Raw genomic sequence first — 115,343 nt, forward strand, 5'->3', positions numbered from 1 at the left:
TCATCGCCACCATTGCTCTTTTCCATGGGGTCTATCAGTGGAATGATTACTTCACAGGCATGATCTATATCAACAACATGGACCTGCAGCCGATCCAGACCTACCTGTACCGGATCGTCGCCCAGTCCAGCTCGAATCAGATGGCCTCGGCGATGCCGGGCGGCATATCCAAGAACGTCACCTCGCAGTCCATCAAGCTGGCTACCATGGTTGTGACGACGGCTCCGATTGTGCTCGCCTATCCGTTTCTGCAGAAGTATTTTGTCAAAGGCCTCATGATCGGTTCCATCAAAGGCTAGAAAAAGGAAATTTTTAACTTGACGGCAACACATGCTTTACCAAAATATATCAAGAGGGGTAAACAAGATGAGAACAAGCCATTTCCGCAAGAGCAGCCTGCTGCTGCTGGCCTTCACGCTGATGATGTCGCTCGCCGCGTGCGGCGGCTCAGCCACCAAGGATGAACCCAAGGCAGCGGAGCAGCCGGATAACAAAACCGAGCCGGCCACCGAGACGAAAACGGTATCGGCCGATGAGCCGGGCTGGAAAATCGACACTTCGCCGATTACATTTGATTGGTATTTGAACTTCTCCTGGTTTGCCAACAAATGGGGCGTGGATCCGACCTCGCAGTATGTCACGAAGAAAACCGGCGTCAATCTGAACTTTATCGTGCCTGCCGGCAACGAAAACGAGAAGCTGAACACCATGATCGCATCCGGAAGCCTGCCGGACTTCATTACGCTCGGCTGGTGGGAAGACGGCGTGAAGTCGATGATCGAGGGCGATCTGGTACTCCCGCTGAACAAGCTCGCGGATGAATACGATCCTTATTTCATGAAAGTCGCCGATCCGGCCAAAATGGCCTGGTACAAACAGGATGACGGCAATACGTACGTTTATCCGAACTCCTCCTCTTCGCCAAAGGATTTCGAAAAATATTCGGGAGAATATCTGTCGAACCAAACCTTCCTAGTCCGTAAGGATATGTACGAGGCGCTCGGCAAACCGGATATGCGCACACCGGAAGGCTTCCTGAACGCGCTGAAAGCCGCGAAGGAGAAATTCCCAGAAGTTGAAGGACAGCCGCTGATTCCGTTCGGTTTGACCGAATTCGGCGACACGGGCAACGGCAGCCTGGAAGGCTACCTGCAAAATTTCCTGGCCATCCCTTACGAGAAGGACGGCAAGCTGTACGATCGCACAACCGATCCGGAGTATATCCGCTGGCTGAAAACGATCCGTCAGGCGAACGAGCAAGGTCTGCTCGCGAAGGACGTATTCATTGATAAACGTCCGCAAATGGAAGAAAAAATGGCCCAAGGCCGCTACTTTGCCATGATGTATCAGCGCAGCGACCTGACGGCCCAAGAGAACGCCCTGTACGCGAAAGATCCGAATTCCGTCTACATCGCAGTCGACGGACCGGCGAACTCCAAAATGGATCCGCCAACGCTGGCCGGCCCTGGCATTTCCGGCTGGACGGTAACGCTCATTTCGAAGAAGGTCAAGGACAAAGCCAGAGCGATCCGCTTCCTGGAATACCTGATCAGCGAGGAAGGCCAGAAAGACCTGTACCTCGGCGAAAAAGGCGTCAGCTACGACACGATCGACGGCAAAGACCAATTCAAGCCCGAAGTGCTTGATTTGCTGAATAAAGACCGTTCGGCTTTTGACAAGAAATACGGCTCCTCCCTCACCTTCTGGATGATGCAGGACACGAACATGATTCTGCAGTGGCAGCCGCCTAGTGTCGAGCCGTTCAAGCAAATGGAAGACTGGACCAAAGGCAAAACAAAGAGCTTCTCCCAGTACGACAACATCAATCCGACGGGCAATTCCGAGGAAGGCGTCGCCAGCAACAAAATCGCCCAAACCTGGGGCAAAACGCTGCCGAAGCTCCTGCTCAGCAAATCGGATGAAGAATTCGATAAAATTTGGAACGACTTCCTCGATAAGCGGAATAAAGCCGGCTTCGACAAAGTGGAAGCTTTCAAGCAGACCAAATTCGAGGATAACGTGAAAAAACTTCAGGAGTTTCTGAATTAACATGTAAACAGCAGTTTCATATCCATCCAAAAAGCCCCATTTTTGCGCGGGCTTTTTGGATTTTCGTCTTGTTATCCCAATATGGCTTTCGGAGTGTGTCCTATGTTCAAACCCTTTCGCGCCATTTTTCTACAACTTGTTCACAGGCTTGAGCATTACTCGCTGCAGCAGCGCTTGTTCTTTTCTTATATCATCATCATCCTGATTCCGAGCATCATTTTCTCGTTCATCATTTTCAGGCAGCTGAATACAAGCTTCACGAAGGATGTCATGCGAAAGAGCGAGAGCTCGATCGAAATCGAGAAAACGAACATCAAAAATAATATGGAGACGATGGAGCGGGCCGTGCAGCTTGCCATATCGGACCGCGAAGTCATGTATTATCTCGACCGATCAAGCGAGCCGGAAACCTCCGACCTCATTGATTTCAGCAACAGCACCGTCAATAACATTTTGCGGCTTCAATTCAACAACCCGGATATCGAGCATATCCGCATTTTCTCGGACAATCCTTATATCAGCGAAATCTGGCCGGTATTCCTGAAGGAAAACCGCGTGCAAAGCGAGCCATGGTACGAGGAGCTGATCCGGTTGGACGGGGCGAGCCTGTGGCAAATTTCGGAACGGGACAAGGATCCGATCCATAACCTCGTTTTGGATGAAAAGGAATTCCGTCAGAAAATGTCACTGCTGCGCGAGCTCGAATATCCGAAAGGCCGCCATGTCGGCTTGATTCAGGTCGATATGCTGTTGACCAGCTTTTTTCCCAGCACCTACAAGGTTCATGACCATAACGGACAATCCCAAATGCTTATCCTGAACGAAAATGGCCGCTTGTATTATTCCGCGTCCTCCTCCATGCTCTCTGCCGATCAATTGGCAGACGCACGCATAGGGGATAAGCTTCACCTAACAGATGATAAGACGCTGGCGCATTTCGAGATGAGCTTGTCCGGTAAGCCTTACCTCGTCGTATATGCATACATAGACAGCATCAAGTCGTATGTGGTACAGCTGACATCCATGGAGGCCGTGCTGTCTGAGCTGAATAAAACGAGAAACACCATGCTGCTTGTCAATGTCATCCTGATTGCGATCTTGTCCGTATCAACCTTTTTTCTCAATTCGCTCATCTTGAAGAAGCTGCGGCAGCTGACGCTTTCCATGAAAAAAATCCGCCTCGGCGATTTTAATATCCAGCTTCCGGTCGGCGGCGGCAGCGAGGTCGGCGAGCTCACCCATCATTTCCGGAAAATGATCAACAAGATCAACGAGCTTATCGCCGATGCCGTCAACAAACAGGCGGCCACGAAGGAAGCCGAGCTGAAGACGCTGAAAAATCAGATCGACTCCCATTTTTTGTACAACACGCTGGAAAATATCAAAATGCTGGCGGAAGTCGAGAATCAGCAGCCCATATCCGACGCCCTGACCTCCCTTGGGAGCATGATGCGCTATAACCTCAGATGGAGCAGCGAATATGTGCGCCTGCGCGAGGAATTGAACCATATCCGTCACTATATTGCCCTGATGAACCTGCGTTTCGATCAGCGGATCCATTTCCATGCGGAGCTTCAGGAGCAGGAACTGGATTTGGAAGTTCTGAAGATGTCCCTGCAGCCTATCATTGAAAATGCCGTCAAGCACGGCCTGCGCAGCAGCGCCTCCGGCGATGCCGACCTGAATATCTCGCTGAGAACCTTTCCCATGAACCGAACGCAGGTCATCTTGATCGAAGACGACGGCAGAGGCATGACCCCGGAGAAAACCGAGCAGTTAAACCATAAGATTCGCAGCACGGAATCCGGTGAACAGACCGCGTCCGAAAACGTGTTGGCACGCAGCGAAAAAAGCGGCAGCGGCATCGGGCTGCGGAACGTTCATCAGCGCCTGCAGCTGTTTTACGGTTATGAATATGGCTTATGGGTCGAGAGTGAGGATGGCAAATACACCCGGGTCTTGATGAAGGTCCCTTACTTCAACGTGAATGGAGGCGTATCTTGACATGTATCAGCTTGTAATCGTCGACGATGAGAGAAACATCCGAACAGGCCTCAAGGCCATGATTGAAAGAGAATTCCCCTCCTTGTTCACCATACGGCTCGCTGCCGGGGGTACGGAGGCGCTCGAGATCTACCATGAAATGAGAGCCGATATTCTAATCACGGATATACGCATGCCCGACATGGACGGCCTGGAGCTGATCCAGGAATTAAATCGGGAAGCCCGTCCGCCGGCGGTTATTATATTAAGCGGCTATGATGATTTTCAATATGCCAAAGAGGCGATTTTGTATAAGGTCAAAGAGTATCTGCTTAAGCCCATTGTGCGCGATGAACTGTTTAAGGCGATGAGACGGATCACGGATGAGCTGAAGCGGGAGCTGGATGTCAGCCGAGAATTGGAAAAACTGAACCGTTACAGGGAGGAACAGGCCGCGGATCAGCTGAATTATATTTTTCTTCATCCGGACATTCCCGAGCACGAGATCGAGCAGCGATGCGCCAAAGCCGGCCTGCATCTCTTAAACTCCCCTTACGTAACGGGCGTGATCAAGAATAGCGAACAGCGGAGCACGGACATTAGAAAGCTTTGGATGGATTATTCCCTCCCGGGGAATTCCATTGCCTTTGAGGACAAAGATTCCAATCTGGTCGTGATAGATTCGGGCGAAGAAGCTTTATCGGGCTTTATCGAGTATGCAGGCGATATGCGCCTTCATGTCTGGATCGGCATCAGCTCTCAGGCCGTGGGGGCGGGCCGTGTCAAGGACAGCTACGTTCAAGCCATACACGCTTTGAAATATAGAATGCTGGAGACGAAACCGGGCACCTTCTTGTTTCATTACGATGAAATCAAGCATCTCCCCAGCCCTCGGAGTCTCCCGGAGGAGAGCATCCGCAGGTTGGCCAATCTGCTGGGAACCGGCAAGAGACAGGAGATTCAGGAGCTTTGGCATGAAATCATGAATCTGCAGGAGATTAAAAGCTATGATATTTCCTATCTGGAGCAGCTCAGCCGGCTGCTGAACGAGCTGGTGTTTGATCAAGTGTTTACAAGCTATGGCGAAGCTTCGGTGGAAATTTTGAAAAGCTGCAAAAAAATCGGCTATCTGTACAATAGCAGAACGATCAGCGACTATATCCATGAGGCCGAAGTGCTTCTGCTCCGGCTGGACGGCTACATCAAAGATATCAAGGATGTGCATCTCGGTCATGCCGAAATGAAGGAGGCCATCGATTATATCGGGCAGAACTACGACAAACCGCTCAACATGGCCACCGTATCCAATCATGTCTCGCTCAACTACTCTTACTTCAGCGAGAGCTTCAAGCAATTCACGGGGATGAGCTTTGTCCCCTATCTCAAGAAGGTACGGATTGATAAAGCGAAGGACTTGCTGGAGCAAACGAACCGGAAAGTATATGAAATTGCCGATCAGGTCGGCTTTGAGAACGTCAAGCAGTTTAACCGGGTTTTCCGTGAATTGGAGGGAATCTCCCCGATGGAATATCGGGAGAAAGCGTGGATTCATCATTTGCATTGATTAATCAGAAGGATTGCTTTATCAAACAAAAAGGCGGTTCCAAGCCGTATGGCTTGCGAGCCGCCTTATTTCGTTCCTGCCGCTACTCCATGTGAGCGGCAGCAAGCAGCTGTCGAAGCGTGAGTCCACTTGTGGATGGGAGCACCCAATCAGCTCCGGACGGACCCAGAATGCGCTGCTCGCCGATACCGACGGCATACATGCCCGCTGCCTTGATCGCTTCAATACCGGCCTGTGCATCCTCGATGCCGATGCAGCAGGACGGATCGGCCCCGACCAGCCCGGCGCCTCTCAAGAAAATATCCGGCGCCGGTTTGCCCGGTATGCCTTGCGGATCGGCGATCGCCTGGAACGCATCGGTCAGCTGCAGCGCATCCAGAATCAGCGGCGCGTTTTTGCTGGCCGAAGCGATAACTGCCGGAACGCCGTTATCCTTCAGCTCCTGAAGAAGCTCCTTGATGCCCGGATAAGCGTCTTCAGGCGCCAGACTGGCCAGCAGAGCGACGTACTCGTCGTTTTTGGCCTGGGCAAGCTGTTCCTTTTCGGCCTGCGAGTAACGCTGCTCCTGATGCCCATGGATCAGAATCCGCTCCAATGACTGCATCCGGTCAATGCCTTTGAGGGATTCGTTGAACTCGCTGTCGATCGTAATCCCGATCCCCTCGGCCATTTGCTTCCATGCGATAAAATGATATTTGGCGGTATCGGTAATGACTCCATCCAAATCGAATAATACAGCCTGCAGTTTCATTTCCATGCCTCCTATGCCCTACGTGTGATGTTTGATGTTCATTGGCATGACATCGTTATGGAGATCAGCTTCTCATCGGATATATGCGTCTGCCCGTTCCATTCAAATACCACTTTGTAGCCGGATGGATTGGCGATTTCTGCGTGCATGTTCCCCTGCTCGGATCGCAGCATGACATCCAGAAGCGCGTCGCCGATTCTGAGCTGCTTCAACGAGACTTTTTTGCCTTCCCACGCCGACGGGATGAGCGGCGTCATATGCACGGTCCGCAAATGAGCCAGCGGCTTGATTCCGACGAAGTGACGGATGAGAGGAACCGCCATCGCATACACTGTCCATGCTTGTACGGCACAGCCATAGTCCGGGGACATTTCATTCATGGAACCCGGCAGAGCCATGGAGAAGGTACGCATCATCCGCTGCAGCAAATCCAGCGCGGCATCGGCATTGCCGTAAACAGCTTCGGCGACGGCATGCGCTCCTGTCGAAATGGTCATGATCTCGTTTTGGTACAATCCGGAAAGATACGTGCCGTAATCGCCGATAAATTCGCTGCTGCGCATCCGTTCCAACGCGCGTCTGCCCTTCTCCTCATCGGCAATCCCGGATTCCATCGGCGTAACGATGACCCAGTTTTTGTTGAGCAGCCAGCCGCGGTCCGCTTCATCGTCGCCGCTGCCCTTCAATAGCTGATCCAGGTAGTCGCGGTATCCGGTAATCCCGTGTTTCTCGGCGACACGGACCAGATGGTCGGCTTTCGGAATGATATCCTTCTTCGGCGCGACCGCGTCCGCGAAGAGGCCTTCATCTTCGCACCAATACATGTCATTGATCGCTTTTTTCATGCGGTCTGCGAGCAGCTCATACGCGTCTGCGCTTCCGGAGTCCCCCAGCACCCTGCTCATCTGCGACAGTGCCCGAGCCGCCTGCGCGGTGTATACGGCGGAATCGATCAGCTCCATGTTCAGGCCTGAAATTTCGATGATGCCATAGCCTGACGGGAATAAATCCCGATCCGGATCCATCTCCCGCAGCAGCCAGTCGAGCCCTTTGACGCAAATGTCGTAATTCTCCTGCAAAAAGCCGGTATCTCCCGTCCAGCAGAACATATCCCAGATCATTCCGATGAAATGGGCCGTTTCCTGCGTATTGCCCGGATTGGCAACAGCCCCCATCGTCGTAATTTCATGCACGATCCTACCGTTGCCGTTCGCTTCCATAGACATTTTTCGCAAAATATCGACCGTGTCTCTGGCGAGTTCGAAGTCCCCGATCGCCATTAACCCTTGAACGGAATAGGAATTGTCGCACCTGAACCACCATGGATAATGCGGCGAACCCGCCGTCAGGCCGCGCCCGATGAAATCCACGCGCTGCACGAGCCACTGGGTGTTCCATTTGGCCCAGCTGAAAATATCATTCAGGCGCTCCTCGCCTTCGACCTCCAAATGCGACATGCTGTCTATTCGCTCGAATATCCGCTGTTTATCCTCCAGCAGCTGATTTCGGTTCTGCCGCAGACGCTCATACGTCGCTTCACACTCTTCAGACGATGTATAGGAGCCTGCGATGTACACATCAAACGTATATTTTTCGCCTGGAGCAAGCGATTTGTCGACCGTCATGGATAGGCCTGTTCCTTTGCCTGCCGTCCATTCGGGACCCAGCACATCGGCACCTGTCCGCATCTGCTGTCCTGATACGCCCGGCATTTCAGCCCCAAATTTAACATACCAGTCGTTACCGCTATCCTTGGCAAGTCCATCCCAGTCGGATACTGTCTCAAAGCAGTCCTCCTGTCCGTCCTCGATTCCGATTTCCTCGGAAAACCATACGGGTCGCAGATCCGTCCGGCACAGCAGCTCCAGCTCCAGCTCGGTCTCCTGATCGGAATAGTTATGCAGCTCGTAACGCACGGTCATCCCTTTTTCCAGCTCGGGCGCAAATTGGGTACGAATTATGGATGCGGGAATATGGCCCAGACCATGGTCATAGCGGAATTCGCTGCCCCAAGGATGATTGATGAATTCATCGGCCTTCGCCCATACGGATATATCCCGCTTTTTATCTTTCACTCTCAGCCAAAAGCCATCGAGCAGCTTGATGGGATGCAGCCAAACGCCACCCATTTCGCCTGCGAGATGATGCCCGAGATCAGGAAAATAACCATCCTGCGTGCCGATCGTCTTCATGTATTCCCCTGCCGTCAAATAAATCGGAAACGGATGCCTGCTGCTCACGTTCTTCATCAAATTCTCCTCTTCTTTCCGTATTGATCGCCTGTCAGTCTCGCTTAGCCCTTCATGGCTGATGACAAGGAAATGCCTTCAATGAAATACTTCTGCAGGAAGAAAAATACGATAATGGCCGGCAGCATGATCAGCACCGTCGCTGCCATCAGCATATTCCATTCCACATTGTACAGCCCCTTGAACATGGACAAGCCGAGCGCAAGCGTATATTTCGTATTCGTATTCAGGTAAATCAGCGGTCCCTGAAAATCATTCCACACGCCCATAAACGTAAAGATGGCGACCGCAATCAGCGGCGGCTTGCTGAGCGGAAGCATGATCCGTGTGAAGATGCTCCAGCGGGATGCCCCGTCCATGAATGCCGCTTCATCCAGATCTTTCGGGATGCCGCGCATGAACTGCCGGATCAGGAAGATGTTAAAGGCGCCACCACCGAAAAATGACGGAATGATCAGCGGCAGGAACGTATCGACCCAGCCGGCTTCCTTGAACATAATGAACATCGGAATCATCGTCACCTGTCCCGGCAGCATCATCGTTGCCAGCAGGACGAGGAACAGGAATCTTTTCCCTTTGAAGCTGAAACGGGCAAATCCGTATGCGCACAGCGCCGACGAGAACACCGTTCCGATCATGACCGGAATCAGAATGATCAGCGTATTTTTGAGAAACAGGAAGAACGGTACTGCCGTGACCGCGTTTTTGTAGTTCTCCCAATGCCAAACCTTCGGAATGAACGAGTCCTGAAACACCTCGGCCGGCGATTTGAGTGACGTGGATACCGTCCACAGCAGCGGCACGAGCACGATTGCGGCACCGACGATCAGCAGCAGAAACGTAAGCATCCGTCCCAGGCTCCATTTATGGCTCATCAACATGTCAATTTCCCTCCTTAATCCCGCTCATCATCGCCATTGTAGTAGACCCACATGGAAGAGCTGCGGATGACAATGAGGGTGAAGATCAGGATGATGGCGAACAGAATCCAGGATAATGCCGAAGCATAACCCATTTCGAAGCTCACGAACGCCTTGTTGTACAAATAGAGATTATAGAAGAGAGTGGAGTTTAGCGGTCCTCCGTTCGTCATGACGAAGGCCTGCGTAAAATATTGAAATCCGCCAATGATCCCCATGATCAGGTTGAAAAATATCGTCGGCGAAATCATTGGCACCGTTACGCTCGTGAACCGGCGGAGCGGACCCGCGCCGTCCAGCTGAGCGGCTTCATAAAGCTCTTCCGGAACGCCCTGCAGACCGGATAAGTAAATGATAATGGTATTGCCCACGCCCCACATGCCCATGACAATCAGCGCCCCAAGCGCGTAGCTTGGATCCTGCAGCCAGGCCGGGCCTTCAATTCCAAACCATCCCAGGGCCCGGTTCAAGATACCGTATTCCGGATTGAAGATCATAATCCACATCATGGATACGGCCACGGCCGGTATGACGGAAGGCATGAAATAAATAAGCCGGAACAGCTTCATCCCCCGCGTGCGCATATTGAGCAGGAGGGCAATCAGAATCGATGCGATCTGGTACAGCGGTACGGACACCAGCGCAAAAATAAACGTGACTTTCAGGGATTGGTAAAACAGTTCATCATGAAAAATAGCCTTGAAATTGTCGAGTCCTACAAATTCGATCGAACCGATCCCCGTAATAATGTCCCACTTGCTGAAGGACAGCACCAAGGAGAACAGCATCGGTCCCAATGTAAATATCAATAAGCCCAAAAACCAAGGAAGAATGAATAAGTAGCCAGCTCTCTCTGATCGCGAATTTCGCATGGTGACCTCCTCGACATATGGATGCCGGACGGCCCGGAAACGGGCCGCCTCATCCGGAGTAGCTTGAAGGGCGAAGCGTAATGATCCAGACGCTTCACCCTCCCGCCCTATTTCTGGATTTTGCTGTCTACGTTCTTGGCCGCTTCATCCAAAGCATCCTTAACGGTGGATTTGTCGAGCAGTATCTTCTCCATCGCTTTGTTGAACTCTTCGGTGAAAATCGGAGCGTTGGCAGAACGCATGGAGATCGGTTTTTTCGCGTAGTTCATCATTTCGATAACCGGTTTATCAACGACTTCCGTCGATTTCACTTGGTCAAGCTCGGCTACCGTAGCCGGCAGCACTTGGCCTTTTTCGGAGCGTGCCTTTTGGGCCTCGGTTCCGGAGAGCCATTTCATCAGCTCAAACGCCTCTTGCTTATGCTTGCCGTTGGCGTTCATCGCCCAGCCAGCCGCCGCGATAATGCTGGCACGCTCACCGCCTGCGCCGGTAGGGATCAATGCCGATCCGTACTGCACATCGGATTTGTCCAGGTCGCCTTTTACCCAGCGTCCCGTAATCATCATGGCCAGCTTATCCGTCATGAACATGGAGGAGTCGCCGCCAAGCGTCTCGGTATCCTGCGGAGTCGGGGATACGCGGTCAGCGCCTTTGGTCAGGGCTACGTATTTCTCCAGCGCAGCAACCGTCTTGTCGCTGTTCATGAAGCCTTCGGCTTTCGTACCGTCCTCATTGCCGATATCCGTGCCGTTCAGCCAGAGATAGATATAGATCGGATATTCCCACTTGGTGGCGTTGAAGCCGAATTCCTTCACCTTGCTGCCATCCTTCTTCGTCAGCTTCTTGGCTGCTGTGATCATGTCGTCCCAAGTCCATTGATCGTTCGGATAAGGGATTTTCGCCTCATCGAACATCCGTTTGTTGTACCACAAAGCGAGCGGGTTAAAGTCTTTTGGCAGGTAATACAGCTTGTCGTTGATTTTGCCCATGTTGATCAGATCAGGCTGGAAAATATCGGTCTTGAACGAGGTGTCGGCTTTGAGATAATCGTCCAGCGGCTCAACGACACCTTTGTCAACATATTTGAAATAATCGCCCTCGCCGATCAGGAATACATCCGGCGCTTGCCCGGCCGCGAGCGAAGTCGTCAGCTTTGTCGCATAACCGTCGCCCGGCACCGGTTCGAAGGTAACCTTGATGTTCGGATGGGATTCATTGAACTGGTCAGCCAGCTTTTTCTCGACCGAGTCAGCCGTAAGCTCGCCCCAAGTCGTGAATTTCAGTTCTACCACCTTGTCTTTACTGCCGCTGCCTTTATCTTCTGTACTGGCACCTGCATCTTTGGTGGAGCCTGACGAGCCGGAAGAGCACGCACTCAGCACCATGCTGAACATTAAAATAAACGCGAGACCTGCAGACCATTTTTTCATAAACATTGACCTCCCTGAATGATAATTAAATGTGTATCAATTCAAATTGCAGCTGCCCCGTAAAGCTCACTTTTTTTCCGAAAAGAACAAGGTGGACTTCATTCTTATCCTCGGTCTGTATTTCCAGCCGCTCCTTCGTGATGCTAAGCTGCAGCTTCGCTCCCTTCCAGTACAACGGGAAGGATAAACGTTCCCATGCTTCAGGAAGCTTAGGATGCAGGTGCAGCTGGCCATCCAGCATGCGCGCGCCTGCAAATCCCATGACCACGCACTGCCAAATCCCGCCGAGCGAGGCGGCATGAATTCCGGCATCAGACGAGTGTTCATGCGGCCCCAAATCGATTTCGGTTGCCCTGCGGAAAAGCTCGTATGCGAGTTGTTCATCATCAAAATCACTTGCCAGAATGCTGTGCGTCGAGAAGGATAACGAAGAATCATGCAGCGTTTTCGGCTCGTAATAATCGTAGTTCGCCCGCTTGAGCTCTCGCGGGAAACGGTTTTCAAGCAAATAGAACAGCATCAGAATATCCGCCTGCTTGGAAATCTGCATCTCGTTCACCTGATCGAGACTGTAATCCTGGAATAGGGTTCCTACCTTCGCCTGTGCCTTATAAGGTGTCAGGTCGAGTATTTGTTTGTCCAGGTACGTATCATCCTGCGCGATAATTCCCCGTTCATCCGGCTGTGGCAAATAAATCGCATCCGCTTTCTCCTGCCACTGGCGCGCGCGCGCCTGCAAATTCAGCGACGCATCGAGGCGGCTCAGCAGCTCCGGATTGCGCTCCCTCAGTTCATCATAATAGCCGAGCGCCAACTGAAGATTAAAATGAGCCATGTAATTCGTAAACGCGTTGTTGTTGACATGCTCCTTGTATTCATCCGGACCGATGACCTCGTTGATCTCGTAGCGGGAACTCTCCTCATTCCACTCCAGACGGCTGGACCAGAACGTCGCGGTGTCGAAGATCATCTCGTAACCGTATTCGTCCATGAATTGCTGGTCTCCGCTCGCCTGATAGTAGTGCCATACCGCATAAGCAATGTCCGAGGTGATATGCTGCTCGATAAAGCCGGACCAGATTTTCGTCTGCTTGCCTGTAACGACATCAACGGCTCCCCATACGGGCGTCACTTCCCCATCGCTTGGCCAGGCGACCTCCCATGGGTACATGGCGCCTTCATACCCGTTCTCCTTCGCCTTTCTTCTTGCGCCTTCCAGCCCAAGGAATCGGTATTCCAGAAGGGTTCTGGCAATTTTAGGGTCGCTGTAGATGAAGAACGGCAGAATGAAGATCTCGGTATCCCAGAAGGAATGTCCTTTATACCCTTCGCCGCTGAGTCCTTTAGCCCCGATTCCCATGCGTCTGTCATGCACTGGCGTCATGACCATCATGTGATAAATGGCAAACCGGAGCGCCAGCAGATCAAAGCCGTTCTTCGAATCGATCTCGAAGGCGTAGCGGTCCCATATGGCCGCCCATGCCTGCTGATGCAGACGGAAAAGCTGATCGTATCCGGATGTTTCCGATTGCTGAAGCGCTTGCAATGAATGTTTGCGCAGGCTGTCAAGGTTCACCGAATCTGGAACGTCAGCGTCGCGGCTCGTATGGACCTGAATCAGCTTGTGCATCTCCAGCGTTTGCCCCGCCTTCAAATCGAAGCTGTAGGCCATTTCCATCTTGCGCCGTTCAATCTCCATCATCGGTTCCGGATCCGAAGGTACGCCGTCGATCCAAAACCGGTGCAATGCGCTCAGGACGAAATCCACCTTGGATTCGGTCGTCGTCTGAACGAGCTGCAAATATTTTTTGTCAAAAATGCGTTTCTCGCCTTCGTGAAAATGCTGGCTGCCGGAATTGCTCACCTGCGCGTTGATGCCTGAGGCAAACCGAAGATGAATCCCCTCATCCAGCGGCGTAAGCCGGATCTTCAGGCCAATCAAATGCAGGTCCTGCATAGACACAAAGCGTTTGAACTCGAACTTCACTCTTTTGCCTTCCGCGTTTTTCCAAATGAAGGTCCGGGTCAGTTCGGCATCGCGCAGATTCAGTGTGCGCTCATAATCCGTCACCGTTCCCGTATCCAGCGAAAAACGCTTCCCGTCAATCATCAGCTCCACCTGCGTCACGTCCGCCGCATTCGGCAGCTCGGTGACCTCCAAATCATCGAACCGGTTAAAGGTGCCGTTCACGAACAAATTCCGCGTTGCCCCGATATAGGCTTCTTCCGTTGCGGAACGAAGTCCCATATATCCGTTGCCGAGAGACATCACCGATTCGCACTTGCCTTGGGCCAGCGAATGGAATGCCGTTTCCGTAAAGCTCCACTGCTCCAGTTCAGGCCTCAGTATTGTGTTATAACTTAGCATGTATTCCAACTCCAGTCTGTCTCTGAAACCCTTGATAGGCCTGACTCGAAATCGATTTCGAACAAGGTAAAAAAATATGAAGTCAATCTGAAAGCGCTTCCGGTGAGATTATAGCATCGCCACAGATTCCCTGTCAACCAAATGAAATGAAATTTTTTCATGACGACCTGCTTCCTTCTTCTCCAGTAAGCGGATGACTTGCTCAAATGCCGTGAAGGCCATATGCTGAAAGTCCTGATGGATTGTCGTCAGCCTGGGTGTCGTATAGCTGGAAAGCACGATATCATCGAAGCCGATGATCGACAGTCTGGACGGGATATCGATGTTCAATTCCCGGCAGCGGCTCATGAATCCAATCGCCATCAAATCGCTTGCGAAAAAAACAGCCGTCATATCCGGATGCGCCCGCAAATAAGAATCCGCCAGCTCATAGGCGTGCTCTTCCGTGTAATCCGCGTTGACGACAAGGGAAGGATCGTATTCGATGCCGCTCTGGACAAGCGCCTGCCGGTAACCTTCCTGCCGCTCTTTACTGACGACCGCATAATTGTGTCCATTCACCATGCCGATCCGGCGGTGCCCATGCTTCACCAGATGCAGGACGGCGCTTTTGGCGGCCTCAACGTTATCCGTCATCACTGATCCGGTACTATTGCCGGTGATATCGGCATCGATAACGACGCATGGAAAATTGCTGTCCACGATTTCCAGAAAATAAGGATCCGTCGTTTTCAAACCGGTGATGACCGCTCCTGACACCTTGTGCTCTTTACAAAACTGCCAATAGGATTTATCCTGCTGCTCGGACAGGTTGCGGGTATACAAAAGCACTTCGTAGTTATAGTGTGAAGCCGCCTCGAAAATCCCCGTCATCATTTTGAACAACACGCCGTCTTTGCCATTGGAATACTCGAAATTAGAAAAAATGAGTGCGATAGACTTGGTTACTTTCTGCTTTAAATTTTTGGCGAGCATATTTGGAGAATAATTCAGCTCCTCCACGGCTCTCAGCACTTTCTTCCGCGTCTCCTCGCTGACATCCGTATAGCCGTTTAATGCTTTGGAGACCACGGTCGTGGATACATTGGCATGCTTTGCCACATCTTTGATCGTTGTCAACCGGTTCACCTCCTGCAGTTGCTGAAATTTGCATCTTATCGCATAATCAATTATTAAATCACAGTGCCCAATTCATGTCAAAACCGAAAAAAGCCGACTATTTCCATCCTATATCAGGTTTGGAGCCTGTTCATGCGTCGAACGATGCTATTTTATCCAGTATTCACAAATCTCCTTTTAAAGTATAATTATTCCAGATAAACTTACGGAAACGCACACAGACAGGGGGGAACACCGATGTACAAAGTTATTATCGTGGATGATGAAGCGGTGGTCCGGGACGGGTTAAAACGCACGATCAATTGGCAGGAGCACGGCTTTGAGCTCATCGGTGACTATGCCAACGGCCGCGAGGCGCTGGAGATGATGGAGCACACGGTTCCGGACGTTATCATATCCGACATTTCCATGCCGTTCATGGATGGACTAGAGCTTGCCGCCGCCGTATCGCGTAAATATCCATATGTCAAAATCATTATCCTCACCGGTTTTGATGAGTTCGAATATGCACAGCAGGCCATCCGGCTGAAGGTTTCGGATTTTATTTTGAAACCGATTACGGCGCATGAGATGCGAGATCTGCTGCAGAAGGTCAAGCGGGAAATGGACGAGGTGGCCCAGCAGCATGAGGATTTGAGCCGCCTGTACAGTCAGCTGAAGCAGAGCCTGCCGGTGCTTAAAGAGCGGTTTTTGGAACGGCTAGTGGTGAATGGGCTGAGAGCTTCGGAAATCACGGAGCGCTTTCAATATTTCGGCCTTGCTCCGCTTCTCCATTTCCAGCTTGTCTTGGTGGCTGATATTGATGATTTCGGCCTGCGCAATATCCGGACCGATACCGGGCATGATACCGAAATTTTGCGTTATGCCGCATTTAATGTATTTGAAGAAATCGCCCTCCGGGAGAACCTGCTGCTTTTCCGCACGCGCGAGGAGCGGCTTGTGCTGGTGCTCTCCGGAGAAACAGAGGAAAGCGTTCTCTACGAACAGGCATACCGCATTGCGGAAGAGGCCCGTTTTTACATTGATAAATTTCTGAAATTCACGGTCAGCATCGGTGTCGGACAAGCCTGCCGCTCGGCAGGAGAGCTCCCCCTTTCCTATAAAAGCGCGCTCTCCGCGCTCGATTACCGGTTTTTGCTGGGCAAAAACCGCGTGCTGAGCATCCTTGATTTTGAAGGCAAACCCTCGTACGGCAGCCAGCCGCGGAGCGATTGGGACCGGCAGCTGGCATCGCTGGTCAAGACCGGTTCCGTGCAGGATGTGCAGCGGCTCATCCAGGAATTCGTGGCGGATCTCAAGGGGAGCATGGCTCCTCTCGACTCCTGCCTCCTCCATATCCAGAAAGTCATCCTCTCCTTGATGAATACGACGCAGGAGCTGGGTGTCGAGGACAGCCGCCAGATCCGTCTGACCGATGTATACAAGTTCAAGACCCTGGATGAGATCGAGACATGGCTGGAAGAAACGGTCTCTTCCGTCATGACGGACATTGCCGATAACCGCAATCATTATACCTTGACGCAAATCCGCAAAGCGGTTGAATATATCGAAACCCATTACGCGGAAGAAAAAATGTCACTGCAGGACATCTGCCGCCATGTTTTGATGAGTACCAGCTACTTCAGTCTTGTATTCAAACAGCATACCGGTGAAACCTTTGTTGAATACCTGACCCGTATCCGCATGGAAAAGGCCAAGGAATTGCTGCAGCACACCACGTTGAAGTTTTACGAAATTGCCGGGAAGGTAGGTTACGGGGATCCCAATTATTTCAGCATTCTTTTCAAAAAGCATGCCGGCATGACGCCGCGGGAATACCGTGACCGGCACGCCAAGGAGAGCTGATTGCGATGCCGAGATTGAAAAAGCGCTTCTCCCTTATTCCCTTTCCGCCGTTCAAGAGCATTCAGCTCAGCATCTTTTTCACCTTTTCATGTCTGATTCTCGTCACCGTCATGGTCATCAGCTTGAACAGCTACCGTTCGTCGGTCGACGCTGTCGAGACGAATTCGCAGAGCTACGTGCAGGAAATCATCCGGCAGGTCAATTCCAATATCCAGTCCTACATCGACAACATGGAAAACATCAGCGTGCTGGCCATGACCAACAAGGACGTCAAATATTACATCTCGAACAACAGCTTTATCAGCAAAAGCGACCGGATGCCTTACGAGAAGCGGATTTCGGATTTATTCCAGGCCATTCTCTACTCCCGTAAGGACATTTCGGCCATCATGGTTTTCGGCTACAACGGCTTTAACGTTTCGGACCGGAGGATCACTCTCCTGAATCCCTACACCAAGCTGGAAGATCAATCCTGGTATAAGGAAGCGAAGAGCAAAGGCGGCCAATCGGTCATCTCCCCTCCGCATGTTCAGAACATTATCCAGAACGAATACCGCTGGGTCGTATCCCTCAGCCGCGAACTGAAGAGCACGGACGGCATCCGCGGCGAAGGCATTTTTCTCGTGGATCTCAATTTGAGCATCATCAACGACATTTGCAGCAAAATCAATATGGGCAAAAAAGGCTACGTTTTCATCGTCGACAACAACGGCAATATTGTGTATCACCCGCAGCAGCAGCTGATCTACAGCAACCTGAGATCCGAGCCGATCGCCAAGGTCACGGCCGCGCAAAGCGGCACCTCCTTTAACGTCAACGACGACAAAGGCAAGCGCATTTATTCCGTGCAGGATACGAATTTCGGCTGGAAAATCGTCGGCGTCGCGTATTCCGAAGACTTGATTGCCAACGAGGGCACGATCCGCAATTCCATCTTGCTGTTCGCTATTATCGGAATTCTCTTTTCGCTCATTCTCTCGCTGATCCTGTCCTACCGAATCTCCAGGCCTTTACGTATCTTGCAGCGGGACATGAAAAAGGTTGAACGCGGTAATTTTGATGTGCGGACCAATATCGAGCCGATCAACGAAATCGGTCAATTGGGGCGCTCCTTTAACCTGATGACGGCACAGATCAAAAATCTGATGGAGGAAATCATCGACAATCAGGAGAGCAAACGAAAAAGCGAGCTCATGCTCCTCCAATCCCAGATCAATCCTCACTTTTTGTACAATACCCTGGACTCCATCATCTGGATGGGCGAGCAGAAGAAGCATGAGGAAGTCGTCCTCATGACCTCCGCCTTAGCTAAGCTTTTCCGGGCAAGCATCACCAAGGATAAGGAGCTTGTGCCGATTCGGGTCGAAGTGGAGCATATCACCAACTACTTGTTGATCCAGAAAATGAGGTACGACGAGCAGCTTGAATACGAAATCGACATCTCTCCGGACATCCTGCACTACAAAACCCTGAAAATCCTGCTGCAGCCTTTTGTGGAGAACGCCATTTACCACGGGGTACGCAACAAACCCGAGCCGGGCAAAATTACGATTCGGGGTCGCGAACAGGATCAGGTCATCATTTTCGAGGTCGAGGATGACGGTATGGGCATGACGCCGGAGCAGCTTGAGGGCATCTGGACGACGCATGACAAGCAGCACCGGACGAAATCGACAAGCGGAATCGGGATCGGCAACGTAAACGAGCGCGTCAAGCTGTTCTTTGGCAGCATGTACGGCATACAAATCCAGAGCGAGCCGGAAGAAGGCACAATCGTGACCATTACCATTCCGAAAATAAAGGAGTAGCAGCCTATGCGAATACAACGTGCCACTCTTCTCATGACGATTATTTTTATCGCGTCCGTCGTCTATATCATTTTGTATTTCAAGCTGTTCATCCCCACGCCGGAGCAGGAGCGCAATATCATATTGATTCTGAAGGAGCATAATATCCGATCGGATTTCTGGCAGACCGTCAGCGCCGGAGCCGAAGCCGCAGCCAAGGAAGCCGGAGCGGAGATCACGATTACCGGACCGCTTCAGGAAACCGATGTCGATGCCCAGATCAAATTGCTGGAAGAGGTTCTGGAGCAGAAGCCGCAGGCGATCGTGCTTGCCCCGATCAACGATGACCGGGTCACGGCCGAAATGAAGAAAATTCATGATGCGAAAATTCCGCTCGTCATCATCGATACGCCGGTCAGCCTCAAATCCGCTCCGGCCCTGGTCTCCAACGACCATATCACCGCTGGCATGCAGGCGGGCAAAGTTACGCTGGAGCAGACCAAGAACAACCCGAAGGTGGTCATTATCAGCGATTTTATTACCTCCGGGGTTTCCCTGGAACGGGAAAAAGGCGTCAAAAAGGCGCTTTTCCCCTACCCAAACAGCATCTACGGCACTTACTACAATGCGGATTCCGAGGAACGGGCTTATATGATCGCCAAAACGATCATGAGGGATCACAGCGATCTGAACACGATCATTGCCCTGAATGAATCGGCGGCGCTGGGAGCGGCCAAGGCGATTAAAGACGCCAACAAAACCGGCCTCGTAAAGCTGATCGGCTTCGACACCTCCGTCTATGAAATCCGTCTGCTGGAGGAAGGAACGCTGAATGCCACGGTGGTGCAGCAGCCTTTCAATATCGGTTACCTGGGCGTCCAAACCGTGCTGGAGCTTATGGAAGGCAAGAAGGTTAAACCGGTTACCTATACGAATTCGATTGTCGTCACTAAAGAAAACATGTACTCCCAGGAAAACCAGAAGCTGTTATTTCCTTTTATCGACAAATAATTCGATCGGGAATTCCCATAGAAAGGTGTGAAAACCGGATGAACTCCCGCCTGCTGGCATATCTGGCCAAGTTATCGTTCTCTCTGCTGGTCCTGCCTCCGCTGCTTCTCTCCTGTTCCGGCCCGCAAGAGCCGAAGCAGACGCTGAAGCCCAAGGACAATCCGCCGGCGCTCATCAACTTCGTTGCATCGGAATACAGCTCCCAGACCAGACCGCTGCTTGAAAATCTGGTACAGGAATTTATGCTTAAAAATCCCGATATCGTCATTAACCTGCAGGTTGCCAATTGGGATATTCTCGATATCATCTACACCACCATGATCAGCAAAAATCAGCCGCCCGATCTTTTAAACACCAACGTCTATACGCATTTTGCCAACGATGGATTGCTGAACGACATGGATGACATCATTTCGCCGGAGCTGAAGAAGAAATTTTACCCGGATCTGCTCAAGCTCGACAACTGGAACGGAAAGCAGTACGCCATCCCGTATGTGTCTTCCACCCGGAAGCTTTATTACAACAAGGCATTATTTCATGAAGCCGGCATCGCCTCGCCTCCCCAAACCTGGTCCCAGCTGAAGGAGGATGCCAGAAAAATCAAAAACACCGGCAAAGCACGGGGATTTGGCGTCGATCTGACCGACAACGAAATCCAGGCTTACCTTTCCTACTTCTTCATCGGAGCCGGCGGTGGGTGGATCAAGGACGGCAAATGGACCATTAATTCGCCGCAAAACGTGGAAGGCTTGTCCTTCCTGAGGGATCTGTACATTGAAGGGCTGACCGATTCCGATCCAACCGTAACGACCCGGGACGAGAAACAACGCGTGCTTGGCGACGGGAAACTCGGCATGATGATTTCCGGCAACTATTTCAATCTGGTCGTTCCACGCGAGTTCCCGGATCTGGAGTACGATAAAGGCCCCATTCCTGTGAAGGACGGAGTCAAGCCGATTAATTTCGGCGTTCAGGACACCCTCGTCTCCTTCAAAACCGATCATACGAACAAGGAGGCTTTATCCAAGTTTTTGGATTATCTGTATTCAAGTCCGGTGTACGAGCAGATTATTCAGCAGGAAGGTTTCCTCCCCGTGACCGAGCTTACCGGCGAGCGTCTCGGATCGGCGAACGAGGAAATGAAGGCTGATTTGGCCGCGCTGCGGACCGCCAGCTACTACCCGATCCAGCAGCCGGAATGGCAGGCCGTTATGGATACCGCCCGCAAAATGGGCGACGCTGTGCTTCATGACCATGTGTCGCCCAAGCAGGCGCTGGATCAGCTCCAGCAATTCGCCGAGGAGGAGCAGGCCGAGTTGAAAAAGCACCAGCGGCCGTAATCTTCATTCGATCGAGCAGGCGATTACTGATTACCTCATATCACCACGTGGAGCCGGACAAGCTGTCCGGCTCTTTTTCCCGTTAGGAAAGCTTTTTCTTCCCCCCCTTCTATTTTGGGTAAGTCCGAATACGTTAGGGATAAGATTATGCGGAAATAAATGCAGAAAAGAAAATAACAAAGAATTCGTGGAAGAATTTCGATGGAGCCGCACGTCCCGTCCCTCTATGATAAACGTAGGCGCTGTTATTCAAGACAGTAGACAAAATGGCGTTGAACAATATGATCAAGGAGGGTTAGCTTTTATGGTCTCAAAAACAAAATTAGCTGCACTCGGTATTGCGGCATTGATGGCTGTAGCACCGCTTGCGGGCTGCGGCAGTTCCAAAGACGAAGCCAAAACCACCGATACACCAAAGACGGAAGACACAACCACCACGACCAAGACCGATGACAGCAACAAAACCGAAGCTACCGACGACGGAGCGAAAAAATTGACAGGCGATTTCGAAATCCAGTACTTTGTCGGCGGTTACGGCGACAAATGGTGGAAAAAGGTCATTGCCGATTTCCAAGCTGCAAACCCTGATTTGAAGATCAAAGAAAGCGGCGGACCAAAAATCAACGATCAAATGAAACCCCGTTGGGTAGGGGGCAATCCGCCGGATTTCGTATACATCGACGGACCTAACCTCAACGACCGCCAAATGGTCGAAGACGGACAGCTCGAAGACCTGACCGATTGGCTCAAGGATGCCAAAAATATCGACGGCGAAAAAATCAGCGATATTCTGGCACAGCCTCCGCAAGAATTTGACGGTAAAGTCTACGATATTCCTCTCGTTCTGAATTCTTGGGGCGTATTCTGGGATAAAGCTCTCTTTAAAGAAAAAGGATGGGAAGAGCCTACCGACTGGCAGTCCTTCCTGGCTGTGAGCGACAAGATCAAAGCCGCTGGAACGACACCTTTCATCCATACGGGTAAATATCCATATTACATTAACGGTGCCATTCTCTATCCGGCTATCGTTTCTGCAAATAACAACGACATTTCGATCCTTCAGGACATGGCGGCTTCCAAGGTTGAAGCATTCCAGCAGCCTGCTGTCATGACAGCCCTGAAGAAAATCGTGGAGCTGCGCGATAAAGGGTTCATCGACAAAGCTTCCATTCAAATCAACCACACGGATTCCCAAATGCTGTTCCTGCAGCACAAGGATGCATTCATCCCGAACGGTCTCTGGCTGCCGAACGAAATGGCCAAAGACGTTCCAGGCGGATTCTCCTTCGGCTTCATTCCTTCGGTTACCCAGGATGCAGGCGGCAAAGTGGTTGCCAATACATCCACGGCGAACGTAGCGATCGCGAAAAACGCGAAGAACAAAGAAGCTGCTAAAGCATTCCTGCAGTTCGTGTTCTCCAAGGCTCAAGCTTCGCAATGGGCAGAGCTTAGCGGCGCGCCTTCCAACATCAAAGGCGATATCAGTGCTTCCAACGCGCCTAGCCATGTTAAAGACGCAGCGAAATACCTGACCGATCCGAACACGGTCGTCGTCCCTGCCATCACGTTCAACGCGGACGTTGACAAAGCGATGCAGGATGCTACGGATGCGCTGACAATCAGCAAAATCACCCCTGAACAATGGGTTGAACGCGTTGTAGAAGCAGCGAAAAAAGCATCGAAATAATAAAAAAGCATAAATAGCAACAGACAAGAGAGACGGAGGATGACGAGGATATACTCTTCGCTCATCCTCCTTAAATTATTTTGGAAAGGCAGGTTTAACCGGATGAAATTGGGAACAACCAAGTGGCAGCGTAACCTGTTTATCGCAACCTTCGTACTTCCTACGTTTCTCTTCTTCTGCCTGTTTATGGTTTATCCCGTAATTCAGGCCATGTATTATTCCTTGTTTGACTGGTCCGGCTCCTCTGACCATAAAACGTTTATCGGTTTGGACAACTTCAAGGAAATGATTCACGATCCGATCGTCTGGAACGCCATGGGCAACGACTACTTCCTCGTTGTCGGCAAAATTATCGGCATTATGATTCTGGCAACCTTCTTCGCCATCGCATTGACCCGGTTCCGGTTCAAATTGTCCAACTTTTTCCGCTCCATCTTTTTTATTCCGAATGTTATTTCCGTTGTCGTTATCGGCGTACTATGGAACTTCATTTATAATCCGCAGATCGGATTTTTGAACTCCTTTCTGTCGCTTTTCACCAAAGATAAGGTCGACATCACATGGCTCGGCTTCACCAGCCACACCATCTGGATGCTGCTGCCTCCGGCCATCTGGGCAGGTATCGGTTTCTACATGATTCTCCTGATCGCGGCGATTCAGAGCATTCCGGAATCCTATTATGAGGCATCAGGTCTTGAAGGCGCGGGTCAATGGACACAGTTCCGTTACATCACCCTGCCGCTGATCTGGGAACAAATGAAGGTGTCCATCCTGAACATTATGATGACGACGCTGAACGGTTCCTTTGTCATTGTCATGATCATGACGAACGGCGGACCCGACAACTCTACTCAGGTTATGGGTTCCTACTTGTACCAAATGGCTTTTACCCAATACCATTTCGGTTACGGAGCTGCCATTGGCGTACTGATTTTGATCGTTTCACTCATTACAACCATTATTTTGCAGCGTTTAATGCGCCAGGAAACTATTGAAATCAGCTGATTTTGAAATAGCAGGAGGAACAATTTATGAAATCAGGCGGTTTAAATCCAATCTTCAAAATTATATTCTATGCCATACTGATCATCTGGGGTTTATCGGTGCTTTATCCCCTGCTCTGGACGCTGCTTGATGCGCTTAAGAACAATGATCAGTTTTTCCGTAAAATGCCGTGGTCCTTACCGGACATTCCGCTATTATGGAGCAACTTCACGTATGTATGGAGCGAGTTCAGCTTTGACAAGTACTTCATGAATTCCGTTGTCGTCACGATAGGCTCGACTTTTCTCGGACTGTTCCTGGCTGCAACAACGGCCTACGTACTGGCCAGATACCCGTTCAAAGGCAGCAATCTGCTGTATCTGATCTACATCGCGTCCATGATGATACCTTTCAGCCTTGCGCTGATCCCGCTTTTCTTCTTGCTCAATTCCATGCACCTGACCAACTCTTCCTTGGGTCTGATTCTCGTGTATGCATCCACCTTGATCGCCTTCGGCATCTTCGTGTTGGTCGGCTTTTTCAAAAGCTTGCCCAAGGAGCTTGAAGAAGCAGCCGCGATTGACGGTGCATCGTATTTCGGTATTTTCTTCCGAGTGATGCTGCCGCTATCCCAGCCAGGCCTGATCACGGTTGGAATCGTCAACGTGCTGAATATTTGGAATGAATACATTATCGGTACCATTCTGGTCAACGATCCGGTCCATTACACCCTGCCTGTCGGAATCGCCATGATGCAGGCGCAAATGCAATACCGTACGGAATGGGGGCCTCTGTTTGCCGGACTGCTGATTACCATGGTTCCGGTACTCGTCATCTACATGTTCTTCCAGCGTCAAATCGCAAGCGGAATTACGGCAGGTGCCATCAAGTAGCCGACATTCAGCTGACTAGGCTAGCCACGAAAACACAACCAAACAAACCTTAGTCTGGGCGTTTCCATACTAAGGTTATTGTTTTTTGGAAGAATGATTTACATTTTTCTCCATGACCAAAAGGGAGCGGGCAACAATGTCTAACGATATTCGAAAGCTGCTAATCATGAACATCATCAGCTCCATTATCTCCATCTACATAGCCATTTTTGTCAACTTGTATATTTGGGAATCCAATCATGGCATCGGTGAGGTTTCGCTTTATAATCTGTCCATGTACATATGCTGGGGGCTGTCGTTTGCGTTTGCCTCGAAGCTCGTCAGCCGATTCTCCATCCGGGTGCTGCTCGCTATATCGGCCTGCTGCGGGGCAGCGGCCTTCCTTTATTTGATGACTGTCCACCTGGACAGCCGGCACTTATGGATTACGCTGCTCGGTATTCCGGTGGGCATGATGTTCGGGTTCTCCCAATCCTCCCAAAACCTCGGGATCGCGATGCAGGGGAAGGATCACGAGCTGGCCCCCTACTTTGCCGCAGTCAATATCACGTCGCAGGCGCTTAATATGGCCGTTCCGATTTTATCCGCCGCGGTGATTCAAGGGTTCGGCTATAATGGCTCCTTTATCACGATGCTGATCTTCATCACTGTGATGCTGATTTATTCAGCCAAAATGCCGCGTATTCTCCTTCCCGCCCAGCTTTCGGCTGACAAGACCCGTGAACCCATTTATACGCTTGGCTTTCGGAAGGCCTTCAGCTATCCGGGTGCTAAATGGGTGCTGCTTTCGCTGCTTGCGGCAGGCATCTTCATGCAGTTCCAAAATTTATTCGCACTGCTCTTCACTTTTTCCGTCACGCAGAACAAACTGCTGATCGCGCTGCTGAATTTATTGTATACCCTGTGCTCGCTGCTTGGGCTGTGGTTGTACCGCCGAATCAAGTTCAACGAGATGCGCTGGCTGTGGATCGGCTCGGTACTGCTGGCTCTCGGCTTTGTGATCGCACTACTGCATGTACCGGTCATGCTAATCCTGTCCAACGTGCTGACGTCGATCGGCATGTTCTATTTCTCCATTGTATGGAATGCGCAGCAGTTCAAATATATCAAGCATCTGGACCCGGCGACGAAGAGTACTTTTCTCGTCTGGCGGGAATGCACCCTGGTGTTCACCCGCTGCCTGCTCCTGAGCCTGACGTTCTCGCTCACCGAAATGCGGGGGCTGGCGTTCGGCGTGATCGTATTCATCACGATTGCCTGCCTGTTCGCCATACCGGTCTTTCAGAGCCTTGCCGGCAGGGAAAACAGCAAATGGGAGAAAATCCAGGCTGCGGGCACCGACCAAATGACTTTGTAGGAGCGGAAATCATTTTAAAACGTCTAGCGACATACTTTCACAGGCGACAGACCGCGCTTAGGGGATGTTTTGCTTGCGAGGTCAGGAAAACATTATAAAAAAAAGACTCCCGCCCGGGATTAAATCTTAAACCGGGCCAGGGAGTCTTTTAATATGCCGGAAAGGACCTGAAGCTTTTTAGATAGTTGAACGAGACCCGAGCTGATGCCTAGCTGCTCGCTGCTGAGCGAAGCCACCTCTTCGGAGGTTGCCAGCGATTGATCCGATACGATGCTGACGCCAAGCATGGCATCCGAGAGCAGCAGCTGGGATTGTTCCAAATCGAGAATCGAGCTGTTCACCAGCTTCAAGCGGGTCATCAGTTCTCCCATCTGGGATCCGACCTGGTTAAAAAGCTTATCGGCATTCCTCACCGAAGAAATTTGCTGCATAAAAATCGGTCCGGAATCGTTTAAGACCTGCGCCGTTTCCTCGATATCTTCCTGAATCGCCTCCGTAATCTGACCTACCGCATCCACCGACCGCTTAGCCTGCTCCGACAGCGCCCGGATTTCATCGGCCACGACTCTGAAGCCTTTGCCATAGCTTCCCGCTCGGGCGGCTTCAATCGTAGCATTCAGGGACAGGACATGGGTCTGCTTCATCAATTGCGTCAAAATATCCAGCACATCGGATATGGACTTGGTACTGTCCTGCAGCTTCTCAACCTTGCCGGTAATGGAGCCGATCCTCTCTTCCATATCCTCTGTTTTTTGAATCAACTGAAGCATGTATTCGGTTCCTATCCGGCTCGTTCCGTCCACGTCCTCTGCCAGATTCTGCATCTCCTTGCTGGTCTGAACGAGCATTTCCGTCTGTTCCCGGGAACGCTGCGCCAGGAGTTTTCCGCGTTCCGCATCGCTTGCGAGCCCTTCACCGCCCTTAGCGATATCCGCTGTCGCGGCTGCGATCTCCTTCGCCGTTTCTTCCGTGTTCAGAGATACATGCGACAGATCGCTTGCCATCGCAAGCATTTCCGCGGCGGATTTTCCCGTATGATGCACGAGGTCGGTTAAATGAACCATCATTTCGTCAAAGCTTTTGCCGACCTGGCCGATCTCGTCCGTCGAAGTCGCGTTGGTGCGGACCTGAAGGTTTCCGTCAGCTCCCTGCTTCATCAGATCGCGCAGATGGCTGAGCGGTTTGCCGATCATACGGGCTATCAGCCAGCCGAGCAGTAAGGCGAGGATGAAGGCCGAGCCGAGCACCCATAACATGGCCTGAAAGATGAGCCTTGTCTCCTTGAGCATTTCACTTACGGGAATCGTTCCGATCGTAAACCATCCATTGGTTTCGGATTTGGCCATCACGACGCGTTTGCTCTTGTCCGGCGTCAAAAAGGAAAATTCAGGCTTGCTCATTCCTTCCGGCGGCAGCGTCACGTCTGAAGCTTTGCCTACTTGTGAAGATGCCTTGCTGTATATGATTTGGTTTTGGGGACTGATTACCTGAATGCTGCCCCCGGCACCCATACGTACATTCTCAACCTGTTCTTTGATGGCAGCGAGGTCAATATCGATAAGAATTACGCAGTAGCCTTGCGCTACTCCTTCTCCGGATATGACTCTGCCAAGCGTGATGGTCGGGTTCGTATTCCGGTTTCCTTCCAGATTATGATCGATCCAGACGGATTGTCCGCTGCGCTGCACGATCATCTTGAACCATTCTTCATCTCCGTAATTTTTACTTGCCAAAAGTCCCGAACGCGTCGGAACGATGGTGCCGTCCATCTCCAGTACTTCGATGGAGGTGATGTACGCATCCGAGAACATGTAGGATTGCAGAATCGTATCCAGATTATCCGCAAGCTGCGTATATTCTTCCGGCTGATCCTTTTTCTCTAACATTTCCAGAATCGTATTCTGCATCGTCTTGTCCACCATCATCTGCAGCAAAATCTTATCAAAGGAATTGTACAAAAAATCGAGCTTTTGGCTCGTTTGCAGGGCGGTCTCCTGATATGCGCTCGTGACTTCGCGCTCCAGCGCCCTTTTGGATATTTGGTACGACACCACGCCTGTGACCGCCACAAAAGCAAGAATGGCAGCGATAGTCATCAGCGCAATCTTCGTTCCGATCGACCGCAGCGGATTCCAGCGGAACGGCTCCCTCAAATGTTTTTCTTGCATCGGCTAGTCCCCCTATATGACCCTATGCTGATATGAATGGCATAATATTACTATATAGGTCTTCATAGGGACTCTCTATGGATTATCTTCTTCATTTTCTCGAAATTATTCTCTTCCGTATCCGTCACAGCATCGTAAACATCTTTTCAAAGATCGGGAACAACAGGTTAGGAATGAGATGATCAATCCATGTTCGAAAACGATTAATTATTTGACGAATTGCCGATAATTGTAGGGTTCCATACTTTTTAAGTTGACTATGCCTTGCAGGTTCATCTACAATATATAAGGAAAAAATGATGGCGTATTCTCACAAAAGACAGCTGTTTTTGCGAAAAAAGTCATTGTGCAGACCGGCACAGAATCATGAAGCTTTATAAATTAACAAGACAGGTGAAGAAATAATGACAGCATCCAAAGATTATCGTATTTTGCTATATTATAAATTCGTCCACATTCCCGACCCCGAGCAGTTTACAGCGGAGCACCTGCAGTATTGCAAGGATCTTGGTGTCAAGGGACGCATTCTGATCGCTGCGGAAGGCATTAACGGAACGTTGTCCGGAACCGTGGAACAAACCGAGAAGTACATGAACGACATGAAGGCCAATCCGTTGTTTGCGGATACGGTGTTCAAAATTGATGAGTCCGAAGGACACGCATTCAAGAAAATCTTCGTGCGCCATAAGAAGGAACTGGTTACTTTCCGTTACGAGGAAGAGCTTGACCCGAACGTGATCGGCGGCAAGCGCTTGTCCCCGGCTGAATGGCATGAAATGCTGCAAAGAGACGACGTTGTCGTCATTGACGGCCGTAACGATTATGAATATGAAATCGGTCATTTCCGCGGCGCCATCCGTCCGGATGTCAGTTCATTCCGCGAGTTTCCGGAATGGATCCGCAACAATATGAGCGAGTACAAGGATAAAACGGTTCTTACCTACTGCACAGGCGGCATCCGCTGCGAGAAGCTGACCGGCTTCTTGATCAAGGAAGGCTTCCAGGACGTCTCCCAGCTCGAGGGCGGCATCGTCACTTACGGCAAGGATCCGGAAGTGAAGGGTCATTTGTGGGACGGCAAATGTTATGTATTCGACGAGCGCATTTCGGTGCCGATCAACCGCACGGAAGAAGACGTGGTCATCGCCAAATGTCTTCACTGCGGAACGACGGAAGACCGCTATATCAACTGCGCGAACCCGGTATGCAACAAGCAGCATGTATGCTGCACGGATTGCGAAGAAGAGCATCAGTCCTTCTGCTCTGACGAGTGCAGAGAAGCTGTAATGGCAGTGAAGGCGTAACGGCTTCACTTTGAAGTTAACAAGCAGGCGTATTCATTCCAGAATTCATGGGATGGGGCGCCTGCTTTTTGGTATAGCTTCAATCGACGCTTATGAGGACGCTGCGCGATCTCATCATTTCCTTGGGCGCATTCAGGATGCTTATTATCGGCGCTTCTGGGGACGCTGCGCGGTCAGACGATGCTTCCATCGCTGTTGCCTCCGAATGTTCTTGAACTATTTAGCTGACGTTTACATTCGGAGGCAAAGGCGAGCGCTTCGCTTGTGCGCATTCGTCTGTCCGCTCCGCTTGGGTTGTGCGATCTCGTCATTTCCTTCAGCGGATACCGCTCTAAAATAGAATTTTGAAACGGCATGGGAAACAGCCCTGTGCCGTTTATTTTTTTGTGCAAGCAAGGAAAAAAAAGCTTACAGCACACATAGCGAAGATATCCGCTTGAAAAATGTTAATGGAAACCGAATTATGCTACTCTGTAGACGAAGCTACCGTTATATTCAAAGCGGCGTGAGGGATCCCCCATTATTCAGGTAGTGCAGAAGACGATCGGTTCTGCGGCGTGTGTGAAAAGGGTGTTTCGCCCGTCAAAAGGAGGCCAAGATGAACGAAACAGCATTAGAGCTTCAGTTATTTGAGAACATAAAACCTGAGATAACATCGTTCTGTTACAGAATGCTGGGATCTATCGATGACGCTGACGATGCTGTTCAGGAAACCTTTATTCGTGTTTGGCAAAGTTGGCATTCATTCAGGCAGGATTCCTCATTCAAAACATGGGTTTATCGTATTGCATCAAATTTATGCCTGGACAAGCTAAGACAGTCCAAACGCCGCACGCGTCCCGTTGACCTATCCGACCCAGCGGTATTCATCGTTGAACTCGGCGAAAAGTTTCCTGACTCCGCTTGGATTTGGCCTGCTCCTGATTTCTCGGGGAGTCCGGAAGAAATTTTCATTCGCAAAGATACCCTCGAACTCTGTTTTATTGCACTATTACAGATCTTACCCCCACGTCAACGTGCGGTTCTTATTTTGAAGGATGTATTCGAATGGCCCTCCAAGCAGATCGCAGAAACTTTAGGAATATCGTCGGCAGCGGTTAACAGCGCCCTGCAAAGAGCCAGAGAAACGATGGACCGAGCGAAACTGCATTCTAACGAGTATAGTATGATGGATGTCGAACCTGATCGCGAGCTGCTATCACGGTATGTGGAAGCCTTCGAACAATTTGATATCAATGCGCTGGTAGCGTTATTTCATGAGGAAGGCCGTCTCTCAATGCCTCCTTTCGCAATGTGGGTACGCGGCAAAGACGATTTGTTCAAGTTTTTTGCGCTTACACGCTGGCATTGTGAGGGCTCCCGGTTTTTGCCGATTACGGCGAATGGGGGTTATCCTGCTTTCGCACAGTATGTGCCAAGCGGTGAAGACTCCTGCCTGGTACCCTGGGGTATTCACATGATTGAAATAAAGGACAAGCAAATATATCACGTCCAAAATTTCATTAACACAAAATTATTTTCCAGATTTGGGCTTCCTGCACAAATACACCGATGAATATCGCTATCTAATTTCGTCTAAATAAATGAGAAACAAAATTACGATTTTCAAAGATAGAAAGGACGATCATTCATGCGTAAAATCATTCTATTCATTCACAGTACTTTGAATGGAGTTGTCACTGGCGACCCAAGTGCGGACAAAACCGACTGGGCGGCCTGGAGAAATAGCGCCGGGATTGAGGAAGGTTCTCAGTATCTATTAAAAATTTTCGAGACAGCGGATACCATTTTGCTTGGCCGCGGAACCTACGAAGACCTCTCTAGAAAATGGCCGAATACTCGAGGCTCGAGTCTGGGTGATAAGATAAACAACGCCCACAAACTCGTTGTAACAAGCGCCCGCTCACACGAAAATCTAAAATGGGGAGAATTTGAAGCTCCAAAACAATTGACTGGCAGTAATATAGAAGAGCAAATTAAGGACCTAAAAAATGGTGACGGTGGCGACACTGTTATTTTCGGTAGCCCAACGCTCGTGCGATCACTTACAAACGCAAATCTTATTGATGAATATCAGATCGTCATGCACCCGGTTGTGGTCAACGTAGGTGAGCATTTGTTTGACAATCTTAAAGAACAGAACAAATTCCATCTCGTGGACGTCAAAACATTTAAGGTGGGTTCCCTCTTGGTAACCTGCAGACCAGCTAAAGCTTAGCTCAACCGGGCAGATCATTAGTGTCAACACGAACAGTTTAAACACAGCACCGACAGGCCGCTCACCTAATCCGGGCCATCTTTGGCGAGTAATCGATACCTCGGTAGTTCTTGATACGATTGCGTAGATTATAAAACAATAATTTCACAGCGGACGGCCGGATTTTATTTCTCTCTTGGACGAAAGCTAACGTGGTTGTGTTTGTTTCCAAGGGGGTTCGCCACACACCTTCACCTACTTATCAAGTCCTTTTTTTCTTTTTCGTGCAAAAAAAGAGCGGGCTATCTTTTCGATAACCTGCTCTTTTCTTGATGTTTGAACCGGAGCCCTATATTGGCATTGCCTGCAAGGGGAAGCCTTTTGGCGTTTACGTCTCTTCCTCCAGCAAAATATCCAGCATCTGCTCGCGATTGTTCATCATTTTTCTCGTAATGATGTAATGGTCGGTATCCTCCAGCTCCACCCGGCGCATACCACTTTCGTCCAGCTGCCAGATTTCGGCGTTCGGATACGACATCAGAATCGGCGAATGCGTCGCGATGATGAACTGTGACTGCTTACGCACCAGCTGGTGCATCCGCGTCAGCATCGACAGCTGCTTTAACGGCGACAGCGCGGCCTCCGGTTCATCCATCAAATACAGCCCCCGGCCGCCAAACCGGTGCAGGAACGTCGCGAAGAAGCTTTCGCCATGGGACTGCTCATGCAGCGATTTGCCGCCGTAGGAATCTTTTATGAATGGTCCGCCGCCCTCGGCATCCATCTGGTCGATATTCGTTGCAACGTTATAGTAGCTTTCCGCCCGGAAGAAAAAGCCATCCCTCGGCCGCATCGCGCCTCTGGCTAACCGCAGGTATTGATGCAGCTCCGAATGCGATGCCTGGGTTTCGAAGGTAAAGTTCAGCGTTCCTCCTTCCGGGTTGAACCCCCATGCGATCGCCATCGCTTCCAGCAGCGTGGACTTGCCCGAACCATTTTCTCCGACAATAAAGGTAACCGGCTTTTGAAATGAAAGACTGTAAAAGTCATGAACAGCCGGCAGACTGAAGGGATACGCGCGGAAGGAAGGCACTTCTTCCCTTTTCAGCATCATGCTCCGCAAATATAAAGAACGTGCGTCCAGCAAGAGTAGATCCGCTCCTTTCGTGATCGAGCCTGGCATGCCTACAGAAAAGGCATCATCCCATCCATTATGGATGGAATGATGCCTGATTACAACTTGTCCGCTACTAAATTACAGCAGCTCTTTCCGCAGCTGTTCAGCCGATTTCGGCGAAAGCAGGCCGAACGGGATATCGAATACGGTTTTGGCTCCCTTGTCTCCTTGCGCAGACAGCTTCGCAACCGCACGCGCATAAGCGACGAGCACGCTGGCCGTAAATTCCGGGTTGCTGTCCAGCTTCAGGCCGAATTCAATGATCTGCGTGCTGTTCTCGCCAGTGCGTCCGCTGCGCAGCACGGTGCCGCCGTGAGGCATTGCCGAATGGTTTGCTTTCAGCTCTTCTTCGCTAATGAAGTTCACGGTCGTGTCATAGTCGGAGAAGTAGTTCGGCATTTCTTTGATTTCTTTTTCGATGCGTGCTTTGTCCGCTCCCTCCTCGGCAACGACGAAGCATTCGCGCAAATGCTTTTGGCGGGTCGTAAGCTCAGGGTTTTCCCCGGCGCGTACTTGGGCAACGGCTTCTTCCACCGGAATGGTGTACTGCACGCCGTTTTTCACACCTTCTACACGGCGGATCGCATCGGAATGACCTTGGCTGACGCCGCGGCCCCAGAATGTATATTCTTTGCCTTCCGGCAAAATGGCTTCCGCAAGCATACGGTTGAGCGAGAAGAGACCCGGATCCCAGCCCGTGGAAATCACGCTTACATGTCCTGCAGCAACTGCCACCGCATCCACCTGAGCAAAATATTCGGGAATACGTGCATGCGTATCGAAGCTGTCGACCGTGTTGAACAATTTGGCAAGCGCCGGACCTTGCTCAGGCAAATCCGTTGCCGATCCTCCGCACAGGATCATGACATCGATTTTGCCGACGTATTTCTCCGCTTCACCAATATGTACAACGGGCACGCTCGCTTCTACGCCTTGCGGCTCGCGGCGGGTGAAGATCGCTTCAAGCTGAATGTCCGGATTTTGCCGAATCGCTTTCTCCACGCCTTTGCCCAGATTACCGTACCCCACAATACCAACCTTAATTTGACTCATATAATCCTCCCAAAGCAATCAATATAGTTTCATATCTCTTTGTTTCTGCTATCTATTATAAACACAATCATGAATACTTGCCATCTGATGTGAGGAAAAGCACAAATTTTTCAACAAAAAATACAGGGACTAAAAAGCCCCTGTACCTCCGCCTCCTCCCCCGCCGCCACTATAACCTGCACTTGATCCGCTCGAGGATGAACCCGAAGATAAAATGCCGAGATGCGTTTGCGTATACTGCATGGATGCCAAAATATCGGCACTGAACAGGAGAGGAATCGTGGCCGCGGCGTATACCGCACCATCCTCCTGCCCGGTTCGAAGGCGTTTAACATATTGGGGAATGATGCCAAGAAGCACGGCGTGCTCCGCGTCCCTTTCCGCTTCTGCTCGATCGGCCTGCGTTCCGCCGGCTGCCGGACCTTTACGGAGCTCTTTTCCCCAGTCCTTTAGCGCAAAACGGTACTGCTGCGTTTTCCATGACATGCGGTACTTCGGAATCAGAGCAGCAAACAGGGCGGAACTTATGACGAGGATCAGGTAACTGCTCGATCCGTCCTCATGGACGATTTGGCTTCCAATGACAAAACAGGCCACATGATATAAAAGAATCCACAGCTTCGACGTGTATTTGATCGAGGCCAGGATTCCCCCCGCTCCGAGCAAAACGGCGATCAGCACGATGCTTAAGCTGGAGGCGACATCCGCATAGAACAAATACAACAGCAGCACGTAATGGATGATGACCATGACCGGAACGAGAAACTTAAGCAGCCCATTCGGCTTTACCTCATCGGCATACGGGTTCGTGTCCGATACTGCCTTTTTCCATTGTTTAAATGCTGCAGCATGTCTTTCCGATGCTTTGCGGTATTTCACGATGAACTCGTCATTCTGTTTTTCTTTAAACGTAGGCCCTGCCACGGAATCCAGCCGGAATTCCCGCCCCCCGTTTCTATCCTTAAACAGCCAGTCGACCAGCTGTTGTTCAGCTGGGCTCAGCAAACCAGCATCCCCCCGAAACGTGAACAGCAGCGTCGTATCCGGCGCGGTTGGCTCTTCCAGGAAACGCGCGGATGACGGAACCTCCTTGACCGTAACGAATCCGCGATTACGAAGCGATAACAGCCCCGCGATAAAGTCTTTCTGAGTCAATTTGCTTTTGCGGTAAAGATAGGTTTTCAGCAAAGGGTCCAGCAGCGCCAGCTCATCTCTGGACACCTGCTTCCGGTTTAGCCAGGCTGAGATTCTCCTCCATGACAGCAGGTACATGACGGCTCCGAGCAGGAATACAATCGTTAATGCCCCAGTGATTTTCCCGGCCCATTGCATCCTCTCATCGCGCAGCTCCATCCGGGCCTCACGCTTCTGTTCTGCCGCCAGCAGCTGCTTGACTGACTTTTCCTTCTGACTGACTTTCATTTGCGGCAGTTGGTTTTGCGGAAAAAGCATTACGATTTCGGCATCTCCGTACTCGGATAGCCTGTCATTCTCGTAATGCAGCGCCGATTCCCCCCCGGTCGTAAGCTCGCCGCCGGTCCGGTCATGCAAAAATCCATGCACGTCGGTTTTGTTATATTCTGATGGCAAATAGAGATCCACGCTGACATGATGAATATCCTGATTGCTGTTTTTGAAAAAACTGAAATCAAGCTTCCCCACATCGCTATATCTGACGGCAGCCTGGTCAATGCGATAGCGGTAATATACCTGCTTCACTTCGTCTTTGGCCGCGTCGTGAATGTAATACGTGTCATTTTCCCCGTCCCATTCCGTATTGAGGCTGCTTAAATTTTCATAAGAAAACTCCCCTAGCTTCTTCCCTGGCGGCGGCTGGTAGGCTTCGAAAAATTCGATTCCTTCATGCTCGCCAGGCTCGATGTATCGAGTGGTCCCGTTGAAGCTGCCATGAAACGTATAGGTGAATAATTCCTCAACATATAAATCCCCGTCGGGCATGACATAGGCTCTCGTATCCACTTGATCCATGGAGAAGCTTTTTTTTCCGCCGCATCCCGTCACGACCAACACAAACGCCAGGCCAGCGATCACAAACATCCATTTCTTCATCCACTCACTCCTATCCCGTTACTCTCGATGGCTTACTCTCTATTGGATCATTCCCGGGTGATGTCTCTATATTAACAAATCCTGCCTGAGGTGAAACAAGAGGACATGGTACCAAAATGAGAAATGGACGGGAACGCTTGGCTTGCCAAATAACAAAAATCCCTGCACTCGCACATGTAAACGCATGCACTGCGCAGGGACGCGGTCTGACGTGGTTAGCTTTGCACTGAATTCAGCACGATCCGGCGGATTTGCTCCAGGGGAACCTTAGGCACTCGGTCATAGGTGAGCAGTCCGTTGATTTCCTGCTCCACATCGGTGAGCTGTGTATAACAAAAACCTTGAATGATCGGGGAACGGTGAAGCGGCCCTACCACTGCCTGCAGCCGTTTCAGGTAATCCTCGTCATTTTCGGCGCCGGAATACCCCCAGCCATCCCAATCGCTTTTTTTATAGGCAATGCCGCCGAATTCCGTAATCAGGATGGGCTGACCCTCATATTGGCCGCCCCCCACGAAAATCTGCCGGTCGGCCGGCATCGAAGCAAGTGCGTTACCCAAACTTTCGTACCGTTCGGACAAGACCTGCTCCTGCCACTCGTAATCATGGATCGCAACGATATCGGTCTTTACCATTTCCCAGCCATCGTTGAATATGACCGGTCTTGTCTGATCCAGTGATTTGATCATATGGTACATGGCCAGGCCGTGATGCTGCTGGAACGCATCCACCTGAATGTTCGGCACGCCCCAGCTTTCATTGAGCGGCACCCAGGCCATGATGCAGGGATGGTTGTAGTCCCGCTCGATAACCTCCTGCCACTCCCTGGTGAACCGCTGCACGTAAGCTTCCGAGTAATCATAAGCGTTGGCCGATTCGCCCCAGACCAGCAGGCCCTTGCGGTCCGCCCAGTATAGAAAGCGGGGGTCCTCCATTTTCTGATGCCTGCGCACACCGTTGAAGCCCATCTCTTTCGTCAGGTCGATATCGCGGATCAGTGAATCGTCTTCAGGCGCCGTTAACAGGCTTTCCGGCCAATATCCCTGATCCAGAACCAAACGAAGCTCATATGGGCGGTTATTCAAGCACAGCTTGCCGCTTTCAATGGATATTTTGCGCATGCCGAAATAGCTGCTGACCTCATCCACAACCTTTCCTTCATGCATTACATCAAAGGAAACGTCGTACAGGTTCGGATGCTCCGGGGACCACCAACGCTCAAAGCCATGATGGTTAAAGCCATTCAGCGCAATGCAGCGCGTTTCTTCTGTGCCCGTCGCCGTAAATACGTCCTCCTTAACCGGAGTACCTTGGTAGCTGATTTTGATTCTGACTTGTACGCGGCGATCCGTAGGGATTGGGGACAGAAACATCTGCATCCGGATTTCATTCCGGTCCAGGTCCGGGGTGAATTTGACCTTGCGGATATGAATGGCATCCACCGCTTCCAGCCATACGGTCTGCCATATCCCTGTTGTACGGGTATAAAAAATACTCGCGGAGTCTTCCTCCCAGAACTGCTTGCCCCGCGGAAGCGTTACATCCCGGCTGTAATCCTCCGCACGGACGGTGATGACATTGTCCTGCCCTGCGATCAAATCGGTGATGTCGGCTTCAAACGGCGTATGTCCTCCCTCATGCATGGCGTCCAGCTGGCCGTTTACCCACACCTTGGCGGAATAATCGACAGCTCCAAAATGAAGGATCACGCGTTTTCCACTCCAGGATTCAGGCAGCTTGACATGCCGTCTGTACCAGACCAGATCATGAAAATCGGGGTCGGCAATCCCGCTCAGCTTGCTCTGAAACGTATAAGGGACGGTAATCGTTCGGTCCATTGCTTCCGCGCTCTGATACCAATGCTGCGCATCGCCCCGGCGTTCATCGTCGAAGGCAAAGCTCCATGCACCGTTCAAATTCATCCACTCTCTCCGCTGCCACTGCGGCCGCGGGTATTCAGGTCTTGGTATCGTATGGTTCATCGCTAAAACTCCTTTATCCATATCGTTCTTCTCTACATACAATGAGCTAAAGTTCATGCCTTCCGTTACATCTCTTTTCCGCCCGTAAAGGCGATGCCTTTAATAATTTGCTTCTGGAAAATCAAAAAGACAAGCAGCACCGGAATTGTGGCGAGCGCATTCGCCGTCATCGGCAGCGCGTAGCTGTTGGCATACGAGCTGGAGAACGTCGGAAGCCCGAGCGTAATCGTCATAAAGGCCTTATCCGAAATGGAAATGAGTGGCCACAGAAAATCGTTCCACGAGCCGATAAACGAGAAAATAGCGAGCGCTCCGAGCGCAGGACGCGACAGCGGCAGAAAGATGGTCCGCCAGATCCGGAAAAATCCGGCCCCGTCCATCCGGGCGGCTTCCTCCAGCTCCTTCGGCAATCCGTCGAAAAACTGCTTCAGGATGAAGATGCCCATCGGTCCCGCCAGCGCCGGCAGAATCAGCGACTGCAGCGAACCAAGCATATGCATATCCCGCATCATTAAATACAAAGGAATCAGCGTAGCCTCGCCGGGAATCATCATGCCTGAGAGAAAGATCAGGAACAGCGCTTTGCTGCCGGGAAAACGCACCCGTGAAAACGCAAAAGCCGCCATCGAGGACAAAAGTAGAATCAGCAGCGTTGTACAGGTCGCCACGATCAGGCTGTTTCCCATCCAGCCGAAAATCGGAGCGCTGTCCAGCACCTTTTTATAATTGGATAACGACAGATGAAAGCTGCCGCCTGAGTAAGTCTTAAAGCCTTCCGGCGTGAGCGACATCACGAGCATGTAACCGATGGGAAGCAGCATCAGCACGGCCACCAGCGCGGCTACGATCCGGATAGTATAACGATAAGCGCGATCCATCTTCAAGTTCCTCCCTTCTCATCGGTCCAGCCTACGCAAAACGACGTTTTGTAAAATGGACACGACCAGAATGACCGCCATCAAGACAAAGGAAATGGCCGAGGCGTATCCCATCTGGAACGTGGAAAATCCATTTTCATAGATTGAGAATACGACCGTTTTAGTTGCTCCCGCAGGCCCGCCGCCCGTGATCAGCTTGGATTGGCCGAATATTTTGAAGGAGGCGATCGTCTGCAGTACGATGACCAGCACCGTGACCTTCGACAGCGATGGCAGCGTAATATGCCAAAAGGACTGCCATCTGGATGCACCTTCGATTTGCCCGGCTTCATAATATGCCGCCGGAATATCCTGCAGGCCGGCGAGATACAGGATAAATACGAATCCTACCGTCCACCACGCCGTAGCCATGATGATTGCAAGCCAGGCCAACTGCGGGTTCGCAAACCAAAAAATGTCTTTGGATATGATGCCGATGCCCTTCAGCAGATTGTTGAGCAGCCCGGAGTAGGGCTGCAGAAAAATAACCCAGATGCTCGAAATGACGGAAATAGACAGGATATACGGTAAAAACACGGACGCCCGGAATACCGCCTGACCTTTTCGGATGCTGTTGACGAGCACTGCCAAAAGCAAACCAAGCACGACGATGACCGGGACGCTGATCACCGTGAACACGATGGTGTTCAGCAGGTTGCTCCGGAATTCCTCGTCGCTGAATAATTGAACATAGTTGCCCAGCCCGACGAAAACCTTGTCTCCGAGCAGCGACCAATCATAAAAGCTGACTCGGAAACCGTATAGAATCGGTATGAGGGAGAACAGAACGAAACAAATCGTATAAGGGAGAACCATCAGGATCCCGGCAGCCCATCCCCTTGTATCCACTGTACGACGCATTTGGGGGATCCTCCTTTCCTAAAAAGCAGGGAGCTCCTTTTCCTGGTATTGACGGGATAAGAAGCTTCCCTGTTCACTTTTAGACCGCCGGTTATTTGCCGAGCACCTTATTGATGGCCTTATCCGCGTTTTCCAGCGTCGTTTTGGCGTCCTGCTTGTTCATCATCATTTTCTCGAATTCCTTGGTAACCTCGTCATTGATTTGTCCCTGCTTAGGATTTCGCGGCCAATATTTCACGAAATCAGCCGTTGCGCTGTAGTCGCTGCGGAATTTCATGCTTTTGAAAGCATCGGAATCCAGCACCTTGGACACGCTCGGAATATGCCCGGCCTGCGCCCACATCTCCCCATGCTGTACGATCCAATTTGCGAATGTGATGGCTGCCTTCTGCTTCTCCGGGTCTTCCTTCGCATGCTTCGGCAGCGCAAGGGTATGCGAATCCCCCCATGTTGCGGGCTGATCATACAGCTGCGGCATCGGTACGACGCCGAAATCGAGGCCCTGGGTTTTCTCGAAGGAGCCTACACCCCAAACGCCCGTGAGCAGTACGGCCGCCTTGCCGTCCTGGAACATTTTGAAGGCGTCGTCGATATTCGGCGGAATCAGCTTGGATTTGTACAGACTGTCCACATATTCGAGGGCCTTGAGCGCTTGCGGATTGTTCAGGCCAGCGGTACCGTCTTCCTTGTAGAAGGTTCCGCCGCCGCTGATTTGGTTGTAGAGGCCCCAAAATACCCAATAGGAGTCTACACGGACGTTAGGCTGAGCCAGCGGCGCCACATCCGAAGGAACAGCCTTCTGGATTTTGGTCAGAAAATCTGTAAAGCCTTCCGGAGACGAAGCGAGGTCCGGTTTGCCGTCCTTCAGCACGCCTGCCTGCTCCAGATACTTTTTGTTGTAGTACATGACGATTGCATGCGTGTCCAAAGGGAGTGAGTAATGCTTGCCATCATAGACGGTGGAGTCCAGAATGGTCGGATTGAAATCCTCCCACTTCACCCCGTTTTCCGATGCCAGCGTATCCAGATCCGTCAAATACCCTGAAGGCACGAACTGCGGCAATCTGGCCGAGTGGACCACGGCCACGTCCGGAGCCTGATCCGAAGCCAGCGAGGTTTGCAGCTTGGTATAATAATCCTCCGATTTGTTGTTCAGCGTTTCGACTTGGATGCTGCCGTTTTCCTCATTGAACTTCTTGACCATGGCATCCATAAATTCGCCGTCTCCGCCGCTGAAAGGCGTCCAATACGTAATTTTGACTTTGGAAGCGCCTTCGCTTCCGGTTGTGGAAGATCCCGGATCCCCAGCCGGTCCCGAGCCCGTTTTCGCGCACGCCGTCAACATCGTCGCCAGCGCGAGTCCCAATGCCATGAATTTAAAACCTCTATGCTTTGCCATCTCTTGCATGACCTCCTTCAAGTTCTTCCTTGCAAATTCATGATAGCGCGGAGGACAGGGGCAAGAACATGACGCTTCTTTTGGAGCTATGGACATATCTTTGGAAGCCGAAACCGCGGTAAGGGTCAAGGAACCTCGATTTGAATTTCTCCTCTTTCCTCTCTGTATTGCTTCGGTGTTCTTCCGGTTTGATCCTTAAACACCCGGTTAAAATGGCGGACATTCGCAAAACCGGTCTGTTCGGCGATGGCGGCCACCTTATCATCGGTGTACTGTAGCCTTCTGCATGCTTCCTCCATACGCTTTTGCGTCAGAAACTCAATAAACGAGCATCCCAACGTGCTTTTGAACAAACTGCTGAGATACGACGGATTCAGAAAAACATGCTCGGCGACTTGGCTGAGCGTAACGGCCTCGGCATAATGCTTCGTCAAATAGTCCACGGCAGCGTCCACGGCATGAACTGCGGGTCCCGATCCCTTCTGGTGAATCAGCTGATGCAGCCTGACGAGCAGGTCTTCGCAGTAAGCCTCCAGCTCCTTGCGCGAATAAAAGGAAAATACCTCATCCATAATCTGCTTCATATGACGGTTGCCCGCCCAATCCATTTCGACGCTCCGGTTCACGGCGATTTCATAATAGTGGAGCAGGAAATGGCACACCCTCCGCTGGATCTCCTTCGGATCATTCGTCTGCCGGAACAAGGTCCCTACCCAGTCGCGGACGTTGTACCTGACTCTCTCCAAGGTTCCTTCCTGCACGTTTTGATCCAGCAGCTTCAGGTTGTTCAGACCGTCGCCGTCAGCCGCTGTGCGCCGGTCGCATTCTGCCTGCCCGTAAGCAATAACCCGGTCGCCGCCGGTTACCAGCCGGTACAAGAGGGCCATTTCCGCCTGCTGGTAGGAGCCTGAAATCGACTCCAGATCATGGGCACCGCAGCCGATTCCGATGGTGATCGTCAGATTCGAGAACGCCTTGACCTCCCGGATCAGAGTCCTCGCCAGCTGTGCAAGTCTGGCTTCGCCGCCTTCCGTAACCGGCATGTTGATGATCGCCGCCACATGACCGTTCCGCCCAGGGAATGCATAGCCGAGAATATGCTGATCTGACTGGTCCAGAAATTCCTGCATGAATTGGCTGATATAGAGGGTAAACAACGACGGATCGGACCGGCTGTAGCGCTGATCCTCAACCGAATCGCGATCGAGATTGGCCGCAAGACAATACCAGCCGGCATGGGGAAAGCAGATGCCGGCGTGTTCAAGCAGTTCGGAGCTGTGGGCATGAAGCGAGCCATGCAGAAAGCCTTGTAAAAGTGGATCCCTCATCTGGCGCAGGGTCTCTGTTCCCCATGCTTCTGCCGCGTCCGCTTCCCGCTGCGCCGCCCATTCCTGATAGGCTTGATTGAGCGTTCTCCGCAGCTCCTCCTTTTCAATCGGCTTCAGCAAATAATCTCTGGCCCCAAGCCGCAGCGATTCCCTCGCATAGTGAAATTCTCCATAACCGCTGAGGACCACAAAGGCAATATGCGGATATTTCTCCTTCACGGCGTTCTGCAGCTCGATGCCGTCCATTTGGGGCATCCGGATATCCGTGATGACCAAATCCGGGGAATGCTGCTTGATGATCTCCAGCGCCTCGGCCCCATGCCGGGCCTCACCGACGATATCCCAGCCGGAATCCATCTCCGTGATCAAATGCCGGAGCCCTTTGCGGAATATACTTTCGTCGTCAACGATCAATACGGTAGGCAATGGTCAACTCTCCCCTCTGGATGGATTAGCTGCCTGTAGCAGCGGCAGCTTCATGATAACCCGGGTTCCCACGCGGACACGGCTCTCAATCTTGAGGCCGTACCGGTAACCGAACCTTAACACGATGCGTCGATGCACGTTGACAAGACCATTTCCTCCAGGCCCATCCGGAAGCGGCGCATGATCGAGCTTCACTCTTAACGCTTGAAGCAGCTGCTCCGTCATGCCAAGCCCGTTGTCCGCAACGGTTACGAGGAGCATGTCATCCTTGCGGGCCGCGGCGATGGAAATATGGACATCGCCCCTTCCATGCTCAAGTCCGTGGATGATCGCATTTTCCACCAGCGGCTGGAGCGACAGGCGGAGCATTCCGTAAGGCAGAAGCTCTGCGGGGATGCCAAATTCGTAGCTGAGCCGCTCCTCGAAACGGATATTCTGTATGCTCAAATATCCCTTCACGTGGCCAAGCTCCTGCTCGAGCGTCGCATCGCTGTTATCGTTGCCGATGCTGTAACGAAGCAGCCCGCTGAGATGATGGGTCATATCCACGACTTCACGGCTGCCGCCTATTTCCGCGTACATGCTGATCGAGCCCAGCGTGTTATATAAAAAATGGGGATTGATCTGGCTTTGCAGCGACGATATCTTCGCGACCTTCTCCCGCAGCTCGGACTCGTAAAGCTTGTACGTCAAGTCGCTGAGCCTGGAAACCATCACGTTGAACGTATGACCCAGCTGCCCGACCTCGTCGCGGCTGCGGATCGGGATGACTTCGTCGAACTTTCCCTTCTCGACCTTTTTCATGGAGTTGCGAAGCAGGCTGATCGGCTTCGTTACCCACAGCGACATCCAGACGGACAGCACCGTCGCCAGCACCAGGCAGAGCACCCCGATGCCGATCACGATATACCTTACCTTGACCGTATCGGTAAGGAGCACCCGCAGCGGGACGCTTTGTACGGTCGTCCACCCCGTCAAAGGCGAAGTGTAGTACGCGATCAGCTTTGATGTCTGCCCGCTCCCCGCTGTCACGGTTCCCAGACCGGACAATCCGCGGATGATCCCGTCGAGCTCCGGCTCCGGATCAGTCTGGTATACCATGCCGCCGTTCCGATCGGTTATCGTAATGATTTTTTCCTTCGATCCGTTCAGCAGCGAAATGCGGTCCTTTACATTATTGTAGTCCACGTCGATTTTCAGGAACGCCAGTGTCCGCCCGTTCTCCAGACTGCGTATCTGCCGGACAACCGAAAACACGAGGTAACTGACCCCGTTCTCGGAGACGACCTCATGCGGACCGATAAAGCTGCCTTTACCCGACCTGCTGGCGGCCTCGTACCAGCTTTGATCCGGAATCCGCGGTTGATAGAAGGAGCCCGGACTGTCGGTAAAGGCGACATAGGAATCGCCTTGCAGCGAAAACAGCGATACCCCGATCACATCCACCCGGCCGTTCAGGGCAATCTTCCTCGTGAAATTATCCAGCAGCGAACGTTCCTCGTAGGTCGCCGGGCTGCCCGGCTGCCGCCGTTTCTCCAAATATTTCAACAGCTCCGGCGACTGGTAAGGCTCCGCCGACAGCAGATTCACCTCACTGGTGACCGTGTCCAGATTGGCTGTAAGCTCCCGCACCACATCGGTTTGATATTTGCCAACCGTCCGCTGCAAGGAGGCGGAGAACCCGCTGAAGCTCACCATGCCTGTAACGGTAAGCGGCAGCGCGATCAGCACCAGGTTGATCAGGATGAGCTTGGATGCCAGCCGCATATGCAAAAAGGTTTCGACCATCCTTTTGATCATGGCTCCATGTCTCCTATGATCCCGTTGATCAGCGGCTGCATGTTCGAGAGCAGCTGTTCCTCCGTTTGCTTGCCATGCCACAGCTTCTCGAATTCGGTCGTCAGCGCGTCGTTGACATATCCTTGTCGCGGGTGGCTCGGAAAATATTGCACGTCATTGGCCGCCGAAGCATAATCCTTGCGGTATTCCATCGATTGGAACGCATCCGCTTCCACTTCGGACACCACAGCCGGTATATGGCCTGCCTGTGCCCATACGCTGCCTTGATGGGCCACCCAATTCGCGAATTTGACGGCCGCAGCCCGCTTGTTCGGATCGGTATGTTCTTTTTTCGGAAAAGCCAGCGTATGCGAATCTCCCCAGGAACCGGGCTTGTCGTAGATTTGCGGAAAAGGTATGACCCCAAAGTCCAGCCCGTTAACATGCTCATAGGATCCCGTAATCCACACGCCCAGAAAAATGGTGGCCGCCTTCCCTTTGGCGAACAATTGGCTGGCATCGGTGATGCCGGATGGAATCAGCTTCCGGTTAAACAATGTCACTTCTAAATCCAATGCCTTTCGGGCCGCACCCATGTCGATTTGAGCCCGTCTGCCGTCCTGTGTGTACATCGGCCCGCCGTTTTTTTGCTGCGAATAGAGCGTCCACCACAGCCAGTATGTATCGATCCGGACATCCGGAACCGCAAGGGGAGCCACATCCGGCGGCACCTGCTGCTGGATCTTTTGGAGAAAATCCATGAATGCCTTCTCGCCGGGAGCGAGCTGCAAATCCTCTCCTTCCTTCAGCAGCCCGGCTTCTGTGAGAATGCGCTTATTGTAAAAGAGCACGCCAAAATGCGTATCGAGCGGAATGGCATAATGCTGCCCCTCCACAAGCGTTCTGCCGAGAATGTTCGGATTGAACTGGTCCCACTTCACCCCGGCATCATCCGCCGAATGATCGATGGTGTCCAGAAAGCCCGCAGGCACGAACTGCGCAAACTTGGAGGCGTGCACAATAGCGACGTCAGGTCCTTCCTCCGTCACAATCGCCGTGGACAGCTTTGTATAATAATCATCCGATTTATTGTTTTTGAGCATGACGGTCACACCGTCCGGATTTTCCTTGTTATACCGGTTGACCAATTCGTTCATAAACGAAATATCTCCTCCACTAAATGAGGTCCAGAAGGTGATGCGCAGCGGATTCGGGGATACGGCGTCTTCTCTTTGCACAGATGGCTCCGAGCTGCCGCAACCCGTGATAAAGACAGCGATGATGAACATCGCCATCCATTTTCGCGGATGCAGGGCGCGTAAATAATTCAAGTCCTTTCCTCCTTCATGATGGCGCTTTCCTAAGAAATTACCTTAAATCTACACGCTCGTGTCCTGTCTGTAAATTCAATATCATCCAATCCTGGCGCTGCGCTTCAGGTTCCAAAGAAATGTCCGTTCCTTTCTAAAAAAATGTCCACTCGCAAACACAAAAAAAGCCGCTGATGCTTACGCTTCATCCATCCCCGGCTCTCACCCGTTAGGGGCATGGATGCGCGCATATCAGCGGCTTGTTAATATATTGAATTACGAACGGCTCAGAGGCTCGACCGGCTTGAAACCGGTGGAAGCCTCAAACTGCATATGATGAGGGAAAGCATCCAGCATGTGCGTCCCGGGATTATGACCAGAATCCGGATCAAAATCCGGATCCAGATGCTTTGCAGTCAGCACGCTTCGGTCAAACCTTACGGAAAGGAGCGTCACATATTCTTCCAGTCCGGTCTCCGGATTCACCTTCGTGTCCCTGGCATGGATGAGCACCGACTCAAGCGGCAGCAGCGCAAACAGCTCGCGGGCAATCCGGAATACGGAGCCGAATACGTATTTCCGCTCCAGCTCATGGTAAGCCTCTGCGCTGAACCGGCTGTGGGATAAGACCCCCTCCTCCGTCATACGCTTCGACTCCTTCGGAATAATCCCTCCGGAATTCACGTCCAGCTCGACTTCCACCGTCTCTGCATCCAGAACATTAAATTCCAGGCCGCTGCCAAGCGTCAGTAAATCCTCCATTGGAGCGATTTCCTCCAGCACGCGGAGGTAAGAGGTCCGGTTGCCCTCCAGCACGTCTCGCGCAAAATCGGTCAGCGACTTCCACTCCGCATATTCGCTCCGGTCCTTCTCCCTCGCCCAAGCGAGCCGGTCCTCAAGCTCCTGCTTCACCGTGGAATCCTGCTTGAGCAGCTTCTGCATCCGGGTTGGCTTGTACTCCTGGTACTCCTCCTCGGCCCGCTTCTCATGAGGACCGGGTTCCCCTCTCAGGAACGGTGCGGGCCAAGCGGCAATCTGATCCCAGAATATCGGCTCTCCGCACATCTGATGGATGGTTTCGATCCATTCCACCTGGTTTTCGTACCATTCCACTTCGAAAGCCGCTTTTTCGGCGTTGCTCCAATCTGACGGTTCTCTTTGCCGGCTGCTCTTTTTCGTAATGAGCTCCTGCCGCTTCAGACATGCATCGCTGCGGATTCTTCGCTCAAGAAAAGGCTTCATGAACGTAAAACCGGACGTCAAAGCAAGCTCGGGAGGAACCAGCTCCAAGTGATTCGCATGTCCTCCAGCCTCTTTCCCGCCTGCTCCCCCATTTTCTTGGCCGCTCAGCCTTGGCCATAACAATGGCTTCACACCTTCATCGTATCTGTATCCCATCTCATTCTTCACCTCATATCAAAATCCATGAATCGACTGATCACAGATAATAGGTCAAAAATACTATTGCTATGTAGGTAAATTTCGCCATCTCCTCCGAAAATCCTTCATAAATCCTTAGACGTTTCAAAGAATTCGTTTGCGGCATAGCCAAAAAAGAGGAGAAGCCGCTGTATTTCAGCGGCGTTCTCCTCTGTAGAAATCCGATATTCCCCTCTTTATAAAGCAAGAAGCTCGCGGATTTCCTTCTCCGACAGCGCCGTTTGCACCTCTTCGCCAGGTTCCATCACTTCGCGGATCAAATCCTTTTTGCGCTGCTGCAGATCGAGCATCTTCTCCTCGACCGTCCCTTTCGTGACGAGACGGATGACCTGAACGACATTCTTCTGCCCCATCCGGTGGGCACGCCCCGCCGCCTGCTCTTCTACCGCCGGATTCCACCATAGGTCGTACAATATCACCGTATCGGCTCCGGTCAGGTTAAGCCCGGTGCCGCCCGCCTTGAGCGAAATGAGGAAGACGTCATGCTCCCCGCCGTTGAAGCGCGCGCAGATGTCCACGCGTTCTTTGGCCGGCGTTTGCCCGTCCAGATAAAACACCGGAATGCCCAGCTTGCCCAGCTCGCTGCGGATGATGCGCAGCATGCTGGTAAACTGCGAGAAGATCAGGATCCGTCTGCCGCTTTCCAGGCAGTCCTGTACCACCTCCAGCAGCTGCTGCAGCTTGCCGGACTCGCCTTCGTAGCCATCCACAAACAGTGCGGGATGGCAGCAGAGCTGACGCAGCCGGGTAATGCCCGCCAATATTTTCATCCGGCTCCGCTGGAAGCCCTCGAATTCGAGATCCCGGCGCGTTTCTTCCTTGAATTCCTCCAAGTACGCGGCATACAGCTTCTTCTGTTCCCGGCTGAGCTCGGACTGCTGCACGGTTTCGATCCGCTCAGGCAGCTCTTCGAGCACATCCGCCCGCAGCCGGCGCAGAATGAAAGGCTGCACCAGCCGGGCGATCCGTTCGCGGGACAGCCCCCGGAAATTTTTAAGCCCGTCGAACAGTCCCGGAAATACCGCATCGAAGATCGACCACAGCTCGTCCACCGAATTTTCGATCGGCGTTCCGGTCAGCGCGAATCTGCGGCCCGCCCTGATTTCCCTTACCGCCTGCGCGGTCTGCGTAGAGGCGTTTTTGATGGCTTGGGCCTCGTCCAGGATTAGCGTACTAAACGCGATCTCCCGGTATATCCTGATATCCTTGCGGAGCGATGGATACGACGTAATGATGACGTCCGCGTCCAGATCCGGAGCGATATCTTCCTCTTCCGAATCCGGATCGATTCCGGCTTCCGCCATACGCAGAAGCATACCGCTGCGTTCCTTTCTCGCTCCCATGGCTATCTGCACCTTCAGCGATGGGGCAAACCGCTGAATTTCATTTTCCCAGTTATAGACAAGCGAAGCCGGAGCTACGATCAGAACGGGCTGAACGGCCGACGGCCCCCGGATCTCCGATACGATGTACGCAATGCTTTGCAGCGTTTTGCCCAGCCCCATGTCATCCGCCAGGATACCGCCGAAACGGTAGGATCCGAGCGTTTTCAGCCACTGGAAGCCTTCCTTCTGATAATCCCGGAGCACATGGGCGAGCTCTCCCGGAACGGCAAACTCCCCGTGCTCGGGACGCAGCATATGGTCCAGCAGACCCCGAAGGGATTTGCCGAGCTGAAGACTGCCGCTGGTATGGTCCCTGAGCTGAAGCCCCCGGAATACCGGCAGCTGCATGCGCCCGCCCGTAACGTCTCCCTTTTTCATGCCCAGCTCTTCGTACAGTTCGCCGAACAATTCGAAGGCTTCCCCTTCCAGAGACAGGTAGGAGCCTTCGGCCAGCCGGTAATATTTCTTTTTCTCGACGATGCTTAGCAGAATTTTGCGAATTTCCTTCTCGCTGATTCCATCCAGCTCGAAGGTGATTTCCAGCCAATTGGTCGTCTGATCGGTATCAGCCTTGATTTTAGGAGCTTTGCGGCCCGTATGCATCATCTGTTTCACTCCGTCTGTCGCGTAAACCTCCACCCAGGATTCAAGACGCGGCAGCAGGTGATACAGTACGTCGTACATGCTGTCTTCCTCCGACAGATCAAGCCCCCACTCTTTCTCGTAACGGACAAAGTCGCTCGAACCGAGCATATCCAGCAGCTTCTTTTCCTTCTCCGTATCCCTGACGAGGATCAGGTCGGTATCCCTTCGGGCATCCCAGTCGTCCGCCAGGGCGTCAATGACGATTCCGCCATAAACAAATTCAACTCTGGCATGCAGTGTCGTCTCATCCCGGTCCAGATAGAGCTTTGCCGCAAGCGAAGGCTGAACGATCCGGTCGCGGATGGTGGAATCCACCGATACCCTGCCGATTCTGCGCAGACCGGGTACGACCCTCTCCATCAGCGCATCCATTTGATGCGGAGATACCTGGATTTTCGTATGATCATTACGGTACAGCAGCGATTTCATTTCAGCGAGCAGGTATAGATCGGGTTCCGGCAACACATAAATTTTCCCATCAAGGACGGCGCAGCCGTATGCGTTCATCACCATGACCCTTTTCAAGCCGCGGATTTCGAGAGCGTAGGCGTCACCGTTCCCGCTGCCGATATCGATTGTGACTGGGAGCCGCTCTTCCGTGGCTTCCAAGGGAGCCGGATCGCCGAATTCTTTTTCCATGAGGGCGCCGGCGGCGGTCAAGCACGGCAAAAGCGTCTCCCAAGCAAGTGGAGGCACCGTCAGGAGGCGCTGATTGCCGGAAGTCGCGTAACCGGCGTAAAATCTTCCCGTCTCGTCATAAGCAAATTCGCTGCCCGCTATGCGAAGGAGCTGAACAATGACCGCCCAGTCCTCATCCCGGAAGGCGTGCAGGCCCGGGTCATAGGTGAAGAGCCGCGTAAAAGGGAGCGTCTTCCCTTCCTCGATATGAAGCAGCAGCTGCCGGATATTTTGCACGACGTACATCCGCTTCAGCCCGATTTTCATTTCGATCCTGAACTTGGGATCAGGCAGAAACTCGTCCGTAATTTTGCAGACGAATTCGACACTGAGCGTCTCCTTCAAGGCATTGGCCAGCCGCTGGCCCGCCCGGATGCGGCCCTGATCCGCGGCTTTATCGAACAGCTCGATAAGGCCGCCGGCAAGCCGGATATCTCGGGAAGTAATGCCGGGCGTCGGCAGGGGGATTACTGCGCCTTTGCGCGGGTCCGCCGCTTGAGCGCCTGACTTTTCCTCCTCCAGCATATAGATCAGCACCGCCGCGATATGCTTGCAATAAGGGTAATAACCGCCGAATCCGGCGCATTCGCATTCTGCGCTAAAATCCGCTCCGTCGATATCGATATGCACATGATAGACGTCCTGATCCTGCACAGCCGCCATCCGGCAGCGTTCTTCCTCATCGCGCTCGAGTACCATGACCTGCCCCTGCTCCGACATCGCCTCTCCGCGCTTGAAGCCGGTAACGCCGCACAGGTTCTTGATTCGTTCTGCAGTAAATGCCAGCATGAATGGTTGGTTCCTTTCCGAAAAGCCATATTCGTCTTCCCAATATACCATAAAAAGATCGAAAATAGCGAAAAACAGAGAACGGTTGTTCTCTGTTTCAGGTGATGTACTTATTCAAGGTTAAGCTAGTTTACTTCCATGCAGGGTTGGAGCTAGGCCGTGCCTTCTCCTTAATCAGACGGAACACGGCGGAAAGTGCATCCGAATGCTTATTATCGAGCATATGGGCAATGAATTCTTCGCGTTTGTCATAGACCTCCGTCACCTCTTGAACGAGAGAAGCATCATTCAGCTCCTCTTCCGCAAGCACTCGGCAGTACCCCGCCGTCTCGAACGAACGGGCGTTCAGAATTTGGTCTCCCCTGCTTTGCTGCTTGGTCAGCGGAATGAGCAGCATCGGCTTTTGCAGAGACAAAAATTCGAAGATGGAGTTGGAACCTGCGCGTGAAATCACCATATCCGCCATAGCCAGTACATCCGGCAGCTCCTCGTTTATGTATTCATACTGCTTATACCCCGGTACGCTTAAGTCTGGATCCAGCTGGCCTTTTCCGCAGAGGTGGACCACCTGGAAGGTTTTTGACAGAACCGGCAGCGCCGCCCTTACGGCTTCATTGATTTTCCGCGCCCCCAGGCTGCCGCCCATGATCAACAGCACGGGCTTGCTTGCGTGAAAGCCGCAGAATTTTCTGCCCCGGTCGGCATCTCCCTGCTGCAGCTCCTGGCGGATCACCGCGCCGACGTAATGCGTCTTATCCTTCCCGCTTTGTCCCCCCGTTTCCGGAAAGGTCGTGCATACGGCAGCCGCCATCGGGATTGAGATACGGTTGGCGAGCCCCGGCGTAATATCGGATTCATGGATGATCACCGGAACCTTGTTCAGCCACGCGCCGATTACGACCGGCACCGAAACGAAGCCGCCTTTCGAGAACACGACCTGGGGCTTTCTTGTACGGATCAGCCGGTAGGCCTGATACACGCCCTTGGCGATTTTAAAGGGATCCTTGACGTTCTGGATGTCAAAATATCTGCGCAGCTTCCCTGTTGAAATCGGAAAATACTTCACCGCGTCCAGGGAGCCAACCAGTTCTCTCTCGATCCCCTGCGCGGAGCCTATGTAATCAACGGACCAGCCCTCGTCCAGAAACAGCGGCATCAGCGCCAAATTGACGGTTACGTGACCCGCAGACCCGCCGCCCGTAAACAGTACCTTTTTCATGCTTACCTCCTGCTCAAAGTTCCTTTAGCTATTGTATTATACTATCGCCGTTTATATAAGCATAGAAAGCAGGCCCCCCCTTTCGGGGAACTATCCCTTGCGCGAAGTCCGCAAACCGGATAAAATAAACCTAACTTTTTATTTTCAAGGAGGTGAGGTAGTAGTGGCACAACATATTTCGAACAACCGGATCAATCAGCTTCCCATCGCATTATCCGGAATTATTCATGAAGCAGCCATCAACGGGATCCGTCTGTCCATTTTTAACCCTTCGGTTGCTTCAAAAATATGCGAAATGCCGCTCCTACCTTAACTTCAACGGAACTTCATGCGTTGAACGTTCAGCCGCGGGGTCATTTCCCCTGCGGCTTTTTCTATAGGTCCGGCATCTATGGAGGAATTCATGATGATTCAATGCAAAAACGTGCAAAAATACCACGGCGCCCAGCTGGTGCTGTCAGATATCAGCTTCGACATCGGTCACGGCGAAAAAGCCGCTCTGATCGGCCGCAACGGCTGCGGCAAGACAACCCTTTTCCATCTGCTCAAAGGAAACGAAAGCCCGGAACAAGGCAGCATCGCCATCCAAAAGGGTGCGAAAATCGGCCTGCTTGAGCAAATTCCGGCAGCATCCGCCGATGAAACGGTATACGACGTGCTTCTCCGCCCTTTTGCCGCTGTACTGGAGTGGCAGAATCGAATGAGATCGCTGGAAGCGCTCATGTCCGATCCTGCACACAGCAGCGATGCCGAGGCGCTTGCAGGCTGGCTTGCGGAATACGGCAGGCTGCAGGAGCAGTTCGAACGGGCGGACGGTTATGAAGTTGAAGCTTCGGTCGCTCGGGTGGCAAGCGGACTGGGCATCCCTCACCCGCAATTTTCCCGCCCCTTCGCCTCCCTGTCCGGGGGCGAGAAGACGAAAGTCGGCCTTGCCGTCCTGCTGCTGGAAAAACCCGATGTGCTATTGCTGGATGAACCGACGAACCATCTGGATATGGGTGCGATCGAGTGGCTGGAGCAGTTTTTAGGGGAATATGGCGGGACCGTGCTTGCCATCTCCCATGACCGCTACTTCCTGGACCGTCTCGTCAGTAAAGTGATCGAGATCGAGGATGGCGAGGCCTTTATTTACCATACCAATTACAGCGGCTACCAGAAGGAAAAGGAAGAGCGCCTGCTGCTGCAATTCGCGCATTATCAGGAGCAGCAAAAAAAGATCAAGCAAATGCAGGACAGCATTAAGCAGCTTATTCAATGGGGCAATGAGGCGAACCCGCCGAATGCGGGCTTTCATCGCCGTGCCGCCTCGATGCAAAAGGCACTCGACCGCATGGTGAAGCTGAAGCGGCCTGTTCTGGAGCGGAAGAAGATCGACCTCCGGCTGCAGCAGGAGGACCGTTCCGGCAAGCAGGTGCTGTTATTCGAGGAGGTCGGCAAAGCCTTCGGCGAGCGTTGTCTTTTCCGCGGCGTGAACGCTTTGCTCCGGTATGGCGAAACCGTGATGCTGCTCGGTCCGAACGGCTGCGGCAAAAGCACCCTCCTGCAAATGGTGCTTGGCAGCGAGGATGCGTCAGAAGGAACCATCCGTCTAGGCTCGCGCGTCGCCGTCGGTTATTTGGCACAGCAGGAGCATCCGGAGGATAACCGTCAAACGGTGCTGCAGTTCTTCCGTGAGCAGGCCGGGATCGAGGAAGGAGAAGCCCGCGGCAAGCTGGCGCGCTTTCTTTTCTACGGGCCCGACGTGTTCAAAAGCGTGGCGAGCCTGTCCGGAGGCGAATGGACGAGGCTGCGGTTTGCCGTATTGATGGAGCAGAAACCAAATCTGCTGATTCTGGATGAGCCGACCAACCATCTCGACATCGATTCCAGGGAGGTGCTGGAAGAAGCGCTGGAGGAATTTCCGGGAACCGTCCTCGCCGTGTCCCATGACCGCTACTTCATCAACCGCCTCGCCGATACCATTTGGAGTATGGAGCAAGGCGGGCTGCGGGTCATCGCTGGAGGATTTGATGCATACCAGGCGCGCTCCGCTGACGCAAGAACACAGGCGGCGCCGCCTGAGCAGTCACCTTCCCTGCCTGTTCCTTCTCCAGCGAATCAGCGCATATCCATTTCCAAATCCGTCCCCGCCCACTGGGAGAAGGAGATCCACTGCACGGAGCAGGCGCTTTCGGAGCTGGGCGAACGAATGATGGATCCTGCCATTGCACTAGATGCCGAGCAACTTATCGCCCTCCATGAGGAAACCGAACGTCTGAAGGAACAACTGGAGCAGCTGTATGATGGCTGGATGAATTCTACCCTTTAAGCAAAACTTCAAGTAAAAAGCCCGGCCATATTGGCCGGGCTTTTGCGTATATACGTCAGCTTAAAAGAGCTATTCCTGCGCTTCTTCCGCTGGAGCTTCCTGTGGTGCTTCCTCTTCGGATTCTGCTTCTCCCTCCGCCTCAAGCACAGCGCGAGGAGCCGTGACGTGAGCGATCAATTCCTCCGGCGAAGCAGTCAGCTTGACGCCTTCCGGCAGTTTGATTTCCGATGCCACCAGCTTGTCGCCCATGTTCAGGTGGCTTACGTCCACCTCGATGGAAGCCGGCAGGTTCGCAGGCAATGCCTCTACCTCGAGTTCGGTTTCCAGATGCTGCAGCACGCCGCCCGCTTTGGTTCCTTCGGCAGTGCCGTGGAATTCGATCGGCACGCGAACTTTCAGCGGTTTGTTGGCGGAAATATGCAAAAAGTCTACGTGGCTCCATGCCCCGTTCTTTTTCTGAAAATCCTTGATGATGACGTTCAAATCGGAGGAACCCTCCACTTGTAGCTTGAACATTTCCGTACGTCCCGTTCTGGCAATCTTCGCGAGCTCCTTGGCGTCTACGCTAAGCGGAATGCTATCGGTCGAATCTCCGTATACGACGGCCGGAATACGACCGCTTTCTCTAAGGCTGCGCAAGCTTGAATGTTTGGTGTCGCTTCTTCGTTCTGCTGTAAGTGAATGAGATGACATGTTGAATAACCTCCTTTAATAGTTGCTGTCTATGGGCCGCAAGTTAGACGGCATATCTATGTATTACCCATTCCGGAGACAGTACAAACGCTTTTCATGCAAAGTATTCCCCTCAAGGCGCTTTTTTACGCAAAAACCCCTGCCGCAAACAGCATGCGGCAGAGGTTTTTTAGTGATTTTGTAAATACATAAAATAAGAACAAATACGGGTTAATCAATCATAGTAAAATCGTCGAAATGAAAGCCTGGGGAGACCACGCAGGATACGAGCACGGGTTCATCACCCAGCGGGCGCGCTTCCTGCCACACATTCGCAGGAACGAGAGCTTGAGGCACCTGCCCTTTGTCCATGTCCATGCCCAGAATGATTTCCGTGCGTTCCCCCGGTTGATCGGTATCTCCGCCAAGCGCGAGCAGCAGCGGACTTCCGGCATGCCACATCCATAGCTCATCCGAGTATACCCGGTGCCACTTGGAGAATTCATGCGGATGCAGGAGAAAGTAGATCGACGTTGCCGCAGGACGGGAACCGGAATATTTCGGATCCAGCACGTCTTTCGGAATTTCAAACGACGCTTCCCACAGCCTTTTGTACCAACCGCCTTCAGGATGCGGCTGCAGGTCCAATGTTTTTACCAATGGGGATAACAATGCTTCAGTCATGTTCTGCCTTCTTTCTGTGCCGGGATTATGCACAATCTTCTTGTAAGTCACCCTGTCGATAGGGAATCTGACATTTACTTTAACAAACAGGTACAGGCTTGTAAATGATCAGGTTCCGGCAGTGAAGGCTTCGGATGCCTTAGCATTAGGATTCCCCGTTCCTCATTTGACTCATTGGCTCTGCATGCTTTGCCGCTGACGGTAAGTGTTGGTGCGTTCATCTTCAATGACGCCGCTCCAGTTCATGCCGAACGCAAAATCGTACACATGCTGCTCCGCATCCCGATAGCATTCCATATCATGAGGTACGTCTTCAAGCTGCAGCTCAACCGTCGTCATATCCGCAGGCATCTGCATCGGCAGAAGGCCCGACGGCTCTGCCGCGCCGGATAGAAGATCCATCAGCGCCTGGTCCTGGACACCAAAGTTCGCAATAATCGCATTGGCATACGGTTCGAACTCGCCGACCACGGCCGGATTGGACAGCATCATGCTGACGATGACCGGTTTGCCCTTCATCGCGTCCGCCGTCTGCAGAATCATATCCAGATCCGCTTCATTATGCGTGGTTACGGTCTTTCCTTTATACGAGCGATTCAGCACATCTTCCTCACGCGGATCCCCCGCAAGGCTGACTTCGCGCGCGTGCTCAGCCAGATAGGGCTTATACTGCAGGCTGATCGGCACGTAACCGTTGCCTCCGCCAGCCGCGTCCTGCGGATCGTATCCAATACCCGATTTCGGATTGGTGATGAATACAAGCCCCGCATCCGCTTCATCCGCGTGTTCGGTGACCGTAAAATACTGCGATATGATCTCCAGGTTGACGGGATATTCCAGCTTCGCCTGCGTCGGATTACCGAACCAATCTTTCCCTGCAGGCGTATACCGCTTCGGGATATACAGTTTGGTTTTTGGCGCAAGGGGAAGTGTGTTGTTCTTATTTTTCAGCAAAACCACCGATTTGAGCTGTGCTTCATACCCCGCCTTGACGAATTCAGGGCAGCCTACCGTCGCCTCGCTTTGTTCCGGCATCAAATATGGATTCTCGAACAAGCCGAGACGGAACATATTCAGCAGGAGACGGACAGCCGACGCCTCGAAACGCTGGCGCATCCATGCTTCCCCATGCTCCTCTACCCCCATCCGGTAAGCTTCCAGCACAGGCTCGGCTTCATTATTGCCGCCGAATTGGTCAACGCCCGCCATCAGCAGCTTATAATGCCGCTCCGCCACGCTTAGATGCTCAACGCCCCAGGATTTGCCCGTCAGGAACGAATCCTTGCTGGCCGTTTCATCCCCGGTGATCATCCAATCCGTGCAGATGACACCATCATAGCCGTGTTGATCTCGCAGCAAATCTCGGATGAGGTAGGCGTTATAGGAATTGCCCACATTTTCGCCGTTAACCGGATCCTGCCCGTAGGAAATGGTGTAGTAGGGCATGACCGCCGAGGCTTTACCCGTCTTGCCGTCCAGCTTGAAGGCGCCGTCAACGAAAGGCTTCAAATGATCGTCAAAGCGTCCTCCCGGATACACGGCATATTTACCGCTTCCAAAATGCGCATCCCTTCCTCCTTCGCCGGACCCGCCGCCAGGCCAATGCTTCACCATGGCGTTTACGCTGTCCCAGCCCCAGCCTTCCTCAAGCTCCCGCTCGCCGTCGGAATTTTGGAAGCCGTCGACGTAGGCCCGCGCCATATCCGTCGACAGCTTCGGATCCTCCCCGAAGGTGCCGTTGAACCGGAACCAACGCGGATCGGTCGCAATATCAACCTGCGGCGACAAGGCGGTCGCAATGCCTAAGGCCCTGTATTCCTTCGAGGCCACCTCGCCGAACTTGCGGGTAACCTCGGGGTCGAAGGTTGCAGCCAGGCCCAATGATTCGGGCCACATGGAGATTTTGCCGCCGGAGCCGGCATTGAATTCCGCGTTAAAAACAGGATTGTGGCGGGGATCGGAGCTATTGTTGGCAGGTATGCCCAGCCCGCTGCCCTCGGCGAATGCCTGAACCTGATTATTCCATTTCGCAGCAATTTCAGGGCTCTGTACCGTCGTGATCAAAATATGGCGCAGATGATCCTTTTCCAAAAAGCTTCTCTGCTCGTCGGTAAGCTCCCAAGGCTCCGCCCCGCTTTCCTCGTAGGGCTTGCCTCCGTACGTGCCTGCAAACCAGCCTCCGCTCGCGGCAGGAACAGCCTGGTGCCTGCTGTACAGCATCAGCCCGGCGATTTGCTCAACCGTCATTTTCGAAGCCAGATCCTTCGCGCGTTCCTTCGCAGGAAGCCGCCAATCCTCATAAGGATCTAGTTTGCCGTCTTTGTTCAAATCCTTGAAAAATAACCCGTCCTGCTCCAGAATGCCAACCCCAGAAGACGGGGAGTACCCGAGAACGGGGCCTCCCGGTTGATGAACATATGCGATTTCATCCTGCGATCGGGTTGTCTTGCTGTTGATCATGCCTGCTTCCTCCCTCAGATCGAAATTTACAATCCCAACGTTTCGTTCAGCTCACGGATCACCTGGTCCAGATCCGCTTCGGTCGTTTTTCCGCCGCCCATCAGTCCCGCCATCGAACGCAGGCCGTCATATTTCTTCCACTTCATGATTTCATCAAACAGCAGCATCAGGCTGCCGTCCCCCATGCTTTCCGCGAACATGGCGCCCATCTGCTTCAAGCCTTCGACGCTGTCGTTCATGGCTTTTTCGGCAAAGTCCGCGGTTTCGGGAATCGCAAGCAGCTCATAGAACTTCGTATTCCGCGTGACCTTCCGGAACGGGATGCCTGTGGAAATCACTTTGACCTCCGCGCTGAGCGGGGTATCTGCCGAGGATGGGCCTGCAACAATTTCATAGATTCCCGTTTCGGCAAACCAGTCGTGGATGTCCGTATTGAAATAGGCGAAGGCTCGCTTGCCCAGCGTAAAGGTCACCTTGGCTGACTCACCCGGCTGAAGGCTGACCTTCTCGAATCCCTTCAGCTCTTTGGGCGGCCTAACGACCGAGCTGTCAACCGGCTTCACATACAGCTGGACGATTTCCTTGCCTGCGCGGCTGCCCGTATTGCGGACGGTCACCGTAACTTGAATTGACTCCGTGTCCTTCATCAAAGCTTTATCAACCTCGATTTTTTCATACGCAAAGGTCGTGTAGCTGAGACCATAGCCGAAAGGAAATAGCGGCTTTTCCTTTTTCGCTTCATAATATCGGTATCCGACAAACAGTCCTTCGCCGTAAAAAACCTCATTTTTACCGCCCGGGAAGTTCAGGTAAGCCGGCGTTTGCTCCAGGCTTACAGGGAAAGTCTCCGCGAGCTTGCCGCTTGGATTCACGCGGCCGAACAGCACATCCGCCGCCGCGCTGCCGCTGGCCTGCCCGCCCAGATACCCTTCAAGCACGGCTGCGGCTGCATCCAGCCAGGGCATCGCGATCGGTGCGCCGTTGGACAACACAACCACAGTGTTTGGCTGGGCCGCGGCCACACGCCGGATCAGCTCGCAGTGGGAGGCAGGCATGTGCAGATGCGTCCGGTCAAAGCCCTCGGATTCGAATGATTCAGGCAGCCCTGCGAAGATAACCGCCACTTCCTTCGACGCTGCAAGCGCTACGGCTTCTGCGATCAGCTTCTCATCAATCACGTCATCGGTCAGCCCGTAGCCTTGCGCAAATGCGACCTCGCCCTCCGCCGCATCGCGAATGGCAGGCAGCGCAGCGTCCAGGCGGCTAGGCGAAATATGCGAGCTCCCTCCGCCTTGATAACGCGGTTTATCCGCGAATGCACCGATCACGGCAAGCGATTGCTTGGGATCCAGCGGAAGCAGTCTGCCTTCGTTTTTCAGCAGCACCATACATTCCGCGGCTGCCTGCCGGGCGAGCGCGTGATGCGCCTCACGGTCATATACATAGCCTTCTTGACGGGCGTCGAAGGTCTTCCAGATGACGCCAAGCAATCGTTCCACCGCTTCATCCAGCACGCGCTCATCCAGTTCGCCTGCTTGGACGGCTTCCACGATCATGCGGTCGCGCTCAGGTCCGGCGTAAGGCATTTCCAGCTCCAGTCCAGCCTGCAGGCCTTTGACGCGTTCGTTGATCGCTCCCCAGTCGGTCATGACAAAGCCGCTGTGTCCCCAGCGTTTTTTAAGCACCTCGGTCAGCAAATATTCGTTTTCCGAGCAAAAATCCCCGTTGACGAGATTGTAGGCGCACATCAGCGTCCATGCGTCGGCTTCGGTCACCGGGCCCTCGAATGCGCGCAAATAAATCTCGTTTAGCGTCCGTTCATCGACAATCGTATTGATCGAATTGCGCAATGTTTCCTGGTTGTTGGCCGCGAAATGCTTGACGGAGGTGCCGACTCCCTTAGCCTGAACACCCATTACATGCTGCGCGCCCATCTCTGATGCCAGATAAGGATCCTCGGAAAAGTACTCGAAGTTGCGCCCGCATAGCGGCGAGCGTTTAATGTTGACGGCCGGGCCTAAAATGATCTGTACGTCTTCCGCCAGACACTCCTCTCCGAGCGCCCCGCCGACTTCGCGGATCAATTCGCGGTCCCAGGACGAGGCCAGCCCTGCTCCGCTGGGGAAGCAGGTCGCCGGCACCGTTTTGCTGGACATGTCGCCCGGATTGGCCTGCTTGCGCAGACCGTGGGGTCCGTCAGTCATCACGATGGACGGAATGCCAACACGTTCCACCGCTTTCGTCTGCCACATGTTGAGTCCCGAGCATAGGCTCGCTTTTTCTTCTAGGGTCATTTGTGATATCAATTCTTTTATGTTTCTGGACATGTTTTTCTCCCTCCAAGGCCTGTTATGGTATACGCGATGAAATACCTTGATAGATCCTCAATTAAATACCTCAATTAAATACTATGAGCGACAGGAGCCTGACTTTCCGCCCCTTGATCCGTGCCCGTTCTCTGCCCGACTTCCGGAAGCGGTCTAACCGCAACCATGCCGAGGACAACGCAGACGGCCAGGACGATATAAAAGAAGGACCAGCCGCCGATTCCAAGGAGCAGGGGCGCAATGGCCGGTACGATCGACTGCGGCAGCGCATTGGCAACATTCATCAGGCCAAAATCCTTGGCTGCGTCCTCCTTGCGGGGCAGAATCCGCGCGACAAGCGCCGTATCCACCGCCGAGAAGCAGCCGGCTCCCAAACCGATGACCGCGGAAGCGATAATAAAAGCCGTGTAATGCGGCACGAAGGCGTAGACCAGTATGCCGACGACCATAATAAGCGACGATCCGTACAGGAACGGTTTTTGCTTGCGGAGCTTATCGGAGAGCACGCCGCCGAAAATACTGGTCACGGCCATCGCCAGCATGGAAATGATATTGATGGTCCCCACGCTGTTCGTTGCCTCCGTTTCGGTAAAGCCCATGCGGTTCACCAGCATGACCGTCAAATACAAGCTGCTGCAGTACCCCATCATCAGGAGAAACTTGGAGATGATGGCCCAAGTAAATTGCGGGAATTTACGCGGGCTGGGGTAAATTTTGCTCAGCCGTTCGCCGAGCGCGATCTGTTCTTTCGGTTTCGGCTGAATATGGACCTTGCCGTCACGGATCAGGAACAGGCTGATCACCGGTCCGACGACTCCCAAAATGGACAGAAGAATCCATTTCGCATTGGACGGCAGGCTTGTCAGCAGCATCATAAGCACCATTCCAACCGCCATCGCGATCGGCAGAACCAGTCCGATCAAGCCGGACATCGTTCCTTGCTTTTCTTCCTTCACCTGGTCCGGAATCAAGGCCGTGAATGCAGCCATCCCGAAGTTGAAAAACAGCTGCGCAATGGCCCAGCCAATCATGACCTGCCATACTTCCGTTGCCAGACCTACCATTAACAAAGCGGCGCAGCCGACAATCGGCCCGATGAGAATCCACGTGCGCCGCCGGCCAAAAGCGATATTGGTACGGTCGCTGAGCGCACCGCCGATCGGATTGCCGATCAGGGCAAAGAAAGCACCGATGCCTGCAACCAAGCCGTAGGATGAGGTGTAGCCATCCGGATCTATTTCGATCATTTTAAAGGTCAAGAGCAGTAAAGCCGGCGTCATCAGTGCGACCATCATGAGTCCGTATCCGACCATGATGCCGAACGTCAATCTTCCAAAAGGCGTTTTGACCTGCCCGTTCGTTGTTGCTTGTGTCATAAAAGCGACCCCCTACATCAAATTTGAAAACGTTTACATTAATAAGTATAAAAGAAGCCCCCTATCTTCAGACAGGCGGCTTCTTATCGCTTTGAGTTACGATTTTTAATGAATTTTATGTAAGCGCTTCGATATCTGCATATCGGGACATTAAAAATTGACACAAGCCCTAAACTCCTTGGCGAACACGCATCCTAATCCAGCGGATACAGCTCGATCAATTCGACGGCATGCGGCTCCAGCAGCGAAGTGCAGGTGACGCTCCCCTCTATGTCGATCTGCCTCACGTTCATCCGCGCTTTTGCGGAAGCTTTTAAGTAATCCGCTTCCTCGGCGTTAACGTATGCCGGCGCTCCCATGCGCACCCAGGCGTCATAGCTGCTGCCATGGGTTCGCGTGACCGTATGGGTAACCATCCGGTAACGGCCTTTCGGAACGTTCGCAAGCTCCATTTCCAGCTTCAACGTTTTCTCGTCCTTGAACCCGTTATATCTGTTTTGCTCATCTATAAAGGAGATGTCGCCCAAAGCGTACAAATCGTCGAAGTGACAGTAATTGTAGCTGAGCAGCTGATATCCCCCTTTTCCGGCCGTGACAAGATAGTGCTCCCCGCGGTCAATCAGCCGGTCTCCAAGCTTCGCCAGCAGCTCATAACCGAGCATGGCCGGCTTGGGTATACCGTACTGGGCGATCAGCCCCAATCCGCCGTGAAAGAGATTTTCGGAGGCTGGCGTCTCTTCGATGTTGTCGCTGAGCACCCAATATCCGAAGCCCTCGATACGGTCCAGATTTTCAGCGACATTTTTGACGATATAGGCAGCCTTGTACAACGTGTCGTTCGTCAGCTCGCGATGATATGCCGTGGAATTCCACTCTGTGAGATATAGCGGAAGATGGGAGAGTCCGAGCTCGTCGAGCATTCTTTTTTCGTGCTCCAGCGTGTCTTTGAGGAAGTCGGGATTAGGCGAAATGCCTCCGAATTCCTCCAACAGCTCCCGATAGGGCTCCAGCTTGTACAGCCCCGAGATTTCATCCATTTTCATCATCTCATCCAACTGTTCATGAGGATAGAAATGCACCGGGATGAAATCCGGTAGACAGCCATGTTCCCGGCAAAAGGCGAAAAAATTCCGGTTAAAGGTCATGGAGCGCAGTGTGATGATCCGTCCAGGCGCACCGATCTGCAGCTTGTCCGAGACCCTTTTTAACGTCTCGTAAGTATGCAGATAGAAATCCATATATTCGGAAGCCGAGCCGGGCCAAAAGGCGTCAAACTCCGGTTCGTTCCAGAATTCAAACTTCCAGCTTTCCACTTCAGCGGCACCGTAACGGTTCATGCAGTGACGCAAAAAGCGCTCGATAAGCTCGCACCAACGTATCATCGATTTGGGTGCGCTGACATAGCTGGGCTTATGGAACAACTTTTTCACAGGGTCGGCGGCCAGCTCCGACGGCATAAAACCGAGCTCGACAAAAGGCTTCAACCCAATGGACAACAAAAAATCAAACAGCTGATCCACAAAGCGGAAATTATAATGCGGCTTGCCTTCCTCATTCTCGCGGTATACCATCATCCCATCGTCAAATATTCCATGGAACCGGATGCTGCGGAACGGGCAATGCTTCTGCATATACCTTAGTTGATCCTGCACATCCGCATGCAGGCCTTCCTTCGCTTTCCCGATCGTGATGACATTTTTCCAGGTATGCCTGAGTGCCGTGCCTCCGGGGGAAACATCCACCAATTCGCTTACGGATTCCAAAGCCCGGACCCGGGATTCCTCGTCGAGCTTCGTCCGCTGCAGGTACTGGCTGATAATGCCAAGCGCGCTCGATTGGTTAAAAGCCAAATAATTGGTGGTGGCCGCCGGCTTGTCTTCCCCTTCCCTCATCCCCGGACGGTACTGTTTCCGGTATTCGTTCGGCGTCATGTGATACCGGTTTTTGAAAGCCGAATAAAAGGATTTGGCATTCGGAAATCCATGCTTCAGGGCAAGATCGGAAATCCGTTCCTCATCGCAGCTCAGCAGCTCTTCCACGGCGTTTTTCAAGCGGATGCTGGTCAGGTAGGACTGAAAATTCAGGCCGATATTATCGCTGAAAAACTTGGAAAGGTACGGAACCGACAAAAATTCGCGGTCCGCGATCGTCTGTAGGGAGATCGGCTCCTCGTAATGGTCGTCAATATAGCTGATGATCCGCAGCATCCGCTCTTTGTATTTCTCGTTCATCGCTTCGCTCCGGGCTTCGGTGCGAAACTGCTGGGCCAGCGCGGACAAGACACCGAGCATGCGGATCTGCATTTCGAGCTCGTATACGTCCCCCCGTTTATACCTGAGCTGAACCATCTCGGCCAGCAGCTGGCGGATCCGGTCCAGTCCCTGCCGCTGCTCTTTGCCCGCGAGCCGGGAATCGCATTCGAAATATACCGAGTCCATGCCTTTCAAATTCGATCGTATGTAAGCGTCCGGAATGAGAAAGGTTGCGATGATGTTCAGATCAAGCCCGATCACCTCATGCACATGGCTCGAATTGATGACGAGGACATCGCCTTCGGACAGGCGATGGCGGCGGTTGTCCACGGTCGCCTCCAGCGTACCGCGGAGCACGAAAATGATCTCCATGCTGTTGTGCCAGTGGCTGGGCACATAATTGACGCTGTGCAGGGAAACGTCAAACGGCAGCTCGCCGCTCGTCTCCACCAATTCATAAATCGAATTCCTCATTCCTGCCTCCTTGGGTATGCCATTGGTCGCATCAAAGACGCGGCGAAACAGAGCGGGCATCGTTCTTTGGTATGATATGCTATTGTAGCATAACTCGGCCTGCGGCCACGAGACCCCAGAGCCGGATCAATTCCAAACAGCTGGTCCATCCATATTCGCAAAAGCCCGTGGCAGCCGATTCTTACGATTGAAAAAAGCCGATCCGGATTTACGGATCGGCTTACATGATAGGGGCTCATTCCAAGCATAAAGGCTGACCGGCGAGGAAGTTATGCGGATTCGGTCAACCGTTTTCTTTTCTCCGGTTCCGGATCGGAAACCAGCCCGCTTTCCTCCCCGAAGATCATCGTCCATCGCTGATCTCCGTCGTATGCCGGCCATTCCAGCTGCGGCGTGGACGGACTGCCGCTTTTACCGAAAGCGGCCCAGGCATCCTGCATCTGCTCGGCAACCTCCTGCGCTCCTGCGTCTACAGGCATGCCTGCCGACTGAAGCAGTCCCAGATGGCCAAGAACGAACGGAATTTCCGCAGAGTGAAAGGCCGTTCCCAGCAAACGGTGCCCGGGAACCAATGCAAAATCAAAGCGGTACATCCATACCGGCGCATGCTTCCGGTGCGCTTCGGCAAACCGCAGCGCCGATCTCCAGAAGTAGAGCTCCGTCATCGCCTGGCGCTGGCCGTCAACCGTCATCGGATAATCCCCGATCCAGGAAGCCGCCCGCGGGTCGCCCGTTACCGCGGCATAGGCTTTGGCATTCTTTTCTCCGGACAATAGCGGCATGCCGTCCTGAATGAATAAGGCACCTTCTTCCCGGTTTGTCCCAATGATCAATTCGATGCCTGTTGCGGAGCCTTGGGCAACGCTCTCCAGCGGATCAAGCGGCAGCTCCTTCCCGTCGATCACCGGCTGGAACAGCATGATCGCGCTTGAGCCGGCCGCCTGCTTCAGCTTATTTCCCGCCAGAAGAATGTCTTCCGTACTCAATGAATCCAGTTTATCAAGATGATGGTCGGCAACGCCAAGCGACTCAAGCAGCGCTTTAGCTAATAGCCGTCCCTGCTCATCCGGGATAGCCTGCGATGCTCCGCTCTGCATAATGGCGCGGCAGAACAGCCCCTTCGCCGCCGGCATGGCGAGCAGCGCGGCAATGCTCATGCTGCCGGCCGATTCGCCGAACACCGTCACCTGGGTCGGATCTCCGCCAAACGACGCGATGTTGTCCTTGATCCACTCCAGCGCGGCGATCTGATCCAGCAGCCCGGCATTGCTGACATACCCGTCGTCGCTGCCATCCGAATAAGGTCCCATATGCGCAAATCCAAGCGCTCCAAGCCGGTAGCTGATCGATACGACGATCAATCCGCCCCGCTCTGCCAACGCAGAGCCGTCATATATCGGCAGTCCGCCTCCGCCCGTAACGAATGCGCCGCCATGAATCCATACCATGACCGGCAGCGGCTCCCCGGATACGCTATCCGGTGCCCAGACGTTAAGGTATAAGCAGTCCTCCGACTGCTGAATGTCGCCGCGCCTCAGGCCGAATACGCCTCCGGCCGGATCGACTGGCTGAGGGGCAAGCGGCCCGGGAGCAGCGGCTTCGCGGATTCCCGTCCAGGACTGAGCCGGCACCGGTCTGCGGAAACGACGCTTTCCGATCGGAGGCTCAGCATACGGAATTCCCTTCCAGGCGCGCACGCCCTGTTGTCGGATGCCTTGCAGTAGACCATTGCGAGTACGTATGATGAGCTCGTCCAAAATCGTAAACACCCTTTCTGATTCAACGTCCCTTCCATTTTATCACTAAATCGGGACGATCCCAATTGACGCTTTACCTGGGGTCAAGAGGCGGAAACGCTGGGGAATGACTCAACACGAAAAGAAGCTGCCCGGCGGGCAGCTTCCAATTATCGTCTTCGTCAGGAATTACGGCCGAAGGGATCCATAACGCCAAAAGGCTGAATTCAGCTCCCGAGCCAGCTTTTGCGCCGCATGACGTGAATCGGGAGCGGACGTTACCGCGGAGATGACCGCAATGCCGTCAGCCCCGGCGTATACGACTTCCTGCACGCGCTCCGGGGTAATGCCGCCGATGGCGACAAGAGGCAGCGTAACGCCGTGCTCCCTTATTTCACGAATCGCCGCCGTCCCGCAAGCTTCGCGGGCATCCGCTTTGGAGGCGGTCGGGTAGACGGGTCCCACCCCGATATAGTCTACGTTCAGCTTGGCTGCAAGCTTCGCTTCCTCCGCCGTATGGACGGACAATCCCAGCCATTTATTTCCGATCTTCTCTCTCACCTGCGAGGCCGGTTCATCGTCCTGGCCGATGTGAACCCCGTCGGCATCCACCGCCAAGGCGAGTTCGATATCGTCATTAACGATAAACGGAATGCCGTTTGCGCGGCAGACGGCTTGAATTCGCCGGGCAAGCTTTTCCTTCGCAGCTCCCGTGCTCGCATGCGGGCCCTTCTCCCGGAACTGTATCATCGTGGCGCCGCCGCGGATGGCTTCCGCGGTGACGACCGCCGGATCGCCTTTGCAGTTCGTGCTGCCAAGAACGATGTACAAGCGCAGCAGATTCCTCAGCTGCTCCGCAGCTGCCCCCGTCATCGGACGCTCTCCTTTCGGCGGCCGTAAGCCCAGTGATTCGTAGGTCCGCTGCCGCCTCCGAGCTCAAGCGAATCCTCGATGGCCGCTTGTATGTACAGCCTGGCCGTATGAACGGCCTCGGGTACGGGTACTCCTTTGGCCAGCTCTGCGGTAATAGCCGCCGAAAAGGTGCAGCCCGTGCCGTGCGTATGCCGGGTTGCAATCCGTCTGCCTGCCAGCCTCGTGAAGGCCGCACCGTCGTACATCAGATCGACAGCCTCCTCGGTTTCCGGCGCGTGTCCGCCCTTAATGACGACCATGTTAACGCCGTACTCCGCAATGCGGAGCGCCGCCTCACGACGATCCCCCATAGTCACGATCCGCATTCCTGCAAGCTCTTCCGCCTCGGGGATGTTCGGGGTAACGATCAGCGCAAGCGGGAGAAGCTTGCGCTTCAGAGCTTCAACCGCATCGCGGCGCAGCAGCTCGGCGCCTCCTTTGGCGATCATGACCGGATCCACGACGACGCTTCGCCAGCCGAAGGATTCAATCTTGTCCGCCACCGCCTCGATGATGTCCGCGCTGAACAACATCCCGGTCTTGACCGCATCCACGCCCAAATCCTTGCCAACCGCTTCCATCTGCTCCGCTACCGCTGCTGGCGTTAACGGATACACGCCTTGAACGCCCAGCGTGTTCTGCACCGTCACCGCCGTGAGGGCGGACATGCCGAATGCCCCCAGCTCCTGAAACGTTTTGATGTCGGCCTGAATCCCTGCGCCCCCGCCGCTGTCGGAGCCTGCCACCGTCAATGCTCTGGGCGTGCTCATTGCAGAAACCCTCTTCCGGCCAAGGCCCGGTGGCACACAATGGCCTCTTCGTCGATCTCGTAACGATCCATCTCGTACAGCGCATCAAGAAACGCCGGTTGAAAGCTTCCCGGTCCGCGGAATCCCCCGGCTTCGAACGCTCTTGAGGCAGCGGCTCCGTAGAAGGCCAAAGCCGCGGCGCCAACTGCGAGCAGATCATTCTCTACTGCCGCAAAAGCCCCCATGACCGAGGTCAATAAGCAGCCGGTACCTGTGACCAGGGTCAGGAGCGGATGTCCGCCGCGGATGACGTAGCCTTTGCTTCCGTCGGTGATCACATCCTCCTTCCCCGTAATGACGACGATCGTGCCGAGACGGTTTGCGGCCCGGGCGGCCAAATCCACGGGAGCATCCTCTCCCGTATCATCGGCATCCACGCCTTTAATGCCCGCGGACTCGCCAATCAGATGCGCAATTTCCGCCGCATTGCCCCGTACCATGGATACGCGGACCTCGCGCAGGATGGCCAGTGCCGATTTCGTCCGGAATGCCGTCGCCCCGGCTCCTACCGGATCAAGCAGCACCGGAACGCCATGCAGGTTTGCCGACCTTCCCGCAGTGATGGCTGATTCGACCAGCTCTGAACTGAGCGTACCCAGGTTCAGCACCAACGCATCTGCCATTTTGGCCATATCCGCCGTTTCCTCACGCGCGTAAGCCATCACGGGAGAAGCGCCGATGGCGAGCAGCCCGTTGGCCGTAAAATTCGTGACGACCACGTTCGTCATATTATGTATGAGCGGCCGCCGCTGCTTGATTGCCCGGGGAAGATGCTGCATATTCGGAATCATGCTCCCACCTCCTCTGCTTGCGGCAGATCAACCGGCCAGTCCTCCAAGCGGTAAGCCATATCCCAAAACATATACTCCAGCTGGCAGCTCTTCAGGAAATGCTCCATCAGCCGTTGCTTGCGGGCCGGAGTCAGCGTTTGCGCGGAGTCGTCCAGCACATGGCGCAGCTGCTCCGTAATGCCGAATTCCCGGTCTCCATAGAAATGCATCCAGTCATAAAAAGGGTGGGAAGGCTCCGGATTTATCTCTTCAAGCAGTTTGCGCCCAATCTCCACATAGGTCCATGGACATGGCAGCATGGCCGCAACGATGTCTTCCAAGGCTCCTTCATAGGCAGCATTCAGCATATGCCGGACATAATGGTCGGCGGAAGGGGCAAGGGGATATCCCTGCAGCTGTTCGTAAGTCACACCGGCGACCTCGCAGAAATTTTGATGCGGATGCGTTTCGCTGTTCAGAATAAACGAAATTTGTTCGTTGAAAAGAGCCATGACAGAACGGTCGGCGCATCTGGAGATCGCAATGCCATAAATCCGGATGTAAGCGTTCAGGTATTCGAAATCCTGCTTCACGTAATGCATCAGCTGTTCCTTCCGCAGCGTTCCTTCCGCAATTCCCCGCACGAACGGATGATCCAAAATCGCTTGGAAAATCGGGTCCGCCGCGCTTCTCAGTTCTTCGGTAAAACGGGCCATTTATGAAGCACCTCCGCATCAATTGGATGAAATCCCCGCAAGGAGCCGCCGGATCCGCATACATAATGCAATGGCACAGCATACGCCAGCATGAAGAGGATCATCATGAAAACAAGGAGATGAAACTTCGAGGCAAAAGCTTTTTTTCGATCAAAAAAAGCCGCCCCGAAATGGAGCGGCTTCATCAAGTCAGCAGGATAAATAAACATCGATCCTCAAGAGAAGTCCGTCTCCACTTCCCTACGCCGGTATGATCCGGATCAGGTTCAAAGGGTCCAAGCATCCTTGTCTCAGCCGCTCTGAATCGCGGCTCCCCTAGTGGATTTCGTATGAAATTCTTATTCACGACTTACTTTAGCCCCGATTGGCCATCTTGTCAATTCCATTTCCGGACCATTCGCTCAGCTGATCCTTTTCACCAGTTCCGATCCGCTCTGAATCAGCACAGTCGTGGTACCCTGGATGTGACTAAGATCAATATACCGGTCTTCATCGACATCCTTTGCCTCCCACTCGTTCAGACGCACGATGTAGCCGATCCTTTTCGTGTATGCCGGCACTATCATCGTGGCTACGGCTCTGCCATGCTCGACCTGTACAAAATCCAGCCGCTGTTCGCCGAGTCCGGTGCCCCAAACCCATAAATTCCAGCCCTCATATTTCCCGTCAGGCCGTTCATACTGAAAATCAACCCGTTTGGTTGGCCGCGGCGTACCGCCGATTTCCTCGTAAAGCACCATCATGGATAAGGCCGGAACGGTGACGGCTTCATCCACGAGCAGCTCCAGCGCCTGGTCGCCGGCATGCTCGGCGTTAACGGCGACTTTCCAGCCGGTAATGGAAAAAGGGATATCGAGCCGGACCTGATCTTGGTTGGCGTTATAGATGACAATGATATTTTTCCACGTATCGCCGTTGGCGAAATCCTTCAGCCGGTACGCCACCGTATTGTCCCGGCAGCGAAGCACCTCCAGATGCTTTTCCACCTGCTCCCGGGAGGTCATGCGAAAGGCCGGGTGGTTTTTCCGAAGCGTGATGAGCCCCCGATAGTAATCAAAAACAGGCTTGAATCTCCGTTTGTTCTGCCAACGGATCGTATTGATCAGATCACCGCTGCGGTAGCTGTTATGGTCGCCGTATTTCGTGCGCAGCAGCTCCTCTCCGGCCTGAATCATCGGGATGCCTTGGGATGTGAGCACGATTCCATTCGCCAGCACGGCGCGCTTCACGGTTTCGCTGCCCATGATGTGGTCATGATCTACGCTGCGATACGGGTCCGATTGCTCCACCGCTTCCCGCAAGCTTCCGCCGTCGGTAAGCCGCCCGTCCCGGATTTCCCGGAAGCCGGCATCATCCCGCAGCCCCTGCGTAAGCAGCACCTTATCCCAGAGGTTCAAATTATCGTGTACGGTGACATAATTGATCGTTTCGAGCGGAGAATCCGTAAAGTCATGTACGGCCCCCTTAACCCCTTCCAGCACTGCGCTTTCAAGTCCTTGCTGGCCTGTCGCAAAGCCTTTTCCCCCGCCGTCGCTGTCGCCTTTGAGGGCACCGCGGAAGTGGTCGTTGAACACCGCAAAACCTCTTCCTCTTTGGGTTCCCTTCAGCGTTTGCTGCTGCAGCGGTGTTTCTCCCCCCGTCCAGGGCTCCCCGTAAATGAGCAGGCTCGGATCCACTTCGCGGTGCAGCATTTCGGTAACCTGCTCTATGGTACCGGTATCAATCAAACCCATCAAATCGAAGCGGAAGCCGTCCACGTGATATTCCTCGGCCCAATATCTGACCGAATCCAAAATATACTTGCGAACCATCGGCCGCTCCGTGGCCAATTCATTGCCCACACCCGACCCGTTTGTAAGCCGGCCTTCGGCATCCCGGCGATAGAAGTACCCCGGCGCAGCCGCCTCGAAGGGGCCATGCTCGACGCTATACGTATGGTTGTATACCACGTCCATGATGAGCCTTATGCCTTTGCGGTGCAAGGCCATCACCATTTCCTTGAACTCAAGTATCCGGACTCCGGGTACGGTTGGATCGGTCGCATAAGACCCTTCGGGTACGTTCAGATGCTGCGGATCATACCCCCAATTATACTCCGGCTCGGACGCGCCCGAATCATCGTTCTGCAGTTCATTGACCGTTTGGAAATCGAATACGGGCAGCAAATGGACATGCGTGACGCCCAGCTCCGCCAGATGGTCGATCCCGATCGCGTTCCCGTCCCTGTCCCGCAGTCCGGTCTCGGTAAACGCTTTAAATTTTCCCTTATACTGAAATCCCGCATCCGGATCGGACGAAAAATCCCGCACATGCAGCTCATATAGCACCGCATCCTGAGCACCCCGCATGGGAGGACGCTGATCTTCCTCCCACCCTGAAGGATTCCAATTCTGCATATTTATAATGGCTGATCTGGCCCCGTTCGCGCTCACAGCCCGTGAATACGGATCTGCAACATAACGGATGCTGCCATCGTCTCCTTCGATCTTATACATGTAATACCGGCCGGCAAGATCACCGTAGAATCGCAAAAACCAGATGCCGTTATTCAAGCTCTTCATCCCGATTTCCAGACCGTCCGTATGAACCGTTACCTCACCCGCGGCATTATAGTTTCCCGCATCCTGGTAGAGAGCCAGCGTGACTTTGGCGGCATCGGGCGCCCACAGCTTGAATATGCTTTCCGTTTTGGCGTAAGTGCAGCCCAAATCACGGCCATCGTAAACCGTCGTACCTTCATTCATGATTTTCACACCACCATATTCTTGACATTCGATGTATGCAAAATCGCTCTAACACATCCTATGTGTCTTTGTTGCCATTTGCAAGGGTTTATATGCGTTATATCGGCCCAAATTCCTGCAGGGTGAATAGAAAAGGACAGGTTTCTTGGGTTTCTTGGGCAAGAGTTGCACAAGGTTTCGTAAAAAATACATAATAGAGTCATAGAACGGATAACCCGGCGGTGCGGAACGGATTCCGCTATCCGGAGGCTGGAAGGAGAAGGATGCGTGGTTGAACGATCGGGACATGACGAACTGAAGCGCTTCATCCGTTTCGGCATCGTGGGCGTGAGCAATACTCTGGTTGACTTTATTGTGTTTTTTCTTGTACATTCCTTGCTTGGAAGCATAGTCGGGCAAATCGTTTCCTATGCGGCGGGCATGCTGAACAGCTACATTCTGAACCGCCGCTGGACATTCGGTCAAAAGCACGCCCGCGATTATGGCCAAATGCTCCGCTTTATAGCGGTCAATGCAGTCATTGCCGCCGGTACGGCCCTCCTGCTGAGCCTGATGGACAAACACCTTCCTCTCGTTGCCGCCAAGCTGCTGGTGACGGCTGCCGGGGTGTTCATCAACTATTTTGTAAGCCGTACCTGGGTATTCCGCCCAAAGCATGCGGAAGAGCAGACCGAAATCAAATAAAGGCGTGCCGGATGAAACCAATCATCCGCACGCCTCTTCTTTTGTCATGCTCTATTCTTCCAGGAACTTTTCGTACTGCTCGGCGCTGAGCAAAGCCGCCAGCTGCTCTTCGAGGTCGCCTTGAACCTCGATTTCTGCCATCCATCCGCCTTCATAAGGCTCATTGTTCACCAGTTCAGGCTCATCGGCGAGCTGCGAATTGATCTTCGTGATTTGACCGGCGACAGGGCTGAACAGGTCCGATACGGTTTTGACGGATTCAATCGTCCCGATGCTCTCCTCGGCTTTGATCTCCGCGCCTTCTTCCGGCAGTTCCACAAACACGATATCGCCCAGCTGATGCTGCGCAAAATCGCTGATGCCGATGCGCACGACACTTCCGCTAACCTTTTCTACCCATTCATGGTCCTTGCTGTACCAACGGTTCTCTTTCACATTGCTCATTCTTTTCAACTCTCCTTCGATTAGTGTAATGATCGGATGACATGTTTGGCGGCAATGAGTCCTTCAGCCTTAGCTGTTGTCTGAAGGCGGCTGCTTGGCCTCCTTGGCTTTTCTGCGGCGCTGCTCCACCAATTCCTTGGTCAGCTTGCGACCGGTAGGTGTCGCGGCCAGCCCGCCCTTTCCGGTTTCGCGGTGCTTGGTTGGCATGGCGCTGCCCACCTCCAGCATGACGCCGATAACTTCATCGGCAGGAATGACGCTGCCGACCCCGGCCAGGGCCATATCGGCCGCAGCCAGCGCGGTAACGGCTCCAAGGCCGTTGCGCACGATGCAGGGGATTTCCACCAGCCCGGCTACCGGATCACAGATCAGGCCCAGGCAGTTCTTGAGCGCAAGGCCGACGGCATGAACCGCCTGCTGCGCCGATCCTCCGCGAAGCTCCACCATCGCTCCGGCTGCCATGCCGATCGCCGACCCGACTTCCGCCTGACAGCCCCCTTCCGCTCCGGAGATGGAGGCGTTATTGGCGATGACATAACCGATGGCTCCGGCGGCGAACAAGCCGCGAACCATCCGGTCATCATCCCAGCTGAAGCGTTCCTGCGTGCTGACGAATACGCCGGGGATGATGCCGCAGGAGCCCGCTGTCGGTGTAGCGATGATTCGGCCCATGGAGGCATTCACTTCGGAGACGGCAAGCGCGTAAGCCATGGCGGCTGCAGAAGGTCCGCCGAGCGATGGCTCATTGTGCTGCATGTAATCCGCGACCTTCTTGGCATCCCCACCCGTCAGTCCGCTGCGGGATTTGGTATTGCCGGTCAGCCCTTTCTGGACGGCTTCCTTCATCACCTGATAATAATCCGCCATCTGCCGGAACACGTCTTCCTCGGAAATTCCCGTTTCCTTGGCTTGATCCTCCAGCATTACTTCGGCAATCGTTTTGTTCTCTTTCAGGCAGATGTCTGCCAGCTGTTCCAGTGTTTCAAATCTCATAGGTCAACTAGCTCCTTTGGGTCAAATCGATCATCGTCACTTCCAGAATATGCGGAAGCTTCATCATCTCGTTGATTGCATTCGCCGACGGAGCGGAATCGAGTTCAAAGACGGTCATGGCCGCTTCGCTGCGTCCTTTGCGGTCCACGTCCATATAGCCGATATTCACGCCTTCCCGGCTGAGCAGCGCCGTCAGGCTGGCCAGCACGCCCTGGCTGTCGGAGTGTGTCACCGCTATTGTCGGATACTCCCCCGTTATTTGGACATCGAAGCCATTCAGGGAGTAAACCGCAATAGTGCCCCCGCCAATGGAGGCGGCTACGATCTCCGCTTTACGCTCACCAGAGCGCAGCGTGATTTTCACCGAATTCGGATGCGGCCCGTTGCCTTTTCCCTGCACCCATTCCATGCTCATTCCGGCTTTCTCCGCTTCAATATCCGCTTCCGGAATCCGTTCATCATCCGTGTCATAATCAAGAAGACCGGCCGTTAGCGCCAGATCCGTTCCATGCCCCCAGTAGGTTTCGGCAAAAGATCCGAACAGCGTCATCTGCGCCGTCTCGGGCTGACAGCCAAGCAGCTGGCGAGCCACTCTGCCGATCCGGACAGCGCCCGCCGTATGGGAGCTGGAGGGTCCAACCATGGAGGGACCGATGATGGAAAATACATTTTTGAATCTCAAGGTCTTCCACGCTCCTGTAATAGGTATTCATATCAGGAAGTTGTACAGTCGTCCAAAAGCCCAGCAAAAAAGGACAGCAAAAAAAGGTATGCAGCACCTTTTTTCTCTGTCCCTTGTACCTGAGAGTTTAAACGGAATCCATCGTTTCCGCGTTCCCCTTGGGTGGCTGACGCTCTCTCCAGAGCTGCGTCCGGCGACGGTTCCTTGTACCTGAGAGATTAGCTGCGCGGCCTGTGCATGCCTGCAGCTTGCTCCTTCGGTGCCGTCCCTGTCCAGGACGGTCTCTCCCGTTCGCCTTCATCCGCTATATATGGAAATCATCGATATTCTGTAACCATTTACAATCCTAATCCCCTTAAGAATAAAGCAGAGCGAACAGCGGTGTCAATATAACGTCTTCCCCGTTTTGCAGATTCCCCGGCCAGCCGTTTAGCGTATCGTCCGCTTGCCAAAATCCCGAGACACCATTTTCCTTTCGAGAGCATATATTCCCCTTTATATTCCACAACAAACGCTTTCATTCTAACCTATGCATTCTCCGCTCTAAAGCTGCATGCCGCTGCGCAAGTATTCCATCGCCCCGAGGGCAACGATCCGCTTGCCGTCCTTGGTCGGCGCAATGAGGCATGGCTTGAACATATCGGGCAGCGTATGCTTTTTCGCGGTTTCCAGCGCATGCTCCATATATCCGGGATATGTTGCCGTACTTCCGCCGATCACGATGACGTCCGGGTTGAAGAGATGGATGACATTAGTCAAGGCAAGACCGAAATGCACCCCGGCCTGTTCCAGCAGCTGGATCGCCTCCGGTTCCTTGCGGCTTATCCGCTCAAGAAATTCGTCGATGCCGCAGCCTGCCCGGTGCAAAATGCCGATGCCGCCGGCCATGCTGTCCAGCGTCTGAGGCCCGTTCTCCGTCTGGATCATGCAGTATCCCAATTCCCCGGCAAAGCCATGGGCGCCCGTAATCATGCGCCCCTTCGAATAAACGCCAAGGGCAACGCCCGAACCAGCCATGATCACCGCGATCGTATCCTTGTCCTTGTAATGGGCCGTTTCCGCCACGGTAGCCGATTTGACATCGTTAATGAAGCGGACCGGGAATCTGCCGGCCCCGAAATAATCGGTCGTGATGCCGGATAGCGAGCGGATATCCGAATGCTTCACGCGGTGATCGCCCTCTACCAGTCCGGGAACCGCCATGCCAAGCCCCGCTGGAACAAAAGGAAGCGCCTCGATAAAGCTGTCGATTTCCTGCTTCAGCCGTTCAATCGGGCAGTCCAGCCCGGTCGGAACCTTTTTCTCAATAGGCTTGCCATCCACTTCCGCATACATAAGCATCTTGGTACATCCCATATCCACGCCAACAACTCGGTCCATTTTCTCCGATCCCTCCCGATTCAGATGTATTCCTGTGCCGCTCACAACATTGTAACGCGCCCGATTGGAAATCAGTACCTTTTTATTGAATTCATCCCGGTTTAAATCTTTATGAATTTTCAGCCTGGGGTTAAATCCCGCCCCCGCCTGATTTGTTGTTGACATGAAGAGGGGCTTTGAGTATTAATGATAGTAAGACAATTCAATAGCGGATGAAGGTAATGGGAGAGATTACTGATCGTTAGTGACGCCGAAGGAGTAAGCCCTTGCAAGGGTGAATCTCTCAGGCAAAAGGACCATTGCTGGACGCATCTCTGGAGAGAATTCTTACGCGAAAGAATCACCCAAGGGGAAAATTGCTGACCCGGTGCAAAACGTATGTAATCCTTTCATTAACCCTTTTTGCCCGCAAGTCAGCAAGGTAACTCTCAGGTACCAAGGACAGAGCATGAGGATCAGTATGCCGCAAACGGCATGCTTGTTCTTCTGCCTGTCCTTTTTGCTGTGATTAAAAACCGCCCCTCGGCGGCTTCACAGCGGCAGTGCGTCCATCAGGCAGTTGACCCTGAATATAGAGCGGCTTTCGCTTCACTGAAAACGTACATTCTATATTCCTTAAAATAAACATGAGAAGGTGATGACGTGTCCGAGCTTAAAAGAACTCCGCTTTTTCCTGAGTATGCCGATATTCCCGGCGTGCGCTGCATCGATTTCGGCGGCTGGGAGCTTCCCGTCCAGTTCAGCGGGATCCATAAAGAGCATGAGGCTGTCCGCGAAGCGGCCGGTCTGTTCGACGTGTCCCACATGGGCGAGTTTCTGGTAAAGGGACCGCAGGCTGAAAGCTTTATCCAGCATGTAACCGTTAACGACGTCACGACGCTTGTCCCCGGCCATGCGCAATACAGCGCAATGTGCTATCCGGACGGCGGCGTAGTGGATGATCTGCTTGTCTACAAGCTGGCTGACCAGTCCTACATGCTGGTGGTGAACGCATCGAACATCGACAAAGACTGGGAGTGGCTGCAGCAGCATCTTTCCGAAGGCGTGGAGATGACCAACGAATCCGATGATACCGCCTTGCTTGCACTCCAGGGACCCAAAGCGGAAGAGATGTTAGCCCCGCTCGTCAAAGAGGATATAACCACGCTCGGAGCGTTTCATTTTTTGCAACACGTCGAACTGTTCGGTGCTTCCGTCCTTCTGTCACGCACAGGCTACACCGGAGAAGACGGCTTCGAGATTTATCTGCCGTCATCAGACGCTCCCGCCGTATGGAAAGGACTCCTTGAACACGGCGCGGCGAAAGGCCTTCTGCCAGCCGGTCTCGGCGCCCGCGATACGCTTCGTTTTGAAGCGAAGCTCCCGCTCTACGGACAAGAGCTGTCCAAGGATATTTCTCCGCTCGAGGGCGGCATCGGCTTTTTCGTGAAGCTGAACCAGACGGATGATTTTATCGGCAAGGAAGCGCTTTTGCAGCAAAAAAACAGCGGCGTGCCGCGGAAGCTGGTCGGCGTGGAAATGATCGACCGCGGCATCCCGCGTTCGCATTACCCGGTATTTGCCGGCGACAAGCAGATCGGCGAAATCACCACAGGCACTCAGTCACCCACCCTGAAACGAAACCTGGGACTCGCGCTGGTCGACAGCAGCTTCGCCGCCATCGGCACCGAAGTCGAGGTCGATATCCGCGGCAAACGCCTGAAAGCCGAAGTGGTAAGCGTTCCATTTTACAAAAGAGCCCGCAAAGGAGCTGACTCCAAGTGAAGCACCGTTATCTGCCCATGACCGAGCAGGATCAGCAGGATATGCTGAAAACCGTCGGATTGAATTCCATCGAAGACCTGTTCCAGGATATTCCGGAGGAAATTCGTTTTAAAGGCGATCTGCCTGTGTCCAGTGCATTGGATGAATATGCCCTTACCTCCCATCTTTCTGCCCTGGCAGCGAAAAACGCCAACACAGACCAGTATCCGAGCTTTCTCGGGGCCGGCCTGTACGACCATCATATTCCGTCCGTCATCAACCATGTGGTGTCACGCTCGGAATTTTACACCGCCTATACGCCTTACCAGCCGGAAATCAGCCAAGGCGAGCTGCAGGCGATTTTCGAATTCCAGTCCTACATTTGCGAGCTGACGGGCATGGCCGTAGCCAATGCCAGCATGTACGACGGCGCGACGGCGCTTGCCGAAGCCGGTTCCCTTGCGAGTGCTGCCACGAAGCGCAAGCAGCTCGTCGTTTCGGCAGCGGTGCATCCGGAATCCAGACAGGTGCTGCATACGTACGCCCATGGGCTGGATCTTGAAATCATCGAGATCCCAGCGAAAAACGGCGTGACGGACATGGAGAAGCTGGCAAAGGCCGTTTCCGGCGATACCGCCGCCGTGCTGGTACAGAATCCGAATTTCTTTGGCTCAATCGAGGATCTGGCCGCGATTGGCGATCTTATTCATTCGCATAAGGGTCTCATGATCGTCAGCACCAATCCGATTTCGCTGGGACTGCTGGAAGCGCCAGGTAAGCTTGGCGCCGACATCGTGGTCGGTGACGCCCAGCCGCTCGGTATCTCGTCCTCGCTCGGTGGCCCGACCTGCGGATTTTTCGCCGTATCCAAGGATCATATGCGCAGAATGCCCGGACGCATCGTTGGCCAAACGGTGGACCACAACGGCAAACGCGGCTTCGTGCTGACCTTGCAGGCCCGCGAACAGCATATCCGCCGCGAAAAGGCGACCTCCAACATTTGCTCGAACCAGGCGCTGCTTGCGCTCTGCGCTTCGGTCTACATGTCCGTTATGGGCAAGCAGGGGATGATCGAGGTCGGCCAGCTGAACCTGCAAAAGAGCCATTATGCCGCCGGGCGCCTGGCAGGCATCCCTGGCGTAAAGCTCGCGTTCACTTCTCCTTACTTCAATGAGTTCGTCATTCAGCTGCCGGATGGCACGTCTGTATCCGAAGTCAACGCCAAGCTGCTGCAAAAGGGCTACCTTGGTGGCTATGACCTGGGACGTTCTTATCCGGAGCTTCAAGGCCATATGCTGGTTGCCGTAACGGAACGCAGAACGAAAGAACAGATCGACCAATTCGCATCACTGCTGGAGGGCTGTTTATGATACAGGAAAAAGCATTGATTTTCGAGCTGAGCCACCCCGGCCGCATCGCCTATTCCCTGCCGGAGCTGGACGTCCCTGCCGAGGAGACGGCGTCCCTGATCCCGGCCTCCATGCTGCGCAGCGAGCCTGCGGCGTTGCCGGAGGTGTACGAGGTTGACGTGATCCGCCACTATACGGAGCTGTCTCGCCGCAACTTCGGCGTGGATAACGGATTCTATCCGCTCGGCTCCTGCACGATGAAGTATAATCCGAAAGTCAACGAAGACGTCGCCCGTTATGCCGGATTCGCCAAGATCCACCCTTATCAGCCGGAGGAAAGCATTCAAGGCGCGCTGGAGCTGCTGTATCAGCTGCAGCAGGACCTGGCCGGACTTACCGGCATGGATGCCGTGACGCTGCAGCCTGCTGCCGGCGCCCACGGGGAATGGACGGGACTGATGATGATCCGGGCGTACCATGAGAGCCGCGGCGAGCAGCGCGATAAAGTGATCGTGCCGGACTCCTCGCACGGCACCAACCCGGCGAGCGCCTCCGTGGCGGGCCTTACGACCATCACGATCCCGTCGACAGACAAGGGACTGGTGGATCTCGATGCGCTGCGTGCCGCCGTCGGCAGCGACACGGCTGCCCTGATGCTGACCAATCCGAACACGCTCGGCCTGTTCGAGGAGCAAATCCAGGAAATCGCTGCGATCGTTCACGAAGCCGGCGGCCTGCTCTACTATGACGGTGCAAACTCCAATGCCATCATGGGCATAACCCGCCCGGGAGACATGGGCTTCGACGTCGTTCACCTGAATCTGCATAAGACGATGAGCACACCGCACGGCGGCGGCGGCCCGGGAGCCGGACCGGTAGGCGTCAAAAGCCGGCTGGTGCCGTTCCTGCCCCGTCCCTTCGTCTCCCAAACAGAAGACGGCTCGTTCACGCTTGCAGGCGGAAACGATCAATCGATCGGCCGCGTAAAAGCCTATTACGGCAACTTCGGCATCCTGGTGCGCGCCTACACCTACATGCGCAGCTACGGTCCGGAAGGCCTGCGCCGCGTATCCGAATGCGCCGTGCTGAACGCCAACTATATGATGAAACGTCTGGAGCCGTACTTCGACGTGCCTTATCCGGGCATCTGCAAGCATGAGTTCGTCATGTCCGGCACGCCGCTCAAAAAATACGGCGTACGTACACTTGACGTTGCCAAGCGGCTGCTCGACTTCGGGTATCATCCGCCAACCATCTACTTCCCGCTGAACGTGGAGGAGTGCATGATGATCGAGCCGACGGAAACGGAGAGCAAGGATACGCTCGACGCCTTCATCGATACGATGATCCAAATTGCCAAGGAGGCCGAGGAGCAGCCGGAGCTGCTGCTGAACGCGCCTTACGATACGCCGGTGACCCGTCTGGACGAAACGACCGCGGCGCGCAAGCCGGTTTTGAATTGTGCCTGCAGCTGAGGCATCCGCCTGGTAGAGCGCACATGAACGGCTTCAAATAAATAAAAGCAGCGCATTCCCTGAATCGGGAATGCGCTGCTTTTTATGTGTTATGTCCATTTTGGCCGACCCTTATCCACCGGCAAGACCGGAACCGCTCATTTTGGCGGTCACAAAGTCAAAGCTCTGTTCCTTGCTGGAGATTACTCCTGCGTCACTCCGGCTTCCAGGCTCACCAGGTCATGGGCAGGCTGCTGGGCAACCGCCGGGGCTGGCGCCGGTTTCGATTTGGTGGTCAGGTTCTTGATCAGACTCTCCACATCGATGCCGGATACGTTCTTCAGCATCTCGGGCGCTGTGGACATCAGCTCGGTTACATAGTTGCTGACGCGTGCCGCGCCTTCGCCTTTGCCCGTGTCCACCACGGTAAGCTTGTCGATCGATGAGATCGGCTGCGCGATTTTCCCTGCCAGTTCAGGCAGCATCTTGACGATAATATCGAGCACGGCCGCTTCGCCGAACTTTTGGAAGGCTTCCGCCAGCTTTTCTTTCGCCTCGGCCTCGGCCAAACCGCGCAGACGGATGACTTCGGCTTCCGCGGTACCCTTTGCGCGCTCCGCATCGGCAATCGCCTGACCTTCCAGGCGCTTCTGCTCCGCAGAGGCCTTCGCCTGCGTCTCGATGGAGTATTGCAGCGCATCGGCTTCGCGCATTCTCCGCGCTTTATCCGCTTCGGCCGCCTGCTCGACCGCGTAGCGATCGGCATCCGCCTTTTTCTTCACTTCCGCATCATACTGCTTCTGGCGAACCATAATTTCTTTTTCCTGCAGGTCGATTTCGCGCTCCTTGCGGACCAGTTCGACCTTCATCTGCTCTTCGACCATGGTCTGCTTGGCGCGCGCTTCCTGGATATGATACGCTTGGTCGGCTTCCGCCTTGGCCGTATCCTGATCCTTTTTAAAGGATGCAACCTTCAGTTCCTTTTCCTTCGATGCTTCCGCGATATTGGTATCCCGAAGCAGCTCGGCCTTTTGCCCCTGTTCTTCGGCATTCGCCTTCTGAATCCGCGCATCCCGCATCGCTTCAGCTTCAGCGATCTCTGCATCCCGCTTCACGGCGGCAATTCGCGGTTTACCCAGCGCATCCAGATATCCCTGCTTATCGCGCACATCCTTAATGGTGAAGGAGACGATCTGCAAACCCATTTTTTTCAAATCACGCGCCGCTACGCCTTGTACCTCCTGCGCGAACTTGTCGCGGTTGCGGTACACTTCCTCCACAGTCATGGAGCCGAGAATCGCACGCAGATGACCCTCGAGCACCTCTTGGGCTTCGCCCTTCAACGCTTCGATCGGTTTGCCGATGAACTGCTCCGCCGCCGTTGCCACGTCTTCGATCGTTCCGCCTACCTTGATGATGGCGACGCCATCGGCTATGACGGGAACCCCCTGCTCGGTATAAACCTCAGGTGTTGAAACGTCCAGCTTGTGGGAAAGCAGCGATATAAATTCCGACTGCTGGAATACCGGCAGAATGAAGGCGCCGCCACCGCGTACGATTTTGATTTTGCGGCCGGAATCGTCTTCCGAAATATTTTTACTTCCCAAAAAAGAACCTGTTACGATCATCGCTTCATCCGGTCCTACAGTTTTGTAACGGGCCCAAAACGCCAAACCCAAAACAATGATTACCCCTACGACAATACTCGGAATGAGCAGGTACTCTGGCAATTCCATCAAACAACATCTCCTCTTCTCTCATCTAGTTTGGTGACACGCAGTACCCCGTCGAGCACATCGACGACAACGACCCGTGTACCGGCAGACAGCAGGTGACGCTCAAAACTGGATGCGATATGCACGGTATTCCCGGCGCCAAGCTTGATCATAACCTCGCCGAAGCCCGTTTCGGGGATCGGTATGGTGACCTCGCCGATACGGCCGGAAAGCTCGCGGATGGAATAGCCGGTGGAATTTTCGCTGTTGTCCATCGGCTTGACGTAAAAGACGTAAACCAGCGCCGAGATCACCACGGCAATCACCACCGACAGCAAAACCGTGACCAGACCGCCAAAACCCGTGTAGTGCATCAATAAAATGCCCGCTCCGCCAAACACCGTTACCGCGCTTGCGATGACCATCGGCTTCAGGAAATCAACCGATAAAAAGTCGAGCAGCCCGTCAAGGGCATGGCTGACCAGGTCCCCCAGCACCACGCTGACCACCGCAAACAGGATTCCGCCTGCCAGACAGCTCCAGAAAAGCGTTTCCATGGTAGCATCCTCCTAAATATGTTCCAAACTGTCTATATAAGGATATACGTATTAAGGTTCGATCTTGTTTCAAATCTTTCCTGCTTGTTAAAATCTTGGATGAAATGTAATGTCGAACGGGAACGATATCGCGGCTCGATTGTCTACTTCATTAGAGGGGGGATATACATGGAAAGCATCGGCGGCATGATGATTTCCGACGATCCGTATGACGCGCTGCAGGACCTTATGCGGCATTACGCGCAGGATGTCTGGAACTTCGCCTTTTTCATAACAAGAAACAAAGAAGCGGCTGACGATATTTCCCAGGAAGTATTCCTGAGAGCCTACGAGCATTGGAGGGGATTTGAGAGGCGGAGTACACCGAAAACCTGGCTGCTCGCCATCACCCGCAACCTCAGCCGGAATTGGCTGAGATCGCATAGCGTGAGAAAAGTCATTCTCATGGAACGCGTTGAGCGCGGCGATGCCAGCTCGGCCGAAAGCGAATACTTGGACCGTATCGAGGCGCAAAGCATATGGAGCCATGTCCTCCGGCTTCCCGCCAAATACCGGGAGGTCCTTGTGCTCGAGGCGCATTACGAGCTCGATTATAAACAGATAGCCGCCCTGCTCGGCGTCGCCGAGGGAACGGTCAAATCCCGGATCCACCGGGCCAGAAAACGCATGGAAAAAGCGATGAAGGGAGATCTCGGCCATGAAGAACGCTAGACCGCAGTGGTATGAGGAATTGAAACAGCCTCCGTTTGACCGGAACATGTTCACGCCGGAAATGGAGAAGCATGTCCTGCAAGGATGGCAGAAACAACGGAATCTCCCCCGCCTTCCAAGACGCTTGAAGGTTTACGGCTTGATCGGAACAGCTGTGGTTCTGGCAGTTGCGTTGCTGCTGATGTCCGTGAAGCTGAGCCCGCAGCAAAGTCCGTGGAATTTGGCGTCTCGCGGGTTCGGGGAAGGTACCGCCAAAGGGGCATGGAAGCTCCATTCTGCTTACGTAAAGGGCAAGAAAACGCTGATCGAAGCGATTCCGGGCGACGATTACGAGGCCGGCCGGGCGTCGGGATGCTACTGGATTCTGGAAATGCCGTATGACGAGCTTCAAAACTCCTCGGTGCGGATCACCGCGACGAACCGTGAGACCGGCTTCACGCTGACCGAGCTGCCCGACACCCAAATCGACCGCACCATGGGCTTAAAGGATTCGATCCGGCTCGGTTCCAAATTCGGGATGCCCTATGCCGGCATGTGGAGGTTCGATGTCTTCATCGATGGGCAAAAAAAAGGAGACGTTGTTTTCGATATCCCGGATTCCAACTGGGAGATTGCACCGGATTTTGATTTGAACAATACGACCGTGACAGGCGACATCATGAGCATGGGCTACGTCTCAAGCGGCTTTACTTCAGGACAACCCAATAAATTTCTCTGGCATTTCTTTGCCGGCGGAGAGTTGAAGGGGCCGCTGCGCGTCGATGCCGTCAAACAAGGAACCCAGGATGTGAGGACAATTCTCGAATCAAACTTAGGCGGTGAGTATTTCAATGAGACCCTGCCAAGTACCATGGAACTGCCGGAAGCCGGGTTGTGGAGGCTCCTGGTGTATGTGAATGATCAGTTTTACGATAGCATGATCGTGAAGGTGAAGCCATAATCCGGGGAATAAGAACAAAGTTCATAGGTAATGATCTTCAAAAATAAAAGAATCTCTTCAAGCAGACGATTTTATTGCCACTCCTCGTTTTGCCTAACCAAGAAGCGACCTGCTGCCGCATGTGACCGCGGCGACAGGTTCATTTTTTCAATTGTAATGTTTGAGTGTGCACCCGTCTCTCGGGGGTGGGTTTCATTTCCCCGGAAATTATGAAATGTGTTTCCCGGACTAATTATATATTCGATTTTCGGCCGAAGATGAGCGCAAGCAGAGTCGCAATTTGAAAAAAGCCAAAAATGGCGGGCACGTAAATCCCCCATAAAGCCCAGTCCCATGGAAAGGGCGCCAGACCAGATGGATGCGTGGTCGTGGAGTAACGCGCATAGAAAACGAAGGCATTCCCCGGGACCACCGAGATGAACAACCAGAAGCTCCACAATTTCGCGTCGTGCTTGTTATGTCTATGGATGAAATACGCATTGACACATGTAAGTATGATGATGGCAATGAATACGGAGCGAATGACGAAGTCATCATCCTGATTCCAAATTGGGGAACCAACGATCCGGCTTGACAGCAAATAGCTGGCCAGGATGAACAAGAACCCTAAAATACTTCTCACTCCACGCCGCCTCCTCTTATGCTTATTTATCGGCAGACGGCGTGTATATTGAAGATCCTGTGGTTCCGATCAGCGCATGACGCCGAATTGTTTCCGCGGCTCGCTTAGCGCACAGCTTTCCCCGTCCTCTTCTCCTTCCAGCTGGATATTGATAAAATCAAGGATTTGCTGGAGGGATGAGACCTGTTCGCGGATCGTCTCCCGATGCTTGAGAAGTTTTTCATACAGCTGCGGGTGGTCGCTAATCCGGTCGCCTACCGACAACGCCAGGAATGGCTTCATCTCCGTTAGCGGCATGCCGGTCTTTTTCAGGCAGGTTAGCAGCTTCATCGTCTCCAAGTCGTTTGGCGAATACACGCGATGCCTGTTCTCCTTCCGTTTCGCTTGTGGAAGCAGGCCAATCTTCTCGTAATAACGGATCGTATCCTCAGGTATGTTGGACTGCTCGGACACCTCTTTGATCGTGAATTCCGTCTTCATCGATTTCTCCCCTTTGCACGGTTCGTAACCATATCATATTACTTGGAGCTGGCTCCAAGTCAAGCTTTGAAAAAAGATTTGACTTGGAGTCGACTCCAAGTTGTAGAGTAGCCTCCAGAGTGATTTTAAATCCATTTCAACTCCGGGAGGCAATCGATGAATCAAGAGAATATCGCGCTGGTCACCGGCGCAAGCAGCGGCATCGGTCTCGCACTGACGCGCAGACTGCTAGGTGAAGGCTGGACCGTGCTGGCTATGGTCCGTTCGGATTTTCCCGCGGATGACAGGTGCATCCAACAGGCTGCCAGCAGCGGGCGTCTTCGCTTGTACAAGGCCGATCTCGCGGATTATAACGCTTTGAAACAGGCGCTGGACGAAATCAAAAGCAACGAAGATCGAATCGACGTACTGTTCAGCAACGCGGGCGGCAGCTTTCCGGAGCTGCTTTTTTCCAAGCAGGGCAGGGAGCTGCATTTTGAACTTCAGACGGTGGTTCCCTACATCATTTTCATGGAGCTGAAGGAACTGCTGAAACAGGGAAAACGGAAGACTATGGTCGGTACCTCCTCGTCAACGGCGAACATCGTACGCCGTTTTCTTCCGGAAGAACTTGAGCAGCCGCGCAGGTTTAAACCGCTGTTCGGTCCATACGCCAATTCCAAGCTGGCCCTGTCCTTGTGGATCCGGGAGTTAGCCCCGGCAGCGGAGGCCGAGGGGCTGCTGATACGCAGCGCCGATCCGGGCGGCAACAATACGATGCGAAAAAATAAAAAGTCGGGACTGCCCTGGTATATGAAAATCGTCATGAAGCTAATGATGAGCCCCCCGACGAAAGGTGCATCCCTGCTATACGATGCCGCATTTGGCAAGTACGGGCACGACACAGGCGTATTTTTGTCCAAAAACAAACCGGCGCAGCTGAAATTCACCGATAAAGGCAGGCAGGTGCTCGATCTCGTGCACGCGATTTATGAACGGGAGTTCCTGGAAAGAAAGAAGACCAATATCAACCAAGGAAGCGGCCCGCAAACGACCGGTTGACCGGCCATTGGTATAGCGAACGGATCACCCGGGCCGCCAAAAGCATCATCCCCCTAACGCACCTATCACCATCCGTTTCCGGATCTGCACAAGCTGCTGCAAAGCAAGCAAAAAAAGGCTGTCCCGGTCGCCATGACCTTAAGGACAGCCTTTTTGAATTCATGCAAGGTAACAGCCGATCCCGACCGTCCCTTTCATTCATGTCGTGCCGCTTACAGTGACAGTTTATAAATTTCAACCACGTCTTCTTTATGGAGCGTTCTGAACTTGCCGAAAGGTCCGAAACGAACCGTTTTCTCGGCCATGACGTCGATTTGGCTGTCGTCGATATCATAATCGGCCAAACGGCTTGGGGCGCCGATGGAGCTCCAGAAGTCACGCAGCGCCTGAATGCCCTCTTCACCCACTTGCTCGGCGGATTTGCCGGCAGGGTCAATGTGGAACACGTTCACGGCAAGCTGCTTGAAGCGTTCCGGATTCGTGTGCAGATTGTATTTCATCCAGTTCGGGAACAGAATGGCCAGGCCGCCGCCATGCGGAATATCATAAACTGCCGAAACGGCATGCTCGATATTGTGGGTCGCCCAGTCACCGGCATATCCCATATTCAAGATGCCATTGAGCGCCATCGTTCCGCAGTACATGATCGTTGAACGGTCCTCATAGTTCTCCAGGTCGCGCAGCAGGCGCGGTGCGGTTTCAATCACGGTACGAAGGATTGTTTCACAGAAGCCGTCCTGCACCGGGGTATTCGTTTCCGGATGGAAGTAATGCTCCAGCACATGCGACATCATATCAACCATGCCATACACCGTTTGATCTTTAGGCAGCGTAAAGGTGTTGACCGGATCGAGAATCGAAAATACTGGATAAGCATGCGGGCTGCCCCAGCCCATTTTTTCTTGGGTCTGTTCGTTCGTGATGACCGAACCCCCATTCATCTCCGAGCCGGTTGCCGCAATGGTCAGCACGGTTCCAAGCGGAAGAGCATCCTTCGGAGCCGCTTTGCGCTCTACAAAATCCCACATGTCGCCGTCATATTTGGCACCTACGGCAATCGCCTTCGCGCAGTCGATTACGCTGCCGCCGCCGACAGCCAATATAAGATCAATGTTATTTTCACGGCACAGGTCCACGCCTTTATGCACGGTTGTCAGGCGCGGATTCGGCTCCACGCCGCTCAGCTCGGTGATTTCGGCGCCGATTTCCTTCAGCAGGCTGATGACGTTATCGTACAGACCGCTGCGCTTAATGCTGCCGCCGCCGTATACGAGCAAAACGTTTTTGCCGTACTTCGGCACTTCAGTTTTTAATGTATCAAGCTTGCCTTTACCAAAGATCAGCTTGGTTGGATTATGGAATTCAAATGGATTCACTTTAGAATCGCCTCCAAGTTAAAAATAAAAGTTGCTCAACTATTATACCCCTATACGCATATAAGAAACAAACCGCCCTTATCCGAATACACGGATATGAACGGTTTGCCTGTTTGAAAACTGGCTGCTATGGCCTTTGTAAAATTTATTGTTGCTCCGGACTGCAGCCGATATGCGTTACGAAACGGCGGAAGGCCTCCTTGCCTGCGTCCGTTCTTTTATATACCCCTGAATGACCCAAAATTTCAACGAAAATGCTGCCCACCTCGGACTGTACGATCTGCCAGGCTTCCTCTTTGCTGTGGTCCGTACCGTATTTGGCAACAAGCTGCCCGATCCAAGGCTTATGCAGTTTCAAGGCATGTTCCTCCTGCTGCATCAAGGCTTCGTAAAGGTCGCTGTCGCCGGCAAGGATGCCCGCCGTAAGGTCCAGCTCCTCCTTCAGTCTTCCTGGTAAAATCGCGAGTCCCATCACTTCGATCAGGCCGATATTTTCCTTCTTGATGTGATGCATCTCTTCATGCGGATGGAAAATGCCTGCCGGAAACTCCGCGCTGGTGCGGTTGTTCCGGAGCACCAAATCCATCTCATAGCTTCCGTCCGGCGTCCGGTGCACGATCGGCGTGACCGTGTTATGCCGCACCTTCTCACCGTTTTCTTCGCTGAACGCCAAAATATCGGCTGCCGGATCGCTGTACTGTTTCCAGGCTTCATAAATGCTGTCCGCCAGCTCCAGCAGCACGCTGCTGTCTTTTCCGGTCAAACGGAGCACGGACATCGGCCATTTCACGATGCTGACGGTAGCACCCACAAATTCCGGATGACTGAAGATGGCTTCCTTCGGCGCATGTTGGATCGGGAACGTATGCCGTCCGCCCTGAAAATGGTCATGGGTCAGGATCGAGCCGCCCACGATCGGCAGATCGGCATTCGAGCCGATAAAATAATGCGGATAGTGATCCACGAATGCGAGCAGGCGCCGCAGACTGTCCTTGGTCAGCTTCATCGGCACATGATCATGATGGAACACGATACAGTGCTCGTTATAATACACGTAAGGCGAGTATTGGAAAAACCAAGGTTCGCCGTTTAGCGCAAGCGGTATGGCGCGAAGGTTTTGGCGTGCCGGATGGTTGACCCGCCCTGCATAGCCGACGTTTTCGCGGCAAAGCTGGCATTTCGGATAGACCGGCGGCGGCAGCAGCTTCGCCATGGCGATTTCCTTCGGGCTTTTTTCCGGCTTGGACAGGTTAATCGTCATTTCGATAGTGCCGTACTCGGATTCATGCTCCCAGTACACGTTTTTGTTCACGCGATCCATGCGGATATAGTTGGAATCGATCGACAGCTGATAGAAACGATCCGTCGCAGCCTCGATACCTTCTGTGTCCGCCAGCTGATTGAATTCCCGGACGATCTCCGAGGGACGCGCCATCAGATGACCCATGATCTTGGCGTCGAGCAGATCGCGGTAGGTGTCCGTATTCTCGGGAATCAGACCGAGTTGAAGGCCGTAATCGATCAAGACGTCCAGCGCGGGCTGCGGTCCGGCAAGCGGCTCGAGCGGATCCGATTCCAGGTAAGGCTCGCTGAAGCCGAACAGCTCCAGCAGGAGATTGCGGCTGTAGTCTTCGTCGAGCGGCTCGATCAATCGGTGTTCCAGGGCAAAGGCTACAAGCCGCTCGATAGCTTGGAGCGCCTCCTGCTCCTGGGTCGTTCTCGTTGTCGTCGCTGTATTCACTGCTTTTCCCCCTTACTCTTCCCCGTAGCCCTGCGGATGGCTCTGATGCCAGCTCCATGCGCTCTGAATGATATCCTCCAGCTTCTCGCGGGAAGGGTTCCAGCCCAGTACTTCTCTGGCCTTCTGCGAGGAAGCCACCAGCACCGCCGGATCTCCTGCACGACGGGCCTGCATGACGACAGGGATATCGAGGCCGGTGACCTTTTTCGCCGTTTCAATGACTTCCTTCACCGAAAAGCCTTCGCCAATACCGAGGTTGAACACGTTGCTGCTCTCCCCTTTGCGCAAATAATCCACGGCGCGAAGATGAGCATCCGCCAAGTCGCTCACATGGATATAATCACGGATGCAGGTTCCGTCTGCCGTCGGATAATCGTCTCCGAACACCGCAATGCTCTCGCGCTGCTTCAGTGCGGTTTGCAGCACGAGCGGAATCAGATGGCTCTCCGGACGGTGATCTTCGCCGATTTTGCCGCTGTCATGCGCGCCGGCTGCATTGAAATAGCGCAAAGCGACATATTTGATGCCGAGCACCTGATCGAACCAGGACATCATCCGTTCCATCATCAGCTTCGTTTCGCCATAGACGTTGGTCGGCTGCGTCCGGTCGCTTTCCAGGATCGGCACGCGTTCCGGCTCGCCGTAGGTTGCCGCGGTCGAAGAGAATACGATGCTGCGGACATCGGCCGCATCCATCGCTTCCAGCAGGCACAGCGTGCCGTAGACGTTATTGTCATAGTATTTTACCGGCTTTTGCATGCTCTCGCCTACCAACGAATTGGCTGCAAAATGAATGACGGCATCAATGCGATTCTCGCTGAACAGCTTCGCAAGCAGCTCCTTATCGCGCAAATCCCCTTCATACAGCTTGCCGCCCAGAAGAGCATCGCGGTGCCCCGTTTGCAGATTATCCAGTACAACGACCTCTTCACCACGCTCCAGAAGCGCCGCTACCGTATGCGATCCGATATAGCCCGCTCCGCCTGTCACCAGAATTGCCATGTTATTTGCCCTCCTTCAATTCTTTTACGCCGTCACCGGTACCGCAAACATAAAACTCAGGCTTGAGGCCCGTGCGCTCCTCGTAGGCTTGGCCCACCTGCTGCACGAACTGTTCCACGGAATCCTCATGAACCAGGGAAACCGTACAGCCGCCGAAGCCGGCACCGGTCATGCGTGCTCCAAGCGTTCCCGGAATGCGCTGCGCTTCCTCCACCATAACGTCCAGCTCTTCGCAGCTGACCTCGTAAAGATACCGCAACGATTCATGCGATTCGTTCATCAGCTTCCCGAACTGCTCAAGATCATTGTTTTTCAAAGCCTCCACCGAATCGAGCACGCGCTGGTTCTCCTCGACGACATGCTGTGCGCGCCGTCTCACCGTCTCATCCTTGATGTGGTTTTGCAGAGTCTCGAATTGATCCGGCTTTAGCTGCGCCAAATATTTGAGCGCATGGATTTCCTTTTTCAAAATCTCTAGCGCCTCTTCGCACTGCTGTCTGCGCTCATTGTAAGCCGAATCGACCAGGCCTCTGCGCTTATTGGTATTGCCGATGATGATTTTATAGGCTCCCGTATTGAACGGTACATGCGTATATTCGAGCGTGTCGCACATCAGCAGAATCGCGTGGTCCTGCTTGCCGTTCGCCACGGCAAACTGGTCCATGATGCCGCAGTTGACGCCGACGTATTGGTTCTCCGCGCGCTGCGCGAGCAGTGCTATTTTCACGGTATCCGTCTCGCAGCCTTCCATCGTTTGCAAAGCAAATGCCGTGACCACCTCAATGGAGGCCGAGGACGAAAGACCCGCACCGTTCGGAATCTCTCCGTGGTACAGCAGGTCATAGCCTGTCGTGACCGGACAGCCGATTTTTTTGTTCTCGACCATGACCCCGACGGCATAATCGACCCATTCGCCGGTCTTTTCCTTGCCGAGCTCCTTGAGACTGAATTCCTTCTCGTATGGAAAATTGGTGGTTGCAAGCCGGATCTTGTCATCATCCCGCTGGCGCGCAAGCAAAGTCGTTCCGAATTCAAGCGCGGCCGGCAGCACATAACCTCCGTTATAATCGATATGCTCCCCGATCAGATTGACGCGTCCGGGTGCGAGGAAGACCTCCACGTCACGCTTGCTGTCGCCGTATTTTTCGATAAACTGCTGTTTCAGAGAATCTATTTTCATTTGCGATGCACCATCCTTTCCTTATGGTAACGTTCTGATTTCATTATAAAAACAACGCTGACTTTCGTTAATGCAATTATGTTCGTTCAATATGGATTTATGTGACTTTCAGGTTTATAATGAATTAACGTCCTATCTATCATTACCCAGGATAACGCAAAAGGAGACCTTATTATGGCCATTCAGGAAAGCTACAGCGTGGCTTCCAATCCGGTTTATCATGATCAGAGCCCGCTGCATGTGCTGTTCGCTGGTGAAAGCCAGACCAAGCCGCTGCATATCGTCGGCCCGAAAATATATGACTACTACCTGCTTCATTATGTGGAAAGCGGCAAAGGCCTGTTCCGTTCCGAACAGCATACCTACGAACTTGGCGAAGGGAGCTGTTTTCTTATTCATCCGGGGCAGCTGGTCAGCTATGCTTCGGATGCGGCCGACCCCTGGCGCTACCGTTGGACGGCTTTTTCCGGAAGCGAAGCGGAGGTTCTGGCGGATTCGGCCGGCTTCACCGGAGAACAATCCATCCTCTACACGAGCGGCAGCACCCTCATCCCTTCTTCCATCCAGCGAATCGCGGACGCTTTTTACAGTAAAAAGGAGAGCTCGGATATGGCAGCCCTCGGCTATCTCTACCTTATTTTTTCCGAAGCCCGGGAGATTCTGACGAGTGAAATCCGCCTGACCGGAACCGAATCCCAAGTTCAGCGGACGGTCAAACAAATGATCCACTACATGTCCGCCCAGTACGCGCATCCCGTGTCGATCGAGCAAATGTGCGAAAGCCTGGGCTATAATCGCGCCTATTTGTCCCGTATCTTCAAAAAAGAGACCGGCATGTCGCCCGTCACCTATCTGCTCAAGCTGCGGATCGATAAATCGCGCCAGCTGCTCCGGGAACGGCCGGAGCTGTCGATCGAACAGGTTGCCGCCTCGGTCGGCATGACCGATGCCCTGTATTTCTCGCGTCAGTTCAAGCGGCTGTGCGGCCATTCGCCGAGCCATTACCGCACGCTGGTGGCCGCTTCGCCATCTTCGCTGCATGACTGCCTATACTAGCGTAACGCTCTATATTTAAATGAAGCTGAAATCCAAGAAGCCCGCTGCTCCGAAAGGAACGAGCGGGCTTCTTCTATGTTAGGGACAGCAGGATATTTATGACTCGTTTTCCGTTTTCAAAATCGCTTCGATGCGCTCGAGCTCTTCGCTGCTGAACTCCAGATTTTTCAGTGCCGCAACGTTATCCTCGATTTGACTGACGCGGCTTGCGCCAATCAAGGCGGATGTCACCTTGCCGCCGCGGAGCGCCCAGGCAAGCGCCAATTGGGCCAGACTTTGACCGCGCGCAGCCGCAAGCTGATTCAAGGCACGAATTTTTCGCAGCGCCTCCGGCGTAATGTCGTGCGCGTTTAGAAATACCGAGGAGCTGGCAGCCCGCGAGTCCTCCGGAACGCCGTTCAAATATTTATTGGTGAGGAGACCTTGTTGAAGCGGTGTGAAGGCGATGCTGCCGACCCCATTTTCCTCCAAGACATCCTGCAGTCCGTTTTCGATCCAGCGGTTCAGCATGGAATAGCTTGGCTGATGAATCAGCAGCGGAGTACCGAGCGATTTTAGAATCGAAATGGCTTCGGCTGTCTGCTCTGCGGAATAGTTTGAGATTCCCACGTACAGGGCTTTGCCCGAGCGCACGATATGATCCAGGGCCATCATCGTTTCCTCGAGCGGCGTTTCCGGATCAAACCGGTGCGAATAGAAAATATCCACGTAGTCGAGGCGCAGCCGTTTCAAGCTTTGATCCAGGCTGGAAATCAAATTTTTGCGCGAACCCCACTCCCCGTATGGTCCCGGCCACATATAGTATCCGGCTTTGGAGGAAATAATCAGCTCGTCGCGGTATCCCTTGAGATCCTGCTCGAGTATTTTGCCGAACGTTTCTTCGGCCGAGCCGGGAGGAGGCCCGTAATTGTTCGCCAAATCGAAATGGGTGATACCCAGGTCAAAGGCTCTCGTGACCATATTGCGCGCATTCTCGAATGTATTGACGCCGCCGAAATTATGCCAGAGGCCAAGAGAAATGGCCGGAAGCTTCAGGCCCGACCGGCCGCAGCGGTTATAAACCATTTCTTCGTATCTTGCTTCGCTTGGTGTGTATGCCATTGCAATCCGCCTTTCCATAATAAGGTACCCTTGCTTTGAAATATCATATCTCTTTTGCGGTATCTTTGACAAGAAACCGATTACAAGCCCGCCAGGCCATTCCTGGCGCCTATCGAATGCAAAGCATCCTCAGATGCCCAGCAACCCGCTCACCTGGTCCATGACCTCGCCGATCTTGTCGTTCATCATCAGACTGGCCTTGCGGTCATAGGGTGTCGGATCCATATTCAGCAGCACCGACCGGGATCCTTCAAAATAGGAGACGAGTTCTGCCGCCGGATGCACCGTAAGCGACGTTCCCCCAACAATGAGCAGATCCGCATGGGTAATGGCGTCCATGGAGCTGATCAGCACTTGCTGATCCAGCGCTTCTTCATATAATACGACATCCGGCTTGATGATCCCTTGGCAGTATGGACAACGAGGCACCACATGTTTGCTCGCCATCACCTGCTCGAGCCCGAAAAACCGCCGGCAGTCCATGCAATAATTGCGATGGACCGAACCATGAAGCTCCAGTACTTCCTTGCTGCCCGCTTTCTGATGCAGCCCGTCGATATTTTGCGTGACGACAGCCTTCAGCTTCCCCATCGCCTCCAGCTTGGCAAGAAGCCGGTGGCAGCCATTGGGCTTGGCATCGGGATGAAGCATCTTGCTGCGGTAAAAATCGAAAAAAATATCGGGCATTTTGACAAAAAACGAGCGGCTTAGCATAACCTCAGGCGGATAGGGAGAATGCTGCTCAGTTTGGTACAGACCCGCGGCGGAACGAAAATCGGGAATACCACTCTCTGTAGAGGTACCGGCTCCGCCAAAAAAGACGATGTTATCACTCTGTTCAATCCAAGAGGCCAATGTTTCAATCTTCTGCACCTTGTGTGCACCTCCACATGTGATCGGGTTGTTCCCATACATATATAATGTAAATTCATGCGCTCTGAATCTTAAAAACACGATGGATACGTGAGCAGCCCGCCTCCCCGTGGGATGGCAGGCTGTTAGATCAGGCCGCTAACCATGCGGCAAATTAGTGCGTGACAGGTACGACGATGCTTACGACAAACCCTTGGCTTCGCGGTAAGCTTGGATGTACTGCTCCGATTTCTGCCGAACGAGATCCATGTTGCCGTTCTTCACGGCCTCGTTTGTCAGGTCCGAACCGATGCCCACGGCTACGGCGCCGCCCTGAATCCACTCCTTCAGGTTGGACAGCGATACCCCGCCTGTCGGCATAAAGTTCGCCTGCGGCATCGGGCCCTTCATCGTCTTGATGATGCCCGGCTCATACAGGTTGCCCGGGAACAGCTTGACGATATCGACCCCCAGCTCCAGCGCATGCTGTACTTCGGCGATCGTCATTACACCCGGCAGGATCGGAACGCGGTACAAATTGCAGATTTTAACGGTTTCCGGATTCAGTGAAGGCCCAACGATAAACTCGCTGCCCGCCATCATGGCTGCGCGTGCTGTCTGAGGCTCCAGAACGGTGCCTGCACCGATGACCGCGAATTTATCGGGATCTTCCGTTTTCCAGCTGTACATACGGCTCAGCTTTTCAATCGCATGCAAAGCTCCAGGAACGGTCATGGTCACTTCAATGACCTTGATTCCACCCGCGATGGCGGCTTCTGCCATGGCGAAGACCTGATCGGCCGAATCACCTCGCAGAACAGCTACGACGCCGTGCTCCACAATCTTCTGTATAACCTGAAGTTTTTTCACGATAACATGCTCCTTTTCACTCATTATATGGAAATCCTGACGGGATGTCTACGGATGGAAACATTGGACAAAGATGCCGGGAAATTCCACGTTCAAACTATGTACGCCTGCTGTTTTCATGCCCAAACTACCGCTCGATGTGCGCCTTGTGTCCGAGCTTGGCATCAACCTGCTCCGAGGTTGGCAGCGCTTCCCAATCTCCTACGGCTTGAATGACCATGGAGCCCATCAGGTTCCCAAGGCGTACCGCTTCCACGGTCGAATGCCCTTTCAGTAGACCGGAGATAAAACCGGCACAAAATCCGTCACCCGCTCCGACCGTATCCAGCACCTGGTCCGCTTTGAAATAAGGAACTTCCGTCAGGGTACCATGCTCCAAAACATAGGTCAAATCCGGTCCGCCCTTCACAATCGATACGGCTTTCAGTCGGGATAGCTCACTGAAAACGGCTTCATCTTCTTCCATATCATATAGAAGCTTGAGTTCATCGAGCCCGGGCAGGAAGTAATCGGCCTTCTCCGCCAGCCGCAGCAGAACGCTCCGTGCTTCTTCGAGAGTCCACAGCTTCAGCCGCAAATTCGGGTCAAAGCTGATTTTGACGCCTGCGCTGCGCGCGATATCCATGGCGCGTTCCACGCATGCCAGCGCTGACGGGCTGATCGCCGCCGTAATTCCGGTCACATGAAGCATTCGTGCGCTCTGAATGTAGCCTTCGTCCAGCTGATCGGCCTGCATTCGGCTTGCCGCCGAAGCTTTACGGTAATAATACACCGATGACTTGCCTGCCGTATTCTCGCGGATCATAAGTCCCGTAGGCGCCTCACTGCTCAAATGGGCACGCGACACATCAACGCCTTCGCCGCGGATCGCCTTATATATCATGGTTCCGATCGGGTCGTTGCCAAGCGCTCCAAACCATCCTGCGCGATGCCCCAGCCTTGCTACGCCGATCGCCACGTTGCTTTCAGCTCCGCCAAACGATTTGTGCAGAGTCGATGCATATTCCAGTCCCCTGGAGTCCTGCGCCGTAAACAATCCCATACTTTCGCCAAAGGTAACCAATTCAGGTGCCAAACCAGCATGATCCTGCTGCATAATAGTCCCCTTTCCTCGTTTAAATCTGTACTTATTGTCCGTTTAGGAGACGGGGTTGTCAATATGTAACAGTGTCATCACTTTGACACAATTGGAACAAATGATAGCGTTTCCTCATGTGATAAAAATCACAATGACGTTCCTCCCCGCGTAGTAATTTAAAGGTGAAGGAAAATGGAGGGAAGCATCATGGAAAAGACCTTAAGCAAGCAAGGAGAAACTTATTTTCTGAATTTACGGTTCCTTTTGATCTTGACCGTTCTCATAGGCAATGCGATTGAGCCCCTGATTCGGCAAATGGACAGCGTTCATGCGCTGTACCTGTGGATCTTCACCTTTCATATGCCGCTGTTCGTGTTCGTGACCGGATATTTTGCCAAAGGGACGCTGGCGGGTGCAGCTGGCCGTAAAACGCTCCTGCAAATCGGCATGCAATACATCATTTTTCAAAGCCTCTATTCGCTGCTGGATATGACCGTTTTCCGCGTGCAAAATATTCACCACTCGTTTTTCGCCCCTTACCTGCTGCTCTGGTTTCTTGCGAGCCACATCGGATGGCGTCTGCTGACGCTGGCCATGCATAAATTCAATCCGGCTGCGCAGGTCGTTCTATCGCTCGTTCTCGGCGTATTGGTCGGTTACTTAAGGCTGGACGGGGCATGGCTGAGCTTTAGCCGGACATTCGTCTACCTGCCCTTCTTCGTGATCGGGTATCATTTTTCGTTCGATACTTTTGTGCATTTTTTCACTAAACAGAAAAAGCGCATTGCCGCCGCCGCATCGGCCCTTCTTCTCGCGATTATCGCCATGTACGGTCTGCACATGCCCGAAGGCTGGCTATTCGGCAGCATGACGTATATGCAGCTCGGGCATTTGGAGTGGTATGCCGGATTTTACCGGATAGCCCTTTACGGTCTCCAGTTCATATCGGGCGCTGCCTTTCTCGCGTGGGTTCCGTTCCGCAAGCGTCATATCACCGATCTTGGACGCCGTACCCTGTACGTATTTCTGCTTCACGGCTTCGTGATTCGGTTGGCGGTCATATCGGGGCTATACAACTACATGGATCACCCCTTGGCCGTACTCATGCTCATCGCCGGCGCGTTGTGCCTGGCCTTTGCTCTCGCCCAGCCTGTCGTTAGAAAAATAACGCATCCCGTGATCGAGCCTCCGGTAACCTGGATTACGCGTTTGGAACGTCTCACCTGGAGCAGACCCCTATGATGAAACAATATCATGAAACGACGAACACAAGAACGCTGAAAGCAAGTTAGTTACCAAATATTATGCAAATTAATTGTTTCACTCCATTTCGAAGGTGGTAAGTAATGAATGCGCGCAGGAAAAAACAAAAAACGACTACCAAGGAGTGATTTGTAATGGCACGTAATGATAACAACAACAACGGTAAAATGAGCAGAGAAGAAGCAGGTCGTATGGGTGGAGAAGCAACCGCCAAAAACCATGACAAAGACTTCTATCAGGAAATCGGCAAAAAAGGCGGAGAAGCGACCTCCAAATCGCATGACAAAGATTTTTATCAGGAGATTGGCCGTAAAGGCGGAGAAGCAACCTCCGATTCGCATGACAAGGACTTTTACAAAGAAATCGGCCGCAAAGGCGGAAAAAACTAATATAAGCTTGATATCATGACCACAATGGCAAAAAAAAGGCATCTACCGTCCCGCCTTGGGATGGGGATGCCTTTTTTTACCGTTAAGGCCGTTTTCCGGGCTCCTGCTTCGCATTCATCGCTAGAAAAACCTCTCATTTTGTGATAGACTCATTTAAAATCGTTTATTCGGGCACTTCTTTGAGTAACCGCGCTAAAGCGAGATGGGTTTTCACATTTTAACCTAATAGGGGGAAGAGACATCATGGCAGCTAATAAAATGCGTTCAGACATGATCAAAAAAGGCTTCGACCGCGCTCCGCACCGCAGTTTGCTGCGTGCAGCCGGCGTAAAGGAAGAGGATTTCGGCAAACCGTTTATCGCCGTGTGCAACTCCTACATCGATATCGTTCCTGGACATGTGCATCTGCAGGAATTCGGCAAAATCGTCAAGGAAGCCATTCGCGAAGCCGGCGGCGTTCCATTCGAGTTCAACACCATCGGAGTCGACGACGGAATCGCAATGGGCCATATCGGCATGCGCTACTCGCTGCCAAGCCGCGAAATTATTGCGGATTCCCTGGAAACCGTCGTATCCGCTCACTGGTTCGATGGCATGGTCTGCATTCCGAACTGTGATAAAATTACGCCCGGCATGCTGATGGGCGCACTGCGCGTGAACATTCCGACCATCTTCGTCAGCGGCGGACCGATGAAAGCCGGCGTCGACAGCAAAGGCCGCAGACTTTCCCTCACCTCCGTATTCGAAGGCGTTGGCGCCCACCAGGTTGGCAAAATTACCGATGATGAGCTGATGGAGCTCGAACAATACGGTTGTCCGACCTGCGGGTCCTGCTCCGGCATGTTTACTGCCAACTCCATGAACTGTCTGGCAGAGGCGCTCGGCCTTGCGATGCCTGGTAATGGAACCATCCTGGCCGTTGCGGAAGAACGCAAGGAATTCGTCAAGCAATCGGCACGCCAGCTGATGGAACTCGTTAAAATGGATCTCAAGCCGCGCGACATCGTCACACTCGAGTCGATCGACAACGCCTTTGCGCTGGATATGGCTATGGGCGGATCCACCAACACCGTACTGCATACGCTGGCACTTGCCCAGGAAGCAGGCATCGATTATCCGATCGAACGGATCAATGAAGTGGCTAACCGCGTACCTCATATTTCGAAACTGGCACCAGCCTCCGATTACTTTATTGAGGACGTTCATATTGCAGGCGGCGTCAGCGCTGTGCTGCATGAGCTTCTCAAGAAGCCGGATGCATTGCATGGCGATTGCATGACCGTAACCGGCAAAACGATCGCGGAGAACGTAGCTGGCTGCGAAATCCAGGATAAGAACGTGATCCATCCGATTGATCAGCCGTATTCCGAACGCGGCGGTTTGGCCGTCTTGTACGGCAACCTGGCACCGGAAGGCTCGATCATCAAGGTCGGCGCGGTAGATCCTTCGGTTGGCGGTTATCATAAAGGGCCTGCCATCTGCTTCGACTCCCAAGAAGAAGCTCTGGAAGGCATCGCGAACGGCAAAGTCAAAGAAGGCATGGTCGTCGTCATCCGTTATGAAGGTCCTAAGGGTGGACCGGGCATGCCGGAAATGCTCGCCCCTACATCCCAAATCGTGGGCATGGGGCTCGGCGCCAAAGTCGGCCTGATTACCGACGGACGCTTCTCCGGCGCATCCCGCGGCATCAGCATCGGTCATATTTCTCCGGAAGCTGCCGAAGGCGGACCGATCGCTTTCGTTCATGACGGAGATATCATTGAGCTTGACCTCAACAACCGGAAGATCGAGCTGCTGGTGAGCGAGGAAGAACTGGCTACCCGTCGTGCCAACGAGTGGAAAGAATTCGAGCCGAAAGTAAAAACAGGCTATCTCGCCCGTTACTCCAAGCTTGTCACCAATGCCAGCCAAGGCGGCGTCATGAAGATCTAATAGAACGAATATCATAACCGTAATAAAAGGGCAGCACCTCCAGTCATTGAGACCGGGCGTGCTGCCCTTTCTTATATGATGCCCGCATATTTGTTGACACGCAGGCGGCGTTATTTCCCAACCAGAACAAACACGTTGCCGTCAGGAGCCTCCATGATCGCTACATGCCCCGACTCTGTCTCAAACGGCAGCCCGATCCATTCAATTTCTTCATGCTTGCTGAGCTCATTATAGGCTTCCTGTACATCGTCAACGAGAATTTCAATTTCCGTTGACTGATTCTGAGGATGGTTGCTGAGTACGAGCTCCGAGCTGTTAAGCTCAGGAAAAATCAATCCGACGAGCGTCCATACAAATCCGCTATCCAGCACACGTTCGATTCTCCAGTTTTCCTTCAGCCCCATCGAGGTGTAAAACGACAAAGATTTATCAATATCCTTCGTATGAATACATACACATTCCAGCTTTTTAAACATCGGATGATCCCCTCCTCACCATATCAGAACAAATGTTCCTACACCCATATAATAGAATATTCAGAAAGGGAATGCAAGCATTTTTTTCTATAAATTGGGTTACATCAGCAAAAAAGAATCCTGGCAGCTAATGATCTTAGCCAACAGGATTCTTGTGTAGTAAGCGGTATAAAATAATTTAAATTGCCGGAGTCGAGCTTTCCAGTCCTTGCGACGCAGCAGACAGGCTGAGTTCATTGGCTTCCGCCGTTTCAAGCGTATCTCTTCTGCTTCTCTTGGCCTCCAGATGGTGTCGATGCGATCCATTCTCGGCATAACGCTCGAAGAAATCGGCAATCGGCATCAGAAGCATTTTCGGAACGAGCAGCTGCGCGTGCTCCTTCAGGCGAGATTGGCCGGAAGGATGAATCACGCTAAGTAGGAATTTCAAATAAAGCCGTGTTGATCTGGAAAAAAGCCCGTCCTTCAATTCTACGATCTGAAAGCCGAACTGCTGCGGACCGCGATTAACCATGGTCACGCCGTACAGTGCTTTGCTTGTGCTGGCAGCCGGATCTTCCATCAGCTGATGGGCCAGCGTCGGAAGCTCTTTTTCCATCGAGCGGATCATCTGAATGGCCAGGTGGACCGATGAACGCGACCGGATTCCGAAGCGGAACAGCTTTTCATTATCGAAATGCAGCTCCACGACCTTGTCGCCCTTTTGCAGCTTCGTTCCATTCTCCAGCTCAATGGTGTCGCCGCTGTATTTCCGCAGTCGGTAATGCAGCAGCGGATCGAGCGGATTCACGGTTTTCAGCCGGAACAGCTTGTGAAAAATCGTCTCCCAGATCAGCCACAGCTTGACGACCGCAAGCTTGCTGTGCGAAAGCTTCTTCTCAGGAGCATTTTCCTTGGCCTTGATCATTTCGTCAATCCGAATGCTTTTCAGGCCGCGGCGCTCTGCCTCTTCAAGCACTCGCTCCAGGGCAATCAGCATCTGCTGCGGCGCATCGGGATTCGCGCCCGCGGTCGTGCCGCAGTCGTGAAGCAGCAGCACTTCTCCGGGCTGCAGCTTGTTCAGGATGCGCTCCGTTAAGCGATCAGCGCCGATTCGTTCTCTCCAGTCGCCGAACATCGCGGACCAGAGCACGATTTTAAATTTGCCGCCCCTTTTCTTCAAATCGAAAAGATTGACGATGCCCCATGGCGGCCGGTAATACGAAGTACGTTCACCGGTAATCGAGTGAATAATTTTGTCGGTCTTCATAATCTGCTTCGATACAGTCGCCGGCCGCATAAGCCAGTTGGACTTGTGTACATAATTATGAATACCGATCAAATGCCCCTCATCATGCATCCGTTTGACCAGCTCGGGATTTTGCTCGGCATGCGAGCCGACCACGAAGAAGGTCGCCTTGGCATTATACCGTTTCAGCAAATCCAGCAGCTGCGGCGTATACTGCGCATCAGGCCCGTCATCGAAAGTCAGCGCATATTCATGTTCGCCGCTGCCTCTCCGAAATACGCGGAACCCGAAAATGCGGGTGATAAGTCCGGGAATGAACGCATAAAAAGATGAGATATAAAACAACCAAAGCAGCAAAGTCTGCATGTCATCATCCCCACTTTTCTCTGTTTGACTTTGACTTGCCGAAAGGCAGGTTACTCTATAAAATGTACTAAGAGCGGAAAGCTGTGCCAATATAGGGAACCCGTCTCGTTTCTGCATAAAAAAACAGACGTTCAATGAAAAATATAAAGACGCTATCTTTTATTTTATCACAGCCTCCTGCAAAATAGGCATTTTTTTAAAATTTAAATACAAATACATAGGAGATGTTTAATCATGCTTCCGCTGTACAAAAAATATTGGAGGACGCTGTTCGACATCGGGATGATCGTGCTGACCGTGCTGCTCATCATGTACGTGTTCAGCAAGCTTTACCAGATCGCAGCCCCCGTGTTCTTATCCTTCCTCGTTTTTTTCATGATCGAGCCATTGGCCAAGTTCCTGAATCGTCGAGGTCTGCCCAAAACGCTGGCATCAGCCATTTCCGTCCTGCTGTTCGTGCTGATTATCCTAGGAATCCTGTTCGGTATCGGCCTGATCGTCGTCTCCCAGATCGCCCAGCTCCAAGATAATTTGCCCCAATACACACAAATGATCCAAACGGCATTTACCAAAACAACTGCATTTCTCCAGCATAAAATTGAATCGCTGCCTCCCAACATCACGGAGAAAATGAACGAGAACTTCAAAAATTTCACCGATTATGCTACCGGATGGGCCACCAGCTTTCTAAAGTATATGGTTTCCCTTTTCAGCTCGTTCTCAAATTTTATGGCTAATTTCGGCATCGCGATTATTCTCGCCTTCTTTCTCAGCACGGAGATCGGCGGATGGCGCAAAATCGTCAAGGACAAGTCTCCCAGAACTTTTAAAAATGCCTATGTCTTTATGAAGACCTATGTGCTGAAAGCCATCGGTTCATACATCAGAGCACAGTTCATCATGGTGCTGATTACCTTCGTTCTGATTTATGCAGGCTTGCTGATTTTGCGGACAGGCAACGAGCTGTCCCTTGCGCTTGTATGCGCCCTCTTCGATATTTTACCGCTGGTCGGCGTACCGGTTGTTCTGATTCCGTGGATCGTCTATCTGTTCATCGTGGGCAACATCAGCCTGGCCATCGGACTATGCGTGCTGCTTGTGGTCGTCCTTTTGACGCGCCAGCTGCTCGAGCCGAGAATTACCGGCAACTCCATTGGCATCTCCTCGGCTTTTCTCATGCTGTCGTTCATGATCATTTCGCTTTCCATTTTCGGCGTTGCCGGCCTCATTCTGTCGCCTGTACTGCTGATTCTCATTAAAGAGCTGCTGCAGCAGGGGTATTTGCAGAGCTGGATCCGGCTGCCGCAGGAAGAGTTTGACGTATCACCGTTTGATATGAGCACCGCTGGTACCGCCAAAGCTCCGGAAGCTACGACTCCTGAGAAGCGAGCAGATTCATAATTTGACCGAATAAGGCGGTAGCCTGATTGCTGCCTTCGGTCGGCATATTCTGGAACAGGACGGCTGCAGCGTATTTCGGCCGGTCGACGGGCCCGTACCCGATAAACCACTGATTATTGCGCTGCCGCCCCTGAACCAGCACCTGCGCGGTGCCCGATTTCCCCGCAAGCTTCCATCTGGAATGCAGCAGCGATTTCCCCGTTCCCTCCGTCACTACTTTTTCCATCCATTCGCGAATCAGCGATGTCGTCTTGGGCCGGATGCTACCCATGCTCGATGGCGACAAATGCGGCTTAAACTCTTTCATGAGCTGCCCGTTTGCGTACGTAACATTTTCCACGATGCGCGGTGCATGCACCCGTCCCCCATGCAGAAGCGTAACAACCATATTCGCCGCCTGCAGCGGCGTCACGCGCACATCCCTTTGGCCGATTCCGGATTGTGCCCTTGTCCCTCCGTCCAGCGCAGCGTCTGCGCTTACAAATAAGGCACCTGCTTCCTCATGATCAAATGGTCTCAGAAGGGGCAGACCCAACATATATTTGGCCTCCCATCCGACGGTGCGCAATAGCCCCAGCTTACGGGCTGTCTCCTCCAGCTGTTCACCGGTCAAACGCTCTGCCAGCTCCGCGAATACGACGTTGCAGGACTCGGCAAAGGCCCTCTCCAGCGATAAAGCCCCGTGTCCGCCTTGCTTCCAGCAGGATAATCCGTATTTGCCGTAGTGTCCTGAGCAGTAAAAGGATTCCCCGGGCGTCGTTACTCCCGCTTCGAGCGCTGCAGCGGCAACCACGGTTTTGAAAATGGAACCGGGTACGGCAGCCTGCAGCGCGCGGTTATTCCAGGCATGCTGCTCGGGGTGAACGTCAAGGGGATTGTAAAAAGGCCGGGATACCATCGAGAGGACATCAGCATTATTCGCATCAAGCAGTACGACGGCGCCTTCCTTCATTCCGGCCTTCTCGGTCAGCGCTTCGATTTTTTGTTGCAGGGAGAGATCGATGGTTGTACGCAGCCGAAGCGGATAATACGGGTTACTCGGGGATTTTAATTGGATGCCCGTTCCCGGGATTGCCCGGTTCGTCCCGTCCACGGAATAATATGCTGTGGTCGGGCCGATTCCACGGAGCAGCGATTCCATCGTCTTCTCCAATCCGGCGGCGCCTTCCTTAAACGCAAAACCGGTATGCGGCAGCTGCTTCTGATCCGGTGATTCCGTCAAAAATCCAAGCCACTGCATCCCGCTCGGCTTGTTTGCATACCGCTGCGTGTAGGGAAGAACCTCGATGCCGCTGAAATTCAGGTCGGATATGCGGGCAGCTTGGCTCGGATGCAGGGCCGCAGGCGTATTAGAAGAAGTTCCGCGCCAAAGAATCGGTACGCTGAGCTTGTCCCATTGTTGCCGAAGCTTGTCCGTATTCGTTCCCAATGCGCCTGCAATCAAATCCAGACGGCCATCCTCATTGGACAGGGCCTTCTTGTTAATGGGAAACAACACCGCCGCAGACACCGTATCTCCGGTAATCGGTTTGCCTTTGCGGTCCAGAATATTCCCCCTGCCCGAATCCAATACCACGCCGCGCTCACGCTGCAGAACCGACATTTCCTGCAGGGTATACACGCTGTCCGGTAATTTGTTCACGCGAAATATAAGCTGTACATATGCCAGCCTCAAGGTGATGATGACCAATATTCCCGTCAATAGAACCAATACATAGAAAATCCGCTGCTTCTGCTTCAACATGCGATAACACCGCTTCCCTGTTTCGACGTTTTTTTCCATTATGTCCTATTCGCACGGCTTCCAATCGGACCCGGATCCATATGGCCTGAACAAGAAAGAGACTGTCCCTGAAAAGCCCGACGCTTCTCAAGGGACAGCCTCTTGGCTGACGTTATAGGTTCATTCAAACTTCATTGAATTAAATCGTGAAACGAGACAGCGTCTCCTTCAGCTCATTCGATACGTTTTCCAGCTTGTTCGACAGCTGTACCAGCTGATTGCCGATGCTTTGCTGCTCGTTGCTTAGCGAAGCAACCTCTTCGGAAGTAGCGGAAGACTCTTCGGCAACCGCGCTCACATTGCTCATGGCGTCAGATAAAACTTCCTGCGAATGATTCAGCGTTTCGATCGATTGCGTTACGGATCCCAAACGCTGCGTGAAGTCATTCATCTGATCCTGCACCGAAATGAAAATCTCATTCGTCTCCTTCACGGAATCCATTTGCTGCTGGAACAGCGGATTCGCTTCTTGCAGAGCCTCGACGGTTTCGTTCATCTCGCTCATGATTTTTTCCGTAATCTGTCCGACCAGGTCAATGGACTGTCTGGACTGGTCTGCGAGCTGGCGAATTTCGTCGGCAACGACCATGAAGCCTTTGCCGGCGGCGCCTGCACGAGCGGCTTCTATCGTCGCATTGAGCGACAGGATATTGGTCTGCTTCGTAATGTTTTGCAGCACATCAAGCACCTTGTTGACAGAAGAGGTCGTTTGTTTCAAGTTGTCGACCTTATGCATCAGTGACCGGGTCATATCCTCGGTTTGATGCGTTTTTTCCATCAGGCTGCTGAGATGATTGGTTCCCTGCTCGCTGGACTGCTCCACATGATGCGCGGCGCTGCTCATTTCCTCGTTAGCCGAAATGACGATCTGCATTTGGCGCGAAATATGGTCCGTCAGCTCATTTCCGCGTTCCGCTTCCGTAGCCAGGCTGCTGGCTCCGTTGGCGATTTCCTCCGTGGCAATGGCAATTTCCCTGGCGGACAGCGCCGTTTTCTTCGAAGCATCCGTTAATTCGCTTGCTGTTTCAAGCACGGCTTGGGCTGTCGTGTTCGTCTGCTGGACGAGCATCGTAATCTGATCCATCATCAGATTGAAGCTTCGGCCGAGTTCGCCGATCTCGTCCGAGGATTTATGATGGATCCGGACCTTCAAATTCCCCTTGGAGCCCTCGATCATCAGATCTTTAAGATGGCTTACGGGTCTGGCGATCATGTGAATCATCCACCATCCGATCAGAATGGCAATGATGATGACGACAACCACAAATCCGAGCGTCAGCAGCAGGATACCCTGCGCATCTTTAACGAGCAGCTCGGTCGGGATCGTGCCGACCAGCTTCCAGCCATTTGTACCGAGTGTATTGTAAACTGCCAAAATACTGCGGTGAGCACTATCATCCGTATAAAGACTTCTGGACTCATCCTTCTCATCTTTCATGAACGTAAAATTGGTAGCCTTGCCGGCTTCATCTTCTTTACTGGAGCCGACCACCAGATTATCGGCCGTAATCAGCTGCAATTCGCTGCCTTCACCCAGATTGATCGCCTTCAATTGATCTTCGATCAATGCCGTTTTAAGCTCAATCACGATCACATAAGATTGACCGCCGCGCGTCAGGCTCTGCAATGGCCGAACGAGCTTGAAATTATCGGCCTCATCCTTCCCTTTTTCCGAACCGACCCAGAACGATTTGCTCTGTCCTTGTGCCTTCTTGAACCAGGCCTGGTCCCGAATGCTGCTTGTATCGGTGCCTGCGCTGCCGGCCATAATCACAGACTGTTCTGCCTTCGGAGGAACAAGATAAATCGCTTTGATCGTGCTGTTACTGTTGATTTGATTGCTCAGCTTTTTACTGATTTTGTCGTTCAGCACGAAGCTGTCGTATGCGCTCATCTGCGATGAGGACATGTCGTCAATCAGCGATTGCGTCTCTGGATCAAAGAAAATCTGCAGCGAAATATCCTCATACTGCTTCAGAATAATATCAAGCTTCTGGGACGTCTGTATAATAGTCTGCTTGTTCGCTGACGAAGCGTTACTTTTGATCGTACTTTTGGCCTTGCTATAAGACGTCAGGCCCAAAATCAATACAAAGGATACAATCGCAGTAAAAAAGATCAAAAACAGCTTCACCCCGACCGACTTCGCGGGATTCATCCTTTGCAACCGGGAGGCTGCCGAGCTCATGCTGAGCTTTGTTTTATTCGAAGCAGTTTCCCCCGAAACTGCCCCAGCCCCGCGCTGGCCTTTCTCCTTTTGCTTCCCCCAACGCTTTTTCTTGCCTTCTTCAAGTTTTTTGTCCTGTACCTCTCCCATGTCCTCACCCACCGCAATAAATTCTTTTCTAACCTGATATGTAAGCAACCCACTACTTTATTCTTCGACATTTTCCACCATTATCCTTTGGGTTTTCGTAAAATTCTTTATAACTATTTTCCTAAAAAGGATGGGGCTGGCGTCCCGCATGCATCATTCTTTCGGTTCCAAGCAAAAAAAAGCCGCTACACTATACGTGTCTAGCGGCTTAGGCCTATCATCCTGATTCAAAAACTCGATTAATGTTTTCTGCGCATCATGTCGAAATACGCGACAGGAAAATCCACTTTCATGCGAATCCGCTGCAACGGATGGCGAGCCGCTTCAAGCGGAAGTCCATCCTCATCCCACATTTCCTGTACGGTTTGTTTAAAGAAGGTGCCGTTTGGACCAAAAAATTCGATCTCTTGGCCTTTGGCGAAAAAGTTGCGCTGCTGAATGACCGCTGTCTGATCCGTTTCGTCATATTCCAGCACCAGTCCGGCAAAATCATAAGGAGCTTCCTTGTCTTTCGGCTCGTAAATGTGATCCTCGTGATCCGGGATATCGTAGAAAAAACCGGTATTCAGCGGACGGTTTGCCGCTTTGTTCAGTTCTTCCAGCCACTCTGGGCGCAGGACATAATGCTCCGGATCTTCAAAATAGGCATCGATCGCCTGCCGGTAAACGTTGACGACCGTAGCCACGTAGTGAATGGACTTCATCCGCCCTTCGATTTTGAAGCTGTCAATGCCAACCTCGATCAAATCCGGGATATGCTCCAGCATGCATAAATCCTTCGAGCCCATGGTAAAGGCGGGGTCTTCCTCCTCAAATAGGGGGAACCGCGCCATGGCATTACCCGTCGACGACTCCTCAGGCTCGGAATCCTGCCCTCCGGCATCTTCAAACAGATCGTACTTCCAGCGGCAGGACTGGCAGCAGCCTCCGCGGTTGGAATCACGGTCGGTAAAATGGTTGGATAGCACGCAGCGTCCGGAAATCGAAGAACACATGGCGCCATGGATAAACGCTTCAATCTCGATTTCCACCTGATTCTTGATTTCCGCGATTTCCTCCAGGCTGGCTTCCCTGCCCAGCACGACGCGAGGGAGCCCCTCTTCCTTCCAAAATTTCACCGCCTGCCAGTTAAGCGTGGACTGCTGCGTGCTGAGATGGACCTCCAGCCCCGGCACGGCCCGCTGCGCCACTTCGATGATCGCCGGGTCAGCGGCGATAATTGCCGCTATTCCTGCGTCATAAAGATGGCGCAAATACTCCTCAATGCCTTCAATATCCTCGTTATGTACGTAAATATTGGTGGCAACGAATACTTTGGCGCCGTATTTCGCGGCGAATTCCACTCCTTCGCGCATTTCCTCGAATGAAAAATTGTCCGCATTCGACCGCAGCCCGTACTTTTGTCCGCCGATATATACGGCATCCGCACCATAATGCACGGCAAATTTCAGCTTCTCCAGATTTCCGGCGGGTGCCAGCAGCTCCGGCTTCGAAAGTCGGACTCTTTTCCCCCGGTATGACGGTTTGAAGAGCAATTCCTCCACGTTATTGACACCTCCCTGTAATCACCTAGATAGATTGAACGAAAGATAGAGCAGCTGCTTCTCCTGATCAAGCATGAGAGGGCAGTCAGATACGGCGTTTAGTAGACTTGTTCTTTGTAAAAAAATCCAAAGGTGAGCTCCCGCTGCGGATCCTGAAGCTCGCGGATTCGATCAAGCCATTCCTCACGGAATTGATACCCTGCCGGATTCATCACGTAAGCGTCTATCGCGGTTCGGTAAGCTTGAACGACTGCGGCATTATAGCCCAGCGGTTTCATGAACCCTTCGATTTTGAGGCTGTCGATACCCGCCTGAAGCAAGAGGTGCAGATCCTCCAGGATGCAGATATCATCCGAGCTCATAATATGCGTCCCATGGGTATCTTCGAATATCGGAAACTTTTCCTGAGCCCGGTCGGCTTCCACGAGAAACAGCCCTCGCTCCTTGTCCAGGCTGCCACCGAGTACCGGCCGGCCTTGATGCATCATGTAGCTCTGGACAAGCTTCCGTTTGGAATGGTAGATATTCGTCATCCCGTGCACCTGAATCTGCGCCTCGATCTCCAGATTACGCTTCAAATCGAGAATTTCGTCCATGTTCAGCTCTTTGGCCGCGGCAACGCGCACGGCTCCCTTACGCCCCCAGTAGTTGGCGGTCGCGTAATTCGTTGACATCATTTCCGCGTTCCAATGCAATCTTATGGAAGGGGCGTAGGTTTTCACGGCAGCCAGAACGGACGGGTCGCTGTATTCCACCGCGTATACGCCCGCGTCCTTCAAGAATAAAATGTAGTCCGTCAGCAGCCTCAGCATATCGTTGGTCATCACGTTGGTCATGCTTACAATCACTTTGGCATGGCGGGCTTGTCCCATTCGCACCGCTTCGCGGATCTCCGCTTCCGTTAATGCGCCCGGCATCCGCAGCCCATATATGGCATCTCCGATCAGCAGCTCGCTCGCTCCCGCATCGATGTATGCGGAACATTCCTGCAGCGAGCCGGCTGTTACCATGAGCTCATGTTGTTTCGTCATACCGCACCTCTTTTATTTCGTCGTGCTGTTACTCTTCTTTATGTTCTTTAAATGCTCCTGATACGTCTTTGCAAACAGATGCTCATGCGAACCGTCCTTCTTGGTAACGTAATACAAATAATCGGAAGCTTTAGGGCTCAAAGCCGCTTCGATGGACGCTAGGCTTGGACTGCAAATCGGCCCTGGAGGAAGTCCGTCATGCAAATAGGTATTATACGGACTCTCTACCTTGAGATCTTTGTAGAGCAGCCGCTCTTTCGGTTCAGGCAGAGCGTATTGTACCGTTGCATCGATTTCCAGCTTCATTTTTTTATCCAGACGGTTATAAATGACCCCGGCCACCAACGGTCGCTCCTCATCCACCACAACCTCGCGTTCAACCAGGGATGCGATGGTCAAAAGCTCGTGCAGTGTCATGCCCCGGTCTTTCAGCTTCTGCTGCAAATCAGGAATATTGTCAATCTTACTTTGAAATTGCTCCATCATTCTATGAAAAATATCACTGTCTTTTGTTCCCTTTTTAAATTCATAGGTATCCGGGAACAAATATCCCTCCGATGCATGCTTCAGTTTGGCGCCTGCAGGAATCTCCTGAAAGGCTGCGACCGCTTCGCTCCCCGGATGATCCGCCAGCTTTATAAATTCTTCCGCTGCCGTTCCCGTCGCTTCGCTGACCTTTTTGGCGATCTGTTCAACGGTATACCCTTCCGGAATCGTAATCCGGGTCATCGCTTCTTTAACCACTTCGCCGCTGTTCAGCTTGGCAATCAACTCGTCGAATGTGATGCCGGGCTTCGCTTCATAGACGCCGGCTTGAAACCGGGAGCCTTCATGCTTCCACTTTAAGTAACCTTTAAATACCGCTTCATTTTTAATCAGGCCGTTTTGATGCAGCACCTGGGCAATTTTCGAGGTACCCATACCAGATTCAACCGTGAATTTGACCGCTTGTTCCGAGGCTTTCACGGGCTGCAGGCCGTTCCATACATAATAGGCTCCGCCTCCTGCACCAAGCAGAAGAATAACCAGAATGACCAATACAACTTTGCCAGCTTTCAAGAAAAATCCAACCCTTCACAACCAAAAAGGACGGTCTGCACCGCCCTCTTAGGTTTATTCATTTTGAAATTTTGTCTGCTCTTAGGAAGCTGTTCAATCACTGCTTAATCCGTACTGTCGTCCGGGAACGTCATTTCGTCGTACAGCTCGCTGATGTTTTCCCATTCGTCATCGTCATCGATGGTCGCCAGTTCCAGATTCCCGTCCGCCGTCTTCACGACTTTCAGAATATTGTATTCGCCTTCGCCGTCCTCGGGGCTTTGCAGCACCGCATAGGTTTGGCCGTCTACTTCGAATTCGGCTGCAAGATCATAGACTTCTGTGGAACCGTCTTCATCCTCCAGCTCTACAGTCGGGCCGAAAGCTTCCTTCAGTACGGAAGTCCATACAGCCTGTTCTGCAGAAAAATCACTCATGTTCATTACCTCCGTCAAGTTCAGCAACCAGGGTGTTAAACGTTTCTTCCACGATCTGCCACTCTTCATCATCCTCGATCATGTAGAGCTTCAGGTCGTCTCCATCCTCTTCGTAACGGAAGGCATAGACTTCGTCGGAATCATCATCGCTGGCTTCCAGCGGAACCACCATCATATACTTGGAGTCCGATCCGTCCACCTCGAACTTCATGATGACTTCGAATTCTTCCTCGTTGCCTTCGTCATCTGGAATATATATAACTTCCGGTTCTTCCTCAAAATAGTTACGCTCATTGGCCATCTGTGATCACCCTCACCCTTTAGTCTTTGAGTCCAAATAATTTTGCAAAATCAAGCTTGCAGCCATTTTATCCACAACTTGCTTTCGCTTCTTACGGCTGACGTCAGCCTCAATCAGCGTCCGCTCGGCAGACACGGTTGTCAGCCGCTCATCCCACAGGTGGACGGGTAATTTCAGCATTTCCTTAAGCTTGTCAGCGAAATCGATACAGATTTCACCACGGGGACCGATGCTGCCATTCATGTTCTTGGGGAGTCCGACGACGATCTCTTCCACCTCGTTCTCGCGAACAAGGTCCGCGATGCGCTGCATCTCGGAACCGTCACGTCTGCGTTCCACCACTTCAAGCCCCTGGGCAGTCCAACCGAATAAATCACTGACGGCAACTCCAATTTTGCGGTCGCCGTAGTCCAATCCCAAGATTCTCATAAAGCTCTCCTATCGGTGATTGGCTAAGTAGAACCGGACCAGCTCTTCGATCAACTCATCACGCTCTTTTTTTCTAACCAGGCTTCTGGCGTTATTATGACGCGGAATGTAGGCCGGATCTCCGGAGAGGAGGTAGCCGACAATCTGGTTGATCGGATTATATTCCTTTTCAACCAAAGCATCATACACCGTAAGAAGGATATCCTTGGAAGAGGCCTCCTTCTCATCGCCCTTAACATTAAACTTCATCGTCTTATCCATGGAGTCCATTTGTGACACCTCGCTTCTTCAAAAGCATCGCTAAGGATACTTTGACGAATTGATTCTTTAGGCTTCATATCTTCTTCTAATATAACATACTCATCCCGTTGTAAGGAAACTCCAAGAACAAATAAAACGAAATTTATTCGAATTTATATGCCAAGACCGGTCTATTTATAATGAAGGATTCTGCAAATCCGCTCTCGCCTCATCGCAAAATCCTCCACCAATATTCTTTAAGCCTGCGCTACGAGCTCTTCTGCCAGCTTCAGCGCCTCATCCAGCTTGCTTGCGTCCTTGGCACCGGCTTGCGCCATGTCCGGACGGCCGCCTCCGCCTCCGCCGCATACTGTAGCGATTTCTTTAACCAGTTTGCCGGCATGCAGACCCGATTTGATCATCTCCTGCGGCACCGATACGACGAAGTTGACTTTATCTTCGATCGCTGCCCCCAGAACCAATACTGCCGCAGGAAGCTTGTTCTTCAGCTCATCCGCAAGGGAGCGAAGTCCATCCATGCTGCCGACGCTGACGCGGGCTGCAAGCAGCTCTTTGCCGCCTACCGTTTTCACCTGATCCGTCAGCTGGCCGGCTTCGATGAGGCTCAGCTTGCTTTGCAGCGATTCGTTCTCGCGTCCGAGTTCCTTCATTTGGGCATGAACCGATTCAATGCGTTTCGGCACATCGTTCACATTGGATTTGAGCAGCTCGGCAGACTGCTTAAGCAGATCCAGCTGGCCTTCAATGAATTGGTAAGCCGAGCGTCCGGTAACGGCCTCGATCCGGCGTACCCCTGAGCCAATGCCGCTTTCGCTCACCAGCTTGAAGATGCCGATCTCCGACGTGTTGCGGACATGGCAGCCGCCGCAAAGCTCCAGGCTGTAGTCGCCAACCTGAACGACGCGCACGATGTCGCCGTATTTCTCGCCGAAGAGCGCCATGGCTCCCATCGACTTGGCTTCGTCAATTGGTTTGAATTCGATATTGACGTTGATGCCGTTCCAGATCTGTTCGTTAACGCGGCGCTCGATATCAGCCAGCTCTTCCGGCGTAATGCTGCCGAAATGGGAGAAGTCAAAGCGCAGCCGCTGCGGCTCAACCAACGAACCCGCTTGGTTGACATGCTCGCCAAGCACCTGTTTCAGAGCTTTGTGGAGCAGGTGCGTCGCCGTATGGTTTTTGACGATATCACGGCGCTTAGCCTCGTCGACTTCCGCTTTCACGGTTTCACCGACTTTCAGTTCACCGGCTTCAACTGTAACAACATGCACATGTTGTCCATGCGGTGCTTTATACAAGGCCTCCACCTTCGCCGTAACGCTGCCGCCGCGAAGAAGTCCCTGGTCGCTGACCTGACCGCCGCTTTCGGCGTAGAAAGGCGTCGCATCCAGAATCACCTGGCAGGACTGGCCTTCTCCGGCGGTGTCCACCATGGCATCATCCACGATGATTGCCAATATTTTCGACTCCGTTACGGTGTCATTATATCCAACAAATTCGCTTTTAACCGTGTAGTCGGA

General features: G+C 53.0%; 88 protein-coding genes, 2 pseudogenes and 4 riboswitches (2 of these 94 only partly in view). Of the genes and pseudogenes, 29 read left to right on the top strand and 61 right to left on the bottom strand.

Features of this window, described 5'->3' with window-relative positions; all coding sequences use genetic code 11:
- From PCH05_RS07880 to PCH05_RS07895, 4 genes are all read left to right on the top strand, one after another.
- A protein-coding gene (locus PCH05_RS07880; protein WP_127601815.1) for a carbohydrate ABC transporter permease crosses the window boundary here: on the top strand, positions 1–299 show its 3' portion. The gene continues 589 nt to the left of window position 1, outside the view; 299 of the gene's 888 nt are visible here — the last part of the coding sequence; its start codon lies beyond the left edge, outside the window; its stop codon occupies positions 297–299.
- A 67-nt stretch (positions 300–366) separates the two neighbouring features.
- On the top strand, positions 367–2,049 hold the full coding sequence (locus tag PCH05_RS07885; protein WP_127601816.1) for a type 2 periplasmic-binding domain-containing protein: 1,683 nt from the start codon (positions 367–369) through the stop codon (positions 2,047–2,049).
- Positions 2,050–2,151: 102 nt separating this feature from the next.
- Positions 2,152–4,053, top strand: a complete 1,902-nt coding sequence (locus PCH05_RS07890) for a cache domain-containing sensor histidine kinase (RefSeq protein WP_164766576.1) — start codon at positions 2,152–2,154, stop codon at positions 4,051–4,053.
- Position 4,054: 1 nt separating this feature from the next.
- Positions 4,055–5,596 (top strand): response regulator, encoded by a 1,542-nt coding sequence (locus PCH05_RS07895; protein WP_164766577.1) that lies wholly within the window; start codon positions 4,055–4,057, stop codon positions 5,594–5,596.
- A gap of 82 nt (positions 5,597–5,678) precedes the next feature.
- On the opposite strand, the gene pgmB is transcribed toward PCH05_RS07895, so the two are convergent.
- From pgmB to PCH05_RS07930, 7 genes are all read right to left on the bottom strand, one after another.
- Positions 5,679–6,347: a beta-phosphoglucomutase gene (gene pgmB, locus PCH05_RS07900; RefSeq protein ID WP_127601819.1), complete on the bottom strand. Its 669-nt coding sequence runs from the start codon at positions 6,345–6,347 to the stop codon at positions 5,679–5,681.
- A gap of 38 nt (positions 6,348–6,385) precedes the next feature.
- Positions 6,386–8,596, bottom strand: a complete 2,211-nt coding sequence (locus tag PCH05_RS07905; protein ID WP_127601820.1) for an MGH1-like glycoside hydrolase domain-containing protein — start codon at positions 8,594–8,596, stop codon at positions 6,386–6,388.
- 44 nt (positions 8,597–8,640) lie between these two features.
- Positions 8,641–9,477: a carbohydrate ABC transporter permease gene (locus PCH05_RS07910; protein ID WP_127601821.1), complete on the bottom strand. Its 837-nt coding sequence runs from the start codon at positions 9,475–9,477 to the stop codon at positions 8,641–8,643.
- Between the two features lie 14 nt (positions 9,478–9,491).
- Positions 9,492–10,388, bottom strand: a complete 897-nt coding sequence (locus PCH05_RS07915) for a carbohydrate ABC transporter permease (RefSeq protein ID WP_127601822.1) — start codon at positions 10,386–10,388, stop codon at positions 9,492–9,494.
- A gap of 107 nt (positions 10,389–10,495) precedes the next feature.
- Positions 10,496–11,818: an ABC transporter substrate-binding protein gene (locus PCH05_RS07920; protein ID WP_127601823.1), complete on the bottom strand. Its 1,323-nt coding sequence runs from the start codon at positions 11,816–11,818 to the stop codon at positions 10,496–10,498.
- Positions 11,819–11,843: 25 nt separating this feature from the next.
- Positions 11,844–14,186, bottom strand: a complete 2,343-nt coding sequence (locus tag PCH05_RS07925) for a glycoside hydrolase family 65 protein (protein ID WP_127601824.1) — start codon at positions 14,184–14,186, stop codon at positions 11,844–11,846.
- 108 nt (positions 14,187–14,294) lie between these two features.
- On the bottom strand, positions 14,295–15,305 hold the full coding sequence (locus tag PCH05_RS07930; protein ID WP_127601825.1) for a LacI family DNA-binding transcriptional regulator: 1,011 nt from the start codon (positions 15,303–15,305) through the stop codon (positions 14,295–14,297).
- A gap of 237 nt (positions 15,306–15,542) precedes the next feature.
- Between PCH05_RS07930 and PCH05_RS07935 the strand changes: the two genes are divergently transcribed.
- The 8 genes from PCH05_RS07935 (at position 15,543) to PCH05_RS07970 (ending at position 26,209) form a co-directional block, all read left to right on the top strand.
- Positions 15,543–17,150, top strand: a complete 1,608-nt coding sequence (locus PCH05_RS07935; RefSeq protein ID WP_127601826.1) for a response regulator transcription factor — start codon at positions 15,543–15,545, stop codon at positions 17,148–17,150.
- Between the two features lie 5 nt (positions 17,151–17,155).
- Positions 17,156–18,958: a cache domain-containing sensor histidine kinase gene (locus PCH05_RS07940; protein ID WP_127601827.1), complete on the top strand. Its 1,803-nt coding sequence runs from the start codon at positions 17,156–17,158 to the stop codon at positions 18,956–18,958.
- Positions 18,959–18,964: 6 nt separating this feature from the next.
- Positions 18,965–19,948 carry a substrate-binding domain-containing protein gene (locus PCH05_RS07945; protein WP_127601828.1) on the top strand — a complete coding sequence of 328 codons (984 nt, stop codon included), beginning with the start codon at positions 18,965–18,967 and terminating at the stop codon, positions 19,946–19,948.
- Positions 19,949–19,986: 38 nt separating this feature from the next.
- Positions 19,987–21,288 (top strand): extracellular solute-binding protein, encoded by a 1,302-nt coding sequence (locus PCH05_RS07950; protein WP_127601829.1) that lies wholly within the window; start codon positions 19,987–19,989, stop codon positions 21,286–21,288.
- Positions 21,289–21,592: 304 nt separating this feature from the next.
- On the top strand, positions 21,593–22,975 hold the full coding sequence (locus tag PCH05_RS07955; RefSeq protein WP_127601830.1) for an ABC transporter substrate-binding protein: 1,383 nt from the start codon (positions 21,593–21,595) through the stop codon (positions 22,973–22,975).
- A gap of 102 nt (positions 22,976–23,077) precedes the next feature.
- Positions 23,078–23,980: a carbohydrate ABC transporter permease gene (locus PCH05_RS07960; protein ID WP_127601831.1), complete on the top strand. Its 903-nt coding sequence runs from the start codon at positions 23,078–23,080 to the stop codon at positions 23,978–23,980.
- A 26-nt stretch (positions 23,981–24,006) separates the two neighbouring features.
- A complete protein-coding gene (locus PCH05_RS07965) occupies positions 24,007–24,852 on the top strand; it encodes a carbohydrate ABC transporter permease (RefSeq protein WP_127601832.1) in 846 nt (281 codons plus the stop codon).
- 136 nt (positions 24,853–24,988) lie between these two features.
- Entirely contained in the window at positions 24,989–26,209 is a 1,221-nt protein-coding gene (locus PCH05_RS07970; RefSeq protein WP_127601833.1) for an MFS transporter, read from the top strand.
- Positions 26,210–26,328: 119 nt separating this feature from the next.
- On the opposite strand, the gene PCH05_RS07975 is transcribed toward PCH05_RS07970, so the two are convergent.
- Positions 26,329–28,377: a methyl-accepting chemotaxis protein gene (locus tag PCH05_RS07975; protein ID WP_127601834.1), complete on the bottom strand. Its 2,049-nt coding sequence runs from the start codon at positions 28,375–28,377 to the stop codon at positions 26,329–26,331.
- A gap of 404 nt (positions 28,378–28,781) precedes the next feature.
- On the opposite strand from PCH05_RS07975, the gene trhO reads away from it, so the two are divergent.
- The 3 genes and pseudogenes from trhO to PCH05_RS07990 all read left to right on the top strand — a co-directional run bounded on the left by trhO (position 28,782) and on the right by PCH05_RS07990 (position 31,899).
- Positions 28,782–29,681 carry an oxygen-dependent tRNA uridine(34) hydroxylase TrhO gene (gene trhO, locus PCH05_RS07980; protein ID WP_127601835.1) on the top strand — a complete coding sequence of 300 codons (900 nt, stop codon included), beginning with the start codon at positions 28,782–28,784 and terminating at the stop codon, positions 29,679–29,681.
- Positions 29,682–30,276: 595 nt separating this feature from the next.
- Positions 30,277–31,236 (top strand): annotated as a pseudogene (locus PCH05_RS07985) (sigma-70 family RNA polymerase sigma factor); the annotation flags it as partial.
- Positions 31,237–31,311: 75 nt separating this feature from the next.
- Positions 31,312–31,899, top strand: a complete 588-nt coding sequence (locus PCH05_RS07990; RefSeq protein WP_127601837.1) for a dihydrofolate reductase family protein — start codon at positions 31,312–31,314, stop codon at positions 31,897–31,899.
- 367 nt (positions 31,900–32,266) lie between these two features.
- On the opposite strand, the gene PCH05_RS07995 is transcribed toward PCH05_RS07990, so the two are convergent.
- The 13 genes from PCH05_RS07995 to murG form a co-directional block, all read right to left on the bottom strand.
- Entirely contained in the window at positions 32,267–33,061 is a 795-nt protein-coding gene (locus PCH05_RS07995; protein WP_218030514.1) for an AAA family ATPase, read from the bottom strand.
- Positions 33,062–33,133: 72 nt separating this feature from the next.
- Positions 33,134–34,108, bottom strand: a complete 975-nt coding sequence (locus tag PCH05_RS08000) for a diaminopimelate dehydrogenase (protein ID WP_127601838.1) — start codon at positions 34,106–34,108, stop codon at positions 33,134–33,136.
- A gap of 129 nt (positions 34,109–34,237) precedes the next feature.
- Positions 34,238–36,178 carry a DUF2207 domain-containing protein gene (locus tag PCH05_RS08005; protein WP_127601839.1) on the bottom strand — a complete coding sequence of 647 codons (1,941 nt, stop codon included), beginning with the start codon at positions 36,176–36,178 and terminating at the stop codon, positions 34,238–34,240.
- Positions 36,179–36,393: 215 nt separating this feature from the next.
- Entirely contained in the window at positions 36,394–38,160 is a 1,767-nt protein-coding gene (locus PCH05_RS08010; RefSeq protein WP_246049403.1) for a glycoside hydrolase family 2 protein, read from the bottom strand.
- A 65-nt stretch (positions 38,161–38,225) separates the two neighbouring features.
- Positions 38,226–39,038 (bottom strand): carbohydrate ABC transporter permease, encoded by an 813-nt coding sequence (locus PCH05_RS08015; RefSeq protein ID WP_127601841.1) that lies wholly within the window; start codon positions 39,036–39,038, stop codon positions 38,226–38,228.
- An 18-nt stretch (positions 39,039–39,056) separates the two neighbouring features.
- Complete coding sequence (locus PCH05_RS08020; RefSeq protein WP_127601842.1) at positions 39,057–39,938, bottom strand: carbohydrate ABC transporter permease; 882 nt, start codon at positions 39,936–39,938, stop codon at positions 39,057–39,059.
- Between the two features lie 91 nt (positions 39,939–40,029).
- Positions 40,030–41,337 (bottom strand): ABC transporter substrate-binding protein, encoded by a 1,308-nt coding sequence (locus tag PCH05_RS08025; protein WP_127601843.1) that lies wholly within the window; start codon positions 41,335–41,337, stop codon positions 40,030–40,032.
- Between the two features lie 125 nt (positions 41,338–41,462).
- The gene (locus PCH05_RS08030) at positions 41,463–43,091 is read right to left on the bottom strand and encodes a response regulator (RefSeq protein WP_127601844.1); all 1,629 of its coding nucleotides are present in this window, start codon (positions 43,089–43,091) and stop codon (positions 41,463–41,465) included.
- A 3-nt stretch (positions 43,092–43,094) separates the two neighbouring features.
- Entirely contained in the window at positions 43,095–44,891 is a 1,797-nt protein-coding gene (locus PCH05_RS08035) for a cache domain-containing sensor histidine kinase (RefSeq protein ID WP_246049404.1), read from the bottom strand.
- Entirely contained in the window at positions 44,888–46,201 is a 1,314-nt protein-coding gene (locus PCH05_RS08040; protein WP_127601845.1) for an extracellular solute-binding protein, read from the bottom strand. The genes PCH05_RS08035 and PCH05_RS08040 overlap by 4 nt, the downstream gene beginning before the upstream one ends.
- Before the next feature lie 255 nt (positions 46,202–46,456).
- Positions 46,457–47,554 carry a hypothetical protein gene (locus PCH05_RS08045; protein WP_164766578.1) on the bottom strand — a complete coding sequence of 366 codons (1,098 nt, stop codon included), beginning with the start codon at positions 47,552–47,554 and terminating at the stop codon, positions 46,457–46,459.
- A gap of 242 nt (positions 47,555–47,796) precedes the next feature.
- On the bottom strand, positions 47,797–51,117 hold the full coding sequence (locus PCH05_RS08050) for a DEAD/DEAH box helicase (protein WP_127601847.1): 3,321 nt from the start codon (positions 51,115–51,117) through the stop codon (positions 47,797–47,799).
- Positions 51,118–51,247: 130 nt separating this feature from the next.
- Positions 51,248–52,336 (bottom strand): undecaprenyldiphospho-muramoylpentapeptide beta-N-acetylglucosaminyltransferase, encoded by a 1,089-nt coding sequence (gene murG / locus PCH05_RS08055; protein WP_127601848.1) that lies wholly within the window; start codon positions 52,334–52,336, stop codon positions 51,248–51,250.
- Between the two features lie 163 nt (positions 52,337–52,499).
- Between murG and PCH05_RS27225 the strand changes: the two genes are divergently transcribed.
- Together PCH05_RS27225 and abc-f are read left to right on the top strand one after the other, a co-directional pair.
- Positions 52,500–52,649, top strand: a complete 150-nt coding sequence (locus PCH05_RS27225; RefSeq protein ID WP_164766579.1) for a hypothetical protein — start codon at positions 52,500–52,502, stop codon at positions 52,647–52,649.
- 90 nt (positions 52,650–52,739) lie between these two features.
- Entirely contained in the window at positions 52,740–54,644 is a 1,905-nt protein-coding gene (gene abc-f, locus PCH05_RS08060; protein WP_127601849.1) for a ribosomal protection-like ABC-F family protein, read from the top strand.
- Between the two features lie 69 nt (positions 54,645–54,713).
- Here the strand turns inward: abc-f and PCH05_RS08065 are convergent, their stop codons facing one another.
- The 12 genes from PCH05_RS08065 to pulA form a co-directional block, all read right to left on the bottom strand.
- Positions 54,714–55,337, bottom strand: coding sequence for a 50S ribosomal protein L25 (locus tag PCH05_RS08065; RefSeq protein ID WP_127601850.1), 624 nt, complete (start codon positions 55,335–55,337; stop codon positions 54,714–54,716).
- A gap of 210 nt (positions 55,338–55,547) precedes the next feature.
- The gene (locus PCH05_RS08070) at positions 55,548–56,000 is read right to left on the bottom strand and encodes a cupin domain-containing protein (protein ID WP_127601851.1); all 453 of its coding nucleotides are present in this window, start codon (positions 55,998–56,000) and stop codon (positions 55,548–55,550) included.
- A 171-nt stretch (positions 56,001–56,171) separates the two neighbouring features.
- Positions 56,172–58,460, bottom strand: coding sequence for a glycoside hydrolase family 3 protein (locus tag PCH05_RS08075; RefSeq protein WP_127601852.1), 2,289 nt, complete (start codon positions 58,458–58,460; stop codon positions 56,172–56,174).
- Positions 58,461–58,486: 26 nt separating this feature from the next.
- Positions 58,487–60,787, bottom strand: a complete 2,301-nt coding sequence (locus PCH05_RS08080; protein ID WP_127601853.1) for a glycoside hydrolase family 3 C-terminal domain-containing protein — start codon at positions 60,785–60,787, stop codon at positions 58,487–58,489.
- Between the two features lie 74 nt (positions 60,788–60,861).
- A complete protein-coding gene (locus tag PCH05_RS08085) occupies positions 60,862–62,163 on the bottom strand; it encodes an MFS transporter (protein ID WP_246049405.1) in 1,302 nt (433 codons plus the stop codon).
- A 194-nt stretch (positions 62,164–62,357) separates the two neighbouring features.
- On the bottom strand, positions 62,358–64,889 hold the full coding sequence (locus tag PCH05_RS08090) for a GH39 family glycosyl hydrolase (RefSeq protein ID WP_127601854.1): 2,532 nt from the start codon (positions 64,887–64,889) through the stop codon (positions 62,358–62,360).
- 269 nt (positions 64,890–65,158) lie between these two features.
- Positions 65,159–66,658 (bottom strand): carboxylesterase/lipase family protein, encoded by a 1,500-nt coding sequence (locus PCH05_RS08095; RefSeq protein ID WP_246049406.1) that lies wholly within the window; start codon positions 66,656–66,658, stop codon positions 65,159–65,161.
- A 156-nt stretch (positions 66,659–66,814) separates the two neighbouring features.
- Complete coding sequence (thiE, locus tag PCH05_RS08100) at positions 66,815–67,498, bottom strand: thiamine phosphate synthase (protein ID WP_127601855.1); 684 nt, start codon at positions 67,496–67,498, stop codon at positions 66,815–66,817.
- Complete coding sequence (gene thiD / locus PCH05_RS08105) at positions 67,495–68,307, bottom strand: bifunctional hydroxymethylpyrimidine kinase/phosphomethylpyrimidine kinase (RefSeq protein ID WP_127601856.1); 813 nt, start codon at positions 68,305–68,307, stop codon at positions 67,495–67,497. The genes thiE and thiD overlap by 4 nt, the downstream gene beginning before the upstream one ends.
- Complete coding sequence (gene thiM / locus PCH05_RS08110; protein WP_127601857.1) at positions 68,304–69,137, bottom strand: hydroxyethylthiazole kinase; 834 nt, start codon at positions 69,135–69,137, stop codon at positions 68,304–68,306. The genes thiD and thiM overlap by 4 nt, the downstream gene beginning before the upstream one ends.
- Positions 69,134–69,832, bottom strand: a complete 699-nt coding sequence (gene tenA / locus PCH05_RS08115; protein WP_127601858.1) for a thiaminase II — start codon at positions 69,830–69,832, stop codon at positions 69,134–69,136. Before tenA ends, thiM begins: the two co-directional genes overlap by 4 nt.
- A gap of 220 nt (positions 69,833–70,052) precedes the next feature.
- Positions 70,053–70,159: riboswitch (TPP riboswitch) on the bottom strand.
- 74 nt (positions 70,160–70,233) lie between these two features.
- The gene (gene pulA, locus PCH05_RS08120; RefSeq protein ID WP_127601859.1) at positions 70,234–72,576 is read right to left on the bottom strand and encodes a type I pullulanase; all 2,343 of its coding nucleotides are present in this window, start codon (positions 72,574–72,576) and stop codon (positions 70,234–70,236) included.
- A gap of 267 nt (positions 72,577–72,843) precedes the next feature.
- Between pulA and PCH05_RS08125 the strand changes: the two genes are divergently transcribed.
- Entirely contained in the window at positions 72,844–73,260 is a 417-nt protein-coding gene (locus PCH05_RS08125; protein ID WP_246049407.1) for a GtrA family protein, read from the top strand.
- Between the two features lie 51 nt (positions 73,261–73,311).
- Here PCH05_RS08125 and gcvH read toward each other — a convergent pair whose 3' ends face one another.
- The 4 genes from gcvH to PCH05_RS08145 all read right to left on the bottom strand — a co-directional run bounded on the left by gcvH (position 73,312) and on the right by PCH05_RS08145 (position 76,759).
- A complete protein-coding gene (gcvH, locus tag PCH05_RS08130) occupies positions 73,312–73,704 on the bottom strand; it encodes a glycine cleavage system protein GcvH (RefSeq protein WP_127601860.1) in 393 nt (130 codons plus the stop codon).
- Between the two features lie 69 nt (positions 73,705–73,773).
- Positions 73,774–74,697 (bottom strand): L-serine ammonia-lyase, iron-sulfur-dependent, subunit alpha, encoded by a 924-nt coding sequence (sdaAA, locus tag PCH05_RS08135; RefSeq protein ID WP_127601861.1) that lies wholly within the window; start codon positions 74,695–74,697, stop codon positions 73,774–73,776.
- A gap of 7 nt (positions 74,698–74,704) precedes the next feature.
- On the bottom strand, positions 74,705–75,379 hold the full coding sequence (sdaAB, locus tag PCH05_RS08140) for an L-serine ammonia-lyase, iron-sulfur-dependent subunit beta (RefSeq protein ID WP_127601862.1): 675 nt from the start codon (positions 75,377–75,379) through the stop codon (positions 74,705–74,707).
- Between the two features lie 188 nt (positions 75,380–75,567).
- Positions 75,568–75,679, bottom strand: a riboswitch (glycine riboswitch).
- A gap of 243 nt (positions 75,680–75,922) precedes the next feature.
- Positions 75,923–76,759, bottom strand: a complete 837-nt coding sequence (locus PCH05_RS08145) for an ROK family protein (protein ID WP_164766580.1) — start codon at positions 76,757–76,759, stop codon at positions 75,923–75,925.
- Between the two features lie 212 nt (positions 76,760–76,971).
- Positions 76,972–77,068, top strand: a riboswitch (glycine riboswitch).
- 3 nt (positions 77,069–77,071) lie between these two features.
- Positions 77,072–77,206: riboswitch (glycine riboswitch) on the top strand.
- Between the two features lie 195 nt (positions 77,207–77,401).
- Here PCH05_RS08145 and gcvT point away from each other — a divergent pair.
- The 3 genes from gcvT to gcvPB are packed head-to-tail and all read left to right on the top strand — an operon-like array spanning position 77,402 to position 81,326.
- Positions 77,402–78,523, top strand: a complete 1,122-nt coding sequence (gcvT, locus tag PCH05_RS08150; RefSeq protein WP_127601864.1) for a glycine cleavage system aminomethyltransferase GcvT — start codon at positions 77,402–77,404, stop codon at positions 78,521–78,523.
- A gap of 17 nt (positions 78,524–78,540) precedes the next feature.
- Complete coding sequence (gcvPA, locus tag PCH05_RS08155) at positions 78,541–79,872, top strand: aminomethyl-transferring glycine dehydrogenase subunit GcvPA (RefSeq protein ID WP_127601944.1); 1,332 nt, start codon at positions 78,541–78,543, stop codon at positions 79,870–79,872.
- Positions 79,869–81,326, top strand: coding sequence for an aminomethyl-transferring glycine dehydrogenase subunit GcvPB (gene gcvPB, locus PCH05_RS08160; RefSeq protein WP_127601865.1), 1,458 nt, complete (start codon positions 79,869–79,871; stop codon positions 81,324–81,326). The genes gcvPA and gcvPB overlap by 4 nt, the downstream gene beginning before the upstream one ends.
- A 182-nt stretch (positions 81,327–81,508) precedes the next feature.
- On the opposite strand, the gene floT is transcribed toward gcvPB, so the two are convergent.
- Complete coding sequence (floT, locus tag PCH05_RS08165) at positions 81,509–83,041, bottom strand: flotillin lipid rafts scaffold protein FloT (RefSeq protein ID WP_164766581.1); 1,533 nt, start codon at positions 83,039–83,041, stop codon at positions 81,509–81,511.
- The gene (locus PCH05_RS08170) at positions 83,041–83,577 is read right to left on the bottom strand and encodes an NfeD family membrane protein (RefSeq protein ID WP_127601866.1); all 537 of its coding nucleotides are present in this window, start codon (positions 83,575–83,577) and stop codon (positions 83,041–83,043) included. The genes floT and PCH05_RS08170 overlap by 1 nt, the downstream gene beginning before the upstream one ends.
- Positions 83,578–83,745: 168 nt before the next feature.
- Here PCH05_RS08170 and PCH05_RS08175 point away from each other — a divergent pair, with 168 nt between their 5' ends.
- Positions 83,746–84,288: an RNA polymerase sigma factor gene (locus PCH05_RS08175; protein WP_127601867.1), complete on the top strand. Its 543-nt coding sequence runs from the start codon at positions 83,746–83,748 to the stop codon at positions 84,286–84,288.
- Complete coding sequence (locus tag PCH05_RS08180) at positions 84,275–85,228, top strand: DUF4871 domain-containing protein (protein WP_127601868.1); 954 nt, start codon at positions 84,275–84,277, stop codon at positions 85,226–85,228. The genes PCH05_RS08175 and PCH05_RS08180 overlap by 14 nt, the downstream gene beginning before the upstream one ends.
- A 232-nt stretch (positions 85,229–85,460) precedes the next feature.
- On the opposite strand, the gene PCH05_RS08185 is transcribed toward PCH05_RS08180, so the two are convergent.
- A complete protein-coding gene (locus PCH05_RS08185; protein ID WP_127601869.1) occupies positions 85,461–85,850 on the bottom strand; it encodes a hypothetical protein in 390 nt (129 codons plus the stop codon).
- A 69-nt stretch (positions 85,851–85,919) separates the two neighbouring features.
- Positions 85,920–86,330 carry a MerR family transcriptional regulator gene (locus tag PCH05_RS08190; protein WP_127601870.1) on the bottom strand — a complete coding sequence of 137 codons (411 nt, stop codon included), beginning with the start codon at positions 86,328–86,330 and terminating at the stop codon, positions 85,920–85,922.
- A 156-nt stretch (positions 86,331–86,486) separates the two neighbouring features.
- Here PCH05_RS08190 and PCH05_RS08195 point away from each other — a divergent pair, with 156 nt between their 5' ends.
- Complete coding sequence (locus PCH05_RS08195; protein ID WP_127601871.1) at positions 86,487–87,371, top strand: SDR family NAD(P)-dependent oxidoreductase; 885 nt, start codon at positions 86,487–86,489, stop codon at positions 87,369–87,371.
- Positions 87,372–87,583: 212 nt separating this feature from the next.
- Here PCH05_RS08195 and PCH05_RS08200 read toward each other — a convergent pair whose 3' ends face one another.
- The 4 genes from PCH05_RS08200 to PCH05_RS08215 form a co-directional block, all read right to left on the bottom strand.
- Positions 87,584–88,747 (bottom strand): iron-containing alcohol dehydrogenase, encoded by a 1,164-nt coding sequence (locus PCH05_RS08200; protein ID WP_127601872.1) that lies wholly within the window; start codon positions 88,745–88,747, stop codon positions 87,584–87,586.
- Between the two features lie 145 nt (positions 88,748–88,892).
- Complete coding sequence (locus PCH05_RS08205; RefSeq protein ID WP_127601873.1) at positions 88,893–90,488, bottom strand: UDP-glucose--hexose-1-phosphate uridylyltransferase; 1,596 nt, start codon at positions 90,486–90,488, stop codon at positions 88,893–88,895.
- Positions 90,489–90,500: 12 nt separating this feature from the next.
- The gene (gene galE, locus PCH05_RS08210) at positions 90,501–91,490 is read right to left on the bottom strand and encodes a UDP-glucose 4-epimerase GalE (protein WP_127601874.1); all 990 of its coding nucleotides are present in this window, start codon (positions 91,488–91,490) and stop codon (positions 90,501–90,503) included.
- 1 nt (position 91,491) lies between these two features.
- Positions 91,492–92,670 (bottom strand): galactokinase, encoded by a 1,179-nt coding sequence (locus PCH05_RS08215; protein ID WP_127601875.1) that lies wholly within the window; start codon positions 92,668–92,670, stop codon positions 91,492–91,494.
- Positions 92,671–92,841: 171 nt separating this feature from the next.
- On the opposite strand from PCH05_RS08215, the gene PCH05_RS08220 reads away from it, so the two are divergent.
- A complete protein-coding gene (locus PCH05_RS08220; RefSeq protein WP_371860529.1) occupies positions 92,842–93,726 on the top strand; it encodes an AraC family transcriptional regulator in 885 nt (294 codons plus the stop codon).
- 96 nt (positions 93,727–93,822) lie between these two features.
- On the opposite strand, the gene mgrA is transcribed toward PCH05_RS08220, so the two are convergent.
- The 4 genes from mgrA to PCH05_RS08240 all read right to left on the bottom strand — a co-directional run bounded on the left by mgrA (position 93,823) and on the right by PCH05_RS08240 (position 97,645).
- Positions 93,823–94,827 carry an L-glyceraldehyde 3-phosphate reductase gene (mgrA, locus tag PCH05_RS08225; RefSeq protein WP_127601877.1) on the bottom strand — a complete coding sequence of 335 codons (1,005 nt, stop codon included), beginning with the start codon at positions 94,825–94,827 and terminating at the stop codon, positions 93,823–93,825.
- A gap of 129 nt (positions 94,828–94,956) precedes the next feature.
- Positions 94,957–95,700, bottom strand: a complete 744-nt coding sequence (locus PCH05_RS08230) for an NAD-dependent protein deacylase (protein WP_246049408.1) — start codon at positions 95,698–95,700, stop codon at positions 94,957–94,959.
- Between the two features lie 180 nt (positions 95,701–95,880).
- Entirely contained in the window at positions 95,881–96,549 is a 669-nt protein-coding gene (locus PCH05_RS08235) for a bifunctional 2-keto-4-hydroxyglutarate aldolase/2-keto-3-deoxy-6-phosphogluconate aldolase (protein WP_127601878.1), read from the bottom strand.
- 127 nt (positions 96,550–96,676) lie between these two features.
- Entirely contained in the window at positions 96,677–97,645 is a 969-nt protein-coding gene (locus PCH05_RS08240) for a sugar kinase (protein WP_127601879.1), read from the bottom strand.
- A 189-nt stretch (positions 97,646–97,834) separates the two neighbouring features.
- Here PCH05_RS08240 and PCH05_RS08245 point away from each other — a divergent pair, with 189 nt between their 5' ends.
- From PCH05_RS08245 to ilvD, 3 genes and pseudogenes are all read left to right on the top strand, one after another.
- Positions 97,835–98,869, top strand: a complete 1,035-nt coding sequence (locus PCH05_RS08245) for an acyltransferase family protein (RefSeq protein ID WP_127601880.1) — start codon at positions 97,835–97,837, stop codon at positions 98,867–98,869.
- A 155-nt stretch (positions 98,870–99,024) separates the two neighbouring features.
- Positions 99,025–99,273, top strand: a pseudogene (locus PCH05_RS08250) (KGG domain-containing protein); the annotation flags it as partial.
- A gap of 249 nt (positions 99,274–99,522) precedes the next feature.
- Positions 99,523–101,211: a dihydroxy-acid dehydratase gene (gene ilvD, locus PCH05_RS08255; protein WP_127601882.1), complete on the top strand. Its 1,689-nt coding sequence runs from the start codon at positions 99,523–99,525 to the stop codon at positions 101,209–101,211.
- Positions 101,212–101,321: 110 nt separating this feature from the next.
- On the opposite strand, the gene PCH05_RS08260 is transcribed toward ilvD, so the two are convergent.
- Both PCH05_RS08260 and PCH05_RS08265 read right to left on the bottom strand, forming a co-directional pair.
- On the bottom strand, positions 101,322–101,687 hold the full coding sequence (locus tag PCH05_RS08260) for a VOC family protein (protein WP_127601883.1): 366 nt from the start codon (positions 101,685–101,687) through the stop codon (positions 101,322–101,324).
- 178 nt (positions 101,688–101,865) lie between these two features.
- Positions 101,866–103,281, bottom strand: a complete 1,416-nt coding sequence (locus PCH05_RS08265) for a polysaccharide deacetylase family protein (RefSeq protein WP_127601884.1) — start codon at positions 103,279–103,281, stop codon at positions 101,866–101,868.
- 234 nt (positions 103,282–103,515) lie between these two features.
- Between PCH05_RS08265 and ytvI the strand changes: the two genes are divergently transcribed.
- Positions 103,516–104,682, top strand: a complete 1,167-nt coding sequence (gene ytvI / locus PCH05_RS08270; protein WP_127601885.1) for a sporulation integral membrane protein YtvI — start codon at positions 103,516–103,518, stop codon at positions 104,680–104,682.
- Here ytvI and PCH05_RS08275 read toward each other — a convergent pair.
- The 10 genes from PCH05_RS08275 to alaS form a co-directional block, all read right to left on the bottom strand.
- Complete coding sequence (locus PCH05_RS08275) at positions 104,651–106,426, bottom strand: peptidoglycan D,D-transpeptidase FtsI family protein (RefSeq protein WP_174806238.1); 1,776 nt, start codon at positions 106,424–106,426, stop codon at positions 104,651–104,653. The genes ytvI and PCH05_RS08275 overlap by 32 nt on opposite strands.
- A gap of 178 nt (positions 106,427–106,604) precedes the next feature.
- The gene (locus tag PCH05_RS08280; protein ID WP_127601887.1) at positions 106,605–108,782 is read right to left on the bottom strand and encodes a methyl-accepting chemotaxis protein; all 2,178 of its coding nucleotides are present in this window, start codon (positions 108,780–108,782) and stop codon (positions 106,605–106,607) included.
- A 239-nt stretch (positions 108,783–109,021) separates the two neighbouring features.
- Positions 109,022–110,326: a peptidase U32 family protein gene (locus PCH05_RS08285; RefSeq protein WP_174806239.1), complete on the bottom strand. Its 1,305-nt coding sequence runs from the start codon at positions 110,324–110,326 to the stop codon at positions 109,022–109,024.
- Positions 110,327–110,424: 98 nt separating this feature from the next.
- The gene (locus PCH05_RS08290; protein ID WP_127601888.1) at positions 110,425–111,357 is read right to left on the bottom strand and encodes a peptidase U32 family protein; all 933 of its coding nucleotides are present in this window, start codon (positions 111,355–111,357) and stop codon (positions 110,425–110,427) included.
- Positions 111,358–111,369: 12 nt separating this feature from the next.
- Positions 111,370–112,416 carry an endolytic transglycosylase MltG gene (gene mltG, locus PCH05_RS08295; RefSeq protein ID WP_127601889.1) on the bottom strand — a complete coding sequence of 349 codons (1,047 nt, stop codon included), beginning with the start codon at positions 112,414–112,416 and terminating at the stop codon, positions 111,370–111,372.
- A gap of 104 nt (positions 112,417–112,520) precedes the next feature.
- Positions 112,521–112,832, bottom strand: coding sequence for a DUF1292 domain-containing protein (locus PCH05_RS08300; protein ID WP_127601890.1), 312 nt, complete (start codon positions 112,830–112,832; stop codon positions 112,521–112,523).
- Entirely contained in the window at positions 112,825–113,133 is a 309-nt protein-coding gene (locus tag PCH05_RS08305; protein WP_127601891.1) for a DUF1292 domain-containing protein, read from the bottom strand. The genes PCH05_RS08300 and PCH05_RS08305 overlap by 8 nt, the downstream gene beginning before the upstream one ends.
- A gap of 12 nt (positions 113,134–113,145) precedes the next feature.
- Positions 113,146–113,562 (bottom strand): Holliday junction resolvase RuvX, encoded by a 417-nt coding sequence (gene ruvX / locus PCH05_RS08310; RefSeq protein WP_127601892.1) that lies wholly within the window; start codon positions 113,560–113,562, stop codon positions 113,146–113,148.
- Between the two features lie 9 nt (positions 113,563–113,571).
- Positions 113,572–113,832: an IreB family regulatory phosphoprotein gene (locus tag PCH05_RS08315; protein ID WP_127601893.1), complete on the bottom strand. Its 261-nt coding sequence runs from the start codon at positions 113,830–113,832 to the stop codon at positions 113,572–113,574.
- A 227-nt stretch (positions 113,833–114,059) separates the two neighbouring features.
- Positions 114,060–115,343, bottom strand: the 3' end of a protein-coding gene (gene alaS, locus PCH05_RS08320; RefSeq protein ID WP_127601894.1) for an alanine--tRNA ligase. 1,338 nt of this gene lie beyond the right edge of the window; the window shows 1,284 of its 2,622 coding nt (coding positions 1,339–2,622); the start codon falls outside the window, past its right edge — the gene reads right to left on this strand; it ends in the stop codon at positions 114,060–114,062.

This window comes from Paenibacillus chibensis (assembly GCF_004001045.1).
Lineage (GTDB): Bacteria > Bacillota > Bacilli > Paenibacillales > Paenibacillaceae > Paenibacillus_AQ > Paenibacillus_AQ chibensis.

What these genes read in the sequence shown, in the direction of transcription:
- gcvH (WP_127601860.1), bottom strand. Translation starts at nt 73,704, where the DNA reads ATGAGCAATGTGAAAGAGAACCGTTGGTACAGCAAGGACCATGAATGG.
- ilvD (WP_127601882.1), top strand. Translation starts at nt 99,523, where the DNA reads ATGGCAGCTAATAAAATGCGTTCAGACATGATCAAAAAAGGCTTCGAC.
- PCH05_RS08000 (WP_127601838.1), bottom strand. Translation starts at nt 34,108, where the DNA reads ATGAGTCAAATTAAGGTTGGTATTGTGGGGTACGGTAATCTGGGCAAA.
- PCH05_RS08245 (WP_127601880.1), top strand. Translation starts at nt 97,835, where the DNA reads ATGGAAAAGACCTTAAGCAAGCAAGGAGAAACTTATTTTCTGAATTTA.
- PCH05_RS07990 (WP_127601837.1), top strand. Translation starts at nt 31,312, where the DNA reads ATGCGTAAAATCATTCTATTCATTCACAGTACTTTGAATGGAGTTGTC.
- PCH05_RS07905 (WP_127601820.1), bottom strand. Translation starts at nt 8,596, where the DNA reads ATGAAGAACGTGAGCAGCAGGCATCCGTTTCCGATTTATTTGACGGCA.
- PCH05_RS08180 (WP_127601868.1), top strand. Translation starts at nt 84,275, where the DNA reads ATGAAGAACGCTAGACCGCAGTGGTATGAGGAATTGAAACAGCCTCCG.
- PCH05_RS08010 (WP_246049403.1), bottom strand. Translation starts at nt 38,160, where the DNA reads ATGAACCATACGATACCAAGACCTGAATACCCGCGGCCGCAGTGGCAG.
- PCH05_RS08305 (WP_127601891.1), bottom strand. Translation starts at nt 113,133, where the DNA reads ATGGCCAATGAGCGTAACTATTTTGAGGAAGAACCGGAAGTTATATAT.
- PCH05_RS08280 (WP_127601887.1), bottom strand. Translation starts at nt 108,782, where the DNA reads ATGGGAGAGGTACAGGACAAAAAACTTGAAGAAGGCAAGAAAAAGCGT.
- ytvI (WP_127601885.1), top strand. Translation starts at nt 103,516, where the DNA reads ATGCTTCCGCTGTACAAAAAATATTGGAGGACGCTGTTCGACATCGGG.
- thiE (WP_127601855.1), bottom strand. Translation starts at nt 67,498, where the DNA reads ATGACGGGGGCAGCTGCGGAGCAGCTGAGGAATCTGCTGCGCTTGTAC.
- PCH05_RS08085 (WP_246049405.1), bottom strand. Translation starts at nt 62,163, where the DNA reads ATGACACAAGCAACAACGAACGGGCAGGTCAAAACGCCTTTTGGAAGA.
- PCH05_RS08025 (WP_127601843.1), bottom strand. Translation starts at nt 41,337, where the DNA reads ATGGCAAAGCATAGAGGTTTTAAATTCATGGCATTGGGACTCGCGCTG.
- PCH05_RS07975 (WP_127601834.1), bottom strand. Translation starts at nt 28,377, where the DNA reads ATGCAAGAAAAACATTTGAGGGAGCCGTTCCGCTGGAATCCGCTGCGG.
- PCH05_RS07970 (WP_127601833.1), top strand. Translation starts at nt 24,989, where the DNA reads ATGTCTAACGATATTCGAAAGCTGCTAATCATGAACATCATCAGCTCC.
- mgrA (WP_127601877.1), bottom strand. Translation starts at nt 94,827, where the DNA reads ATGGCATACACACCAAGCGAAGCAAGATACGAAGAAATGGTTTATAAC.
- galE (WP_127601874.1), bottom strand. Translation starts at nt 91,490, where the DNA reads ATGGCAATTCTGGTGACAGGCGGAGCGGGCTATATCGGATCGCATACG.
- PCH05_RS07960 (WP_127601831.1), top strand. Translation starts at nt 23,078, where the DNA reads ATGAAATTGGGAACAACCAAGTGGCAGCGTAACCTGTTTATCGCAACC.
- PCH05_RS08035 (WP_246049404.1), bottom strand. Translation starts at nt 44,891, where the DNA reads ATGATCAAAAGGATGGTCGAAACCTTTTTGCATATGCGGCTGGCATCC.
- PCH05_RS07925 (WP_127601824.1), bottom strand. Translation starts at nt 14,186, where the DNA reads ATGCTAAGTTATAACACAATACTGAGGCCTGAACTGGAGCAGTGGAGC.
- thiM (WP_127601857.1), bottom strand. Translation starts at nt 69,137, where the DNA reads ATGATTCCGAATATGCAGCATCTTCCCCGGGCAATCAAGCAGCGGCGG.
- PCH05_RS08090 (WP_127601854.1), bottom strand. Translation starts at nt 64,889, where the DNA reads ATGAGGAATTCGATTTATGAATTGGTGGAGACGAGCGGCGAGCTGCCG.
- PCH05_RS07950 (WP_127601829.1), top strand. Translation starts at nt 19,987, where the DNA reads ATGAACTCCCGCCTGCTGGCATATCTGGCCAAGTTATCGTTCTCTCTG.
- murG (WP_127601848.1), bottom strand. Translation starts at nt 52,336, where the DNA reads ATGAAAAAGGTACTGTTTACGGGCGGCGGGTCTGCGGGTCACGTAACC.
- PCH05_RS08170 (WP_127601866.1), bottom strand. Translation starts at nt 83,577, where the DNA reads ATGGAAACGCTTTTCTGGAGCTGTCTGGCAGGCGGAATCCTGTTTGCG.
- PCH05_RS08315 (WP_127601893.1), bottom strand. Translation starts at nt 113,832, where the DNA reads ATGGACTCCATGGATAAGACGATGAAGTTTAATGTTAAGGGCGATGAG.
- PCH05_RS08020 (WP_127601842.1), bottom strand. Translation starts at nt 39,938, where the DNA reads ATGCGTCGTACAGTGGATACAAGGGGATGGGCTGCCGGGATCCTGATG.
- PCH05_RS07995 (WP_218030514.1), bottom strand. Translation starts at nt 33,061, where the DNA reads ATGCCAGGCTCGATCACGAAAGGAGCGGATCTACTCTTGCTGGACGCA.
- PCH05_RS08005 (WP_127601839.1), bottom strand. Translation starts at nt 36,178, where the DNA reads ATGAAGAAATGGATGTTTGTGATCGCTGGCCTGGCGTTTGTGTTGGTC.
- PCH05_RS08195 (WP_127601871.1), top strand. Translation starts at nt 86,487, where the DNA reads ATGAATCAAGAGAATATCGCGCTGGTCACCGGCGCAAGCAGCGGCATC.
- abc-f (WP_127601849.1), top strand. Translation starts at nt 52,740, where the DNA reads ATGATGATTCAATGCAAAAACGTGCAAAAATACCACGGCGCCCAGCTG.
- PCH05_RS07945 (WP_127601828.1), top strand. Translation starts at nt 18,965, where the DNA reads ATGCGAATACAACGTGCCACTCTTCTCATGACGATTATTTTTATCGCG.
- pgmB (WP_127601819.1), bottom strand. Translation starts at nt 6,347, where the DNA reads ATGAAACTGCAGGCTGTATTATTCGATTTGGATGGAGTCATTACCGAT.
- PCH05_RS07885 (WP_127601816.1), top strand. Translation starts at nt 367, where the DNA reads ATGAGAACAAGCCATTTCCGCAAGAGCAGCCTGCTGCTGCTGGCCTTC.
- PCH05_RS07940 (WP_127601827.1), top strand. Translation starts at nt 17,156, where the DNA reads ATGCCGAGATTGAAAAAGCGCTTCTCCCTTATTCCCTTTCCGCCGTTC.
- PCH05_RS08290 (WP_127601888.1), bottom strand. Translation starts at nt 111,357, where the DNA reads ATGACGAAACAACATGAGCTCATGGTAACAGCCGGCTCGCTGCAGGAA.
- PCH05_RS07915 (WP_127601822.1), bottom strand. Translation starts at nt 10,388, where the DNA reads ATGCGAAATTCGCGATCAGAGAGAGCTGGCTACTTATTCATTCTTCCT.
- PCH05_RS08240 (WP_127601879.1), bottom strand. Translation starts at nt 97,645, where the DNA reads ATGCAGCAGGATCATGCTGGTTTGGCACCTGAATTGGTTACCTTTGGC.
- PCH05_RS08080 (WP_127601853.1), bottom strand. Translation starts at nt 60,787, where the DNA reads ATGTCCAGAAACATAAAAGAATTGATATCACAAATGACCCTAGAAGAA.
- PCH05_RS08260 (WP_127601883.1), bottom strand. Translation starts at nt 101,687, where the DNA reads ATGTTTAAAAAGCTGGAATGTGTATGTATTCATACGAAGGATATTGAT.
- PCH05_RS08275 (WP_174806238.1), bottom strand. Translation starts at nt 106,426, where the DNA reads ATGTTGAAGCAGAAGCAGCGGATTTTCTATGTATTGGTTCTATTGACG.
- PCH05_RS08070 (WP_127601851.1), bottom strand. Translation starts at nt 56,000, where the DNA reads ATGACTGAAGCATTGTTATCCCCATTGGTAAAAACATTGGACCTGCAG.
- floT (WP_164766581.1), bottom strand. Translation starts at nt 83,041, where the DNA reads ATGGAATTGCCAGAGTACCTGCTCATTCCGAGTATTGTCGTAGGGGTA.
- PCH05_RS08075 (WP_127601852.1), bottom strand. Translation starts at nt 58,460, where the DNA reads ATGATCAACAGCAAGACAACCCGATCGCAGGATGAAATCGCATATGTT.
- trhO (WP_127601835.1), top strand. Translation starts at nt 28,782, where the DNA reads ATGACAGCATCCAAAGATTATCGTATTTTGCTATATTATAAATTCGTC.
- thiD (WP_127601856.1), bottom strand. Translation starts at nt 68,307, where the DNA reads ATGAGCACGCCCAGAGCATTGACGGTGGCAGGCTCCGACAGCGGCGGG.
- PCH05_RS08015 (WP_127601841.1), bottom strand. Translation starts at nt 39,038, where the DNA reads ATGGATCGCGCTTATCGTTATACTATCCGGATCGTAGCCGCGCTGGTG.
- PCH05_RS08145 (WP_164766580.1), bottom strand. Translation starts at nt 76,759, where the DNA reads ATGGACCGAGTTGTTGGCGTGGATATGGGATGTACCAAGATGCTTATG.
- PCH05_RS07910 (WP_127601821.1), bottom strand. Translation starts at nt 9,477, where the DNA reads ATGTTGATGAGCCATAAATGGAGCCTGGGACGGATGCTTACGTTTCTG.
- sdaAA (WP_127601861.1), bottom strand. Translation starts at nt 74,697, where the DNA reads ATGAGATTTGAAACACTGGAACAGCTGGCAGACATCTGCCTGAAAGAG.
- PCH05_RS08190 (WP_127601870.1), bottom strand. Translation starts at nt 86,330, where the DNA reads ATGAAGACGGAATTCACGATCAAAGAGGTGTCCGAGCAGTCCAACATA.
- pulA (WP_127601859.1), bottom strand. Translation starts at nt 72,576, where the DNA reads ATGAATGAAGGTACGACGGTTTACGATGGCCGTGATTTGGGCTGCACT.
- PCH05_RS08065 (WP_127601850.1), bottom strand. Translation starts at nt 55,337, where the DNA reads ATGTCATCTCATTCACTTACAGCAGAACGAAGAAGCGACACCAAACAT.
- gcvPB (WP_127601865.1), top strand. Translation starts at nt 79,869, where the DNA reads ATGATACAGGAAAAAGCATTGATTTTCGAGCTGAGCCACCCCGGCCGC.
- PCH05_RS08215 (WP_127601875.1), bottom strand. Translation starts at nt 92,670, where the DNA reads ATGAAAATAGATTCTCTGAAACAGCAGTTTATCGAAAAATACGGCGAC.
- PCH05_RS07965 (WP_127601832.1), top strand. Translation starts at nt 24,007, where the DNA reads ATGAAATCAGGCGGTTTAAATCCAATCTTCAAAATTATATTCTATGCC.
- PCH05_RS07920 (WP_127601823.1), bottom strand. Translation starts at nt 11,818, where the DNA reads ATGAAAAAATGGTCTGCAGGTCTCGCGTTTATTTTAATGTTCAGCATG.
- PCH05_RS08300 (WP_127601890.1), bottom strand. Translation starts at nt 112,832, where the DNA reads ATGAGTGATTTTTCTGCAGAACAGGCTGTATGGACTTCCGTACTGAAG.
- PCH05_RS08050 (WP_127601847.1), bottom strand. Translation starts at nt 51,117, where the DNA reads ATGCTGGCATTTACTGCAGAACGAATCAAGAACCTGTGCGGCGTTACC.
- gcvPA (WP_127601944.1), top strand. Translation starts at nt 78,541, where the DNA reads ATGACCGAGCAGGATCAGCAGGATATGCTGAAAACCGTCGGATTGAAT.
- PCH05_RS07955 (WP_127601830.1), top strand. Translation starts at nt 21,593, where the DNA reads ATGGTCTCAAAAACAAAATTAGCTGCACTCGGTATTGCGGCATTGATG.
- tenA (WP_127601858.1), bottom strand. Translation starts at nt 69,832, where the DNA reads ATGGCCCGTTTTACCGAAGAACTGAGAAGCGCGGCGGACCCGATTTTC.
- PCH05_RS07890 (WP_164766576.1), top strand. Translation starts at nt 2,152, where the DNA reads ATGTTCAAACCCTTTCGCGCCATTTTTCTACAACTTGTTCACAGGCTT.
- PCH05_RS08265 (WP_127601884.1), bottom strand. Translation starts at nt 103,281, where the DNA reads ATGCAGACTTTGCTGCTTTGGTTGTTTTATATCTCATCTTTTTATGCG.
- PCH05_RS08175 (WP_127601867.1), top strand. Translation starts at nt 83,746, where the DNA reads ATGGAAAGCATCGGCGGCATGATGATTTCCGACGATCCGTATGACGCG.
- ruvX (WP_127601892.1), bottom strand. Translation starts at nt 113,562, where the DNA reads ATGAGAATCTTGGGATTGGACTACGGCGACCGCAAAATTGGAGTTGCC.
- PCH05_RS07895 (WP_164766577.1), top strand. Translation starts at nt 4,055, where the DNA reads ATGTATCAGCTTGTAATCGTCGACGATGAGAGAAACATCCGAACAGGC.
- PCH05_RS07935 (WP_127601826.1), top strand. Translation starts at nt 15,543, where the DNA reads ATGTACAAAGTTATTATCGTGGATGATGAAGCGGTGGTCCGGGACGGG.